Source organism: Streptomyces sp. M41, from assembly GCF_043673425.1.
Taxonomy (GTDB): Bacteria; Actinomycetota; Actinomycetes; order Streptomycetales; family Streptomycetaceae; genus Streptomyces.
The window spans coordinates 1-113,212 of sequence record NZ_JBIMKE010000023.1 but is presented as its reverse complement, the minus strand read 5'-3'; the positions used below and the strand labels follow the sequence as shown (position 1 = coordinate 113,212).

103 protein-coding genes and 3 pseudogenes (1 of these 106 cut by a window edge) are annotated in these 113,212 nt (G+C 70.4%); 42 read left to right on the top strand and 64 right to left on the bottom strand.

All coding sequences use genetic code 11. The features are described 5' to 3' along the window. From ACHBTE_RS25675 to ACHBTE_RS25655, 5 genes are all read right to left on the bottom strand, one after another. Positions 1-660 carry the 5' portion of an SRPBCC domain-containing protein gene (locus ACHBTE_RS25675; RefSeq protein WP_394726432.1) on the bottom strand. It extends 72 nt beyond the left edge of the window, so only the first 660 of its 732 coding nucleotides appear in the window; it begins with the start codon at positions 658-660; the stop codon falls past the left edge of the window. Positions 661-673: 13 nt separating this feature from the next. Further along, positions 674-1,282 carry an ArsR/SmtB family transcription factor gene (locus tag ACHBTE_RS25670; RefSeq protein ID WP_394726431.1) on the bottom strand — a complete coding sequence of 203 codons (609 nt, stop codon included), beginning with the start codon at positions 1,280-1,282 and terminating at the stop codon, positions 674-676. Between the two features lie 81 nt (positions 1,283-1,363). After that, positions 1,364-2,065 carry an antibiotic biosynthesis monooxygenase gene (locus tag ACHBTE_RS25665; protein WP_394726430.1) on the bottom strand — a complete coding sequence of 234 codons (702 nt, stop codon included), beginning with the start codon at positions 2,063-2,065 and terminating at the stop codon, positions 1,364-1,366. A 295-nt stretch (positions 2,066-2,360) separates the two neighbouring features. Beyond that, positions 2,361-2,798, bottom strand: a complete 438-nt coding sequence (locus ACHBTE_RS25660; protein WP_394726454.1) for a DUF3618 domain-containing protein — start codon at positions 2,796-2,798, stop codon at positions 2,361-2,363. 209 nt (positions 2,799-3,007) lie between these two features. Next, on the bottom strand, positions 3,008-3,427 hold the full coding sequence (locus tag ACHBTE_RS25655; protein ID WP_394726429.1) for a phage holin family protein: 420 nt from the start codon (positions 3,425-3,427) through the stop codon (positions 3,008-3,010). A 267-nt stretch (positions 3,428-3,694) separates the two neighbouring features. Here ACHBTE_RS25655 and dapA point away from each other — a divergent pair, with 267 nt between their 5' ends. Next, entirely contained in the window at positions 3,695-4,606 is a 912-nt protein-coding gene (dapA, locus tag ACHBTE_RS25650; protein WP_394726428.1) for a 4-hydroxy-tetrahydrodipicolinate synthase, read from the top strand. Between the two features lie 139 nt (positions 4,607-4,745). Here dapA and ACHBTE_RS25645 read toward each other — a convergent pair whose 3' ends face one another. The 13 genes from ACHBTE_RS25645 to ACHBTE_RS25585 all read right to left on the bottom strand — a co-directional run bounded on the left by ACHBTE_RS25645 (position 4,746) and on the right by ACHBTE_RS25585 (position 14,883). Next, a complete protein-coding gene (locus tag ACHBTE_RS25645) occupies positions 4,746-4,967 on the bottom strand; it encodes a hypothetical protein (RefSeq protein ID WP_394726427.1) in 222 nt (73 codons plus the stop codon). A gap of 246 nt (positions 4,968-5,213) precedes the next feature. Beyond that, the gene (gene dapD / locus ACHBTE_RS25640; RefSeq protein ID WP_394726426.1) at positions 5,214-6,203 is read right to left on the bottom strand and encodes a 2,3,4,5-tetrahydropyridine-2,6-dicarboxylate N-succinyltransferase; all 990 of its coding nucleotides are present in this window, start codon (positions 6,201-6,203) and stop codon (positions 5,214-5,216) included. Positions 6,204-6,280: 77 nt separating this feature from the next. Next, on the bottom strand, positions 6,281-6,817 hold the full coding sequence (locus tag ACHBTE_RS25635) for a TetR/AcrR family transcriptional regulator (RefSeq protein ID WP_394726425.1): 537 nt from the start codon (positions 6,815-6,817) through the stop codon (positions 6,281-6,283). After that, positions 6,817-7,137 (bottom strand): DMT family transporter, encoded by a 321-nt coding sequence (locus tag ACHBTE_RS25630; RefSeq protein WP_394726424.1) that lies wholly within the window; start codon positions 7,135-7,137, stop codon positions 6,817-6,819. The genes ACHBTE_RS25635 and ACHBTE_RS25630 overlap by 1 nt, the downstream gene beginning before the upstream one ends. Before the next feature lie 82 nt (positions 7,138-7,219). Further along, positions 7,220-8,080: an endo alpha-1,4 polygalactosaminidase gene (locus tag ACHBTE_RS25625; RefSeq protein WP_394726423.1), complete on the bottom strand. Its 861-nt coding sequence runs from the start codon at positions 8,078-8,080 to the stop codon at positions 7,220-7,222. A gap of 177 nt (positions 8,081-8,257) precedes the next feature. After that, positions 8,258-8,590 (bottom strand): metal-sulfur cluster assembly factor, encoded by a 333-nt coding sequence (locus ACHBTE_RS25620; RefSeq protein ID WP_057618336.1) that lies wholly within the window; start codon positions 8,588-8,590, stop codon positions 8,258-8,260. Next, positions 8,587-9,054 carry a Fe-S cluster assembly sulfur transfer protein SufU gene (sufU, locus tag ACHBTE_RS25615; RefSeq protein WP_394726422.1) on the bottom strand — a complete coding sequence of 156 codons (468 nt, stop codon included), beginning with the start codon at positions 9,052-9,054 and terminating at the stop codon, positions 8,587-8,589. The genes ACHBTE_RS25620 and sufU overlap by 4 nt, the downstream gene beginning before the upstream one ends. 21 nt (positions 9,055-9,075) lie before the next feature. Beyond that, entirely contained in the window at positions 9,076-10,332 is a 1,257-nt protein-coding gene (locus tag ACHBTE_RS25610; RefSeq protein ID WP_394726421.1) for a cysteine desulfurase, read from the bottom strand. Next, the gene (sufC, locus tag ACHBTE_RS25605) at positions 10,329-11,093 is read right to left on the bottom strand and encodes a Fe-S cluster assembly ATPase SufC (RefSeq protein ID WP_394726420.1); all 765 of its coding nucleotides are present in this window, start codon (positions 11,091-11,093) and stop codon (positions 10,329-10,331) included. The genes ACHBTE_RS25610 and sufC overlap by 4 nt, the downstream gene beginning before the upstream one ends. Positions 11,094-11,100: 7 nt before the next feature. Next, a complete protein-coding gene (locus ACHBTE_RS25600) occupies positions 11,101-11,433 on the bottom strand; it encodes a bifunctional 3-phenylpropionate/cinnamic acid dioxygenase ferredoxin subunit (RefSeq protein WP_125523988.1) in 333 nt (110 codons plus the stop codon). After that, positions 11,430-12,614 (bottom strand): Fe-S cluster assembly protein SufD, encoded by a 1,185-nt coding sequence (sufD, locus tag ACHBTE_RS25595; protein WP_394726419.1) that lies wholly within the window; start codon positions 12,612-12,614, stop codon positions 11,430-11,432. The genes ACHBTE_RS25600 and sufD overlap by 4 nt, the downstream gene beginning before the upstream one ends. 86 nt (positions 12,615-12,700) lie before the next feature. After that, positions 12,701-14,125, bottom strand: coding sequence for a Fe-S cluster assembly protein SufB (sufB, locus tag ACHBTE_RS25590; protein ID WP_394726418.1), 1,425 nt, complete (start codon positions 14,123-14,125; stop codon positions 12,701-12,703). Continuing rightward, positions 14,122-14,883: a helix-turn-helix transcriptional regulator gene (locus tag ACHBTE_RS25585; RefSeq protein ID WP_394726417.1), complete on the bottom strand. Its 762-nt coding sequence runs from the start codon at positions 14,881-14,883 to the stop codon at positions 14,122-14,124. The genes sufB and ACHBTE_RS25585 overlap by 4 nt, the downstream gene beginning before the upstream one ends. 161 nt (positions 14,884-15,044) lie before the next feature. Between ACHBTE_RS25585 and ACHBTE_RS25580 the strand changes: the two genes are divergently transcribed. The 4 genes from ACHBTE_RS25580 to ACHBTE_RS25565 all read left to right on the top strand — a co-directional run bounded on the left by ACHBTE_RS25580 (position 15,045) and on the right by ACHBTE_RS25565 (position 18,655). Continuing rightward, positions 15,045-15,842 (top strand): aminoglycoside N(3)-acetyltransferase, encoded by a 798-nt coding sequence (locus ACHBTE_RS25580; protein WP_394726416.1) that lies wholly within the window; start codon positions 15,045-15,047, stop codon positions 15,840-15,842. A 45-nt stretch (positions 15,843-15,887) separates the two neighbouring features. After that, positions 15,888-16,811 (top strand): ABC transporter ATP-binding protein, encoded by a 924-nt coding sequence (locus ACHBTE_RS25575; protein ID WP_394726415.1) that lies wholly within the window; start codon positions 15,888-15,890, stop codon positions 16,809-16,811. Positions 16,812-16,861: 50 nt separating this feature from the next. After that, on the top strand, positions 16,862-17,578 hold the full coding sequence (locus ACHBTE_RS25570) for an ABC transporter permease (RefSeq protein ID WP_394726453.1): 717 nt from the start codon (positions 16,862-16,864) through the stop codon (positions 17,576-17,578). Between the two features lie 63 nt (positions 17,579-17,641). Continuing rightward, positions 17,642-18,655 (top strand): heme A synthase, encoded by a 1,014-nt coding sequence (locus ACHBTE_RS25565; RefSeq protein WP_394726414.1) that lies wholly within the window; start codon positions 17,642-17,644, stop codon positions 18,653-18,655. A 7-nt stretch (positions 18,656-18,662) separates the two neighbouring features. Here the strand turns inward: ACHBTE_RS25565 and ACHBTE_RS25560 are convergent, their stop codons facing one another. The 4 genes from ACHBTE_RS25560 to ACHBTE_RS25545 form a co-directional block, all read right to left on the bottom strand. Next, positions 18,663-19,352: a nucleotidyltransferase gene (locus tag ACHBTE_RS25560; RefSeq protein ID WP_394726413.1), complete on the bottom strand. Its 690-nt coding sequence runs from the start codon at positions 19,350-19,352 to the stop codon at positions 18,663-18,665. Positions 19,353-19,470: 118 nt separating this feature from the next. Beyond that, positions 19,471-20,577, bottom strand: coding sequence for an amidohydrolase family protein (locus ACHBTE_RS25555; protein WP_394726412.1), 1,107 nt, complete (start codon positions 20,575-20,577; stop codon positions 19,471-19,473). Positions 20,578-20,679: 102 nt separating this feature from the next. Further along, the gene (locus ACHBTE_RS25550) at positions 20,680-21,012 is read right to left on the bottom strand and encodes a hypothetical protein (protein WP_394726411.1); all 333 of its coding nucleotides are present in this window, start codon (positions 21,010-21,012) and stop codon (positions 20,680-20,682) included. Positions 21,013-21,084: 72 nt separating this feature from the next. Continuing rightward, positions 21,085-22,068, bottom strand: coding sequence for a heme o synthase (locus ACHBTE_RS25545; RefSeq protein WP_394726452.1), 984 nt, complete (start codon positions 22,066-22,068; stop codon positions 21,085-21,087). Between the two features lie 351 nt (positions 22,069-22,419). Between ACHBTE_RS25545 and tkt the strand changes: the two genes are divergently transcribed. The 5 genes from tkt to pgl are packed head-to-tail and all read left to right on the top strand — an operon-like array spanning position 22,420 to position 29,257. Then, a complete protein-coding gene (tkt, locus tag ACHBTE_RS25540; RefSeq protein WP_394726410.1) occupies positions 22,420-24,525 on the top strand; it encodes a transketolase in 2,106 nt (701 codons plus the stop codon). A gap of 34 nt (positions 24,526-24,559) precedes the next feature. Further along, complete coding sequence (tal, locus tag ACHBTE_RS25535) at positions 24,560-25,702, top strand: transaldolase (protein WP_394726409.1); 1,143 nt, start codon at positions 24,560-24,562, stop codon at positions 25,700-25,702. A gap of 5 nt (positions 25,703-25,707) precedes the next feature. After that, entirely contained in the window at positions 25,708-27,246 is a 1,539-nt protein-coding gene (gene zwf, locus ACHBTE_RS25530; RefSeq protein ID WP_394726408.1) for a glucose-6-phosphate dehydrogenase, read from the top strand. Continuing rightward, positions 27,243-28,478, top strand: a complete 1,236-nt coding sequence (gene opcA / locus ACHBTE_RS25525; RefSeq protein WP_394726407.1) for a glucose-6-phosphate dehydrogenase assembly protein OpcA — start codon at positions 27,243-27,245, stop codon at positions 28,476-28,478. The genes zwf and opcA overlap by 4 nt, the downstream gene beginning before the upstream one ends. Beyond that, positions 28,475-29,257, top strand: coding sequence for a 6-phosphogluconolactonase (gene pgl / locus ACHBTE_RS25520; protein ID WP_394726406.1), 783 nt, complete (start codon positions 28,475-28,477; stop codon positions 29,255-29,257). The genes opcA and pgl overlap by 4 nt, the downstream gene beginning before the upstream one ends. A gap of 73 nt (positions 29,258-29,330) precedes the next feature. Here pgl and ACHBTE_RS25515 read toward each other — a convergent pair whose 3' ends face one another. From ACHBTE_RS25515 to ACHBTE_RS25495, 5 genes are all read right to left on the bottom strand, one after another. Next, complete coding sequence (locus ACHBTE_RS25515; protein WP_394726451.1) at positions 29,331-30,170, bottom strand: carbohydrate ABC transporter permease; 840 nt, start codon at positions 30,168-30,170, stop codon at positions 29,331-29,333. Positions 30,171-30,178: 8 nt separating this feature from the next. Further along, positions 30,179-31,543 (bottom strand): ABC transporter permease subunit, encoded by a 1,365-nt coding sequence (locus tag ACHBTE_RS25510; protein WP_394726405.1) that lies wholly within the window; start codon positions 31,541-31,543, stop codon positions 30,179-30,181. A gap of 6 nt (positions 31,544-31,549) precedes the next feature. Next, the gene (locus ACHBTE_RS25505; RefSeq protein WP_394726450.1) at positions 31,550-32,887 is read right to left on the bottom strand and encodes an ABC transporter substrate-binding protein; all 1,338 of its coding nucleotides are present in this window, start codon (positions 32,885-32,887) and stop codon (positions 31,550-31,552) included. A gap of 87 nt (positions 32,888-32,974) precedes the next feature. Further along, positions 32,975-34,654: a glycoside hydrolase family 13 protein gene (locus ACHBTE_RS25500; protein WP_394726404.1), complete on the bottom strand. Its 1,680-nt coding sequence runs from the start codon at positions 34,652-34,654 to the stop codon at positions 32,975-32,977. A gap of 171 nt (positions 34,655-34,825) precedes the next feature. Then, positions 34,826-36,100 (bottom strand): ABC transporter substrate-binding protein, encoded by a 1,275-nt coding sequence (locus ACHBTE_RS25495; protein WP_394726403.1) that lies wholly within the window; start codon positions 36,098-36,100, stop codon positions 34,826-34,828. A gap of 124 nt (positions 36,101-36,224) precedes the next feature. Between ACHBTE_RS25495 and ACHBTE_RS25490 the strand changes: the two genes are divergently transcribed. From ACHBTE_RS25490 to ACHBTE_RS25480, 3 genes are all read left to right on the top strand, one after another. Beyond that, the gene (locus tag ACHBTE_RS25490) at positions 36,225-36,740 is read left to right on the top strand and encodes a PadR family transcriptional regulator (protein WP_394726402.1); all 516 of its coding nucleotides are present in this window, start codon (positions 36,225-36,227) and stop codon (positions 36,738-36,740) included. Beyond that, positions 36,737-37,531, top strand: a complete 795-nt coding sequence (locus ACHBTE_RS25485) for an ABC transporter ATP-binding protein (protein ID WP_394726401.1) — start codon at positions 36,737-36,739, stop codon at positions 37,529-37,531. Before ACHBTE_RS25490 ends, ACHBTE_RS25485 begins: the two co-directional genes overlap by 4 nt. Before the next feature lie 111 nt (positions 37,532-37,642). Then, a complete protein-coding gene (locus ACHBTE_RS25480) occupies positions 37,643-39,925 on the top strand; it encodes an FtsX-like permease family protein (protein ID WP_394726400.1) in 2,283 nt (760 codons plus the stop codon). An 86-nt stretch (positions 39,926-40,011) separates the two neighbouring features. Here the strand turns inward: ACHBTE_RS25480 and pgi are convergent, their stop codons facing one another. From pgi to uvrC, 11 genes are all read right to left on the bottom strand, one after another. Next, positions 40,012-41,667: a glucose-6-phosphate isomerase gene (pgi, locus tag ACHBTE_RS25475; protein WP_394726399.1), complete on the bottom strand. Its 1,656-nt coding sequence runs from the start codon at positions 41,665-41,667 to the stop codon at positions 40,012-40,014. 299 nt (positions 41,668-41,966) lie between these two features. Further along, complete coding sequence (locus ACHBTE_RS25470; protein ID WP_003957010.1) at positions 41,967-42,302, bottom strand: RNA polymerase-binding protein RbpA; 336 nt, start codon at positions 42,300-42,302, stop codon at positions 41,967-41,969. Between the two features lie 202 nt (positions 42,303-42,504). Further along, positions 42,505-42,735 carry a preprotein translocase subunit SecG gene (secG, locus tag ACHBTE_RS25465; protein WP_030951411.1) on the bottom strand — a complete coding sequence of 77 codons (231 nt, stop codon included), beginning with the start codon at positions 42,733-42,735 and terminating at the stop codon, positions 42,505-42,507. Between the two features lie 102 nt (positions 42,736-42,837). Next, complete coding sequence (gene tpiA / locus ACHBTE_RS25460) at positions 42,838-43,614, bottom strand: triose-phosphate isomerase (RefSeq protein ID WP_394726398.1); 777 nt, start codon at positions 43,612-43,614, stop codon at positions 42,838-42,840. Positions 43,615-43,620: 6 nt separating this feature from the next. After that, positions 43,621-44,832, bottom strand: coding sequence for a phosphoglycerate kinase (locus tag ACHBTE_RS25455; protein WP_394726397.1), 1,212 nt, complete (start codon positions 44,830-44,832; stop codon positions 43,621-43,623). A 155-nt stretch (positions 44,833-44,987) separates the two neighbouring features. Then, on the bottom strand, positions 44,988-45,995 hold the full coding sequence (gap, locus tag ACHBTE_RS25450; RefSeq protein ID WP_394726396.1) for a type I glyceraldehyde-3-phosphate dehydrogenase: 1,008 nt from the start codon (positions 45,993-45,995) through the stop codon (positions 44,988-44,990). 228 nt (positions 45,996-46,223) lie between these two features. Further along, complete coding sequence (locus ACHBTE_RS25445; RefSeq protein WP_394726395.1) at positions 46,224-49,178, bottom strand: M14 family zinc carboxypeptidase; 2,955 nt, start codon at positions 49,176-49,178, stop codon at positions 46,224-46,226. Between the two features lie 151 nt (positions 49,179-49,329). After that, positions 49,330-50,319 carry a DNA-binding protein WhiA gene (gene whiA / locus ACHBTE_RS25440; RefSeq protein WP_190070616.1) on the bottom strand — a complete coding sequence of 330 codons (990 nt, stop codon included), beginning with the start codon at positions 50,317-50,319 and terminating at the stop codon, positions 49,330-49,332. Beyond that, a complete protein-coding gene (gene yvcK / locus ACHBTE_RS25435) occupies positions 50,310-51,377 on the bottom strand; it encodes a uridine diphosphate-N-acetylglucosamine-binding protein YvcK (RefSeq protein ID WP_394726394.1) in 1,068 nt (355 codons plus the stop codon). The genes whiA and yvcK overlap by 10 nt, the downstream gene beginning before the upstream one ends. Further along, on the bottom strand, positions 51,374-52,399 hold the full coding sequence (gene rapZ, locus ACHBTE_RS25430; RefSeq protein ID WP_394726393.1) for an RNase adapter RapZ: 1,026 nt from the start codon (positions 52,397-52,399) through the stop codon (positions 51,374-51,376). Before rapZ ends, yvcK begins: the two co-directional genes overlap by 4 nt. Next, positions 52,396-54,582: an excinuclease ABC subunit UvrC gene (gene uvrC, locus ACHBTE_RS25425; RefSeq protein ID WP_394726392.1), complete on the bottom strand. Its 2,187-nt coding sequence runs from the start codon at positions 54,580-54,582 to the stop codon at positions 52,396-52,398. Before uvrC ends, rapZ begins: the two co-directional genes overlap by 4 nt. A gap of 808 nt (positions 54,583-55,390) precedes the next feature. Between uvrC and ACHBTE_RS25420 the strand changes: the two genes are divergently transcribed. From ACHBTE_RS25420 to ACHBTE_RS25410, 3 genes are all read left to right on the top strand, one after another. Continuing rightward, positions 55,391-56,347, top strand: a complete 957-nt coding sequence (locus ACHBTE_RS25420) for a hypothetical protein (protein ID WP_394726391.1) — start codon at positions 55,391-55,393, stop codon at positions 56,345-56,347. Between the two features lie 170 nt (positions 56,348-56,517). Then, positions 56,518-57,567 (top strand): LacI family DNA-binding transcriptional regulator, encoded by a 1,050-nt coding sequence (locus ACHBTE_RS25415; RefSeq protein WP_394726390.1) that lies wholly within the window; start codon positions 56,518-56,520, stop codon positions 57,565-57,567. Further along, the gene (locus ACHBTE_RS25410; RefSeq protein WP_394726389.1) at positions 57,564-58,478 is read left to right on the top strand and encodes a carbohydrate kinase; all 915 of its coding nucleotides are present in this window, start codon (positions 57,564-57,566) and stop codon (positions 58,476-58,478) included. The genes ACHBTE_RS25415 and ACHBTE_RS25410 overlap by 4 nt, the downstream gene beginning before the upstream one ends. A gap of 181 nt (positions 58,479-58,659) precedes the next feature. On the opposite strand, the gene uvrA is transcribed toward ACHBTE_RS25410, so the two are convergent. Then, on the bottom strand, positions 58,660-61,752 hold the full coding sequence (gene uvrA, locus ACHBTE_RS25405; protein ID WP_394726388.1) for an excinuclease ABC subunit UvrA: 3,093 nt from the start codon (positions 61,750-61,752) through the stop codon (positions 58,660-58,662). A 223-nt stretch (positions 61,753-61,975) separates the two neighbouring features. Between uvrA and ACHBTE_RS25400 the strand changes: the two genes are divergently transcribed. Together ACHBTE_RS25400 and ACHBTE_RS25395 are read left to right on the top strand one after the other, a co-directional pair. Then, the gene (locus ACHBTE_RS25400; RefSeq protein ID WP_394726387.1) at positions 61,976-62,662 is read left to right on the top strand and encodes a maleylpyruvate isomerase family mycothiol-dependent enzyme; all 687 of its coding nucleotides are present in this window, start codon (positions 61,976-61,978) and stop codon (positions 62,660-62,662) included. A gap of 72 nt (positions 62,663-62,734) precedes the next feature. Then, entirely contained in the window at positions 62,735-63,391 is a 657-nt protein-coding gene (locus tag ACHBTE_RS25395; RefSeq protein ID WP_394726386.1) for an MBL fold metallo-hydrolase, read from the top strand. Positions 63,392-63,705: 314 nt separating this feature from the next. Here ACHBTE_RS25395 and aroQ read toward each other — a convergent pair whose 3' ends face one another. After that, positions 63,706-64,179, bottom strand: coding sequence for a type II 3-dehydroquinate dehydratase (gene aroQ, locus ACHBTE_RS25390; protein ID WP_394726385.1), 474 nt, complete (start codon positions 64,177-64,179; stop codon positions 63,706-63,708). Between the two features lie 104 nt (positions 64,180-64,283). On the opposite strand from aroQ, the gene ACHBTE_RS25385 reads away from it, so the two are divergent. Beyond that, on the top strand, positions 64,284-65,330 hold the full coding sequence (locus tag ACHBTE_RS25385) for a S66 peptidase family protein (RefSeq protein ID WP_394726384.1): 1,047 nt from the start codon (positions 64,284-64,286) through the stop codon (positions 65,328-65,330). 61 nt (positions 65,331-65,391) lie between these two features. Beyond that, the gene (locus ACHBTE_RS25380; RefSeq protein ID WP_394726383.1) at positions 65,392-66,696 is read left to right on the top strand and encodes an MFS transporter; all 1,305 of its coding nucleotides are present in this window, start codon (positions 65,392-65,394) and stop codon (positions 66,694-66,696) included. 60 nt (positions 66,697-66,756) lie between these two features. Here ACHBTE_RS25380 and ACHBTE_RS25375 read toward each other — a convergent pair whose 3' ends face one another. The 6 genes from ACHBTE_RS25375 to ACHBTE_RS25350 all read right to left on the bottom strand — a co-directional run bounded on the left by ACHBTE_RS25375 (position 66,757) and on the right by ACHBTE_RS25350 (position 75,334). Further along, positions 66,757-67,857, bottom strand: a complete 1,101-nt coding sequence (locus tag ACHBTE_RS25375; protein WP_394726382.1) for a calcium:proton antiporter — start codon at positions 67,855-67,857, stop codon at positions 66,757-66,759. Positions 67,858-68,134: 277 nt separating this feature from the next. Next, positions 68,135-69,136, bottom strand: a complete 1,002-nt coding sequence (locus ACHBTE_RS25370; protein ID WP_394726381.1) for a TerC/Alx family metal homeostasis membrane protein — start codon at positions 69,134-69,136, stop codon at positions 68,135-68,137. A gap of 223 nt (positions 69,137-69,359) precedes the next feature. Beyond that, positions 69,360-71,435 (bottom strand): TerD family protein, encoded by a 2,076-nt coding sequence (locus ACHBTE_RS25365; protein WP_394726380.1) that lies wholly within the window; start codon positions 71,433-71,435, stop codon positions 69,360-69,362. 55 nt (positions 71,436-71,490) lie between these two features. Further along, complete coding sequence (locus ACHBTE_RS25360; protein ID WP_394726379.1) at positions 71,491-72,069, bottom strand: TerD family protein; 579 nt, start codon at positions 72,067-72,069, stop codon at positions 71,491-71,493. Between the two features lie 198 nt (positions 72,070-72,267). Continuing rightward, entirely contained in the window at positions 72,268-74,421 is a 2,154-nt protein-coding gene (gene uvrB, locus ACHBTE_RS25355; RefSeq protein WP_394726378.1) for an excinuclease ABC subunit UvrB, read from the bottom strand. 40 nt (positions 74,422-74,461) lie between these two features. Beyond that, positions 74,462-75,334, bottom strand: a complete 873-nt coding sequence (locus ACHBTE_RS25350) for an MHYT domain-containing protein (RefSeq protein WP_394726377.1) — start codon at positions 75,332-75,334, stop codon at positions 74,462-74,464. A 278-nt stretch (positions 75,335-75,612) separates the two neighbouring features. Here ACHBTE_RS25350 and ACHBTE_RS25345 point away from each other — a divergent pair. From ACHBTE_RS25345 to ACHBTE_RS25335, 3 genes and pseudogenes are all read left to right on the top strand, one after another. Next, positions 75,613-76,470 (top strand): annotated as a pseudogene (locus ACHBTE_RS25345) (glycerophosphodiester phosphodiesterase); the annotation flags it as partial. 74 nt (positions 76,471-76,544) lie between these two features. Next, positions 76,545-77,099: a methylated-DNA--[protein]-cysteine S-methyltransferase gene (locus tag ACHBTE_RS25340; protein ID WP_394726376.1), complete on the top strand. Its 555-nt coding sequence runs from the start codon at positions 76,545-76,547 to the stop codon at positions 77,097-77,099. 150 nt (positions 77,100-77,249) lie between these two features. Next, positions 77,250-78,539, top strand: a complete 1,290-nt coding sequence (locus ACHBTE_RS25335) for an MFS transporter (RefSeq protein WP_394726375.1) — start codon at positions 77,250-77,252, stop codon at positions 78,537-78,539. A gap of 41 nt (positions 78,540-78,580) precedes the next feature. Here ACHBTE_RS25335 and ACHBTE_RS25330 read toward each other — a convergent pair whose 3' ends face one another. After that, positions 78,581-79,009, bottom strand: a complete 429-nt coding sequence (locus ACHBTE_RS25330) for a VOC family protein (protein ID WP_394726374.1) — start codon at positions 79,007-79,009, stop codon at positions 78,581-78,583. 99 nt (positions 79,010-79,108) lie between these two features. Between ACHBTE_RS25330 and ACHBTE_RS25325 the strand changes: the two genes are divergently transcribed. Together ACHBTE_RS25325 and ACHBTE_RS25320 are read left to right on the top strand one after the other, a co-directional pair. Beyond that, positions 79,109-80,017, top strand: a complete 909-nt coding sequence (locus tag ACHBTE_RS25325; RefSeq protein WP_394726373.1) for a pseudouridine-5'-phosphate glycosidase — start codon at positions 79,109-79,111, stop codon at positions 80,015-80,017. Between the two features lie 43 nt (positions 80,018-80,060). Then, positions 80,061-81,062, top strand: coding sequence for a carbohydrate kinase family protein (locus tag ACHBTE_RS25320; RefSeq protein WP_394726372.1), 1,002 nt, complete (start codon positions 80,061-80,063; stop codon positions 81,060-81,062). A gap of 107 nt (positions 81,063-81,169) precedes the next feature. On the opposite strand, the gene ACHBTE_RS25315 is transcribed toward ACHBTE_RS25320, so the two are convergent. After that, positions 81,170-81,964 (bottom strand): methyltransferase domain-containing protein, encoded by a 795-nt coding sequence (locus ACHBTE_RS25315; RefSeq protein ID WP_394726371.1) that lies wholly within the window; start codon positions 81,962-81,964, stop codon positions 81,170-81,172. Between the two features lie 236 nt (positions 81,965-82,200). Then, the gene (locus tag ACHBTE_RS25310) at positions 82,201-82,761 is read right to left on the bottom strand and encodes a hypothetical protein (RefSeq protein WP_394726370.1); all 561 of its coding nucleotides are present in this window, start codon (positions 82,759-82,761) and stop codon (positions 82,201-82,203) included. Positions 82,762-83,087: 326 nt separating this feature from the next. Here ACHBTE_RS25310 and ACHBTE_RS25305 point away from each other — a divergent pair, with 326 nt between their 5' ends. Further along, positions 83,088-83,645, top strand: a complete 558-nt coding sequence (locus tag ACHBTE_RS25305; RefSeq protein ID WP_394726369.1) for a hypothetical protein — start codon at positions 83,088-83,090, stop codon at positions 83,643-83,645. Further along, positions 83,642-84,970 (top strand): DUF6895 family protein, encoded by a 1,329-nt coding sequence (locus tag ACHBTE_RS25300; RefSeq protein ID WP_394726368.1) that lies wholly within the window; start codon positions 83,642-83,644, stop codon positions 84,968-84,970. The genes ACHBTE_RS25305 and ACHBTE_RS25300 overlap by 4 nt, the downstream gene beginning before the upstream one ends. Before the next feature lie 21 nt (positions 84,971-84,991). Here the strand turns inward: ACHBTE_RS25300 and ACHBTE_RS25295 are convergent, their stop codons facing one another. The 3 genes from ACHBTE_RS25295 to ACHBTE_RS25285 all read right to left on the bottom strand — a co-directional run bounded on the left by ACHBTE_RS25295 (position 84,992) and on the right by ACHBTE_RS25285 (position 87,811). Beyond that, on the bottom strand, positions 84,992-85,843 hold the full coding sequence (locus tag ACHBTE_RS25295) for a phytanoyl-CoA dioxygenase family protein (RefSeq protein ID WP_394726367.1): 852 nt from the start codon (positions 85,841-85,843) through the stop codon (positions 84,992-84,994). 47 nt (positions 85,844-85,890) lie between these two features. Further along, positions 85,891-86,691: a DUF6065 family protein gene (locus ACHBTE_RS25290; RefSeq protein WP_394726366.1), complete on the bottom strand. Its 801-nt coding sequence runs from the start codon at positions 86,689-86,691 to the stop codon at positions 85,891-85,893. A gap of 103 nt (positions 86,692-86,794) precedes the next feature. Next, the gene (locus ACHBTE_RS25285) at positions 86,795-87,811 is read right to left on the bottom strand and encodes a cupin-like domain-containing protein (RefSeq protein WP_394726365.1); all 1,017 of its coding nucleotides are present in this window, start codon (positions 87,809-87,811) and stop codon (positions 86,795-86,797) included. A 527-nt stretch (positions 87,812-88,338) separates the two neighbouring features. On the opposite strand from ACHBTE_RS25285, the gene ACHBTE_RS25280 reads away from it, so the two are divergent. After that, positions 88,339-89,466, top strand: coding sequence for a magnesium and cobalt transport protein CorA (locus ACHBTE_RS25280; RefSeq protein ID WP_394726364.1), 1,128 nt, complete (start codon positions 88,339-88,341; stop codon positions 89,464-89,466). 108 nt (positions 89,467-89,574) lie between these two features. Here ACHBTE_RS25280 and ACHBTE_RS25275 read toward each other — a convergent pair whose 3' ends face one another. Both ACHBTE_RS25275 and ACHBTE_RS25270 read right to left on the bottom strand, forming a co-directional pair. After that, complete coding sequence (locus tag ACHBTE_RS25275) at positions 89,575-90,012, bottom strand: CBS domain-containing protein (RefSeq protein ID WP_394726363.1); 438 nt, start codon at positions 90,010-90,012, stop codon at positions 89,575-89,577. 184 nt (positions 90,013-90,196) lie between these two features. Further along, positions 90,197-90,838, bottom strand: a complete 642-nt coding sequence (locus ACHBTE_RS25270) for a uridine kinase (RefSeq protein WP_394726362.1) — start codon at positions 90,836-90,838, stop codon at positions 90,197-90,199. A 361-nt stretch (positions 90,839-91,199) separates the two neighbouring features. On the opposite strand from ACHBTE_RS25270, the gene ACHBTE_RS25265 reads away from it, so the two are divergent. From ACHBTE_RS25265 to ACHBTE_RS25255, 3 genes are all read left to right on the top strand, one after another. Next, positions 91,200-91,898 (top strand): DUF2293 domain-containing protein, encoded by a 699-nt coding sequence (locus ACHBTE_RS25265; protein WP_394726361.1) that lies wholly within the window; start codon positions 91,200-91,202, stop codon positions 91,896-91,898. 384 nt (positions 91,899-92,282) lie between these two features. Beyond that, positions 92,283-92,762 carry a DUF1772 domain-containing protein gene (locus ACHBTE_RS25260; RefSeq protein WP_394726360.1) on the top strand — a complete coding sequence of 160 codons (480 nt, stop codon included), beginning with the start codon at positions 92,283-92,285 and terminating at the stop codon, positions 92,760-92,762. A 235-nt stretch (positions 92,763-92,997) separates the two neighbouring features. Then, entirely contained in the window at positions 92,998-94,485 is a 1,488-nt protein-coding gene (locus ACHBTE_RS25255; protein WP_394726359.1) for a glutamate synthase subunit beta, read from the top strand. A gap of 83 nt (positions 94,486-94,568) precedes the next feature. Here ACHBTE_RS25255 and ACHBTE_RS25250 read toward each other — a convergent pair whose 3' ends face one another. Further along, on the bottom strand, positions 94,569-95,078 hold the full coding sequence (locus tag ACHBTE_RS25250) for a carboxymuconolactone decarboxylase family protein (protein ID WP_394726358.1): 510 nt from the start codon (positions 95,076-95,078) through the stop codon (positions 94,569-94,571). Positions 95,079-95,125: 47 nt separating this feature from the next. Between ACHBTE_RS25250 and ACHBTE_RS25245 the strand changes: the two genes are divergently transcribed. Then, entirely contained in the window at positions 95,126-96,721 is a 1,596-nt protein-coding gene (locus ACHBTE_RS25245) for a PLP-dependent aminotransferase family protein (RefSeq protein ID WP_394726357.1), read from the top strand. A gap of 94 nt (positions 96,722-96,815) precedes the next feature. On the opposite strand, the gene ACHBTE_RS25240 is transcribed toward ACHBTE_RS25245, so the two are convergent. Next, positions 96,816-97,070, bottom strand: coding sequence for a DUF397 domain-containing protein (locus tag ACHBTE_RS25240; protein ID WP_394726356.1), 255 nt, complete (start codon positions 97,068-97,070; stop codon positions 96,816-96,818). Continuing rightward, on the bottom strand, positions 97,071-97,931 hold the full coding sequence (locus ACHBTE_RS25235; protein WP_394726355.1) for a helix-turn-helix transcriptional regulator: 861 nt from the start codon (positions 97,929-97,931) through the stop codon (positions 97,071-97,073). It lies immediately after the preceding gene. A 337-nt stretch (positions 97,932-98,268) separates the two neighbouring features. Between ACHBTE_RS25235 and ACHBTE_RS25230 the strand changes: the two genes are divergently transcribed. The 3 genes from ACHBTE_RS25230 (at position 98,269) to ACHBTE_RS25220 (ending at position 101,543) form a co-directional block, all read left to right on the top strand. Then, positions 98,269-98,898: an ATP-binding protein gene (locus ACHBTE_RS25230; protein WP_394726354.1), complete on the top strand. Its 630-nt coding sequence runs from the start codon at positions 98,269-98,271 to the stop codon at positions 98,896-98,898. Next, positions 98,889-99,323, top strand: coding sequence for a hypothetical protein (locus tag ACHBTE_RS25225; RefSeq protein WP_394726353.1), 435 nt, complete (start codon positions 98,889-98,891; stop codon positions 99,321-99,323). Before ACHBTE_RS25230 ends, ACHBTE_RS25225 begins: the two co-directional genes overlap by 10 nt. A 276-nt stretch (positions 99,324-99,599) precedes the next feature. Further along, entirely contained in the window at positions 99,600-101,543 is a 1,944-nt protein-coding gene (locus ACHBTE_RS25220) for an ABC transporter ATP-binding protein (RefSeq protein WP_394726352.1), read from the top strand. A gap of 102 nt (positions 101,544-101,645) precedes the next feature. On the opposite strand, the gene ACHBTE_RS25215 is transcribed toward ACHBTE_RS25220, so the two are convergent. The 3 genes and pseudogenes from ACHBTE_RS25215 to ACHBTE_RS25205 all read right to left on the bottom strand — a co-directional run bounded on the left by ACHBTE_RS25215 (position 101,646) and on the right by ACHBTE_RS25205 (position 103,985). Next, positions 101,646-101,831, bottom strand: a complete 186-nt coding sequence (locus ACHBTE_RS25215) for a hypothetical protein (protein ID WP_394726351.1) — start codon at positions 101,829-101,831, stop codon at positions 101,646-101,648. A gap of 154 nt (positions 101,832-101,985) precedes the next feature. Further along, positions 101,986-102,450: pseudogene (locus ACHBTE_RS25210) on the bottom strand (DUF899 family protein); the annotation flags it as partial. Positions 102,451-102,578: 128 nt separating this feature from the next. Further along, positions 102,579-103,985: an amidohydrolase gene (locus ACHBTE_RS25205; RefSeq protein ID WP_394726350.1), complete on the bottom strand. Its 1,407-nt coding sequence runs from the start codon at positions 103,983-103,985 to the stop codon at positions 102,579-102,581. Positions 103,986-104,170: 185 nt separating this feature from the next. On the opposite strand from ACHBTE_RS25205, the gene ACHBTE_RS25200 reads away from it, so the two are divergent. Both ACHBTE_RS25200 and ACHBTE_RS25195 read left to right on the top strand, forming a co-directional pair. Beyond that, positions 104,171-105,178 (top strand): endonuclease/exonuclease/phosphatase family protein, encoded by a 1,008-nt coding sequence (locus ACHBTE_RS25200; RefSeq protein WP_394726349.1) that lies wholly within the window; start codon positions 104,171-104,173, stop codon positions 105,176-105,178. A gap of 14 nt (positions 105,179-105,192) precedes the next feature. Continuing rightward, positions 105,193-105,882 carry a class I SAM-dependent methyltransferase gene (locus ACHBTE_RS25195; protein ID WP_394726348.1) on the top strand — a complete coding sequence of 230 codons (690 nt, stop codon included), beginning with the start codon at positions 105,193-105,195 and terminating at the stop codon, positions 105,880-105,882. On the opposite strand, the gene ACHBTE_RS25190 is transcribed toward ACHBTE_RS25195, so the two are convergent. Further along, positions 105,835-107,766, bottom strand: a complete 1,932-nt coding sequence (locus ACHBTE_RS25190; RefSeq protein ID WP_394726347.1) for an FUSC family protein — start codon at positions 107,764-107,766, stop codon at positions 105,835-105,837. The genes ACHBTE_RS25195 and ACHBTE_RS25190 overlap by 48 nt on opposite strands. Positions 107,767-108,033: 267 nt before the next feature. Between ACHBTE_RS25190 and ACHBTE_RS25185 the strand changes: the two genes are divergently transcribed. The 3 genes and pseudogenes from ACHBTE_RS25185 (at position 108,034) to ACHBTE_RS25175 (ending at position 109,673) form a co-directional block, all read left to right on the top strand. Beyond that, positions 108,034-108,765: a hypothetical protein gene (locus ACHBTE_RS25185; RefSeq protein WP_394726346.1), complete on the top strand. Its 732-nt coding sequence runs from the start codon at positions 108,034-108,036 to the stop codon at positions 108,763-108,765. Further along, a pseudogene (locus tag ACHBTE_RS25180) lies at positions 108,762-109,121 on the top strand (RidA family protein); the annotation flags it as partial. The gene ACHBTE_RS25185 and the pseudogene ACHBTE_RS25180, both read left to right, overlap by 4 nt. Before the next feature lie 90 nt (positions 109,122-109,211). Further along, a complete protein-coding gene (locus ACHBTE_RS25175) occupies positions 109,212-109,673 on the top strand; it encodes a GNAT family N-acetyltransferase (protein ID WP_394726449.1) in 462 nt (153 codons plus the stop codon). A 50-nt stretch (positions 109,674-109,723) separates the two neighbouring features. Here the strand turns inward: ACHBTE_RS25175 and ACHBTE_RS25170 are convergent, their stop codons facing one another. Beyond that, positions 109,724-110,497, bottom strand: coding sequence for a uracil-DNA glycosylase (locus ACHBTE_RS25170; RefSeq protein WP_394726345.1), 774 nt, complete (start codon positions 110,495-110,497; stop codon positions 109,724-109,726). Positions 110,498-110,547: 50 nt separating this feature from the next. Between ACHBTE_RS25170 and ACHBTE_RS25165 the strand changes: the two genes are divergently transcribed. After that, the gene (locus ACHBTE_RS25165; protein ID WP_394726344.1) at positions 110,548-111,090 is read left to right on the top strand and encodes an RNA-binding S4 domain-containing protein; all 543 of its coding nucleotides are present in this window, start codon (positions 110,548-110,550) and stop codon (positions 111,088-111,090) included. 111 nt (positions 111,091-111,201) lie between these two features. Here ACHBTE_RS25165 and ACHBTE_RS25160 read toward each other — a convergent pair whose 3' ends face one another. Both ACHBTE_RS25160 and ACHBTE_RS25155 read right to left on the bottom strand, forming a co-directional pair. Continuing rightward, on the bottom strand, positions 111,202-111,678 hold the full coding sequence (locus ACHBTE_RS25160; RefSeq protein WP_394726343.1) for a DoxX family protein: 477 nt from the start codon (positions 111,676-111,678) through the stop codon (positions 111,202-111,204). A gap of 121 nt (positions 111,679-111,799) precedes the next feature. Then, complete coding sequence (locus ACHBTE_RS25155) at positions 111,800-112,726, bottom strand: acyltransferase domain-containing protein (RefSeq protein WP_394726342.1); 927 nt, start codon at positions 112,724-112,726, stop codon at positions 111,800-111,802. 64 nt (positions 112,727-112,790) lie between these two features. Here ACHBTE_RS25155 and ACHBTE_RS25150 point away from each other — a divergent pair, with 64 nt between their 5' ends. Continuing rightward, a complete protein-coding gene (locus ACHBTE_RS25150) occupies positions 112,791-113,123 on the top strand; it encodes a DUF6343 family protein (RefSeq protein ID WP_394726341.1) in 333 nt (110 codons plus the stop codon). Positions 113,124-113,212 lie beyond the last annotated feature (89 nt).

The window sequence follows — 113,212 nt, the reverse complement described above, 5'->3', positions numbered from 1 at the left end:
CGCGAAGTCGTGGATGCTGATGCCGACCGGGGCGCCCCAGTGGTTGCGCCCGAAGAGACGGATGAGCGCGGTGTCGGTGCGCAGCCCGATGAAGTACGGGTTGCGGTAGTCGAGTACGGCGTCGAAGACCTCCGGTCCCCGTACGGTCACCCGCGCGCCGCTCGCGTCGTCGCCGCCGAGCCCGAGCGCCGCTCGGACGGCGGCGAAGGCGTCCGGCGCCTGGCTCGCCTGCGGCCCTTCGAGCTGGGCGAAGGTCACCGGGCTGGGCGCGAAGTGCGTCAGGTACTCGCGCAGGGTGTGCAGATAGAAGTCGGTGTGCTTGGCGGCGCCGTCGTACTGGGTGTCCCAGTCGTCGGTGAAGATCCCGCTGTGCACATAGCGGACCCAGGCACGCTTGCCGCCGTCGCGCGCCTCGATGACGTGCTCCAGCTGGTTGACCGACTGGGTCGGGAATCCGACGTCCTCGCTGCGGACGGTGAGGTGGTTCGGCGGATCCCAGGCGGTGACCTCGGAGCCGAAGGCCGCGGCGCCGCCGACACGCGGCTCGGGGGGATCCATCGGCCACAGATACGCGGCGGTCCCCTGGGTGACGGCCTCCCACACCTCCTCCGGCGAGGCGTCGACTTCGAACTCACGGACGATCTCGAATTCCTTGGACATGGTGGGCTCCTGCTTACCGACTGTCGAGTTCAGGGTTCTGGTGCTTGACCGTGGGGTGGACTGCGACCACGATCCGGTGATCCCGCCCGCCCTCGGCCCCGGGCGCGTCGTACTTGCCGATGAGCGCGGTGACGCCGGCCGTCAACTCCTGGATGAAGGCGGCCCGTTCGGCGGCCGAGGCGAAGCGGACCTCGCCGTCCAGCGCGTACGTCGCCAGCCTCTTGCGGGCCTTCGCCGCGCCCGTGATCAGCGAGCCGACGTCCCGGACGAGCCGGGCACCGAGCGCGAGCAGCCAGCGGGCCGAGAGCTGGTCGCGGAAGCGGTCCGGATCCGGCTGCACGGAGGCGAGTGCGAGCGGTGAGATCACGTACGACGCGGCGGTCGCCTGCATCAGCCGCTCGGTGACATTGCCCTTGCGGCGCTCACCGGCCAGCTCGACCAGGCCGTGCCGCTCCAGCGCCTTCAGGTGGTAGTTCACCTTCTGCCTGGGCAGCCCGACCTTGCCGGCCAGCATGGCGGCCGACGCGGGGCCGGCCGCCAGTTCGGCGAGCAGCCGGGCCCTGGTGGGGTCCAGGGAGACGGCTGCGGCCTCGGGGTCCTCGATCACGGTGACGTCCAGCATGCGTCCACCGTCTCACCGAAAACTTTTTTTGTCCAGACGGTTGGAACTTTCGGTGCAGGGTCGGTGTGCGGGGGATGAGGCTCACCCGGGGACGAGGCCGAGCGCGTGCTCGTACCGGCTGACCGTGCTCCCCTTCAGTCCCGGCCAGGTCTGCACGCGCTCCCACAGCTCGGTCGCCGAGCCGACACCGTTGCCCGGGGCGGCAAGGGCCGCGGCGTGGGCTTCGGCGCTCTCCCACTCGGCGTAGTTGAGGACGCGGGTGCCGTCGGTGCTCAGGTGGAAGTGGGCGGAGATGCCGCCGGGGTGGGGGTCCGGCTCGCTCTCCAGCGCCTCGAAGACGGCGTCGACCCAGGCACGCTGACGGTCCGGGTCGGGCCCCTCGAACTCGATGTCGACGACCACGATGCTGCCTGGGACGCGGGTGTCGCCGTCCCGGCTGCCGCTGCGGTAGTGCCGGTAGCGGCCCAGCCCCACCCGCTCGATGCCCGGCACGGCGATGTCGATCTCGTCGACGCGCTCCTGCCGATGCGTCTTGACGAAGGCTTCGTAGGCCTGCTCGCCGCTCCACTGCGAGTAGTGGAGCAGGGTGGAGGCGTCCTCGCCGGTGTAGACGTGGTAGCCGAGCAGGTTCGCGGCGGGCCAGGGGCGGCGCTGCCAGGTGCCGGCGATGGCCTCGACGGTCTGCTTCTGCCGCAGGGAGGTGCCCACGCGCCAGGTGCTGAAGAGGGAGGCACCGATCTCGGGACGGGTCAGGTCGGGGTGGGCGTCGGTGCGGCGGGTCATGGCGGGCTCCTTCGGGTGATCGATACGGGCGCTGTGTGCGACGCCCGCGCGGCGGACGCTGCGTGCGCGTGCGCTGTGTGCGGCGCGTGCGCTGTGTGCGGCGCGTGCGCTGTGTGCGGCGCGTGCGCTGTGTGCGGCGCGTGTACTGATCACCCTCTGACCTCAAGTGGACTTGAGGTCAAGTGACTTGTCGTGGCGGCGAGCCATGCCCGAACGCGACGGCGGCGCGGAACCGTCGTCCGGTTCCGCGCCGCGTACCCACAGACCCACGACAGAGGCTGTGATGGGTGCGTTCCTAGTGGTGTCGGCGCCGCAGCACCCCCGCGGCGACCGCCGCTCCGACCGCCGCTCCGACGATCAGGACCGGCCGGGGGTGCCGCAGCCCGGCCTGGACCGCCGTGCGGACGGGGCGAGGCACACGGTGCTCGACCACGTGACCGGCGTGCGTCGCCCTGTCCTGGACGGTGTGCCCGGCCTGCGATGCCCGGTCCTGCATCGTGTGCCCAGCCTGTGCCGCCCGGTCCTGGACGACGTGCCCGGCGCGTGCCGCCCGCTCCTGCACGGCGTGGCCCGCCTGGGCCGCGCTGCTGCGCAGTTGCACGGTCATCGCGCCCGCCTTGTCCCTGAGGTCGGCGGCGCGGGCCATGGCGCGGCCCTTCACATCCGCCTTCCCGGCCAACTCCGCGACTGTCTCGCCGAGTTCACCGCGCGTCCGCTCGATCTGCCGGCGCAGCTCCTCGGGCCCCTTGGCCCCACCGCCGGCCTTCTGCGCCGCCGACTTCCCGGCGGAGGAGGCCGTGCCTGCCGCGGTCTTGCCCGCGGAGGTGGCCTTGCCTGTCGCGGCCTTACCCGTTGAGGTGGCCTTGCCGGTGGCGGTCCTGCCCGCGGCGGCAGCCTTCTTCGCGGCCTGCGCGGCGCTCTTGTCCCCCGCCTTCTTCTGCGTCATCGATGGGCCCTTTCCTTGATCTCCTCGACATCCGCCCTGACGTTGCCGAGCGCCTCTTCCGGCGCCGGGGGCGCGGCCTGACGCAACTGGGTGCGGCCGGTCGCCGCCAACAGGGCGGCCAGCGCGAACAGCACCCCGGTCACGATCAACGCAGCGGCCCACACGGCCAACGTCAGGGAGAGGGCGGCGGTGGCGGCCACGGCCAGGAACAGCAGACCGGCGTAGGCGACGGCGCCCGCCGCACCCAGCAGGCCACCGCCGCGACCGGCGCGCCGCCCCTTCTCGGCCAGTTCCTCCTTGGCGAGGGCGACTTCCTGCCGTACGAGCCGGGAGAGCTGTTCGCCCGCCTGCCCTACGAGTTCGCCCACCGAGTGGTGCCCTTGGGGCGCCGGTTCGGGGGCCGTGTTCCCGGTCACGGTGTCCGCCTCCTCTCGGTTCGGACCTCCCGGGTACCCGGACCGGCCCCCACTACCCCTGCCGTCCGCCACCGGCCCCCGGTTCACCCGGCCGGCCGACCGTTGCCCGGGACCTGTCGAGGCCGGCCCCGCAACAGCACGTCCTCGGCACGGAGTTCGGGCACAGCGAACAATGCCGCAGACAAGCCGAACCCCTCACCATCACTTACGAATACGTCGTAGAAAAATTAAGTGGAGCTACGAAATGGTCCGGCCGAGACTGTTCCCATGACGACCGCCGCCACGCCGCCCACCCCCGCCCCGCCCTTCGGCCGCGCCCTGTGCGCCATGATCACGCCCTTCACCGACGTGGGGTCGCTCGACCTCGACGGCGCCCAGCATCTGGCCGACCTGTTGGTGGGTGAGGGCTGCGACGGCCTGGTGCTCTCGGGCACGACCGGCGAGTCGCCGACCACGACGGACGCGGAGAAGTCGGATCTGATCAGGGCCGTCCGGGAAGCAGTGGGTGACCGGGCGTCGGTCGTCGCGGGTGTGGGCACCTTCGACACCCGGCACACCGTGGAGCTGGCCCTGGCGGCCGAAAAGGCGGGCGCCGACGGCCTGTTGGTGGTCTCGCCTTACTACAGCAGGCCCCCGCAGGACGCCGTCGAGGCACACTTCCGCGACATCGCCGACGCGACCGGACTGCCCCTCGTGCTCTACGACATCCCGGGCCGGACCGGCACCCGCGTGGAGCCTCAGACCCTGATCCGTCTCGCCGAGCACCCCAGGATCGTGGCGGTGAAGGACTGTTCCTACGACTTCCTGGCCGCGCAGAAGGTCCTCGCCCGCACGGAGTTGGCGTACTACGCGGGCTGCGACGAGCACAATCTCGCCCTGTACGCCGTGGGCGGCGCCGGGTACATCAGCACGGTCGCGAACGTGATCCCCCGCCACCTGCGTTCCGTGCTGGACACCTTCGACGCGGGTGACACCGCCGCGTCCGCCCGCCTCCAGCAACGCGCCACGCCCCTCATCGAGTTGATGATGGCGGCAGGGCTGCCGGGCGCCGTCACCGCCAAGGCGCTCCTCCACGCACTCGGTCTCCCCGCCGGCCCGGTCCGCACACCGCTGCGGCCCGCAGGCCGCGAGGCGGTCGAACAACTGCTGGCCGCCCACCAGGACTTCATGTCGCGCTGATCGGCCCGCTACGGGCCGGGCGGCGGGCTCGCCACGCGCGCCGGGACCGGGAAAGCCTGAGTGGGGCTCGTACCGCACTCAGGCGCGATACGAGCCCCACCCATCACCTGCGGCCCCCGCCGTTCTCCGCTGTCAGCCCTCAGCCCCAGGAATACCCGTCACCGACGAGCAGGAAGTGCTCCAGCACATCCTCCATGGGGTCGTCCACCTGACCGAGGTTGACCAGCCCGATGCGCGGCCCGTTGTGCGATGCCGTGTTCGTCTCATCCGCGTACGCCTGCCCGGCCGGCAACCAGCACGCCCCCGCCACGGTCACCACCCCGACCACCAACCGCAGCACGCTCCGCGTCCGCTCGCTCATCTTCCCTCGATCCACCATCGGCCCTCATTTCGTCGGTTCGGCATGTGATCGGAAACTGCGTCCACCCGTTCATCTGCCTGAACCACCCGGAGGTCACGCCGAGTAACCCGTACGAGAGCGCGTCCGCGCCGACTTTGGCGGTCCGGTCGCGGGGCCGTCGATCCCTCGGCCGCCGGCGCACACGCACGAGCGCCCTCCCGGGCCGCCCTGGGGCCGCGGAAGGGCGCTCGACGAAGAGCAGGTGCGTCAGTTGTGGCTGTGCAGGATGTCGTTCAGGCCACCCCACACCGCGTTGTTCGGGCGGGCCTCCACCGTGCCGGTGACCGAGTTGCGGCGGAAGAGGATGTTGGAGGCGCCGGAGAGCTCGCGGGCCTTGACGATCTGCCCGTCGGGCATGGTCACGCGGGTGCCCGCGGTGACGTACAAGCCCGCCTCGACGACGCACTCGTCGCCCAGCGCGATGCCGACGCCCGCCTCGGCGCCGATCAGGCAGCGCTCGCCGATGGTGATGATCACGTTGCCGCCGCCGGACAGCGTGCCCATGGTGGAGGCACCGCCCCCGATGTCGGAACCGTCGCCGACGACGACACCCGCGGAGATACGGCCCTCGACCATCGACGTGCCGAGCGTGCCGGCGTTGAAGTTGACGAAGCCCTCGTGCATGACCGTGGTGCCCTCGGCGAGGTGCGCGCCCAGGCGGACCCGGTCGGCGTCGGCGATGCGCACGCCCTTCGGCGCCACGTAGTCCGTCATGCGCGGGAACTTGTCGATCGAGGTCACCTGGAGGTGCAGGCCCTCGGCGCGGGCGTTCAGGCGGACCTTCTCGACGTCGTCGACGGCGACCGGGCCGAGGGAGGTCCAGGCGACGTTGGCGAGGAAACCGAACTGGCCCTCCAGGCTCAGGCCGTGCGGCTTGACCAGGCGGTGGGAGAGCAGGTGCAGACGGAGATAGACGTCGTGCGCGTCGATCGGCTTCTCGTCGAGCGAGGCGATGACCGTGCGGACCGCGACGACCTCGACGCCCCGGCGGGCGTCCGGCCCGACCGCCGCGGTGGCGCCACCGCCGAGCAGCTGGGCGGCCTGCTCGGCCGACAGCCGCTCGCTGCCGGAGGGGCCCGGCTCGGCGACGAGCTCGGGCGCGGGGAACCAGGTGTCGAGAACAGTGCCGTCCGCAGCGATCGTGGCAAGGCCGGCGGCCACGGCGCCGGTGGTGCGGGGAGTAGTCGTGTCGGTCATGAGGGCAACCTAACCGGCGGGGGGCCACCCGGGCCAACCGGCGGCGACACCGTCTCAGGGTCCGGTCCACCCGTACCTCACGCGATCACCCGCCGCAGCACCTCCCGCGCATACCCCTCGTCGTACGGCACCTCCGTCAGCAGCACCTGCAAGCAGATCCCGTCCATCAGCGCGACCAGCGCCCGCGCGGTCACGGGGTCCGTGCGGTGGGACAGGCGGTCGGCCAGGTCCTGGGCCCACTCGGCGGCCACCGGGCGCAGGGCGGGGCGGCGCAGGGCGGCCAGGTAGAGCTCGTACTCCAGCTCCACCCCGGTGCGGTCGCCGGCGAGCCACTCGCCCATCCAGCCCGCGAGTTGAGCGGCCAGGTCGGTGTGCGGGTCCGCCGCGGCGCCGTGCGCGGCGATCACCTTGGCGAAGCCCTCGTTGGCCTGGCGCAGCGCGGCGACCAGCAGATCGTCGAGAGTCTTGAAGTGGTACGTCGTGGAGCCGAGCGGCACATCCGCCTCCGCGGCGACCGTACGGTGGCTCAGCCCCGCGATGCCCTTCTCCCCGACGACCCGGATCGCCGCGTCGATGATCCGCTGACGTCGCTCGGGGTCGTAGCGGCGGGCCATCAGTGCGCACCGCCCAGGTTCAGCACCACCACGCCGACGATGATCAGCGCGATGCCGGCGGCCTTGGTGACCGTCATCCCCTCCCCGAGGAAGACGATCCCGATGGTGGCGATGGCCGCGGTACCCACTCCGGCCCAGATCGCGTAGGCCGTGCCCACGGCGACGGTCCTGAGGGTCTGGGCGAGCAGTGTGAAGGAGAGGAGGTATCCGACGGCGGTCAGCAGCGACGGCACGAGCCTGCTGAATCCGTCGCTGTACTTCATGGCGGTGGTGGCGGCCACCTCGGCGGCAATGGCTCCGGCGAGCAGCAGGTATCCCATATGTACGAGCGTACACAACGTTACGTACGCCCGTACATAAAGCCCCTGCATTCGAATGCCTGCGTCGATCGCAGGTCCCGGATCAGCACGTCCGACGGCGGTACTCGGATTCCCTCTCGGGTACGACGTCCAGGTCGCGCAGGACGATCGACAGCCGTTCACCCCATCCCTTACAGGCGGTGGCGAGGCCGGCCGCGCGGTACTCGATGACGAACACCCGATCGTCGTAGGCGTCCGCGTAGGCGTCGCACTCGTCGTACTGTCCGCATTCCTCGGCGACCGCGAAGTCGAAGCCGAGGCTCCGCCCCTGCCCGGCGAGTCCGGCGGCGTTCTTCTGGCCGATCGCCAGACCGGCGGCATGGGCCCGGGCGGCGAGCATCCTGCCGAAGGCCACGTTGTCCTCGGCGCTCAGCAGTCCGTCGGACCGCTCGTGCGAGTCGAGGTTGTCGGCCTCGACCGCCTGGTAGCCGGCTGTGGCGCAGTCGTCGATCCACTCCCCCACGACCTCGGCGAGCTGACCGCGCTTGGCGGGTGTCGAGATGTCCAGCACGGCCTCGTCCCAGTCCCGGTCGATCACCAGCGCGCCCTCGTCGTCGCGGAGCAGCAGGCCGGGGTGGTGCGAGCGCCACCAGTCCTCGGTGTCGGGCTGGGCCTGGAAGGCGTTGACATAGCAGATGTTGTAGAGACCCGGCGCCGGTTTCGCGGCGCGGTCGCGGGAGACCGCCCGTACGCCGGCCGGGGGCGGGTAGGAGCCGCCGATCTGGTAGTCGAAGCCGACACCCGGCTCGGGCAGCGTCACCTTCGGCGGGGCGGTGGTGCGGCCCGGCGCACCGGTGCCCTTCTCGTCGGACCCCGTACATCCGCCCGACGCCAGGGTGAGAGCGCCGCACAGGGCTGTGGCCGCCAGCGCGCGGCAGAGGGCACGGGGGACGCGGTGGACCATGATCCGGAGGCTCCTGTCGGTGGGTGAGCTGTGCGCCGTGGCGCGACCCCGGTCATGATGCCGCCCTGCCGCCGGCGCGCGTTCACCCTTTGGCCGACAGGGCTCGGAACATCTGCACGTGAGCACGAACGGCGAGGTCCGATGGACCTCGCCGTTCGTATCTGTGGCTGATGCGGCTCAGACGTTGAAGCCCAGCGCCCGAAGCTGCTCACGGCCGTCGTCCGTGATCTTGTCCGGGCCCCACGGCGGCATCCACACCCAGTTGATGCGCAGCTCGCTGACGAGACCGTCCGTGGCGGACTTGGCCTGGTCCTCGATGACGTCCGTCAGCGGACAGGCCGCGGAGGTCAGGGTCATGTCGAGCGTCGCGATGTTCGCGTCGTCGATGTGGATGCCGTAGATCAGGCCGAGGTTGACGACGTCGATGCCCAGCTCGGGGTCGACGACGTCGTACAGCGCCTCTCGGACCTCTTCCTCCGAGGCCGGCTTCATCTCCACGGTGTCACTCATGCCGTCTTCCTTTCGGCGTCGGCTCCGCCCAGCACCTGGGCCGTCGCGTCCTTCCACGCCATCCAGCTGAGGAGGGCGCACTTGACCCGGGCCGGGTACTTGGAGACCCCGGCGAACGCGACCGCGTCCTCCAGGACCTCCTCCATCGCGTCGTCCGGCTCGATCTTCCCCTTGGACTGCATCAGCTCCAGGAAGGTCTCCTGGATCTTCTGCGCCTCGGAGAGGTCCTTGCCGACGAGGAGTTCGTTCAGTACGGACGCGCTCGCCTGGCTGATGGAACAGCCCTGGCCCTCGTACGAGACGTCCTCGATCTTCGTACCGTCGTACTTCACACGCAGGGTGATCTCGTCGCCGCACGTCGGGTTCACGTGGTGCACCTCGGCGTCGCCATCCCGCAAGCCCCGCCCGTGCGGGTTCTTGTAGTGGTCCAGGATGACTTCCTGGTACATCGAATCCAGCTTCATGCGATCGCTCGTCCCGTCCCGTCAGCCGAAGAAGTTCCGTACGTGCTCCAGGCCGTCCACCAGAGCGTCGATCTCGGCCGGCGTGGAGTACAGATAGAACGACGCTCGCGTGGTCGCAGGAATTCCGTAGCGCAGGCAGACCGGGCGGGCGCAGTGGTGGCCGACCCGGACCGCGATGCCCTGCTCGTCGAGGACCTGGCCCACATCGTGCGGGTGGATGTCGCCGAGGGTGAAGGAGATCGCGGCACCTCGGTCCTCGGCCGTGGTGGGGCCGATGATCCGCAGGTCGGGGACCTCCGCGAACCGCTTCACCGCGTACTCGGTGAGGGCGTGCTCATGGGCGAGGATCTTGTCCATGCCGATCGAGTTGAGGTAGTCGATCGCCGCGCCCAGGCCGATCGCCTGGGAGATCGGGGGCGTGCCCGCCTCGAACTTGTGCGGAGCGGGAGCGTACGTCGACGAGTGCATCGACACCGTCTCGATCATCTCGCCGCCGCCGAGGAACGGAGGCAGGTCCTCCAGCAGCTCCTGGCGGCCCCAGAGCACGCCGATGCCGGTCGGGCCGCACATCTTGTGGCCGGTGAAGGCCACGAAGTCGGCCTGGAGGGACTGCACGTCCAGTGGCATGTGGGGAGCCGCCTGCGAGGCGTCGATGCAGACCAGCGCACCGACCTCCTGCGCGCGGCGCACTATGGCCTCGACCGGGTTGTGGGTGCCGAGGATGTTGGACACCAGCACGAAGGAGACGATCTTCGTCTTCTCCGTGATGACCTCGTCGATGTCGGACAGGTCGAGGCGGCCGTCGTCGGTGAGGCCGAACCACTTCAGCTTCGCGCCCGTGCGCTGCGCGAGCAGCTGCCACGGCACGATGTTGGAGTGGTGCTCCATCTCCGTGATGACGATCTCGGTGTCCGAGTCCACCCGGTAGGGCTCGTCGGCCCAGCCGAGCATGTTCGCCACGAGGTTGAGCGACTCCGAGGCGTTCTTGGTGAAGATCACCTCGTCGCGCGAGGGCGCGTTGATGAACTCCGCGACCTTGTCGCGCGCGCCCTCGTACAGCGCCGTGGCCTCCTCGGCGAGGACGTGCACGCCACGGTGGACGTTGGCGTTGTGCTGCTCGTAGTACTCGGAGAGCACGTCGAGCACCTGGCGCGGCGTCTGCGAGGTCGCCGCGTTGTCCAGGTACACGAGCTTCCTGCCGTCGTGGACGACGCGGTCCAGGATCGGGAAGTCCTTGCGGAGCGCCTCGGTGTCGAGGAGGCCCGGCAGCTGTGTCACGCGGATGCGCCACCCTTCACGTACTTGTCGTAGCCCTCGGCCTCCAGCTGGTCCGCGAGCTCGGCCCCGCCGGACTCGGCGATACGGCCGTTGGCGAACACGTGGACGTGGTCGGGCTTGATGTAGCGCAGGATGCGCGTGTAGTGGGTGATCAGCAGGGTGCCGACCTCGCCGGTCTCACGGACCCGGTTCACGCCCTCGGAGACGACGCGCAGGGCGTCGACGTCCAGGCCGGAGTCGGTCTCGTCGAGGATCGCGACCTTCGGCTTGAGCAGCTCCAGCTGAAGGATCTCGTGGCGCTTCTTCTCACCGCCGGAGAAGCCCTCGTTGACGTTGCGCTCGGCGAAGGAGGGGTCCATGTTGAGGCGCTCCATGGCCTCCTTGACCTCCTTCACCCAGGTGCGCAGCTTGGGGGCCTCGCCGCGGATGGCGGTGGCGGAGGTGCGCAGGAAGTTGGAGACGGAGACGCCGGGGACCTCGACCGGGTACTGCATCGCCAGGAACAGGCCCGCGCGGGCGCGCTCGTCGACGGACATCTCCAGGACGTCCTCGCCGTCGAGGGTGACGGTGCCGGAAATGATCGTGTACTTCGGGTGACCGGCGAGGGAGTAGGCGAGGGTCGACTTGCCCGAGCCGTTGGGGCCCATGATGGCGTGCGTCTCGCCCTGCTTCACGGTGAGGTCGACGCCCTTGAGGATCTCCTTCGTGGCGTTGTCGGCCTCGACGGTGACGTGCAGGTCTCGGATTTCAAGCGTTGCCATGGGTGCCTCAGGACTCCTGGGTGAGGGAGGCGTGTACGTCAACAAGGACGCTGCCCCCTTCGATCTTTACGGGGTATACGGGGACGGGGCGCGTCGCGGGTAGGCCGGACGGCTTGCCGGTGCGGAGGTCGAACGCGGAACCGTGCAGCCAGCACTCGATCTGGCAGTCCTCCACCTCGCCCTCGGAGAGCGAGACGTTCGCGTGGGAGCAGATGTCGTGGATCGCGAAGACCTCGCCCTCGGTGTGCACGAGGGACACCGGCGTGCCGTCGAGTTCCACCCGCTTGGGGGTGTCCTCCTCCAGCTCGCTCAGTGCGCACGCGCGTACGAAGGTGGTCATGCGACCGACGCCTCCAGCTCCTCTTCGATCTTCGCGATGAGGCGCTCCTCGATGTCGTCGACACCGATCTGCTGGACCAGCTCGGCGAAGAAGCCACGGACGACGAGGCGGCGGGCCTCGTGCTCCGGGATGCCGCGGGCCATCAGATAGAAGAGCTGCTCGTCGTCGAAGCGGCCGGTCGCGGAGGCGTGGCCGGCGCCGACGATCTCGCCGGTCTCGATCTCCAGGTTCGGCACGGAGTCGACGCGGGCGCCGTCGGTCAGAACCAGGTTCCGGTTCATCTCGTAGGTGTCGGTGCCCTCGGCCTTGGCCTCGATCAGCACGTCACCGATCCACACGGCGTGCGCGTCGTCGCCCTGGAGCGCGCCCTTGTAGACGACGTTCGACTTGCAGTGCGGGGTGTTGTGGTCGACCAGGAGGCGGTGCTCCTGGTGCTGGCCCGCGTCGGTGAAGTAGAGGCCGAACAGCTCGGCCTCGCCGCCGGTGCCGGCGTAGGAGACGCGCGGGTGCAGACGCACGACGTCACCGCCGAAGGTGACGACCACGGACTTGAAGGAGGCGTCCCGGCCGACCAGGGCGTTGTGCTGGGCCACGTGGACGGCCTTGTCGTCCCAGTCCTGGACGGAGACGACGGTCAGCTTGGCGCCGTCACCGAGGATGTAGTCGACGTTGGCGGCGAGCACGGCGTCACCGGTGTGGTCGATGACGACGACGGCCTCGGCGAACGCGCCCAGCTCGATGACCTGGTGGGCGTAGGCGGTGCCGCCCTCGCCGTGCACGGCGATGCGGACCGGCTCGGTGAGGACCGTCTCCTTGGGGACGGTGATCACACCGGCCTTCTCGAACGCGGAGTACGCCTGGGCGGCGACACGGTCCACCGGGGTGCCCGCCTTGCCGATCCGGGCGTCGTCGCGGCCGACGGTCTCGACGGTGACGCCCTCGGGCGCCTCCACCGTGACCTTCACGCCCTCGCCGTTCGCGACGGCGGTGCCGTCGTGAAGACCGCGCAGGCGCTCCAGCGGGGTGAACCGCCACTCCTCCTCACGGCCGTGCGGGACCGGGAAGTCCGCCACGTCGAAGGACGGGGGCGCGCTCATGCGCGTGGCGACGGTCGACTCGGCGGCCACCGCGATCGAGCCGGCGGTGGTGCTGCCCACCGGGATGTTTTGAGCCTCAGCCATGGCTGTCGGTCTGCTCTCTTCCTACGTTTGCGATCTTCGGCCCGCCGCTGGGGCGGGCCGCCTGCTGCTGAACCGGATGACGGGCCTTAGCCGACCGCGCCTTCCATCTGCAGCTCGATCAGCCGGTTGAGCTCGAGGGCGTACTCCATCGGCAGCTCCTTGGCGATCGGCTCGACGAAGCCGCGCACGATCATCGCCATCGCCTCGTCCTCGCTCAGACCACGGCTCATCAGGTAGAAGAGCTGGTCCTCGGAGACCTTGGAGACGGTCGCCTCGTGGCCCATGGAGACGTCGTCCTCGCGGACGTCGACGTACGGGTAGGTGTCCGAACGCGAGATCGTGTCGACGAGCAGAGCGTCACAGAGCACGTTGGACTTCGCACCCGGGGCGCCCTCGCCGATCTCGATCAGACCGCGGTAGGACGTACGGCCACCGCCGCGCGCGACGGACTTCGAGACGATGTTGGACGACGTGTTCGGCGCCATGTGGACCATCTTCGCGCCGGCGTCCTGGTGCTGGCCCTCGCCCGCGAAGGCGATCGACAGGGTCTCGCCCTTGGCGTGCTCGCCCATCAGGTAGACGGCCGGGTACTTCATCGTCACCTTGGAGCCGATGTTGCCGTCGACCCATTCCATGGTCGCGCCCTCGTAGGCGACGGCGCGCTTGGTGACCAGGTTGTAGACGTTGTTCGACCAGTTCTGAATGGTCGTGTAGCGGCAGCGGGCGCCCTTCTTCACGATGATCTCGACCACCGCGGAGTGCAGGGAGTCCGACTTGTAGATCGGCGCGGTGCAGCCCTCGACGTAGTGGACGTAGGCGTCCTCGTCGACGATGATCAGCGTCCGCTCGAACTGGCCCATGTTCTCGGTGTTGATCCGGAAGTAGGCCTGGAGCGGGATCTCGACGTGCACGCCCTTCGGCACGTAGATGAAGGAGCCACCCGACCACACGGCGGTGTTCAGGGAGGCGAACTTGTTGTCACCGACCGGGATGACGGTCCCGAAGTACTCCTTGAAGAGCTCCGGGTGCTCCTTCAGGGCCGTGTCGGTGTCGAGGAAGATGACGCCCTGCTCCTCCAGGTCCTCGCGGATCTGGTGGTAGACGACCTCGGACTCGTACTGGGCCGCGACACCGGCCACGAGGCGCTGCTTCTCCGCCTCGGGGATGCCGAGCTTGTCGTACGTGTTCTTGATGTCCTCGGGCAGGTCCTCCCAGGACGCCGCCTGCTTCTCCGTGGAGCGCACGAAGTACTTGATGTTGTCGAAGTCGATGCCGGAGAGGTCCGAGCCCCAGTTCGGCATGGGCTTCTTGTCGAACAGCCGCAGACCCTTGAGACGGAGCTTGGTCATCCACTCCGGCTCGCTCTTCTTCGCGGAGATGTCACGGACGACGTCCTCGCTCAGACCGCGCTTCGCAGAGGCGCCGGCTTCGTCGGAGTCGGCCCAGCCGTATTCGTACTTACCCAGGCCCTCGAGCTCAGGGTGGGCAGTCTCCTCGATGGGGAGAGTCATGCGGGGTTCCTCCCGGCCGTGCTTGCAGATGCGTTGTGACTGGTATGGGAAATCTTTGGGATGAACGTCGTGCAGACGCCGTCGCCGTGCGCGATGGTCGCCAGCCGCTGGACGTGTGTTCCGAGGAGCTCGGCGAAGATCTCCGTCTCCGCCTCGCACAGCTGCGGGAACTGCTCCGCGACATGGGCGACCGGGCAGTGGTGCTGGCAGAGCTGCTCGCCTTTTTGAGGGAGGGGTGCGCTGCGCGCCGTTGCAGCGTACCCGTCGGCGCTCAGGGCCTTGGCCAGGGCTTCGGTGCGCTCGTCGGGGCTGACGGCCTCGATCGCCTTGCGGTACGCGCGCGCCTGGGCGGCGATACGGGCCCGGGCGAAGGCGGCGACCGCCTCCTGCCCGCCCTCGCGCTCGGCGATCCACTGCAGGGCGTCCACGGCGAGCTTGTCGTACGACTGGTCGAAGGCGTCACGGCCGCAGTCGGTGAGCGCGAAGACCTTGGCGGGACGGCCGCGCGTGCGCGTGCCGTACACCCGCTGTTCCTTGGCCTCCACGACATCGTCGGCGACCAGCGCGTCCAGATGCCTGCGTACGGCGGCCTGGGTGAGACCCAGCCGGCCCGCCAGCTCGGCGACGGTCGACGGGCCGTGGTCCAGGATGGACCGCGCGACCCGGTTGCGCGTCGAACGATCCGAGCGCATCCCAGCCGCGAGCTCCTCCTGAGGGGTTCCCATGGGGGTCTCCCGAGCCTCGCCGACGTTTTTCACAACGCCATTGTTGCGTAATTCCTCAAAGCCAGGCAAGCGGCGTCCGGCCGCGGCGACGGTGCCCTGCGTCACTTAGGCATACCTAATCTGACCTGCGGAAACGATCTTTGATCGATCAATTCGGTGGCGCCGCGAGAGCTCGTCCGCAAGACTGCGCAACCATGTCCACACCCCCTCCGACCGGCCCTCTTGTCACCCGGGACACCCTCGCAGCACAAATCCGCGAGCTGGGCGTCCGAACCGGTGAAACCCTCCTGGTGCACTCCTCGCTCAGCTCCCTCGGCTGGGTCTGCGGAGGCCCCGTCGCGGTCGTCCAGGGACTCCTCGACGCCCTTGGTCCGGACGGGACGCTGGTGGTCCCGAGCCAGAGCAGCGAGCTGTCGGACCCGGCGGTCTGGGGCGACCCGCCCGTGCCCGAGGAGTGGTGGGAGACCATCCGGGCGACCATGCCCGCGTACGACCCCGCCGTCACGCCCACGCGCGGGGTCGGTGTCGTCCCCGAGACCGTGCGGACCTGGCCGGGCGCCCTGCGCAGCGCGCATCCGCAGACGTCCTTCGCCGCCGTCGGCCCGCGCGCGGGCGAGATCGTCGCAGGCCACGATCCCGACTGCCGCCTCGGCGAGCGCAGCCCCCTGGCCCGGCTGGAGGCACTCCACGCGCGCGTGCTGCTGCTCGGCGCCGGCTACGACACCTGCACCAGCTTCCACCTCGCCGAGTACCGGATCCCGTCGCCGCTGGTGAAGGTGGGCCGGCCGGGGCCCGCGGGCTGGGAGGTGGTGACCGAGGTGTCGATCACCTCGGAGCGGTTCGACGAACTGGGGCACGACTTCGAGCGGGACCGCCCCGTTCTGCGGGGCAAGGTGGGCGCGGCCGACGCACGGCTGTTCCCGGTTGCGGACGCGGTGGCGTACGCGGTCCGCTGGTTGCAGACGCACCGGCCTCGCGCGCAGGAGATGTGAACCCGGCCGTTCGGGGGAGCGAGGGCGTACCTAGACTCTGGAGCCATGCGAAGTGAGCCCGTGGTCCAGGTCCGGTCCCTGGTGAAGCGGTACGGCGACAAGACCGCGGTGGACGGCCTCGACCTGACGGCCCGGGCGGGCGTCACCGCCGTACTCGGACCCAACGGCGCGGGCAAGACGACGACCGTCGAGACCTGCGAGGGATACCGCAAGCCGGACTCCGGCACGGTGCACGTCCTGGGGCTCGACCCGGTGAGGCAGTCCCGGGAGCTGCGGCCCCGGATCGGCGTGATGCTCCAGTCCGGCGGCGTCTACTCGGGCGCGCGGGCGGACGAGATGCTGCGCCATGTCGCCAAGCTGCACGCCGATCCGCTGGACGTCGACGCCCTGATCGAGCGGCTCGGCCTCGGCGGCTGCGGCCGGACCACCTACCGCCGGCTGTCCGGCGGCCAGCAGCAGCGCCTCGCGCTCGCCATGGCCGTCGTCGGCCGCCCGGAGCTGGTGTTCCTGGACGAGCCGACGGCCGGGCTCGACCCGCAGGCCCGCCGGGCCACCTGGGAGCTGATCCGGGACCTACGGGCCGACGGCGTCTCCGTGATCCTCACGACCCACTACATGGACGAGGCCGAGCAGCTCGCCGACGACGTCGCGATCATCGACGGGGGCCGGGTCATCGCCCAGGGCTCCCCCGAGGAGCTGTGCCGCGGCGGTGCGGAGAACACGCTCCGCTTCATCGGCCGCCCGGGCCTGGACGTGGGCTCCCTGCTGAAGGCCCTGCCGGCCGACTGCACGGCGGCGGAGCTGACGCCGGGCTCGTACCGGGTCGTCGGCAAGGTCGACCCGCAGCTGCTCGCCACGGTGACGTCCTGGTGCGCGCAGCACGGGGTGATGCCGGACCGGATCTCGGTGGAGCGGCACACGTTGGAGGACGTCTTTTTGGAGCTCACAGGCAAGGAGCTGCGTTCGTGACGACCACCGGCACCTACACCCCCCGGCCGGGCGCGGCGCCGCTCCCCCGCATGATCGCGGCCCAGGCGGCGCTGGAGACGAAGATGCTGCTGCGCAACGGCGAGCAGCTGCTGCTGACGGTGGTGATCCCCACCCTGCTGCTGGTCCTGTTCAGCTCGGTGGACATCGTCGACACCGGCGCAGGCGAGGCGGTCGACTTCCTCACCCCCGGCATCCTCGCGCTCGCCGTGATGTCGACGGCGTTCACGGGGCAGGCGATCGCCACGGGCTTCGAGCGACGGTACGGCGTGCTGAAGCGACTGGCCGTCTCCCCGCTGCCGCGCTGGGCCCTGATGACGGCGAAGACGGTGTCCGTGCTGGTCACCGAGATCCTCCAGATCGCGCTGCTGACGGTGATCGCCTTCGCGCTGGGCTGGTCGCCGCACGGCAACCCGGTGGCCGTCGTCCTCCTGCTGATCGTCGGGACGGCCGCCTTCTCCGGGCTCGGCCTGCTGATGGCCGGCACGCTGAAGGCCGAGGCCACGCTGGCCGCCGCCAACCTGGTCTTTCTGCTGCTGCTGGTCGGCGGCGGGGTGATCGTCCCGCTGGACAAGTTCCCGGCCGCGGCACAGGACGTCCTCGGCCTGCTGCCCATCTCGGCGCTCTCCGACGGACTGCGGGACGTGCTCCAGCACGGCGCGGGGATGCCCTGGGGCGACCTGGGGATCCTGTCCGTCTGGGCGGTCCTGGGGCTGGCTGCGGCGGGGAGGTTCTTCCGCTGGGAGTAGTCCGGTGAGCCCGGCACCGACCCTCGTGAAAGCGTGCACAAGCAGCCGCCTACGATAGAGCGCGTGCCAAACCTGACCCGCGCCGACGCCCTGGCGGCCGTGCGCAACCCGCTCGCCTTCATCGCCGCTCGCTGGACCCCCGACCCGAGGACGGTCCGGCGCGCGGCCCTCGCCGCGCTCGTGATGTCGGTGCTCATCGTGGTCACCGGTGGTGCCGTGCGCCTCACCGGTTCCGGGCTCGGCTGCCCGACCTGGCCCAAGTGCACCGACGACTCGCTCACCGCCACCAGCGAGATGGGCCTGCACGGCGCCATCGAGTTCGGCAACCGCATGCTGACGTACGTGCTGTGCGCCGCCGTCGGCTGGGCGATCATCGCCGCCCGTTCCACCAAGCCCCACCGGCGCGATCTGACCCGGCTGGGCTGGGCGCAGTTCTGGATCGTGATGAGCAACGCCGTGCTCGGCGGCATCGTCGTCCTGGTCGGGCTGAACCCGTACACGGTCGCGGCCCACTTCGTGGCCACGTCCGCCCTGATCGCGGTCGCCACGGTGATGTGGCAGCGCACCCGGGAGGGCGACGCACCATCACGCCCCCTGGTCGGCAAGGCGGTCCAGCAGCTGGTGTGGGTCCTGATCGTGGCCTCGGTGCTGCTGATCCTGGTCGGCACGGTGGTGACCGGTGCGGGCCCGCACGCGGGCGACTCCAGCGAGGTCGAGCGGATGCCGGTCGACTGGGAGGCCGTCAGCAAACTGCACGCCGTGCTGGCGTGGATCGTGGTCACACTGACGTTCGCCCTCTGGTTCGTCCTCAAGGCGGTCGACGCCCCCAAGGGCCCGCTGCACCGCACCCGCGACCTCTTCCTGGTCCTCCTCGCGCAGGGCGCCATCGGTTACGTCCAGTACTTCACCGACCTGCCGGAGCTCCTGGTGGGCCTGCACATGTTCGGCTCGGCCGTGACCTGGATCGCGGTGCTGAGGGTGCTGCTCGCGCTGCGGGAGCGGCCCGAGGTCGCGGTGCCCGACCTGCCCCTTCAGTCGTACGACGCCACGAGCGCGTCGATCGCCGGGCCCAGGTAGGCACGCGTCAGCCCGGCCCGGCCCGGCGCGCCGCCCGGCCGTCGGCGGGCGGCGCGGCCCCGTCGTAGCGACGCACGCGGATGTCGTCGACGACCTCGGCGGGCGCCCCGAGACGTGGCAGCAGGTCCAGCGCCTCCCGCTTGGAGATGAGCCTGCCCTCGCGCACGGTGACGCCGGCCCGGGCGAAGGTGACCATGCCGAGGTCGACCCAGCTGTCCTCGAGCCACAGCCCGGCGTCGTCGATCTTCCGCCGCCAGTAGTCGCGCTGGTCGGCCAGGACGAAGTCGGCGAGTTCCCGGTCCGTCTCCGGGGGCAGCAGCCCGGCCGGCGCCCTTCCGTGCAGCACGCGTCCGAAGGCGTGCAGCTCGCGCCGGGTCACCGGGGTGACCGGCCGCTTGAACAGCTGCTGGTGCGCCCAGGTGAGATGGCGCCGTCCGGTGTCGGCGAGGGTGTCCGGCGTCAGGTACGAGCACTGCAGCTCGGCGGCGAGCGGCTCCGCCCGCAGCCGGGCGTGGATCTTCGCCAGCCGCCAGACCGTGCGGAGTGGCAGGGGGCCGTCCAGTACGGCGATCAGGTCCAGGTCGCTGCGCCCCTCGTGGCAGTCGCCACCGCCGAGGGAGCCGTGCGCCCAGACGGCCACCGGGTCGAGCGGATCCAATGCGGTGCGGAAACGGTCGAGCAACGCCTCGGTCTGCATCCGCCCAGTCTGTGCAGCGAGGCGCGTGCCGTACACCCCGCATGCCGCACCCCGGCCCCTCGAATGCCGTACACCCCCACGAGTCGCACACCGCGCACGGCACGCCCCTCGCATCCGGTCACTCCAGCCCGTACACCCGGCGCGCGTTCCCCGCCGCGACCATGCCGGCCACCCGTTGCGCGTCCCCCAGCGACCACGCGCCCTCGGCGACCCAGCCGCCGAGCACTCGGGCGAGGGCCTCGCGGAACAGGCCGGCGCCCACGACGTGCAGTTCTGGCAGGCCCTGTGCGCCGCTGGAGAACAGGATCTTGCCGAAGGGGGCGAGCTCCAGGATCTCGGCGAGGATCGTCGCCGCCCGCGCGCCGGTGCGGATGAGCGCGGCCCCCGAATCGGCGTAGACGTGCGGGAAGACGCCGGCCAGGTGGGCGGCGTGACGGTGGTACGGGTAGCCGTGCAGCAGGATGAGGTCGGTGCCGAGGCCGGCCGTGGCGCGGACGAAGTCCGTGAGCAGCACCGGGTCGGTACGGTCGATGCGCTGACCCGGCTCGCCCAGCCCCGCGTGCAGTTGGAGGGGCAGCCCCGAGGCCACCGCGATCCACAGCAGGTGCCGCAGCAGGACCGGGTCGGTCAGCTCGTCGCCGACCCTGCGGGCCGCGAGCCAGCGCCCCGCCGCGCCCCGCACCTCCCCGGGCCCGGGCGGCTCCGGCGCGAGCGCGAGACCGTGCCGTACACCCGCGACGGACGTGAAGGCGACCGCGGTCGCCGCGGCGCCGTGCACCGATTCGGCGAGGTTGGCGAGGAAGGACTCGACGGTGCCGGAGGTGTCGGCGACCTGTTCGGCGAGGAGTTCGAGGCGCACGATCTCACGGGCCTCGGCGGAGGCGGCCGAGGCCAGCTCATCAGGGCTGGTGAGGTCGCCGGGGACGCCGGAGTCGATCAGATAGGTCGTGATGCCGCTGCCGCGCAGCAGCCTGCGGCCCGCTTCCAGGACGCCCAGTTCTCGCCGCCGGGCCAGATACCGGGCGGGTGGGCAGTGCGGTTCCAGGCCGAGTAACGGCGGGCACCAGCGCCGTACGGCGAAACCGGTCTGGGTGTCGAAGAGGGTGGTTCCCGGTGCGGGCGGGCCCTCCGTGCGGGCCAGCTGGGCCTCGAAGGTGCCGAGGCCCAGCTCTGTCCTCAGTACGCCGTGGCAGTACTGGTCCACGAGGGACGGCGTTTCGATCATCCGGACTCCCCGTTGCTGGACCGTGTACTCCCTACACGTCCTAACGGGTGAACGGGGCATCAGGTGTTGGTGTCACACACCCCGTGCGAAAGCCGGCCGGTCTCAGCCGTTGCCCGGTCCACCGACCTGGATGCCGGCCATGCGGCTCCATTCGTACGGGCCGGTCTTCACCTTGGCCGCGAACTCGCCGTCGAACTCCTCGTGGGTGGTGACCCCGGCCTTCGCCACCGCCTGCTCGGCGATCGCGTAGGACGGTGCCACCAGGTCGCCCCAGCCGCCGTCCTCGCCGACGAGCACGATCCGGGCGCCGCGCTGTCCGAGGTACGCGACCTGGGCCTCGGCTCCGCCGTGGGACCTGGTGAAGCTGTTGATCTGCTTGGCCAGCTTGGCCACCTTGCGCTCGGCCCGAGCGTCAACCTGCTGCGTGTCTGCCATGGCCAGGATGCTACTCACGGGTAGATCAGCTGGCGAGAGCAGGGCCCTGTGACATATGTCGGCGCGGGGACGTCAGCGCAGGAACGGGTCGACGGCCACGGCGACGAACAGCAGCGACACATAGGTGATCGACCAGTGGAACAGGCGCATCTCCTTCAGCTTCGCGCCCGTCACCTCCGCCTTCGCGCGGTTCTGGAGTGCGTGCGCCTCCCACAGCCACCAGCCGCCCGCCGCGAGGGCGACCGCGGTGTAGAACCAGCCCGTGTAGCCGAGAGGGGTGAGCAGCAGGGAGACGGCGACCATCACCCAGCTGTAGATCACGATCTGCTTGGCGACCACCTTGTTGGAGGCGATGACCGGCAGCATCGGGACGCCCACGCGCGCGTAGTCCTCCTTCACCTTCATGGACAGCGGCCAGTAGTGCGGCGGCGTCCAGAAGAAGATGACCATGAAGAGGATCAGCGGGGCCCAGGTGAGGGAGTTGGTCACGGCCGTCCAGCCGATCAGCACCGGCATACAGCCCGCGATACCGCCCCACACGATGTTCTGCGAGGTGCGGCGTTTGAGGATCATCGTGTAGACGACGACGTAGAAGAGGAGTGCGCCGAGGGACAGCCAGGCGCTCAGCCAGTTGACGGTCAGACCGAACAGCAGGGTCGAGACGACCGCGAGGGCGATGCCGAAGGCCAGGCACTCGCGCGGGCCGACCATCCCGGTGACCAGCGGGCGCTGCGAGGTGCGGTCCATGAGCGCGTCGATGTCACGGTCGATGTACATGTTCAGCGCGTTGGCGCCGCCTGCCGAGAGGTAGCCGCCGACGCAGGTGAGCAGCACCAGGCCGAGGTCGGGCACGCCCTGCTCGGCCAGGAACATCACCGGAACGGTGGTGATGAGCAGCAGCTCGATGATCCGCGGCTTGGTAAGCGCCACGAAACCCTTGATCCGGGCCCCGATCGGCCGGCTCGGGCTCTGGCTCGTCCCGATCTCCCCCACAGCCTTAACGGCATGGGCGGTGCCCCCATCCGCTGGACGGGATTCAACGGCCGTCACGCACACCCCTGACAGAGACATCCCAGCAAGCCCCCCGGTGTGAAGTCCCGGTAAAGGCTCGCGCGTACCACGCCACTGTAGACGTTGCCCAGACCCGGACATCCGCGGGGGTCGGGTCGTGTTGAGCGGCGCCCCGGGAGAGCGGGTCCGCACTCGGTTGAGCACTCGGACGAGCGGCTGCGTATTCAGTTGCCGAATGCGCTCCTGCCCAGTCGGGAGGCGGATCCCCGTCAGTCCCGGCAGTCTGGAATGACTCGAAAAGACGCACGTACTTACGGGGGTAGGCTCGACCACGACCGGCGCCCGATGCACCGGCATTCGACATGCGTGACATGTGGAGAGGAGCCCTGACCCAGGGTGAGCACCAAGCCGACCACCACAGACCTCGAGTGGACCGAGTTGGACCAGCGGGCCGTCGACACCGCTCGTGTCCTGGCCGCCGATGCCGTACAGAAGGTCGGCAACGGCCATCCGGGTACGGCGATGAGCCTGGCGCCTGCCGCCTACACCCTCTTCCAGAAGGTGATGCGGCACGACCCGGCGGACGCCGACTGGGTCGGGCGCGACCGCTTCGTGCTGTCCGCCGGCCACTCGTCCCTGACCCTCTACACCCAGCTGTACCTGGCCGGTTTCGGCCTGGAGCTGGACGACCTGAAGTCGTTCCGTACGTGGGGTTCGAAGACTCCGGGCCACCCGGAGTACGGCCACACCACGGGCGTGGAGACCACCACCGGCCCGCTGGGCCAGGGTGTCGCCAACGCCGTCGGCATGGCGATGGCCGCCCGCTACGAGCGCGGTCTGTTCGACCCGGAGGCCCCGGAGGGCACCTCGCCCTTCGACCACTTCGTCTACTGCATCGCCGGTGACGGCTGCCTCCAGGAGGGCATCTCCGCCGAGGCGTCCTCGATGGCCGGCCACCAGAAGCTCGGCAATCTGATCCTGCTGTGGGACGACAACCACATCTCGATCGAGGGCGACACCGAGACGGCCGTCTCCGAGGACACCGTCAAGCGGTACGAGGCGTACGGCTGGCATGTGCAGCGTGTCGAGGCCCAGGAGAACGGGGACCTCGACCCGGCCGCCATCTACGCCGCGATCGAGAAGGCCAAGGCGGTCACGGACAAGCCGTCCTTCATCGCGATGCGCTCGATCATCGCCTGGCCCGCCCCGAACGCGCAGAACACCGAGGCCGCCCACGGCTCGGCGCTCGGCGACGACGAGGTCGCGGCCACCAAGCGCGTCCTCGGCTTCGACCCGGAGCAGAGCTTCGAGGTGGCCGACGAGGTCATCGCCCACACCCGGGGCGCCCTGGAGCGCGGCCAGGCGGCCCGTGCCGTGTGGGAGAAGTCGTTCCAGCAGTGGCGGGACAACAACCCCGAGCGCGCCGCCGAGTTCGAGCGCGTCGCCAAGGGCGAGCTGCCCACCGGCTGGGAGGAGAAGCTCCCGGTCTTCGAGCCCGGCAAGGGTGTCGCCACGCGCGCCGCGTCCGGCAAGGTGCTCCAGGCGCTGGGTGCCGTGATCCCCGAACTGTGGGGCGGTTCGGCCGACCTGGCCGGCTCCAACAACACGACGATCGACAAGACGTCGTCGTTCCTCCCGGCGGACAACCCGCTGCCGGAGGCCGACCCGTACGGCCGCACGATCCACTTCGGCATCCGTGAGCACGCCATGGCCGCCGAGATGAACGGCATCGCGCTGCACGGCAACACCCGGATCTACGGCGGTACCTTCCTCGTCTTCTCCGACTACATGCGCAACGCCGTACGGCTGTCGGCGCTGATGCATCTGCCGGTGACGTACGTGTGGACGCACGACTCCATCGGTCTGGGTGAGGACGGCCCGACGCACCAGCCGATCGAGCACCTCGCGTCGCTGCGCGCGATCCCCGGTCTCAACGTGGTGCGTCCCGCCGACGCCAACGAGACGGCGATCGCCTGGCGCGAGATCCTGAGGCGCTGGACCAAGGAGTTCGGCAAGGGTGCCCCGCACGGTCTCGCGCTGACCCGTCAGGGCGTGCCGGTGTACGAGGCCAACGACGATGCCGCGCGCGGTGGTTACGTGCTGTTCGAGGCCGAGGGCGGCGAGCCGCAGGTCGTGCTGATCGCCACGGGTTCCGAGGTGCATGTGGCCGTCGAGGCGCGTGAGGCGCTCCAGGCCGACGGGGTGCCGACGCGGGTCGTGTCCATGCCGTCCGTGGAGTGGTTCGAGGAGCAGGACCAGGGGTACCGGGACAGCGTCCTGCCGCCGGCCGTCAAGGCGCGGGTCGCGGTGGAGGCCGGGGTCGGTCTGACCTGGCACAAGTACGTCGGGGACGCGGGTCGCATCGTTTCCCTGGAGCACTTCGGTGCTTCGGCCGACGGCAAGGTGCTTTTCCGGGAGTACGGCTTCACTGCCGAGAACGTGGCCGCCGTCGCGCGGGCCGTGCTTGATTCAACTACGGGCCTCGCCGCGACCCAGCGCTGACGCTCATATACGAGACGTAGGAGTTTGATTTTCCATGACAGACGCACTGAAGCGCCTCTCCGAGGAAGGCGTCGCGATCTGGCTGGACGACCTGTCGCGCCAGCGCATCACGTCCGGCAACCTCGCCGAGCTGATCGACCAGCAGCACGTCGTCGGTGTCACCACCAACCCGTCGATCTTCCAGAAGGCGATCAGCGGCGGTGACGGCTACGAGCGGCAGGTCGCCGACCTCGCCGCCCGCAAGGTCACCGTCGAAGAGGCGGTCCGCATGATCACCACGGCGGACGTCCGGGACGCCGCCGACATCCTGCGCCCGGTCTTCGACGCCACCGACGGCCAGGACGGCCGGGTCTCCATCGAGGTCGACCCGCGCCTGGCCCACAACACCCGCGCGACCGTCGCCGAGGCCAAGCAGCTGGCCTGGCTCGTCGACCGGCCCAACACCCTCATCAAGATCCCGGCCACCAAGGCGGGTCTCCCGGCGATCACCGAGGTCATCGGCCTCGGCATCAGCGTCAACGTCACGCTGATCTTCTCGCTGGAGCGCTACCGCGAGGTCATGGACGCCTACCTGGCGGGCCTGGAGAAGGCCAAGGCCAAGGGCCTGGACCTGTCCAAGATCCGGTCGGTGGCGTCGTTCTTCGTGTCCCGCGTGGACACCGAGATCGACAAGCGCATCGACGCGCTCGGCACCGACGAGGCCAAGGCCGCCCGCGGCAAGGCCGGTGTGGCCAACGCGCGCCTCGCCTACCAGGCGTACGAGGAGGTGTTCGGCTCTGCCGACAATTCGACACAGTCCTCCGACCGCTGGAGCGCGCTGGAGAACGCCGGCGCCAACAAGCAGCGTCCGCTGTGGGCCTCGACCGGTGTGAAGGACCCGGCCTACAAGGCCACCCTGTACGTCGACGACCTGGTGGCGCCCAACACGGTCAACACCATGCCGGAAGCCACCCTTCAGGCCACGGAGGAGAAGGGCGAGATCACCGGCAACACCGTCGCCGGCACCTACGAGCAGGCCCGCGCCGACCTGGACGCCGTGGAGAAGCTCGGCATCTCCTACGACGACGTGGTCCAGCTGCTGGAGGACGAGGGCGTCGAGAAGTTCGAGACGTCCTGGAACGACCTGCTGAAGTCGACCGAGGCGGAGCTCCAGCGCCTCGCCCCCTCGGAGGGCTGATCCCTTTGTCACCCTTCACCGTCACGGAAGCGAACCCGCTTCGTGACGCCGCCGACCGACGGCTCCCGCGTATCGCGGGGCCGTCGGGCCTGGTGATTTTCGGCGTTACGGGCGATTTGTCACGTAAGAAGCTGATGCCGGCCGTTTATGACCTCGCCAACCGGGGTCTGCTGCCGCCGGGCTTCTCCCTCGTCGGCTTCGCCCGCCGCGAGTGGGCCCACGAGGACTTCGCCCAGGAGGTCCACGACGCGGTCAAGGAACACGCCCGCACCCCCTTCCGTGAGGAGGTCTGGCAGCAGCTCATCCAGGGCATGCGCTTCGTCCAGGGCACCTTCGACGACGACGACGCCTTCGAGCGGCTGCGCGGCACCATCGAGGAGCTGGACAAGGCACAGGGCACGGGCGGCAACTTCGCCTTCTACCTCTCGGTGCCGCCGCGCTCCTTCCCGGTGGTCATCCAGCAGCTGAAGAAGCACGGCCTGGCCGACCAGACGGCCGGTTCCTGGCGCCGCGCGGTCATCGAGAAGCCCTTCGGCCACGACCTGAGGTCCGCCGAGGAACTCAACCAGGTCGTCCACGAGGTCTTCGCCCCGGACCAGGTCTTCCGCATCGACCACTATCTGGGCAAGGAGACCGTCCAGAACATCCTGGCGCTGCGGTTCGCCAACACGATGTTCGAGCCGATCTGGAACCGGTCCTTCGTGGACCATGTGCAGATCACCATGGCCGAGGACATCGGCATCGGCGGCCGGGCCGGCTACTACGACGGCATCGGCGCCGCCCGTGACGTCATCCAGAACCACCTCCTGCAGCTTCTGGCCCTGACGGCCATGGAGGAGCCGGCCTCCTTCGACGCGGACGCGCTGGCCGCGGAGAAGACCAAGGTGCTCGGTGCCGTACGGCTGCCGAGGGACCTGGGCCGGGACACGGTGTTCGCGCAGTACGCGGCCGGCTGGCAGGGCGGCGCGAAGGCGGTCGGGTACCTCCAGGAGGAGGGCACCGACCCCAAGTCCAAGACGGACACCTACGCCGCGGTCAAGCTGGAGATCGACAACCGCCGCTGGGCGGGTGTGCCGTTCTATCTGCGCACCGGCAAGCGGCTCGGCCGCCGGGTCACCGAGATCGCGGTGGTCTTCCAGCGGGCGCCGCACTCCCCCTTCGACACCACGGCCACCGAGGAGCTGGGCCAGAACGCGATCGTGATCCGCGTCCAGCCCGACGAGGGCGTCACCGTCCGCTTCGGCTCCAAGGTGCCCGGCACGTCGATGGAGATCCGGGACGTCTCGATGGACTTCGCCTACGGCGAGTCGTTCACGGAGACCAGCCCGGAGGCGTACGAGCGGCTGATCCTCGACGTCCTGCTCGGGGACTCGAACCTCTTCCCGCGCACCGAGGAGGTCGAGCTGTCCTGGAAGATCCTCGACCCGATCGAGGAGTACTGGGACAAGCACGGCAGGCCGGCTCAGTACCCGGCCGGCACGTGGGGTCCCGTCGAGGCCGACGAAATGCTGGAGCGAGACGGACGGAGCTGGCGCCGGCCATGAAGATAGACCTCACGGACACCACCGCCAGCAAGGTCAACAAGGCGTTGGTGCAGGGCCGCCGGGCCATCGGTACACCGGCCGTGGGCATGGTGCTCACGCTGGTCATCGTGACCGACGAGGAGAACGCGTACGACGCCCTGAAGGCGGCGAACGACGCCTCCCGCGAGCACCCTTCGCGCACCCTGGTCGTCATCAAGCGGGTCTCGCGCTCGCCCCGGGACCGTACGCAGTCCCGGCTGGACGCCGAGGTACGGGTCGGCGCCGACGCGGGCACCGGCGAGACCGTGGTGCTGCGGCTGTACGGCGAGGTGGCCGACCACGCCCAGTCCGTCGTGCTGCCGCTGCTGCTGCCGGACGCGCCGGTGGTGGTCTGGTGGCCGGTGAACGCGCCGCTCGACCCGGCGAACGACCCGCTCGGTTCGCTGGCCCAGCGCCGGGTGACCGACACCTACGCCGCCGAGCAGCCGGTGCGGGAGCTGGCCGCCCGCGCCGAGACCTACACGCCGGGCGACACCGACCTGTCCTGGACCCGGATCACGCCGTGGCGCTCGATGCTCGCGGCGGCTCTCGACCAGGTCGTCTGCGAGGTGCAGGGCGTCGAGGTGGAGGGCGAGGAGTTCAACCCGAGCTGTGAGCTGCTGGCGATGTGGCTCGCGGACCGGCTCGGCGTCCCGGTGAAGCGGTCGCTGTCGGCGGGCCCCGGTCTGACGGCGGTCCGCATGGCCACCGACTGCGGCCCGATAGCCCTCGACCGCGCGGACGGCTCGCTCGCGACCCTCTCCATCCAGGGCCAGCCGAACCGTGCGGTCGCGCTGAAGCGGCGCGAGACGGCCGAGCTGATCGCGGAGGAGCTGCGGCGGCTCGACCCGGACGACACCTACGCCTCCGCGCTGCGGTTCGGGGTGGAGCGGCTGAGCTCCGGTCCGGTTCCGGCGGTGCGGGGTGCCGAGGCCGCGATCGCCAAGGCCGCGCAGGCCGTGGCGTTGGCGGAGGCCGCGGTGGCCCGGGCGGAGGAGACGCCGGCCGAGGCGCCGGGGTCCACGCAGTCGGAGCAGGCACAGGCGGGGCAGGCGCAGTCGGAGCAAGCGCAGGCCGGGCAGGCGCAGGCCGCGGGCGAGGGGGGATCGCCGGCCAAAGGAGAAGCGGTCGACACTCCCGTCGAAGCCGCTGCGAAAGCACCCGCGAAACAAGCGGCGGCGTCGGAACCGGTGAAGAGGGCGGCGGCGAAGTGAGCACACCTCAGCTGGTCGTGCACCACGACAAGGAGCTGATGGCGCAGGCCGCGGCGGCCCGGCTGATCACGAAGATCGTGGACGCCCAGGCCTCCCGGGGCTCGGCGTCCGTCGTCCTCACGGGCGGCCGCAACGGCAACGGTCTGCTGGCCGCGCTGGCGGCGGCCCCCGCCCGGGACGCCGTCGACTGGGGCCGCCTGGACCTGTGGTGGGGCGACGAGCGCTTCCTGCCCGAGGGCGACCCGGAGCGCAATGTCACGCAGGCCCGCGAGGCCCTGCTGGACGCGGTGCCGCTGGACCCGAAACGCGTGCACGCCATGCCCGCGTCGGACGGCCCGTTCGGCACGGACGTGGAGGCGGCGGCCTCCGCGTACGCGGAGGAACTGGCGAGGGCGGCGAGCCCGGAGAATCACGGCGCCGTCCCCACCTTCGACGTCCTGATGCTCGGCGTGGGCCCCGACACCCACGTCGCCTCCCTCTTCCCGGAGCTCCCCGCCGTACGGGAGACGGAACGCACGGTCGTCGGGGTGCACGGCGCCCCCAAGCCGCCGCCGACCCGTGTCACCCTCACGCTCCCCGCGATCCGTGCGGCGCGTGAGGTCTGGCTCCTGGCGGCCGGCGAGGACAAGGCCCGGGCCGCGGCGATCGCCCTGTCGGGCGCGGGCGAGATCCAGGCCCCGGCGGCGGGAGCGCGCGGGCGCTCGCGCACCCTGTGGCTCCTGGACGCGGCGGCGGCGTCGCAGCTGCCGCGGTCGCTGTATCCACCGGCGTCCGCCTGAACGGTCTTCGGGCCCTCGCTTCCCGGTGGAGCGAGGGCCCGAAGCGTCCGCGCGGCTCACCCGCGCCACCGCGCTACTTGACCGATCCGGCCATCACGCCCTGCACGAAGTGCCGCTGGAAGGCGAAGAACACGACCACCGGAACGATCAGTGACACGAAGGCGCCGGGGGCCAGGACGTCGATGTTGCTGCCGAACTGGCGTATCTGCGACTGGAGTTCCACGGTGAGGGGCTGCGAGGCGCTGTCGGCGAACAGCAGGGCCACCAGCATGTCGTTCCACACCCACAGGAACTGGAAGATGGCGAGCGAGGCGATCGCCGGGCGCCCCACCGGAAGCACCAGCCGCGTGAAGATCCGCCACTCGCTGCCGCCGTCCATCCTGGCCGCCTCCAGCATCTCCTTCGGCATCTCGGCGAAGTAGTTGCGCAACAGGAACACCGCGAACGGCAGCCCGTACGCCACGTGGAAGAGGACGACACCGGGAATCGTGCCGAACAGCCCCAGCTGGCCGAAGAGTTTGGCGACCGGCAGCAGGCCGATCTGCACGGGCACCACCAGCAGCGCCACCACGACCAGGAAGATCGCCTCCCGGCCGGGGAAGTCCAGCCAGGCGAAGGCGTACCCGGCGAGCGCCGCGAGGACCACCACCAGCAGGGTCGCCGGCACCGAGATCAGCACGGTGTTCCAGAATGCCTCGGTGATGCCGGCGTTGCCCAGCAGCGCCGAGTAGTTGTCGAAGGAGAGCTGGCCGGGGCTGGTGAACACCGTCCACCAGCCGCCCTTCGCCGTGTCCTCGGCGGACCGCAAGGACGACAGGAACAGCCCGGCCAGGGGTGTCATCCACACCAGTCCGACCACGACGAGGAAGGCCTGGACGAGGCCGTTGCCCAGTCCGCGGCGGACCGTGTTCATGGCCGCGTTCATCGCTGACTCCTTCGGAAACGGCGGACGTTGAAGACCATGGCGGGGATCACGAGCAGCAGGAGCAGGACGCCGAGCGCGCTGCCCAGGCCCTGGTTGTTGCCGCCGCCGAACGACACCAGCCACATCTGTGTCGCGAGCACGGTCGCGTCCTCCTGCACCGGCCCGGGCGCGATGATGTACACGAGGTCGAAGACCTTCATCACATTGATGACGAGGGTGATGAACACGACCGTCAGCACCGGTGCCAGCAGCGGCACCGTGATCCGCCGGAAGATCTGCCACTCGTTCGCGCCGTCCATCCGCGCCGCCTCCAGGGCGTCCCGGGGGAGGGTCGACAGACCCGCGCCGATCAGGACCATGGCGAAGCCCGTCCAGATCCACAGATACGCCCCGATGATCGCCGGGGTGACCAGCGTGGGCCCGAGCCAGGAGATGCCCTCGTAGGGCGGGGCGAAGTTCGAGGCGGGCAGTTTGACGGTGTACGACCCGTCGTCCAGTCCCTCGAAACGGAAGGAGCCGTCGGACGCGGTGGTCGTCGAGGCGACCGTCTTGCCGGCCTGCACCGCTTCGACCGTCATCTCCGGCAGGCCGCTCTCGCGCCGGTCGATCTTGCCCTGCTGCCCTCCCCCGCCGGGTGTGAAGTCGAGGTACACGACCCCGCGCAGCTCACCCGGGCTCGCCTTGGTCCCCGTCGCCGCGTAGGCGGGCTCGGCCCCGTCGGGCAGGTCGGCCGGGAGCACGCCGACCAGGCCCAGCGTGACCGCGTCACCCGGAGAGGCGCTCGCGCCCAGGCGGTACGAGCCGTCCGCCGCCTTCGTCAGGTCCTGGCCGTCGCGCGCCCGGGCCGTCGGATAGGTCGACGAGCCCTGGAACGCGTCGTGCACGGAGACGGCCGCCGCGTTCAGCACGCCCTTGTCCGGTTCCTCGTCGTACGCGAGCCGGAAGATGATGCCGGCGGCGAGGAAGGACACCGCCATCGGCATGAACAGCAGCAGCTTGAACGCCGTGGCCCAGCGGACCTTCTCCACCAGCACGGCCAGGATCAGGCCGAGTCCGGTGAGCAGGGCCGGGGCCACCACCACCCAGATCGTGGTGTTGCGGATCGCCTTGAGCGTCGCCGGGTCGCGGAACATCTCGGTGTAGTTCTCGCCGCCCACGAAGCGGGTGCCGGAGGCGTCGAAGAAGCTGCGGCCGACGGAGAACAGCACGGGGTAGACGACCAGGGCGCCCAGCAGGAGCAGGGCGGGGAAGACGAAGAGCAGGGCGATGATCTTCCCGCGCCGCCGCGAGCGCCGGGAGCGTGCCTTGTCGGCGCCGGCGGCGGGCGTGGGACTCGCCTCTTTCACGAGTGTGGCGGTCATGACGGGTCAGCCCTGGTCCTCGTACGCCTTGGCCGCCGCGGCCTCCAGCTTCGCCGCGGTCGCCTTCGGGTCGGAGGGGTCGCGCAGGAAGTCCTGGAGGAGCTTCCACTCGCCCGCGCCCTTGGTGCCGCCGAAGGCGGCCGGGGCCTGGTCGGACATGTCGAAGCGGACCGAGTCCGAAGCGCCCGCGGCGATCAGGGACTTGGCGGTCTCGCGGGTGACGTCGTCGCCGTATGAGGCGAGGTCGACGTTCTTGTTCGGGGAGAGGAAGCCGCCCGCCTCGGCCCACACGGCGGCGGCCTCCGGTGTGGCCAGGTACTCCAGGAGCGCCATGCCGGCCTTCTGGTTCTTGCCGTCCTTCAGGACGACGGCCGCGTCACCGCCGCTGACCACCGGCGCCTTGCCGCCGCCGACCGCCGGGAACGGGAAGAAGTCCGCGTCCTCGCCGATGCTCTTGCCGAACTGGTCCTTGGCGACACCGGCGACGAAGTCGCCTTCGTAGACCATGCCCGCCTCGGGCTTCGGGCCGAACACCTTCTCCACCGAGCCGGGGAAGTCGGTGTTGAGGGCGCCCTTCTGGCCGCCCGCGATCAGCTGCTTGTCCTTGAACAGCTTGCCGAGGGTGGTGAGCGCCTCGACGACGGACGCGTCGGTCCACTTCAGCTTGTGCGCGGCGAGGGCGTCGTACTTCTCGGGGCCGGCCTGGGAGAGGTAGACGTTCTCGAACCAGTCGGTGAGGGTCCAGCCGTCCTGTCCGGCGACCGAGAACGCGGCGAGGCCGGAGTCGGAGACGGTCTGTCCGGCCTTCAGCATGTCGTCGTACGACTTCGGTGGCTTGACGCCGGCCTGGGCGAGCGCGTCGGGGCTGTACCAGACGGTCGACTTGTGGGCGGCCTTGAAGTACAGGCCGTAGAGGGAGCCGTCGACGCTGCCGTAGTCCTTCCACACGGGGGCGAAGTTGGCGTCCACGGACTTCTGGGCGGTCTTGGACAGCGGCTGGAGCCAGCCCTTCTGCGCGAACTGCTGGAGCACGCCGAGCTGCGGGACCATCACGACGTCGGGGGCATTGCCGCCCTCGATCTTGCTGCCGACGACCGTGGAGACGTTGTCCCCGGTGGACGTGAACTGGGTCTTGGCGCCGGTCTTCTCGGTGAAGGCGTCCAGCACCTTCTGGAAGTTCTTCTGTTCGGTGCCGGACCAGACGCCGGCGACGGTGATCGTCTGACCGCTGAGCGCCTTGTCGCCGCCGCCCGCGGAGACCGGTCCGCCGCCGCAGGCGGTCGCGCCGAGCGCCAGGACGAGTGCGGTGCAGCCGGTGAGCAGGGTGGTACGTCGTCGCATCATCATCGATGTCCCTTCGGGGATGGGAAAACTGACGGTTGATCGGGCCTTGCGAACAAAAGGGGGTGGACAGGGTCAGGGAGGGCAGGGTCAGACGGCTTCGGGGGCGTCCCCGTCGCTCATCCACCAGGCCGCGGTGGAGCCGGGCAGCACACCGGCCGGGCAGGGGCCGCTCGACAGCAGCGGGCTGCCGGAGGCCGGTGCGGGGACGGGGGCCGTACCGAAGTTGACGGCGCAGACGAGGCCGTCGCCGCGGGTGAAGGCCAGGACGCCGGGCGGGCTGTCCAGCCAGCGCAGCGTGCCCTCGCCCAGCTGGGGCAGCGCGGCGCGCAGCTGGAGGCCGTCGCGGTACAGGTGCCAGAAGGAGCGGGTGTCGGCGAGGGCTCGGTCGGTGGCGTACTCGGCGAAGTACTCGGGCTGCGGCAGCCAGGGCTTGGCGCCCTCCACACCGGAGGTGAAGCCGAACGGGGAGGCCTGTCCCGACCAGGGCAGCGGCACCCGGCAGCCGTCGCGGATGCGGGCGCGGCTTCCGGTGCGGTGGAAGATCGGGTCGGTGAGCACGTCGTCGGGCAGGTCGACGACCTCGGGCAGGCCCAGCTCCTCGCCCTGGTAGATGTACGCCGCTCCGGGCAGCGCCAGCATCAGCAGCGCGGCGGCGCGGGCGCGGGCGGCGCCGAGGCCGCTGCCCTCGGTGGCGGGTTCGCCGTAGCGGGTGACGGTGCGGACCTGGTCGTGGTTGTTCAGGACCCAGGTGACCGTGGAGCCGGTGCCGGCGATGTCCTGCATGGCCTCGGTGATGACCTTGCGGAAGGCGCCGGCCTCCCAGGGGGCGCTGAGCAGGTCGAAGAAGAAGGCCTGGTGGAGCTCGTCGGAGCGGACGTACCGGGCGTGCTCGCGTGCGGTGGGGACGGAGACCTCGCCAACCAGGAGGCGCTCGCGGCCGTCACGGGCGGTGTAGTCCTCGCATATGGAGCGCCACTGGCGCCACACCTCGTGCACCTCGGGCTGGTTCCAGGCGAGCGGGTTGACCGAGTCGCGGGTGCGGGCGTCGGCCTCCGGGTCGTCGGAGTCGGGCAGCTCGGGGTGCTTGTAGAGGCCGGCGGCGACGTCGATGCGGAAGCCGTCGACACCCCGGTCCAGCCAGAACCGCAGGACCCGCTCGAACTCGGCGCCGACCTCGGGGTTGCGCCAGTTCCAGTCGGGCTGCTCGGGGGTGAACATGTGCAGGTACCACTGGCCGGCCTGCCCGTCCGCCTCGGTCACCCGGCTCCACGCCGGGCCGCCGAACATCGCGTGCCAGTTGTTGGGCGGCTCGGCGCCGTCGGGGCCGCGGCCCTCGGCGAAGTGGAAGCGGGCGCGGGCGGCGCTGCCCGGCTCGGAGGTCAGCGCCTCCTCGAACCACGGGTGCTCGCTGGAGCAGTGGTTGGGGACGATGTCGAGCAGCACCTTGATGCCGAGCCGCCGGGCGGCGGCCACCAGCAGGTCGAACTCGGCGAGGTCGCCGAAGACCGGGTCGACGTCGCAGTAGTCGGCCACGTCGTAGCCGTGGTCGTGCTGGGGCGAGGGATAGAAGGGGCTCAGCCAGATCCCGTCGACGCCGAGCTTCTTCAGGTACGGCAGTCCGGCCCGGACGCCGGCGAGATCGCCGACACCGTCACCGGTGCTGTCGAGGAAGCTGCGGACGTAGACCTGGTAGATCACCGCGTCACGCCACCAAGGGTGCCTGTTCAACCCATTGACCTGTCTCTGAAGAGGGCAGCAGTTATGCATGCATGTTAAGTAGACGTGTCGCGAGGGTGTCAATGAACTGGACGCAAGATACCGAGCGGTCTGCCCTTTATGTCGGTACTTACCCACCCAAGACGGCGAGAGAAGAGACCGTGGCGTTACTTAACAAGTAACTAGAGGGAGGAGTCCACCGGGGCGGAATCGGCCGAGCGTCTAGCGCGAGGAGACCGCATCGAGCTCTCCCGCCAGTCGGCGCACGGCCGCGGCGGGCGTCTGCCGCCCGGCCATCGCGTCGTGCACGACCGCCTGGACCACCAGGCTCACCTGGTCGTAGCGGGGGCTCTTGGGGCGCGGGGCGGCCGTGCGCACACTCTCGCGCAGGGTCGGCAGATACGGGAACTGCCGTACCAGTTCGGGATCTTCGTAGATGTCGGCGCGCACGGGCGGCAGCGCACCGCGCGTGAGGACCTGGCGCTGGACGCGCTCGCTGGTGAGATAGGCGATCAGCCGGGCCGCCGAGTCGGGGTGCCGGGCATGGCTGCTGACCGCCAGATTCGAGCCGCCCAGCACACTCGTCCCGGGCCCGTCCGGCCCCGGCAGCGGCACGGCACCGATCTTCCCGGCGACCGGCGAGCCCTGCGCCGAGGCGCCGACATAGGCGTACGGCCAGTTGCGGAGGAAGAGCAGGCGTCCGTCCTGGAAGGCCCGCTTGGACTCCTCCTCCTTGTATGTGAGCGCCTGCTTCGGTATCCAGCCCTCGCGCACCCCGCGGGCCAGAAAACCGATCCCTTCCCGGGCCGCCGTGGAGTTCACCGTGACGCGCTCGCCCTCGTCGCCGAGGATCGTGCCGCCCGCCGAGTAGACGGCCTCGGCGGCGTTGACGGTCAGCCCCTCGTACGGCAGGAACTGGCCCGCGTAGCCGTCCAGGCCGTACTCGGGCGCGATCGTGCGCGCCGCCCGTTCCAGCTCGGACCAGGTGCGCGGCGGGTCGACGCCCTCCTTGTCGAGGATGTCCTTGCGGTACAGGAGCAGACCGGCGTTGGTGACGTACGGCACCGCGTACAGCTGTCCGTCGTAGGTCGCCGTGTTCACGACCCGCGGCAGGAAGGTGTCCACCGGGAAACGGTCGCGGGCCAGGGGGCGGATCCAGCCGTGCGCCGCGAACTCCGAGGTCCAGCTGACGTCGATGTTGAGGACGTCGAAGCGGCTGCGGTCACCGTCCCGCAGGTCGGTGGCCATCTGCGCCTGGGTCTCGTCGGCGGAGTCCGGCAGCTCGACGAGAGTGACCTTCTCGCCGGGGTGGGTGCGGTTCCAGCCCTCCAGGACGGAGCCGAGATAGCCGGTGAGATCGCCGGCCGTGGCCAGAGTCAGCGGGCCCCTGCCCTCCGCCGCCAGGCCCCTGCCGGGGCCGACGCCGGAGGCGACCTGACCGGTCACGATCACGACAAGGACAAGAAGGCCCCTACCAGCGGCGTGGATCCACCGCATAGGTTCCTCCTTGCACACCGGCCCCAGGCATCTTTGCCCGGAGTCAGAGGCCATGTATACCTGTTAGGTATGCGCGATACTAGGCCTCGCGGCACATTACCCAGATGCGAGGAGGAGAGCACGAGTGCGGCTGCCCCTCCTGGCGCTGCTGGCACGTGGACCGGCCCACGGGTACGAGCTCAAGCAGGACCTTGAGCAGACGCTGGGCTCCGCGTACCCTCAGCCGAACGTCGGCCAGATCTATGTGACCCTCGGCCGCCTCGAGAAAGCGGGACTGATCGAGGGCGAGGACGTGGCGCAGTCCAGCCGGCCCAACAAGAAGGTGTACCACCTCACCGAAGCCGGACGTGAGGCGCTGCGCGTCTGGTTCGAGGAGCCCGAGGACGAGCCGCGGGTACGGGACGAGTTCTTCATGAAACTGGCCCTGGCCCCTCAGACCGGTCTCGCCGACCAGGTCGCCCTCATCAACAGACAGCGGCGCCAGTATCTGAACACCATGCGTCAACTGTCGAAGCTCGCCGCCACCGAGAACCGGGACAACCGCATCGCGCAGCTGCTGATAGAGGGCGCGATGCTGCACCTCCAGGCCGATCTCGACTGGCTGGAGCGGTGCCAGGAAGAGCTGGAGGAGCTGGAGTGAGCGACGATTCCGCTCCTGGGCGGCGCGCGGACGGCCCGGTGCCGGCGGCCGAGAGTCCGGTGCTGCGGGCCGAGAGCCTGGTCAAGACGCATCACGGCGAGGGCGCCCCGGCGCATGCCGTGCGGGGGGTCGATCTCTCCGTCCGGCAGGGCGAGTTCGTGGCCGTCACCGGTCCGTCCGGCGCCGGCAAGTCGACCCTGCTGCATCTGCTCGGCGGGCTTCAGCGGCCCGACGGCGGCAGCATCTGGCTGGACGGTGAGTGCGCCGACGCGTGGAACGAGGCCCGCTGGGCGGTCGAGCGCAGGAAGCGCATCGGGATCGTCTTCCAGTTCTTCAACCTGGTCTCCGACCTCTCCGTCGCCGACAACGTCGAGCTGCCCGCCCTGCTGGCCGGCGTCCCGCCGAAGCGGGCGCGTGCCGAGCGGTCGGAGCTGCTGGGCGAACTGGGGCTCACCGGCAAGGAGCGCAGCATGCCGGGCGAGCTGTCCGGTGGCGAGCAGCAGCGGGTCGCGCTGGCCCGTGCGCTGGTCAACCGGCCGCCGCTGCTGCTGGCCGACGAGCCCGCCGGCAGCCTGGACAGCAAGGGCACCCGCGAGGTGATGCGGCTGCTGTCCCGCTTCCACCAGCGCGGCCAGACCATCGTGCTGGTCACCCATGACGCCCGGCTGGCCAGTGCCGCGGACCGGGTGATCAGCTTCTTCGACGGCCGGATAGCCGACGACGCCGAGCTGGACGCGGGCACACCGCCGCGCCGGGCCGGCATCTCGGGTGTGCTGGAGCTCAAGGACTGAGATGCGGGTCTACGACGACTGCCCGGCCCTCGGGCCCACTTCCGGGCCGACTTGCGGGCCGGCTCCTGAGCCGGCCCTCGAGCCGGCTCCCGGGCCGAGGGGCTGAGGCCCGTGCGAGCGACCCTGCGCTGGGCACACTCCGATCTGCGCACGCATCGCGGCGAGGCGCTGTTCCTCGTGCTCGCCACGGCCGGGATCGTCGTCTCCCTGCTGCTGGCGACGGCCCTCTTCGGCTACGCCACCAACCCGTGGCAGCGCGTCTTCACCCAGGCGCACGGCGCGCATGTGTGGCTGCACACCGGCTCCTCGGCCGACACCGGGAAGCTCGCGGAGCTGGGCGGCGTCGATTCCGTCGCGGGCCCCTACCCCACCGCGTCCACCACCCTGACCTCCCAGGGGACCCGTGCCTCCGTCGAACTGCGCGGCACCCCCGACCTCCCCGCCGTCGGCCGCCCACTCCTCACCTCCGGGCACTGGCTGGACCCCGCGAACCGCGACGGCGTCGTCCTGGAGACGCGGCTGGCCCGTGCCCTGCTGACCGCGCCCGGCGAGACCCTGACCCTGCCCGGCACCGGCCGGACCGTGACCGTCCTCGGCACCGCCGACAGCGCCGAGCGCCGCTACCGTCCCGGCGAGCAGCCCGGGCTCGTCTGGGCGCTGCCGTCGGCGGTGCGCGACCCGGGCGGCCAGGTCATCGGGCTGCGTCTGTCGGACCCCGAGGACACGGACTACGCCGTCCAGCGCGCCGTGACCGTGCTGGGCGCCGGCGCCGTCGACGAGGTCGCCACCTGGAAGCAGGCGCGTGCCGAGGCACAGGGCGACAACCGGCTGCTCGGGCAGGTGCTGGGGCTGTTCGGACTGGGGGCGCTGGCCGCCGCCGGGCTCGCGGTGCACGGCGCGATCGGCACCCGGATCCGCGGCCATCTGCGGGACATCTCGGTGCTGAAGGCGATCGGGTTCACTCCGGGTCAGGTGGTGCGCGTCTTCCTGGTGCAGCATCTCGCCTACGCGTTGCTGGGCGGTGTGGCCGCGGCGGCCCTCCTCCAGGCCCTCGGCAGCCGGATCCCTGGGCGGCTCGGGGACGCGGTCGGGGTGTGGCAGGGGCTGCCCGGGCACACCCTGGCGTTGTTCGTGGTGCCGGTGGGGGCGGTGCTGTTCATCGGCGCGACCACGGGGCTCGCCGCCTGGCGGGCGGGACGTGTACCGCCGGTACCGCTACCGCGTCCGGCGGCCCGGCTCGGTGGCCGGCTGTCGGAGGTGGCCCGGCGGGCACTCGGGCTGCGGCTGCCGCCCGCGCTGGTGCTGGGCTGGCATCGGGCGTTCACCCGTCGCCCCAGGTCGCTCGCCACGGTCGCCCGGCTCACGCTGCCGCTGCTGCTGATCGTGGTCGCGCTGAGCGCGTGGACGACCATCGACCGTTTCGACAGCAGGCCCGAGCAGATCGGCCGGCCGACCGCCCTGACCGCCCACGCCGACCCCGCCATGCCCGACCGGGACGCCCGGGCGGTGCTGGAACGCGACCCGGAGGTGGCCGCCGCCTACCCGGGCGTCGAGGTCGCCGCCCTGGTCCCGGGCCAGACGGCGACGATCGCCTTGCGCGGCCTCGGCACCAGCCAGGACCCCTACCCGTACGCCCTGGCGGAGGGCCGCCCCGCCGAGGGGCCGGACGAGGCGGTGGCCGGGCAGGGGCTGCTGGATCTGCTGGACGTGCGGGTCGGCGACTGGGTGCGGATGACGGTCGGCGACCAGCCGCAGATCCTGCACATCGTCGGCCGCAGCATCGAGCCGGAGAACGCGGGCCGGGTCATCTCCACCTCCCTGGACACCCTCCGCGAGAACGACCCGGACCTCGGCCCCACCCTCTACGAGCTGCGGCTCGAACCGGGTGCGGACCCGGCCCGGGTCGCCGGGAGACTGACCGAGGCGGGGCAGGGTCACCTGGATGTGAACACCGCGCCGAATCCGGCCGAGGGCCTGACCGCCCTGCGCGCGGTCGTCGTCGGCCTGATCGCCGTCCTGGCCCTCATCGGGCTCATCGAACTTCTGACGGCGATCGGCGGCACCGTCCGTGAGAGCGAGCGCGATCTGCTGGCCCTCAAGGCGATCGGCCTGTCCCCGCGGCAGATCACCGGGATCACCGTCACCTCCACGGCGTGCACGGCCCTGGCCGCGGTCGTCATCGGCACGGCACTGGGCGCCCCGCTCGCGAACTGGCTGATCGACGCCCAGGGCAGATCGAGCGGCATCGGCGCCGGGATCGCCCAGGGGCCGCCGGTCGCGTACCTGTTCCTGTTCGCCGCCGCCGCGGTCCTCGGCGCGGCGGCCCTCGCCGCCGTCCCGGCCTCCCGCGCGGCCCGCCACCGCCTCGCGGACACCTTGAGCGCGGTGACCTGACCGACCCGGCGTCCGACTCACCGGGTGCCCGACTCACCGGGAGTCCGACACCGGGAGTCCGACACCGCGCTCACTGCCGGCCGCGGTCACTGCCGGCCGCGCAGCTCCCGGTACTTGGCGACGAGTGCCTTTGTCGACCCGTCCAGCCCCGGCACCTCGGCGCCCTCGGTCAGTGCCGGCTCGACGCGCTTGGCGAGGACCTTGCCGAGCTCCACGCCCCACTGGTCGAAGGAGTCGATGTTCCACACCGCGCCCTGCACGAACACCTTGTGCTCGTACAGCGCGATCAGCTGGCCCAGCACGGACGGGGTCAGCTCACGCGCGAGGATCGTGGTCGTGGGGTGGTTGCCCTTGAACGTCTTGTGGGCGACCAGCTCCGCGGGCACCCCCTCGGCCCGCACCTCCTCGGGCGTCTTGCCGAACGCCAGCGCCTGCGTCTGCGCGAAGAAGTTCGCCATCAACAGATCGTGCTGCGCCTTGAGTTCCTCGCTCATCTCGGCGACCGGCTCGGCGAAACCGATGAAGTCCGCCGGGATCAGCTTGGTGCCCTGATGGATCAGCTGGTAATACGCGTGCTGCCCATTGGTACCCGGCGTGCCCCACACGACCGGCCCGGTCTGCCAGTCGACCTCCTGACCGTCCCTGCCGACGTACTTGCCGTTGGACTCCATGTCCAGCTGCTGGAGGTACGCCGTGAACTTCGACAAGTAGTGGCTGTACGGCAGCACCGCATGCGACTGGGCGTCGTGGAAATTGCCGTACCAGATGCCCAACAGGCCCAGCAGCAGCGGCACATTGGACTCGGCGGGCGCGGTGCGGAAGTGCTCGTCGACGGTCCGGAAGCCGTCGAGCATCTCCCGGAAGCGGTCCGGGCCGATGGCGATCATCAGCGACAGCCCGATCGCCGAGTCGTACGAGTACCGCCCGCCGACCCAGTCCCAGAACTCGAACATGTTCGCCGGGTCGATGCCGAAGTCGGCGACCTTCTCGCCGTTCGTCGACAGCGCGACGAAGTGCTTGGCGACGGCCTCCGGGCCCGCCTTCAGCTCGCCCAGCAGCCAGTTGCGGGCCGAGGTGGCGTTGGTGATCGTCTCGATGGTGGTGAAGGTCTTCGAGGCGACGACGAACAGCGTCTCGGCCGCGTCCAGGTCGCGGGTGGCCTCGTGCAGGTCGGCGCCGTCGACGTTCGAGACGAACCCGACCGTGAGATCGCGGTCGGTGTAGCTGCGCAGCACCTCGTACGCCATCGCGGGGCCGAGGTCGGAGCCGCCGATGCCGATGTTGACGACGTTCCGGATGCGCTTGCCGGTGTGGCCGGTCCAGGCGCCCGAGCGGACCCGCTCGGCGAAGTCGGCCATCTTGTCGAGAACGGCGTGGACGCCCGGGACGACGTTCTCCCCGTCGACCTCGACCACCGCGTCACGCCGTGCGCGCAGCGCGGTGTGCAGGACGGCGCGGTTCTCGGTGGTGTTGATCTTCTCGCCGCGGAACATGGCGTCCCGGAGCCCGAAGACGCCGGTGGCGGCGGCGAGCTCGCGCAGCAGCCGCAGGGTCTCGTCGGTGACCAGGTGCTTGGAGTAGTCGATGTGCAGGTCACCGACGTCCAGCGTGTACCTGGCGCCGCGCTCGGGATCGGCGGCGAACAGCTCGCGCATCCGGACCTCGCCCAACTCCTCGCGATGCTCGGCCAGCGCGGTCCACTGGGGCGTCCGGTTGAGCCTGGTACGGCCGTCTGCGTTCATGTCCGACTTCAGCCTTCTTTCGTGCCTGATGCTGCTGTTCCAACCTAGTTGATCAGCGGGTGACGTGAGTCGTCGTCGCGTCGTCGTCCGATGCAACAACAGGTACGTCGGTCTTGCTCGCAGGTATCAACGAGGTGACGGCCAGGGCGAACGGCAGGAGGCGGCGATACGGAAGGCGGAGGCGAGGGCGCCCATGCCGAAGTCGCACGGCAGCGTGGCCGCGCGGCATCGCCCGCGGCACACGTTCGTGCGTACGGATCCGGCCGGGCACCTGTGGGTGCCCGGCCGGACCTCAATTCCTAGATTTCGCCCCGCAGTTTGGCGAGCGCCTCGGCGAGGATCGCCTCGCCGTCCGCGTCGCTGCGACGCTCCCGTACATACGCCAGGTGCGTCTTGTAGGGCTCGGTGCGCGGCGGGTCCGGCGGGTTGTCCCGGTCCTGTCCGGCGGGGAAGCCGCAGCGCGGGCAGTCCCAGGTGTCGGGAACCTGCGCGTCGCTGGCGAAGCTGGGCTGCGTCTCGTGCCCGTTGGAGCACCAGAAGGAGATGCGCAGACGCGGTGCGGACTCGCCGCGCTCGGCCTCGCCCATCGGCCCCGCCCCGACCCGGCTTCCTCGGATCGCGTTGCCACTTGCCACGGTCGTAACTCCCTGCGTGATGGTGCCGCGAAGCGAGTCGGCGTTCCGCTTCGCTGCGAGCGCCTCAGTCTACGTAAGGCCCAACGCGCGTCCAGTGATTGGAGTTACAGAACCCTCACACCAAGACGCAAGCCCCATGATAGGCCGCGCTCAACGGCGCGTACCGAAACATGGGGCCTTACGTGCGGAATGTGCGTGCTGGTCAGTTGTTCACCTTCATCATGATGCCGAGTACGACAATGCACGCGAACCACAGCAAACCGACCACAACGGTGATCCGGTCGAGGTTGCGCTCGGCGACGGAGGAACCACCGACGGACGACTGCATGCCACCACCGAACATGTCGGAGAGGCCGCCGCCCTTCCCCTTGTGCATCAGCACCAGCAGCATCAGCAACCCGCTGAAGACGATCAGGGCGATCGAGAACCCCAAAACCACGGCTGGACCAACTCTCTCGGACTCGGATGGACGACGGGGGCACAGCACCAGGGCTGCGCCCCCGCAAGGGTACGACGGATCGCCGCTACCGCATACTCACTGGTCGCGGAAGCGCACGATCTTGACGAACTCGTCCGCGTCCAGCGAGGCGCCGCCGACCAGAGCGCCGTCGATGTCGGCCTGCGCCATGATCTCGGCGACATTGCCCGACTTCACGGAGCCGCCGTACTGGATGCGGACCTTGTCGGCCAGCTCCTGCGAGTACAGCTCGGCGATCTTGCCGCGGATGGCGGCGCAGACCTCCTGGGCGTCCTCGGCGCCGCAGACCTTGCCGGTGCCGATGGCCCAGACGGGCTCGTAGGCGATCACGATGGTCTCGGCCTGCTCGGCCGGGAGGTCCTTGAGACCGCCCTCGACCTGGGCGAGCGTGTGCGGGACGGCGTTGCCGGCCTCGCGGACGTCCAGCTCCTCGCCGACGCACATGATCGGGGTGAGGCCGTGCTTGTAGGCGGCCTTGACCTTGGCGTTGACGATCTCGTCGGTCTCGGCGTGGTACTGGCGGCGCTCGGAGTGACCGATCGCCACGTACGTGCACTTCAGCTTGGCCAGCATCGGACCGGAGATCTCGCCGGTGTAGGCGCCGGAGTCCTGGGCCGAGATGTCCTGGGCGCCGTACTTGATCTTCAGCTTGTCGCCGTCGACCAGGGTCTGCACGGAGCGCAGGTCGGTGAAGGGCGGCAGGACGGCGACCTCGACGGCCTCGTAGTCCTTGTCCGCGAGGGCGAAGGCGAGCTTCTGGACGTGCGCGATGGCCTCGAGGTGGTTGAGGTTCATCTTCCAGTTGCCCGCCATCAGCGGCGTGCGCGTGCTCATAAAGAGTCAGTCCTCCAGTGCGGCGAGGCCGGGGAGCGTCTTGCCCTCGAGGTATTCGAGGGAGGCGCCGCCTCCGGTCGAGATGTGGCCGAATGCCGTCTCGTCGAAGCCCAGGGTGCGGACGGCCGCGGCGGAGTCGCCGCCGCCGACCACGGTGAAGCCCTTGGCTTCGACGAGGGCCTGGGCGACCGCCTTGGTGCCCTCGGCGTAGTCGGGGTGCTCGAAGACGCCCATGGGGCCGTTCCAGAAGACGGTGGCAGCGTCGGCGAGCTTCGAGGCGTACAGCTTGCGGGTTTCCGGACCGATGTCCAGACCCTCCTGGTCGGCGGGGATGGCGTCCGCGGCGACGGTCGTGGGGTTGGCCGGCGCCTTGGTCTTCAGGTCCGGGAACTCGGTGGCGACCAGGACGTCGACCGGCAGGACGATCTCGACGCCGTTCTTCTCGGCCCGCTCCAGGTACTCGGTGACGGTCGGGATCTGGTCCTCCTGGAGGAGGGAGATGCCGACCTCGTAACCCTTGGCCTTGAGGAAGGTGTAGGCCATGCCGCCGCCGATGAGGAGGCGGTCGGCCTTGCCGAGCAGCTGGTCGATGACGGCGAGCTTGTCGGAGACCTTGGCGCCGCCGAGCGCAACGACGTACGGACGCTTGAGGTCCTCGGTGAGCTTCCTGAGGACGGCGACCTCGGTGGCGATGAGGTGGCCGGCGTAGTGCGGAAGCTTGCCCGGAAGGTCGTACACCGAGGCGTGCTTACGGTGCACCGCGCCGAACCCGTCACCGACGTAGACGTCCGCGAGGGCCGCGAGCTGGTCGGCGAAGGCGCCGCGCTCGGCGTCGTCCTTGCTGGTCTCACCGGCGTTGAAGCGCAGGTTCTCGACGACCGCGACCTGGCCGTCGGCGAGGCCGGCGACCACGGACCGGGCGGACTCGCCGACCGTGTCCGTGGCGAACCGGACCTCGGCGCCGAGGAGCTCGCCGAGGCGCGCGGCGGCCGAGGCGAGGGAGAAGGCGGGGTCCGGGGCGCCCTTGGGGCGGCCCAGGTGCGAGGCGACGACCACGCGGGCCCCTGCGTCGGCCAGCGCCTTGACGGTCGGCAGGACCGCCCGGATGCGGCCGTCGTCGGTGATCGTGGTGCCGGCCAGCGGCACGTTCAGGTCGGCGCGGACGAAGACCCGCTTGCCTGCGACGCCTTCGGAGAGAAGTTCGTCGATCGTCTTCATGAAGGGGACTCCTGAGAAGGGCTCGTGATCTCTCGCGATCGCTCGGAAGCGCTCGTGATCCAACAGGGCTGATCTGCACGTGCGTCAGGGCTCGGGTGGCGCGTCCCTGCGCCACCCGAGCCCTGACTCACATCAATGCGCCTGCTCTGGATATATCAGAGCTGGTTGCCGACGAAGACCGTGAGGTCCACGAGGCGGTTGGAGTAGCCCCACTCGTTGTCGTACCAGCCGATGACCTTCACGTTCTTGCCCTCCTGGACCATGGTCAGGGAGGAGTCGAAGGTGCAGGACGCCGGGGCGTTGACGATGTCGGAGGAGACGATCGGGTCCTCGGTGTACTCGAGGATGCCCTTCAGCTCGCCCTCGGCGGCCTTCTGGAAGGCGGCGTTGATCTCTTCCTTGGTGACCTCGCGGCCGAGCTCCAGGACGAGGTCGGTGACCGAGCCGGTCGGGACCGGGACGCGCATCGCGATGCCGTCCAGCTTGCCCTTGAGCTGCGGGAGGACCAGCGCGGTGGCCTTGGCGGCACCCGTGGTGGTCGGGATGATGTTCTCGGCGGCGGCGCGGGCGCGGCGCAGGTCCTTGTGCGGGAAGTCCAGGATGCGCTGGTCGTTGGTGTACGCGTGCACCGTCGTCATCAGGCCCTTGACGATGCCGAAGTTCTCGTCCAGGACCTTGGCCATCGGCGCCACGCAGTTGGTGGTGCAGGAGGCGTTCGAGATGACGTGGTGGTTCGCCGGGTCGTACTTGTCGTTGTTGACGCCCATCACGATGGTGATGTCCTCACCGGAGGCCGGAGCCGAGATGAGGACCTTCTTGGCGCCGCCGGCGATGTGCTTCTCGGCGTCGGCCTTCTTCGTGAAGATGCCGGTCGACTCGATGACGATGTCGACGCCCAGCTCGCCCCACGGGATGTCGGCGGGGTTGCGCTCGGAAAGCACCTTGATGGTGTGGCCGTCGACGGTGATCGTGTCGGCGGTGTGGGTGACCTCCTGCTTGAGGCGACCCAGGATGGTGTCGTACTTCAGCAGGTGAGCGGTGGTCGCAGTGTCACCCAGGTCGTTGACAGCCACGATCTCGATGTCAGCACCCTGCTCCAGCAGCGCGCGGAAGTAATTGCGACCGATACGACCGAAGCCGTTGATGCCTACGCGGATCGTCACGAACCGATCTCCTCGTTGGTACGCCGGCCATGCGGTGCCGGCGAGCTCTGTTTGGGATGTCCCCGACCGCCTACGACCCTACCTCTCTGAAGCCGCCGTGGTGACATGCAGATGCCTCATACACGGCACGGCGGTCCGTACCCGCCAGTAGGGGTACGGACCGCCTCCCTCGGAAGGTGGGATCACTCGATTTGGTCACTGCGTGTGGTGCGCGGTTGACCCGACGTATCAGTCGTCAAGTGAGTCGAGGGCCTTTCTGATGAGCGCCTTGCGGTCGGCCGCCGAGGCGAGGTGCTCCAGACCGAAGCCCAGCAGCACGGTGTCCTTGGTGGTGACCGCTCCATAGGTCCGGAACAGCTCCCCGGTGCGTGCCCAGTCCTTGAGGACGGCCGGGCTGCCCGCGGGGGGTCCGGTCACGCTCCAGGCACCGAGCGACGTCTCGAAGCCCTCGGTACCGGTCGCCGTGCCGCCGACGACGAGCGAGGTCTCGTCGGCGAGGACGCCGTGACCGCCGAACGCCGGGTCGGTGACATAGCTGACCGAGATCTCGACCGACTTGCCGGCGTAGGCGCTCAGGTCGAACTCGACCTGCTTCCAGCCGCCGGAGGCGCCGGTCAGGGCGTGCCACGCGCCGCTGGTGCCGGACGCGGTGCAGCCGCCGGGCGACACGGTGAGGTAGTGCCGCAGCCAGGGGTGCTCACCCACATAGAACCCGGCCTCGCAGTCCGCGGGCACGGCGTCGCTGGTGGCGCCGCCGAGCTCGGGGAGCGTGGTCCAGTCGTCGGCCCCGGTGGTGTGGGCCTCGATCAGGACGTTGTCGTAGCCGGGCTCGACGTCCCACTGGAGCTGGGTGCGCAGCTTGGGCTGCTGCGCCGCGGTCACCCCGGTGAGGTCGACGGTGCGGGTGAGCCTCTTGTAGGCGTCGTCGGTGTGCACGGCCGCCGCCATGTACGAACCGGCGTACGGCCCGTACGGGTTGACGGTCCCGGCGAACTGACCCGCCCCGGCGCTCGCGAACTGCGGGAAGGTGTCGGCGGGCAGCTCGTCCGAGGTGACGCTGTAGGTCCCGGCCTTGTCGAGCGGGTTGCCGGTGGCGTCGCCGAGCGCCCCGGTGGTGCCGCCGAGCTCGCCGGATCCGGTGAAGCCGGTGGCGCCGGGGACCGACGTACGGGAGTAGGCGCCCAGGTAGTACTGGCTGAAGTCGTCCGACAGGTTGCCGCCGCCGAGGTCGACGGCGCCGCCTGCCTGCTCGCCCGCCTCGATCAGCCGTCCGCCCTCGTTGAGGTGGGCGCGCAGCTGGAGTTGGGTGGCGTTGCCGGGCACGTTCGCGCCCGTGTAGTGGAGGACGGTGTCGAAGTGGCCCAGGACGCCGAGCGCGTCGGGCGCGCCCTTCGCGGCGACGTCCCAGACGATCGCCCGGCGGCCGTTGGCCTTGAGCGCGTCGACGTAACTCTGCGCGTGCGGGGCGCCGGCGCCTTCCTCCGCGACCACGAGGACATCCGCGCGCGGCCGTTCGGCGACCGTGTAGGTGAAGTGCTCGCTGGAGACCTTCTTCCCGCTTCTGGTCTCGCCGGTGAACCACACCTCGACCTGGTCGCCCCGGTCCCCGTCGGCGACCTTGGCGCGGTACTCGTCGAAGTAGAGGTTGTCCTCACCGCCGTAGGTTTCGCCGCCCTTCCAGGGCCGCAGCCGCATGTCGTGCGTACGGCCGCCGTTGACGCGGTACTTGAGCTCCTTGTCGCGCAGGGACTTGCGGGCGACGACGGAGACCTCCTGGTCGGCGCCGCGGGAGTACGAGGTGGTGAACGGCGCCGGGGTGAAGTCGGCGGCCCGCACACCGATCGAGGAGGCGGGCCGGTCCGGGCGCTCGGCGCTCTCGGCGACGGAGAGCGCGAACGGCACGTTCTTGGCGAACTCCTGCTGGATCAGCTTCTCGTCGTCCGGGAAGTTGAACACCGACTGGCAGTCCCCGGCGTTCCACTGGTCGTTCGGGTCGATGTTCGACGCGGTCCGGCAGGTCGACATCTCGGGTGTGAACATCGCGATGCCGTTGACGTTCGAGGCGTGGCCGTCCGCCTCGCCGTTGGTCGTGTACAGCTCCGAGGAGACCTGCGGATGGTAGCCGGGGATCGCGGAGTTCTCCGGGGTGCCGGCGAGCGCTTCGTAGAGGACGTCGTCGGGGGTCTTGGTGGCCACCTGCCAGCCGACGCCGTAGAGCAGGAGTTCGGCGGCGGAGTGGTAGTTGATGCCGTAGGTGAAACCGATGCGCTTCTGGAACGCGTCCAGCGCCTTGGTCTCGGGCTCGGAGCCGGGGGACGTGCCGCGGTAGGTGTCGCTGGTGGGGCTGGGGGACGAACCCTCGTCGTCGTAACCCCACTTGTAGGAGAAGTTGCGGTTGAGGTCCACGCCGTCGCCGACGCCGATCGCGCCGTCGCCGTTGTTGTCCCGCAGGTTCTTTCGCCACAGACGGTTGGCGGGGTCCTTGAAGGTGTGGTCGTAGCCGTCGGGGTTGGCCGAGAGGACGAACCACAGCTCGGTCGAGTCGACGATCTTCTTGACCCGCTTGTCCGTCTTGTAGTTGTCCAGGTAGTGGTGCATCAGGCGCCGGGTCATCTCCGGCGTGATCCACTCGCGCGCGTGCTGGTTGGACATGTAGAGGACGGAGGGCTTGGAGCCGTCCTTCGTCCTCTTGGCGTTCTTGGAGAGCTTGAGCGCCAGGATGTCCTGGCCGCCCACGGTCCTGCCGATGGAGACGACCTTGGTGAGGCCGGGGTTCTCCTGCCCGGTCCGGACGATCTCCTCCTTGAGCCCCCCACTGCCGCTGTACGGGCGGTACACGCCCTCGGCGGCCTTCTCCGTACGGGCCTCGGCCCGGGCGGAGAGGGTGTGCTCGGTAAGCTTGACGCCCTGTTTCCCGAGCTTCGCGGCCTGGTCGTCGGTGAGGTAGACCTCGACGGTGGCCTTGCCCTTCTCGGGCGCCCGCTCACTGAGTTCGTGGCCGTCCTGGCCGGCCGCCAGCAGCAGGGGTACCTGCTTCTTGGTGACTTCGGCGCGGAAGACCTTCACTTCACTCGGGTCGGTTTCTGGTGAACTTCCCGGTTGTGCCTGGGCTATGGGTGCGATACTCGCTCCACCTATCAGGAGCGCACCGGCAGCGAGGATCGATCTCGCTCTGGGTCTCATGAACCCCCCTAGCAGTGATTCGCCACAGCGGCGAATGACTGACAGGCTCATGCCACATCGGGGCACGCGTCAAGAGTCGCGCAGAAGCGACAAATACCGGTGCCGATGCCCCAAGCGGACATCGGCACCGGTCTGCTGACGAATCCTCACCTCATCCCGCGAGGTTGTCCGCCAGCTCCTCGCTGAGATTGGCCTCCGTGCCCGGGATGCCGAGGTCCTGGGCCCGCTTGTCGGCCATGGCGAGCAGCCGGCGGATACGGCCGGCCACCGCGTCCTTGGTCAGCGGCGGGTCGGCGAGCGCGCCCAGCTCCTCCAGGGACGCCTGCTTGTGCTCCATGCGCAGACGGCCGGCGGCGGCGAGGTGCTCGGGTACCTCCTCGCCGAGGATCTCCAGGGCCCGCTGGACACGGGCGCCGGCGGCGACGGCCGCGCGGGCGGAGCGGCGCAGGTTGGCGTCGTCGAAGTTGGCGAGGCGGTTCGCCGTGGCCCGCACCTCGCGGCGCATCCGGCGCTCCTCCCAGGCCAGCACGGACTCGTGCGCGCCGAGGCGGGTCAGGAGGGCACCGATGGCGTCGCCGTCACGGACGACCACGCGGTCCACGCCGCGCACCTCGCGGGCCTTGGCGGCGATGGACAGCCGACGGGCGGCGCCGACCAGGGCGAGCGCGGCCTCGGGGCCCGGGCAGGTCACCTCCAGGGAGGAGGAGCGGCCGGGCTCGGTGAGCGAGCCGTGCGCGAGGAAGGCGCCCCGCCAGGCGGCCTCGGCGTCGCAGGTGGCCCCGGAGACCACCTGCGGGGGCAGGCCGCGGATCGGGCGGCCGCGCCCGTCGACCAGGCCGGTCTGGCGGGCCAGCTGGTCCCCGCCCGCCACCACACGCACGACATAGCGCGATCCGCGGCGCAGACCACCGGGCGCCATGACGATCAGTTCGGAGCTGTGGCCGAAGATCTCCAGAATGTCCCGCTTGAGCCGGCGTGCCGCCATCGCGGTGTCCAGCTCCGCCTCGATCACGATCCGACCGCTCACCAGGTGGAGGCCGCCGGCGAACCGCAGAATGGCGGAGACCTCCGCCTTTCTGCAGCAGGTCCGGGTGACGGGAAGCCGGGAGATCTCATCCTTCACCGCTGCCGTCATCGCCATGGGCCGATCCTTCCATGCATCCGAAAAATACGGTCGTACGCGGCGGCGAGCAGCTCCGGGTCGTGCCGGGGCGTCCCGTCCGTCCGGGCCACCGGGGCCAGCTCGACCGCGGCACCGAGCCGCTTGGCGGCCTCGGTGAGCACATCCCGGTCCGGCACGGCGGCCTCGTCGGCCAGCACCACGTCCAGGGCGAGTTTAGGGGCGTGTCGTCCCAAAACCTCCAAATGACGCTGCGGGGAGAAGCCTTCGGTTTCTCCCGGCTGCGGGGCGAGGTTCAGCGAGAGTACTCGGCGCGCCTTCGTCTCGGTGAGGGCGTCCAGGAGCTCCGGGACGAGCAGATGCGGGATGACCGAGGAGAACCACGACCCCGGTCCCAGCACCACCCAGTCCGCGTCCCGGACGGCGGCGACGGCCTCCGGCACGGCGGGCGGATCGACCGGTACGACGTGCACCGACTGCACCTCACCCGGGGTGAGGGCGACGGTGGCCTGGCCACGCACGATGTCGACGTCCTCGGGCCGGTCCGGGTCGTGGCCCTTGACCAGGGCCTGGAGCTCCAGCGGCACCGCCGACATGGGCAGCACGCGCCCGTGCGCGCCGAGGAGCTTGCCGACCAGGTCGAGGGCCTGGACATGGTCGCCGAGCTGCTCCCACAGGGCGACGATGAGCAGGTTGCCGACGGCGTGGTCGTGCAAGTCGCCCTTGGAGTGGAAGCGGTGCTGGATGACCCTGGACCAGGTCTGGCCCCAGTCGTCGTCCCCGCACAGCGCGGCCAGCGCCTTGCGCAGGTCGCCGGGCGGCAGCACACCCAGCTCGTCGCGCAGGCGCCCGCTGGAGCCGCCGTCGTCGGCCACGGTGACGACGGCGGTGAGGTCGCCGGTGATCCGGCGCAACGCGGCGAGCGAGGCGGAAAGGCCCATCCCGCCGCCCAGGGCGACGACCTTGGGTTGAGTGCCCCGGCGCCGCGGTCTGCCGCCACGGGTCTCGACGGGTCGGCCTGCGCGTGACTCCGGCATCGCGCGGCGCAGCCTGCTCAGCCGCGGAGTACGTCCCGTCATTCGCGTCCCATGTCCCGGTGCACGACCACCGTCTCCACGCCCTGGGAGGCAAGGCGCGCCGCGAGCTTCTCCGATGTGGCGACCGAGCGGTGCTTGCCGCCGGTGCAGCCGACCGCGATCGTCACGTACCGCTTGCCCTCGCGGCGGTATCCGGCCGCGATCAGCTGGAGCAGTTCGGAGTAGCGGTCGATGAACTCCTTCGCGCCGGGCTGGTTGAAGACGTACGCCGACACCTCCTCGTTGAGGCCGGTGAAGGGGCGCAGCTCCGGAACCCAGTGCGGGTTGGGCAGGAAGCGCATGTCCACGACCAGGTCCGCGTCGACCGGGAGGCCGTACTTGAACCCGAAGGACATGACCGTGGCCCTCAGCTCCGGCTCCTCCTCGCCGGCGAACTGGGCGTCCATCTTGGCCCGCAGCTCGTGCACGTTCAGGCTGGAGGTGTCGATCACCAGGTCGGCGTCGCCGCGCAGCTCGCGCAGCAGCTGACGCTCGGCGGCGATGCCGTCGACGATGCGGCCGTCGCCCTGGAGCGGGTGCGGACGGCGCACCGACTCGAAGCGACGCACCAGGGCGTCGTCGGAGGACTCCAGGAAGACGATCCGGCGCGTCACGCCCCTGGTGTCGAGGTCGGAGAGGGAGTCGCGGAGGTTGTCGAAGAAGCGTCGGCCGCGGACGTCGACGACCACGGCGATCCGCGCCACGTTGCCCTGGGAGCGGGCGCCCAGCTCCACCATGGTGGGGATCAGCGCGGGCGGGAGGTTGTCGACGACGAACCAGCCGAGGTCCTCCAGACACTTGGCCGCCGTCGAGCGCCCCGCCCCCGACATGCCCGAGATGATCACCAGCTCGGGGATGGCCGCCTCGGGGACCCCGGCTTGATCGTTGGCCGTACTCACCTGTGCTCCGTTGTCCTGGCGTGCGTCCTGCCGGGTGAGATCCTCGCCGGCCCCCTTGGTCTCCTTGTGGGATTCCTGGGCGCCGCGATCTCGCTCGGCCGTGGGTCGTGTGTCGTGCTCGCTCATCTCTCCTGCCCCCGTCGTTCGTCCAGGGCGCCCGCGGACACGGGCTCCCCCGAGATCTCCGCCGTCGTATCGGAGTCCTCGTCCTCCATGATCTCTCCAGTCGCCGTGTTGACGGCGGGCGCGGCCGGGGCCGCCCGGGCGAAGGCCGCGGCAATGGTCTCGGCCGTCTTGCGGCCTATGCCCGGAACCTCACAGATCTCCTCGATTGTCGCGGATCGCAGCTTCTTCACCGAACCGAAGTGCTTGATCAACGCCTGTTTGCGGGTCTCACCGAGACCCGGGACATCGTCCAGCGGACTCGACCGGAAACGCTTGGCCCGCTTGGTGCGCTGGTAGGTGATCGCGAAGCGGTGCGCCTCATCACGGACGCGCTGCAGCAGATAGAGGCCCTCGCTGGTACGGGGCAGCACGACCGGGTCGTCCTCACCGGGCAGCCAGACCTCCTCCAGGCGCTTGGCGAGGCCGCAGACGGCGATGTCGTCGATCCCGAGCTCGTCCAGTGCCCGCTGGGCAGCGGCGACCTGCGGCTGCCCCCCGTCGACGACGACGAGCTGCGGCGGGTAGGCGAAACGCCTGGGCCGGCCTTCGTCGTCCTTGAGGCTGTCCGCCAGAGGGGCGGAGGTGGTGTCGGTGAGGGGGTCGGACGGGGTGGTGGAGGAACCGGCGGGGGCGGGGGCCGAGGTGGCATCGGTGGGGGCGCCGGACGGGGCATCGGTGTCGGTGACGGCACCGGACGCGGAGTAGGTGACGGGGTTCTCGCCGTCGGTCCACTCGCCGGTCCGCTCCTTCTCGGCGAGGTAGCGCTTGAAGCGGCGGGTGATCACCTCGTGCATGGAGCGGACGTCGTCCTGGCCCTCGAAGCCCTTGATCTGGAAGCGGCGGTACTCGCTCTTGCGCTGCAGCCCGTCCTCGAAGACGACCATGGACGCCACCACGTCGTCGCCCTGGAGGTGCGAGATGTCGTAGCACTCGATCCTGAGCGGGGCGCTGTCCAGGTCGAGGGCGTCGGCGATCTCCTCCAGGGCACGCGAGCGCGTGGTCAGGTCCGAGGCGCGCTTGGTCTTGTGCAGGACGAGTGCCTGCTGCGCGTTGCGCTCGACGGTCTCCATGAGGGCGCGCTTGTCGCCGCGCTGCGGGATGCGCAGCGAGACGTTGGCGCCGCGGCGGCCCGAGAGCCATTCCTGCACGGGCTCCAGCGGGTCGGGCAGCGCCGGGACGAGGACCTCCTTGGGCACGGCGTCACCGGTCTCCTCGCCGTACAGCTGCTGGAGGGCGTGCTCGACGAGGGCGCCGGTGGTGATCTCCTCGACCTTGTCCGTGACCCAGCCGCGCTGACCGCGCACCCGGCCGCCCCGGACGTGGAAGATCTGCACGGCCGCCTCGAGCTCGTCCTCCGCGACCGCGATCAGATCGGCGTCGGTCGCGTCGGCGAGCACGACCGCGTTCTTCTCCATGGCCTTCTTCAGCGCCTCGATGTCGTCGCGCAGACGGGCCGCCCGCTCGTACTCCATCTCCTCGGCCGCCTCCATCATCTGCGTCTCCAGGCGGCGCAGATAGGTGCCCGTACGGCCGGTCATGAAGTCGCAGAACTCATCGGCCAGTTCACGGTGCTCCTCGGCGGAGACACGGTCCACGCAGGGGGCGGAGCACTTGCCGATGTAGCCGAGCAGGCAGGGGCGGCCGGTGCGGCGGGCGTTCTTGAAGACGCCCGCCGAGCAGGTACGCACGGGAAAGACGCGCAGCAGGAGGTCGACGGTGTCGCGGATCGCCCACGCGTGTGCGTACGGACCGAAGTACCTGACGCCCTTCTTCTTGTGACCGCGCATCACCTGCACCCGAGGGAACTCCTCGTTCATCGTCACCGCGAGATACGGGTAGCTCTTGTCGTCGCGGTACTTGACGTTGAACCGGGGGTCGTACTCCTTGATCCAGGAGTACTCCAGCTGGAGCGCCTCGACCTCCGTGGACACCACCGTCCACTCCACGGACGCGGCCGTGGTGACCATCGAGCGGGTGCGGGGGTGGAGGCCCGACAGGTCCTGGAAGTAGTTGGCCAGGCGCTGGCGCAGGCTCTTCGCCTTCCCGACGTAGATCACCCGGCGGTGCTCGTCACGGAACCTGTACACCCCGGGAGAGTCGGGGATCTGTCCCGGCTTGGGGCGGTAGCTGGAGGGGTCGGCCATGTCTCACACCCTACTGGCGAGGGCTGACACTCCGACGAGCCTGTGGACAACCGACGCAGGGGGCGCCGCGGCGGGGCGAGCGGGGGGCGGAGCCAGGGCAGGGGGCGGGTGGGAGTGGCGGGGGCCGGGGGCAGGTGGAGGGCGGCGGCTTCGGAGCGGGACTCCGCTGGGGGTCGGCACGGAGTCTGTGGGCCGGCGGGGAGGGGGCAGCGGGAAACGGGCTGCGGACAGCGGGCGCAGGGGCTGTGAGGAAGGTCCGGGGTCGGGGGCGGAAGGTCCGGGGTCCGGGGGCGGAAGGGGCGGGTGGGTCCACTGGTGGAGCGGGCCGTCGGCGGAGCCGGCTCCGGGAACAGGGCTCCCAGGATGCCGCGACGGCGTGTGTCGGCCCAGGAGCCGGTGGTGCGGGCACGAGTGTGAGCGGACTGACACCGCGGGCTGACACCGGGCTGACCCCCATACCGCCGGGCACCTCCCTGCCACGCCACCTCGCCGCCGCACGCGCTGTCGCACGGGTCACATCAGGGCGTAGGTGCCGCATCGCTCTCGGCGACCCCGCACCCCCAACCCCACCGCAGGTAAGGGGACTTGAGGCAGCTCTGCGCACCACGGCATCAGGACTCGGCCAGACCTGCCCCCTTTGGGCATCAGGTGTTGTCGGGACTTGGTCAACACGCTTCAATGCGGGGGAACTCGGGGCCTTGAACGACGGCATACGGATGTGAAGACGCTGCCACGCCGACGGGGTGGCCCCGAGCAGTCACGCGAACGGTCCGACCAGCCGTTGTGAACACCAGAGAAAGGCCCCTGCATGCCGCACGCCACTCAGCACGCGGACATCCCTGCCCTCGCCACCGTGGAACTGAACACGGCCCTGCGAGGCGGCCCCTTCCACGTCGCTCTGCGCGCCGCGATAGCCGCCCGGGGACTGCCGCTGCAGCGCGTGCAGCACCATCTGTCCCGTCGCGGAGTGAAGGTCGGCGTCACCAGTCTGAGCTACTGGCAGCAGGGCGCCCGCAGGCCACAGCGGCCCGAGTCGCTCCGTGCGGTACGGGCGCTGGAGGAGATACTCCAGCTGCCGGAGGAGTCCCTGATCCGGCTGCTCGCGGAGGCCGACGACCACTCCACCCTCCAACGACCGGCCGCCCGCTCCTACCGCTCCCTGGTGGAGGCCTCGAGCGTCCTGGATCAGCTGCTCGCCGATCTGGGCTGCCCGCTGGACGGCGGCGTGCATACCCTCGCCCACCACGAACGGGTTCGGATCGGTGCCCTCCGCGAGCTGGCCGAACGCGAGTCCCACCACATCGTGCGGGCTCACAATGACGGCGTCGACCGCTTCGTGGCCGTCCACCACGGCGACCCCGGCTGCCTGCCGGAACGGATGAGGGTGCACGCCCTGGAGAACTGCCGGACCGGACGTGTCCGTTGGCACCAGGAGACCGGGGTCCTCGTCGCCGAGCTGCTCTTCGGCACGCGGCTTCGGGCCGGCGACACCTACCTCTTCCGCTATGGCGTCGAGGACGGCACAGCCGGCGCTTCCCGCGAGTACGCCCGCGGCTTCTCACTCGCGGGCGGCCAGTACGCCCTTCAGGTCCGCTTCGCCGAGAGTGCCCTGCCGGTCCGCTGCCACCGCTTCTCCCAGCACTCCGCGGCGGCGCCCCGCAGTGGCCGCCAAGGGCTGACCCTCAGCGGGCCGCACCACTCCGTACACGTGGTCGAGCCACGGGTGCGCACCGGCATCGTGGGCATCGGGTGGGACTGGGAGTGAGCAGGCGACTCTGACGTCTCTCTTGTCCCTACGCGCTCCTCTCCTCAAAGGACGTAAACGCTTACGCAAACGTTTACGTCTGCCCTCTGGATGAGATACCTTCCCGGCCAGAAGAGCCACTGCGGCCCGAGGCGGGCGCGGTGCAGGTTGTGGGAAAGGAGAGGGTGACGATGGCAACCATGGCCGACGTCGCACGCAGCGCCGGCGTCTCCGTGGCGACCGTCTCGCATGTGCTGAACGGCACCCGGCCCGTGCTCCCCCGCACCCGCCAGACGGTGCTGGACGCCATGGAGGAACTCGGCTACACACCCAACACCCTGGCCCGTTCCCTGGTGACATCTCGTACGCGGTCCATCGGGCTGGCGGTGTCGGCGATCAGCAATCCGTACTTCACGGAAATTCTCCAGGGCGTCGAGGCCGCTGCCCTGGAGCACGGCTACAGCCTGCTGATCGCCGACCCGCACGACGATCCGAAGCATGAGCGCAAGGTCGTCCAGCTTCTCCACGAACGCCGGGTCGACGGCATGATCGTCGCCCCCTCCGCCGACCCGCGCGAGCTGATCGCCTACCTCGGCCGTCACATGGTGCCGACTGTCCTCCTCGACCGCGTGGTCGACATCCCGGCCGACGGCGCGACGCCGTTCGACCAGGTCTGCGCCGACAGCGCCGAACCAATGGCCCAGCTGGTCACCCATCTCGCCGGCCTGGGCCACCGTCGGATCGCCCTGGTCGCGGGCCTACCCGGGCTCAGCACCACCAGCGAGCGCCTCTCGGGATACCGGGAAGGACTCACAACGGCAGGGCTCGCCTACGACGAGAACCTCGTCGTGCACGGCGACTCCGCTTCCGCCGGTGCCGAAGAAGCCGCCGGTACCCTGCTGTCGCGCGCCACGCCGCCCACCGCGCTCGTCACCGCCAACAACGCGATGACCATCGGCGCACTCCGTGCCCTGCGCGACCGGGGCCTGTCCGTGCCGGAGGACATCGCGCTGTGCTGCTTCGACGACTTCGCCTGGGCCGATCTGTTCTCGCCCCGGCTCACCGCGATCGCCCAGCCCAGCAGGGACATCGGCCGCCAGGCGGTGCGCGTGCTGCTGGACCGTCTCGACTCACCGGACGGGCCCACCCGGACCGTGCGTCTGCCGTGCACGTTCGTTCATCGCACCTCCTGCGGCTGCCTCGAACAGCCCCTGACGTCCCCGAAAGGAACTGTCTCGTGATCGTCGTCGCCGGTGAGGCCCTGATCGACCTGGTACCGCAGGGCACGGGTGCCCTCGCGGGCCTGAAGCCGGCGCTCGGCGGCGGCCCCTACAACACGGCCGTGGCCCTCGGCCGTCTGGGCTCCCCCACCGCCTTCTGTTCCCGCACCTCCACGGACGCCTTCGGTACGGCTCTGCTGGACGGGCTGAGGGAGGCCGGAGTGGATGTGTCCTGGGTGCAGCGGGGCATGGAGCCGACCACCCTCGCGGTCGCCACCATCGATGCCGGCGGCTCGGCCGCCTACTCCTTCTACGTCGAGGGCACCGCCGACCGGCTCTTCACGGCACCTCCGGAGCTGCCCGCGGGGACGCGCGCGGTGTCGTTCGGTACCTGCTCGCTCGTCCTGGAACCGGGGGCCAGTGCCTACGAGGAGCTGATGCGGAGCGCGGCGGCTCAGGGGACGTTCACCGCGCTCGATCCGAACATCCGGGCCGGGCTGATAGCGGACCCGGATGGTTACCGGGCGCGGTTCAAGAGCTGGCTGCCGTCGGTGTCGCTGCTCAAGCTCTCCGAGGAGGATGCGGCCTGGCTGGGCGGGACCCCGCGCGACTGGCTGGCCGCGGGACCTGCAGCCGTAGTGATCACTCACGGGGGTGACGGGTTGACCGCTTTCACCCGGGATGGAGCGGCGCACTCCGTGCCGGGTGAGCAGGTCGACGTCGTGGACACGATCGGTGCGGGCGACACCGTGAACGCGGCCCTGCTGCACGGGCTTGCAGCCCAGGATGCCCTGTCCGCCGAAGCGCTCGTGGGACTCGGCGCCGACGGCTGGACACGGCTGCTGCGATTCGCGGCGCGGGCTGCCGCGATCACCTGCTCCCGGGCGGGAGCCGAGCCGCCGTACGCCTTTGAACTGGGGGACGTCCAGTAGGCGTTCGGCTCTCCATTTCCGCGGTCGAGACTTCGCTGCCGAGGCTTCGCTGTTGAGGAGTCAAGGTGCGGCGTAGCCGCGAGGATCAGGCGGCTGATGGGAGAACGTGCGGCGCCCCGCGGGGAGTTCCCGCGGGGCGCCGCACTTTTTCGGAATTGCTCGGGCTCAATACCCCTCAGGCTCAGGCCTTGCGGGACCGCGTCGTCTTCTTCGCGGTTGCCGCCTTCTGGGCCGTCGCCGCCTTCTTCGCCGTCGCCGCATTCTTGGCGGCTGCCGTCTTCTTCGCGGCGCCGGTCGCCTTGTCCGTCGCCTTGTTGTTGGCCGTCCTGGTGGTTCTGGCCGTCGCGGTCTTCCGCGCCGTCGCCCCTGCCGCGACCGTCTTCTTGGCCGCCGCCTTGCGCGGGGCCTTCACCGAGGTCGCGTCACTGATGCGGTCGGCGCCGAGGATCTCGCGCAGGAACTTGCCGGTGTGGCTGGTCGGGACCGCGGCCACCTCCTCGGGCGTGCCCTCGGCGATGACGAGGCCACCGCCGGCGCCGCCCTCAGGGCCCATGTCGACGACCCAGTCGGCGGTCTTGATCACATCGAGGTTGTGCTCGATGACGATGACCGTGTTGCCCTTGTCGACCAGGCCGGAGAGGACCTTCAGTAGCTTGCTGATGTCCTCGAAGTGCAGACCGGTGGTCGGCTCGTCCAGGACGTAGACCGTGCGGCCGGTGGAGCGCTTCTGGAGCTCGCTGGCGAGCTTCACACGCTGGGCCTCACCGCCGGACAGGGTGGTCGCGGACTGGCCGAGGCGGACGTAGCCGAGACCGACGTCCTTCAGCGTGTTGAGGTGCCGGGCAATGGCGGGGACGGCCTCGAAGAACGAGGTCGCCTCCTCGATCGGCATGTTGAGGACCTCGGCGATCGACTTGCCCTTGTAGTGGACCTCCAGGGTCTCCCGGTTGTACCGCGCGCCGTGGCAGACCTCGCAAGGGACGTACACGTCCGGGAGGAAGTTCATCTCGATCTTGATCGTGCCGTCGCCGGCGCAGTTCTCGCAACGGCCGCCCTTGACGTTGAAGGAGAAGCGGCCGGGCATGTAGCCGCGGACCTTCGCCTCGGTGGTCTCGGCGAACAGCTTGCGGATGTGGTCGAAGACGCCGGTGTAGGTCGCCGGGTTCGAGCGCGGCGTGCGACCGATGGGCGACTGGTCGACGTGCACGACCTTGTCGACGAGGTCGTCGCCGTCCACGCGCGTGTGCCGCCCGGGGACGTTGCGGGCGCCGTTCAGCTCGCGGGCCAGATGCGTGTACAGGATGTCGTTGACCAGCGTCGACTTGCCGGAGCCGGAGACGCCGGTGACCGCGGTGAACACGCCCAGCGGGAACGAGGCGTCGATGTCCTGGAGGTTGTTCTCCCGGGCTCCGTGCACGGTGAGCTGCCGGGTCGGGTCGTGCGGGCGGCGGATGTCCGGCAGCGGGATGGCCTTCTTGCCGGACAGGTACTGGCCGGTCTGCGACTCGGCGTTGGCCAGCAGTTCCTTCAAGGAGCCGCTGTGCACAACCTTGCCGCCGTGCTCGCCGGCGCCGGGGCCGATGTCGACGATCCAGTCGGCGGTCTTGATGGTGTCCTCGTCGTGCTCGACCACGATGAGCGTGTTGCCCATGTCGCGCAGCCGGACCAGGGTCTCGATCAGCCGGTGGTTGTCCCGCTGGTGCAGACCGATGGACGGCTCGTCGAGGACGTACAGGACTCCGACGAGGCCGGAGCCGATCTGAGTGGCCAGGCGGATGCGCTGGGCCTCCCCGCCGGAGAGGGTGCCGGCCGCGCGGTTGAGTGAGAGATAGTCGAGACCGACGTCGACCAGGAACCGCAGCCGCTCGTTGACCTCCTTCAGCACCCGCTCGGCGATCTTCTTGTCGCGGGCGTTGAGCTTCAGCTCGCGCAGGAAGTCCGCGCAGTCGCTGATGGACATCGCGGAGACCTCGGCGATCGACTTCTCCATGATCGTGACCGCGAGGACGATCGGCTTCAGACGCGTGCCCTCACAGGTGGGGCAGGGCACCTCGCGCATATAGCCCTCGAAGCGCTCGCGGCTGGCGTCGCTCTCGGCTTCGCTGTGCCGGCGCTTGACGAAGGGGACGGCGCCTTCGAAGGGCGTCGTGTACACGCGCTCGCGGCCGTACCGGTTGCGGTAGCGGACCTCGATCTGTGTCTTGTGGCCGTTGAGAAGCGCCTTCTTGGCACGCTGTGGCAGGCCCGCGAAGGGGATGTCCGTGCGGAATCCCAGCGCGTCCGCGAGGGCGCCGATCAGGCGGCCGAAGTAGTCCTTGGTGTGCCCGTGCGACCAGGGGTGGATGGCGCCCTCGTCGAGGGACTTGTCCTCGTCCGGGACGATCAGCTCGGGGTCGACCTCCATGCGCGTACCGATGCCGGTGCACTCGGGGCAGGCGCCGAAGGGCGAGTTGAAGGAGAAGGAGCGGGGCTCGAGCTCCTCGAAGGAGAGGTCGTCGTACGCGCAGTACAGGTGCTCGGAGTACATGCGCTCGCGCTCGGGGTCGTCCTCGGGGAGGTCGACGAAGTCGAGCACGACCATGCCGCCGGACAGGCCGAGGGCGGTCTCCACCGAGTCGGTGAGGCGACGCTTGGCGGAGTCCTTCACCGTGAGGCGGTCGACGACCACCTCGATGGTGTGCTTCTCCTGCTTCTTCAGCGTGGGCGGGCTGGACAGCTGGATCGTCTCGCCGTCCACACGCGCGCGGGAGTAGCCCTTGGTCTGGAGATCGGCGAAGAGGTCGACGAACTCGCCCTTGCGCTCGCGCACCAGCGGCGACAGCACCTGGAAGCGGCTGCCCTCCGGCAGCTCCAGGACCTTGTCGACGATGGCCTGCGGCGACTGGCGCGAGATCGGCCGGCCGCACTCGGGGCAGTGGGGCTTGCCGATGCGGGCGAAGAGCAGACGCAGGTAGTCGTAGACCTCGGTGATGGTGCCGACCGTCGAGCGGGGGTTGCGCGAGGTCGACTTCTGGTCGATGGAGACGGCCGGGGACAGACCCTCGATGAAGTCGACGTCCGGCTTGTCCATCTGGCCGAGGAACTGCCGGGCGTAGGACGACAGCGACTCCACGTAGCGCCGCTGGCCCTCGGCGAAGATCGTGTCGAAGGCCAGCGAGGACTTGCCCGACCCCGACAGGCCCGTGAAGACGATGAGCGAGTCGCGCGGCAGGTCGAGCGAGACATTCTTGAGGTTGTGCTCGCGCGCGCCACGGACGATGAGACGGTCGGCCACGCCGGTCCGCACCTTTCTTGAGAGAAGTGACAGGGGCGAGGCCCCCGTCCTTCTCAGACTAGGGGGAGCCACTGACAACGCCGGTCGGATTCCCGAATGGGACAACAATCCCGGACCATCCAGCATGCCCGACGCCACGACCGAGCCTATAGCACGCGCATTCGATTTACGGCACTCGTTCACCACCTTCACCCAAAGGTGTGGCGGGGCTAATGTCAGCACCATGATTGATCACGCTCGTGACCTGGTGTCTGTACATGAAGCGACCGAAAGGCTGCTCACCGCAGCGGCCAAGCTGGACAACGCGTCGGTGACCGAGCCGTCACGGCTCCCCGGCTGGAGCCGCGGCCACGTCCTCGCGCACCTCGCCCGCAATGCGGACGCCCTCGTGAACGTTCTCGAGGGACGCCCCATGTACGTCTCGGCCACCGCCCGCGACGCCGACATCGAGCGGGACTCCCCGCGCCCCCTGGACGTCCAGCTCGCCGACGTGCGCGAGAGCGCCGGCCGCTTCCAGGAGATGGGCGCCGTGCCCGCGGACTGGTCGCGCACGGTCGAGCTGCGCAACGGCGTCACCGACGCGGCGGCCCGGGTGCCCTTCCGGCGGTGGGTCGAGGTGGAGCTGCATCACGTGGATCTCGGTATCGGCTACGAGCTGGAGGATCTGCCGGCGGAATTCGTGGAGCGGGAGATCGACTTCCTCGCGGAGCGATTCACCGGACACCCCGACGTACCGCCGACCCGGCTGACGGACGGCACGCGCGCGTGGAGCACGGGACGCGAGGCGGACTCCTCCGAGATCACCGTCCGGGGTGCCGCACCCGATCTGCTCGGCTGGCTCGCCGGGCGCCGTGACGGGTCCGGCCTGAGCGCGGAGGGCGGCCCGCTGCCGTCGCTCCCGCCCCTGTAGGGCCGGCAGCCCAGGCACAAGGGCCCGCGCCTGGACGGTCCGTGGACCGCCCGGCCGCTATAGGCTGCCGACATGACCTACAGCGGACAGGTGACGGTCGGCGGCCCCGCCGACGTGCATGAGCTCAAGGACCTGATGATCACCAAGATCGCGGTCGGCCCGATGGACAACAACGCCTATCTGCTGCGCTGCCGGGCCACGGACGAGCAACTGCTGATCGACGCCGCCAACGACGCGGACGTACTGGTGGGCATGATCGGTGACGACGGCATCGCGTCCGTCGTCACCACCCACCAGCACGGGGACCACTGGCAGGCGCTCGCCGCGGTCGTCGAAGCCACCGGCGCGCGCACCTACGCCGGCCGGGACGACGCCGACGGCATCCCGGTGCCGACCGACGTCCTGGTCGACGACGGCGACGTCATCCGGGTGGGGCATGTGGAGCTCACCGCGCGCCACCTGGTCGGGCACACGCCGGGCTCGATCGCGCTGGTCTACGACGACCCCCACGGGCACCCGCATGTGTTCACCGGGGACTGCCTGTTCCCGGGCGGCGTCGGCAACACCCGTAAGGATCCGGAGGCTTTCGCCAGCCTGATCCATGACGTCGAGACGAAGATCTTCGATGTGCTGCCGGACGAGACCTGGGTCTACCCGGGGCACGGCAACGACACCACGCTGGGCGCCGAGCGCCCGCACCTGCCGGAGTGGCGCGAGCGGGGCTGGTGACGTCACCACGGCCGGGCGCGAAGCCGGCACCGCCGGGCGCGAAGTAGGCGAGCGCCCGGCACGCGTCGTGCCCGCGCGCCGTACACACCCCGTGTGAACCGTTCACACACGCCGGTGCCATACGCGCGCTCCCGGCGGGCGTCATTGCGCAGTCAACTGGACTCAGCCCCGCGCAGGATGACGGCTCCTGAGCGGTACGGGCCGCCGGTCCCTCAATCCCCGCCCTCGACCGGCGGCCCCGGCGGCTGTCCGGAACCGAACCCAGAACCCGTACCCGTACCAGCCGGTGGCCCTCGCACAGGTGCCGCCCGGCGTCACGTGTCCGCGCGCCCCGCCCCCACCAGCGCCGCGACCCGCTCCACCCCGAACACATAGCCCTGCACACCGCACCCCGCGATCACACCGTCGGCACGCAGCGAGACGTATGAGTGGTGCCGGAAGGACTCCCGCTTGTGAATGTTGGAGATGTGGACCTCCAACACAGGAAGACCGTCACAGGTGTTGAGCGCATCCAGGATCGCCACCGAGGTGTGCGAGTAGGCACCGGGGTTGATCACGATCCCGCGGTGGCTCAGCCGAGCCTCGTGGATCCAGTCCACCAGCTCGCCCTCGTGGTTGGACTGCCGAAAGTCGATCGTGCCGCCGTGCACGGCCGCCGCCTCGGCGCACAGGGCCTCGACGTCGGCCAGGGTCTCGGAGCCGTAGATCTCCGGCTGGCGCTGCCCGAGCAGGTTCAGGTTGGGGCCGTTGAGGATCATGATCGGGGCGTTGGCCAGGGTGCGGGGCACGGTTCCTCCGGTCCGTTCGGGTTCGCGCGGTCCATGGCGGACCGCCGCTCGGACCCCGGTTTATCACGGTGCGGGGGTCGCACCCCGAGCCATAGCCTCCGGGCATGACCATGATCTCGTACCCTCCGAAGCCCTCCCCCGGCGACCGCGTCGCCGTCATCTCGCCCGGCGCGGGCCTGCCCGGGCTCTTCCCCCGCCCCTACGAACTGGGCCTGGAGCGGCTGCGCAAGGAGTACGGGCTGGAACCGGTCGAGTATCCGTCGACCCGCAAGATGGGCTCGACACCGCAGGAGCGGGCCGACGACATCCACGCCGCGTTCGCCGACCCGTCCGTCAAGGCCGTCATCGCGTCGATCGGCGGCGACGACCAGATCACCGTGCTGCCGCTGCTGGACCGGGAGTTGATCCGGGCGAATCCGAAGCCGTTCTTCGGCATGAGCGACAACACGAATCTGCTGGTGTTCCTGCGGAACGCGGGGATCGTCGGCTACCACGGCGCGACGGTGATGTGCGAGCTGGGCCGTCCCGGCGCCATGAACCCGCAGACGGCCGAGTCGCTGCGAGCCGCCCTGTTCACCTCGGGCGAGTACGAGCTGAAGCCTGCCGAGCGCTGGAACGACATCAGCAGCGACTGGGCCGACCCGGCGACCTTCGACGCCGAGCCGGAGATGCGACCCGCCGACGGCTGGACCTGGGTCAATGCCGACCGGGTGGTGGAAGGCCGCACCTGGGGCGGTTGCCTGGAGATCGTCGGCTGGCTGCTGATGGCCGACCGCGAGATCTCGCACGACCTCTCGGACTACGACGGCGAAGTGCTGCTCCTGGAGACGTCGGAGGAGATGCCGAGCGCCGACGAGGTCTTCTGGACCCTGCGCAACATGGGCGAGCGCGGGCTGCTCCAGCGCTTCTCGGCGCTGCTGATGGGGCGGGCGAGGACATGGTCCTTCGCACACCCCAACGGCCCTCAGGAGGCCGCTCGTTACGCCGCCGAGCAGCGCGAAGCCGTCCTTCGCGCCATGCGGACGTACGCCCCCGACACCACGATCGTCTTCGACGTCGACCTCGGCCACACCGACCCGCAACTCGTGATCCCTTACGGCGGAGTCGTCCGCGTCGACGGCCTGGCCCGGCGCATCACCGTCACCTACTGACGAGGCCGACCGCTCCCACGCGCCCCCGTAACCCGCGATCACGGTGGGTAGTTGACGCGGCATGCACGACGTACGCACCGTAAGGGCGCCCTCCATGCTGCGGCTCGCCACTGCTTCGCTCGCCGGGACGGCCATCGAGTTCTACGACTTCTTCGTCTACGGCACCGCGGCGGCGCTGGTCCTGGGGCCGCTGTTCTTCCCGACGTTCTCGCCGGGGGCGGGAACCCTGGCCGCCTTCGCCACGTTCGGCGTGGGATTCGTGGCCCGGCCGCTGGGGTCGGTGCTGTTCGGCCACATCGGGGACCGACGCGGGCGCCGGCCCGTCCTCGTCGCCTCACTGCTGCTGACCGGCGCCTCCACGGTCGCGGTCGGCTGCGTACCGACGTACGACACGATCGGTGTCGCCGCTCCCCTGCTGCTGCTCGCGCTGCGGTTTCTGCAAGGACTCGGTCTCGGCGGGGAGTGGGGCGGCGCGGTCCTGCTGACCGTGGAGCACGCGCCCGCCGGCCGGCGCGGTCTGTGGTCGAGCTTCCCCCAGGTCGGGCCGGCGCTCGGATTCCTCCTCGCCAACGGTGTGGTGCTGGGGTTGTCGGCGACGCTGTCGGAGGCGCAGTTCGCCGCGTGGGGCTGGCGGGTGCCGTTCTGGGCGGCGGGGGTCCTGGCCCTGGTCGGGCTGTGGCTGCGGTCGTCGCTCGCCGAGAGCCCCCGGTTCCTCGAACTCGACGACCACGCGCGCGTGCCGCTCGTCGAGGTCGTGCGCGACCACTGGCGGCTCCTGCTGCTGACAGCCGGCGCCCTGTCGATCGGATACGCGATCTTCTACGCCGTGACGACCTGGTCCCTCGCCTACGGCACGGAACGGCTCGGGGTGAGCCGTGACGTCATGCTGACCTGCATCATGGCCGCGGTGGTGGTGAAAGGCGCGCTCACGCCGCTGGCGGCGCTTCTCGGTGACCGGTACGGGCGCCGCCCGCTGGCACTGATCGGCTGCGCCGCATCCGCCCTGTGGATGTTCCCGATGGTCGCGCTGCTCGCCACGGGCGCGCCGCTGCCGATGTTCGTGGGCTTCCTCGGGGCCATGCTCGCGTTCATCACCATGTTCGCCGTGATCGCCGCGTATCTGCCGGAGCTGTACGAACCCCGCGTGCGCTGTACGGGCGCCGCGGTGGGTTACAACCTCGGCGGCGTCCTCGGGGGCGCGCTCACCCCGATCGCGGCGACGGCGCTCGCGGAACAGGGCGGTCGGGTGCCGTGGGGAGTGGGGGCGTATCTGACGGGCATCGCGCTGCTCAGCCTGGGTTGCTTCGCGCTTCTGCCCGAAACCCGTCCGGTGCCCGTCGCGGCGGCGGAGCCCGCCACGGGCTGACGGGCTCGGGGCGGCTCGGGGTTGGGCGGCTCGGGGTTGGGCGGCTCGGGATTGTGGCGGCTACGGATTGATCGCCAGCTCCAGATACGCCGCGAACAGCACCAGGTGCACGCCCCCTTGCAGCGGTGTCGCCCGCCCCGGCACCACCGTCAGCGAGCTCACGACCACCGTCAGGGCGAGCAGCACCATGTGTGTGGGGCCGAGTCCGAGGACCAGGGGGCCGGAGAGCCAGACGGAGGCGAGGGCGACGGCCGGAATGGTCAGGCCGATGCTGGCCATCGCCGAGCCGAGCGCGAGGTTCAGGCTGGTCTGCACACGGTCCCGGCGGGCGGAGCGCAGCGCGGCGATGGTCTCGGGCAGCAGCACGAGCATCGCGATGACCACGCCGACGACGGCATGCGGCAGATCGGCGGCCACCACTGCGGACTCGATGGTGGGCGACACCCCCTTGGCGAGCCCCACGACACCGATCAGTGCCAGACCCAGCAGCCCGAGGCTGACCAGCGCGGCGCGGGCGGAGGGCGCGTCGGCGTGGTCGTCCACGGTGATCACATCGCCCTGCCGGGTGATGGGGAGGAAGTAGTCACGGTGGCGCACGGTCTGGGTCGTCACGAACAGCCCGTACAAGATCAGTGAGGAGAGCGCGGCGAACGTCAGCTGCACCGTGGAGAACTCCGGCCCGGGCTTGCTCGTGGTGAACGTCGGCAGTACCAGGCTGAGGGTGGCCAGGGTGGCGACGGTCGCGAGCGCGGCGCCGGTGCCCTCAGGGTTGAAGACCGCCGTCCGGTGCCGGAGCGAGGCGACCAGCAGGCACAGGCCGACGATGCCGTTGCAGGTGATCATCACGGCGGCGAAGACCGTGTCCCGGGCGAGAGTGGAGCTCTTGTCTCCGCCGTCCGCCATCAGGGTCACGATCAGGGCGACCTCGATGATCGTCACGGCGACGGCGAGGACGAGGGAGCCGAAGGGTTCGCCGACCCGGTGGGCGACCACTTCGGCGTGATGCACGGCGGACAGGACGGCCCCCGCGAGGACCAGTGTCACCAGGGCGACCATCGCACCGGGCAGGTCCCGTCCCCAGGTGAACACCAGCAGGACGACCGCGAGCACCGGCACGACGAACGTCCACTGGGTCGTGAGCGGCCTGAGCCGAGCGATCATGGAGCGATCGTCGCAGAGGGCCTCTGGGTTCGCATTCCGGTCCGTGCGCTGGTCGGACGGCTCCGCGCCCTCGGGATGCGGGGCCTTCGTGTGGGGTGTGCCGCTACGCGAAATCGGTCTTCTCCTATACGTCGCAGTCCGTGAAGGACGGCGGCCCGGTGCCGTCCCCTTGGCGATTTCTCGCAGGCCGCCCGGCATCCGAAGAAGCACCGGGAGAGGTGCTCGGCGATTCGCCGGGCACCTCTCCCGGTGTTGGTTCTTCTTACGTTCGACGTGGTCAGACGTCGATGCTGTCCTTCGGAGCCTCTTGGTCGCCGGCGTGCGCCGCCTCGGCCGCCGCCTGCTTCTTCGAAGCCCTCAGGCTGGTGATCGTGGTGACGACCAAAACCGAGCAGATCACGCCGAGCGAGACCGGAATGCTGATCTCGGGGACGTGGACGCCGGACTCGTGCAGCGCGTGCAGCACCAGCTTGACGCCGATGAAGCCCAGGATGATCGACAGGCCGTAGCTGAGGTGGACCAGCTTCTTCAGCAGACCGCCGATGAGGAAGTACAGCTGCCGCAGACCCATCAGCGCGAAGGCGTTGGCCGTGAACACGATGTACGGGTCCTGTGTCAGGCCGAAGATCGCGGGGATGGAGTCGAGGGCGAACAGCACGTCGGTGGTGCCGATCGCCAGCATCACGACCAGCATCGGGGTCATGACCCGCTTGCCGTTCTCCTGGATCCACAGCTTGGTGCCGTGGTAGCGGTCGGCGACGCCGAACTTGCGCTCGGCGGCCTTGAGCAGCTTGTTCTCCTCGTACTCCTCGTCGTCCTCGTCGGCCCGGGCCTCCTGGATGAGCTTCCAGGCGGTCCAGATCAGGAAGGCGCCGAAGAGGTAGAACACCCACGCGAAGCTGGCGAGGATCGCGGCACCCGCCGCGATGAAGATGGCTCGCAGCACCAGGGCTATGAGGACACCGACGAGCAGCACCCGCTGCTGGTACTGGGACGGCACGGCGAACTTCGCCATGATCAGGACGAAGACGAAGAGGTTGTCGACGCTCAGTGACTTCTCGGTGATGAAGCCCGCGAAGAACTCGCCGGCGGGCTGTCCGCCCCCGAAGACCAGCAGGCCCAGCCCGAAGAGGGCGGCCAGGGCGATCCAGACGATCGTCCAGATACCGGCTTCCTTGATCGACACGTCATGCGGCTTGCGGCCGATGAAGAAGTCGACCGCGATCAGGGCGGCAAGGCCCACGATGGTCAGGACCCATAGGGTCGTGGAAACTTCCACTGCGCCTCCGGCAGTCGTAACGGCAAATGTCAGCGTCGTCGCGCGCCGGAGGTCTCTTCCACCCACGATGGGCCGACGCCCCGGGATCTGGCCGGATCCGTATTGACGGGTACGTCGCACTAGACAGGGAGTACTCCCCTCCGTGGGATGAAGACTACCCAATCACCAAGGAAAGGTAAAGTGCTTGGCAAAAACAAGGCCAAGTGTGCTGGTCAGGGGCTCTTTACCTGTACTTGGCCCTCGCTTGCGCGACCTGCGCGAGCACCTGCTGGAGCACCTGGCTGCCGGGCGGCACGAGCGAGGGCTCGTAGGTCCAGGCGTGCCCCACCCAGGGGTCGGCGAGGTGGTCGTCGGCCACCGGGGTCAGGCGCAGCAGTGAACGCCACAGCGGATCGAGCAGCGGGCCGTAGGCAGCGGCCTCCTCCCGGTCCGCGACCATCATCAAGTGGACGCCGACGGCGGGTCCCTCGTCCGCCAGGTAGCGCAGCTGGTTGACGGCCCGGTCATCGAAGCCGTGCGGGAAGTCGTTGACGATCAGCAGCTGCTGAGAGGTGTCGAAGCCGGGGGGCAGGGAGTCGGGCGCGCCGCCCCGCAGCGCCATCTGCACAAGGTCGACGCGCTGGGTCAGCCGCGCCAGGACATCGGCGACACCGGCCGCGCCCACCGCGGGCGGGGCGGCGAGCACACCGCTCTGCACCAGGGGAACGAGTGCCTGTGCGCCCGAACCCGCCGGATCGATGACATGCACGGTGAACTCGCCCGCCGGGTACACGGCGAGCAACCGCGCCGCGTGCGCCACGGCCACTTCCATCGCGAGGCGGCGCAGGTCGTGGGAGTCGGTGAACGAGCCGTCCATCGATCCACCGCGTCCGCTGTCGATCCACAGACCGCGCTCCAGCGGCAGCCGGACCAGCATCGGAATGCGCAACTGGGCGCTCTCGGGCAGGTGGAGCTCGCCCAGGCGCAGCGCCATGGGGATCTCCATCGGCACGCGATAGCCCTGCCAGACGGGGTTGTCCCAGCGTGCGTACGCGGGCGGCAGCGCCGGCTCGACGACCTCGGCCTCGGCGCCGAGCTGGGCGAGGTCCCGGTCAAGGGTGGCCCTGGCCTGGTTGACGAGCTGGGAGTGCTTGGCCTGGGCGGCTTCGCGCGCGGCGTCGCCCTGACCGCCGATCCGGCTGCGCGGGTCCGACAAGACCTGGTCGAGCTCCTTCTCCATGCGGGAGTCCGCGAAGTCGACCGCGCTGCGGTAGGCGGCAGTGGTGCGGGCGAGGTCCTCGAACATGCCCCACACCTGGTTGTACAGCCGCTCCTCCATGGACCAGCCGGTGGCGTCACCCGCGACGGGCTGCGCCGGCTGCCCGGGCTGGGCAGGCGGCGCGGTCGGCGGGGGCGGCGGTGGAGCCGCGTTCTGACGGCGCGGATGGCTGTAGTCGATCGGGCCGCCGGCTGTGGACGCGGACGGCTGAGCGGGGTCGGTCATTCCGCTTCCGCCCTGATACGAGGACGGGGACGCGGCCTGGCCCGGTATGCCCGGCGTCGGGGTGCCGTACGGCGAGTTCGGCTGCGGCGTCGGTTGTCCGGGGACGCCCGGGGTCTGGGTGCCGAAGGGCGACGTCGGCTGCGACGGCGCAGGGCCTGCGGCGCCCTGCGGGGCGGTGCCGCCCTGGTCCGCTCCGAGTGCGGGCGCCGCCGCCTGCCGGGAGCGGTCGCCGTCCGCCCGAGGAGGCGCGGGCAGCGAACGAGCCATGCCCTGGGCCACCGCCTCGTCGATGCTGCCGGCCAGCTGGTGGGCCTGCGGCAGCCCCTGGTCGGTGAGGAGCTCGACGAGGCCGCCGGCGTAGCCCTGCCCGATGGCCCGCACCTTCCAGGCGTCCTGACGGCGGTAGAGCTCCAGAGCGACCACGGCCGACTCGGCCTCCAGGCCGGTGATGGTGTAGCTGGCCACCTCGGCGCCGTCGAGGCCGGTGACCGCGACGAAGGGGGTCGGCACGGCGCCGAAGCTGTTCGGGCCGGTGACTCCGGTCGGCAGGGCGAGCAGCACACTCACGCGGTGGACGGCCTCCGGCATGGCGTCCAGGTCCACCGCCAGTCGATGGTCGGCAGCCGCCTGCTTGGAGACCTCGAGGCCGGGCAGGGTGGGAGCTCCGGGGTGGGCCACCCATTCGACTCCGTGGATCCTGCCCTGCTCGTCGCCGAGCGTGGCTCCTGCCACGATCGGCGTGCCGGCCGAGACCCTGATCTCCAGACGGGCCTGGGAGAGCGGGTGGTTCTGCCCCCGCACCAGCTCGGCCGTCATGCCTTCGTCCCCCCGTGTCGCTTGTGTGTGTCGTGTGCCGCTCGCCGGGCGGGCCTTACAGGTGCGGCAGGATCGCCGGCATCAGGTCCTGGAACGTACGGCCGTTGGCCGGAGTGCCGAGGGCGGTCATCGACCAGCCCGGACCCACTCGGTGGACCTTCGCCATGATCTGCGCCGTGTAGGCGCCGCCGCCCGCGAGTGTGTAGCGGGCGAGCTCCTGGCCGTTGGTCTCGTCGACCAGGCGGCAGAACGCGTTCTGCACCTCCTGGAAGGTCTGGCCCGTGAAGGAGTTCACGGTGAAGACGATCTGGTCGATGTGGACCGGGATGCGCGCGAGGTCGACGAGGATCGCCTCGTCGTCGCCGCCCTGGCCGACACCGCCGACGAGGTTGTCACCGGTGTGCCGCACCGAGCCGTCGTCACTCACCAGGTGGCGGAAGAAGACGACGTCGACCGGCTGCTTGTCCGCGAACAGGACGGCGGAGGCGTCCAGGTCGACCTCCCGAGTGCGGGAGCCGAACAGGCCGCGCCGGGGAGCCGCCTGCCAGCCGAGACCCATGCGTACCGCGGTCAGGCTGCCCCCGTCGTTCTTCTGCAGACTGATTGCCTGACCCTTGGTCATGTTGACGGTCACGTGCTGTTTCCCCTCTCGAACTGTCCCCTGTTGGCCGCGGACTCCGCGGATGACCAGAACCCTACGCAGGGGCACTGACAGTGACGTACCCCGGTCCGCACTTTGTGTCGGTCTTGCAACACTGCGCGTGCCCGGTGGGCCCGTTTCGGGCCGATTCAGGGCGCCGGCCGCGGGGCCGGGACCGGCGCCCGTGAGCCGTCAGGCCAGGCCGGCCTCCTTCATCTGACGCAGTTCCTTCTTCATTTCGGACACCTCGTCGCGCAGCCGGGCCGCGATCTCGAACTGCAGATCCGCGGCGGCGGCCCGCATACGCGTCGTCAACTCCTCGATCTGCTCGGCGAGATCGGCCGCGGGGCGGTCGGTGGGCACCGTTTCCTTGCCCTTGGCCTTGCCCTTGGCCGGTCCAGCCGCCTTCGCACCCTTGGCCGCCTTGTCGCCGAGGGAGGGCACGGGGGCCTTGGTGCCCCGGCCGTCCTTCTTCGCGCGGTATCCACTGCCGAGTAGTTGCTCAGTGTCGACGTCCTCACGGGCGATCTGCGCGACGATGTCGTTGATCTTCTTGCGCAGCGGCTGGGGGTCGATGCCGTTCGCCTTGTTGTAGGCGACCTGCTTCTCCCGGCGCCGGTTGGTCTCGTCGATGGCCTTCTCCATCGCCGGGGTGACCTTGTCGGCGTACATGTGGACCTGGCCGGAGACATTGCGCGCCGCGCGCCCGATGGTCTGGATGAGGGAGGTGCCGGAGCGCAGGAAGCCCTCCTTGTCGGCGTCGAGGATCGCCACGAGGGATACCTCGGGCAGGTCGAGGCCCTCGCGGAGGAGGTTGATGCCGACCAGGACGTCGAACTCGCCGGCGCGCAGTTCTCTCAGCAGCTCGACTCGGCGCAGGGTGTCGACGTCGCTGTGCAGATAGCGCACCTGGATGCCGAGCTCCAGGAAGTAGTCCGTGAGGTCCTCGGCCATCTTCTTGGTGAGGGTGGTGACCAGGACGCGCTCGTCCTTCTCGACGCGCCCGCGGATCTCGTGGACCAGGTCGTCGATCTGGCCCTCGGTGGGCTTGACCACGACCTCCGGGTCGACGAGGCCGGTGGGGCGGATGATCTGCTCCACATGGCCGTCCGAGCGGGAGAGCTCGTAGGTGCCCGGGGTCGCGGACAGGTAGACGGTCTGTCCGATGCGCTCCTGGAACTCCTCCCATTTCAGCGGGCGGTTGTCGAGCGCGGAGGGCAGGCGGAAGCCATGGTCGACCAGGGTGCGCTTACGGGAGGCGTCGCCCTCGTACATGGCGCCGATCTGCGGCACGGTGACGTGCGACTCGTCGATGACGAGCAGGAAGTCGTCGGGGAAGTAGTCCAGCAGGGTGTTGGGCGGGGAGCCGGGCAGGCGGCCGTCGAAGTGCATCGAGTAGTTCTCGACACCGGAGCAGGTGCCGATCTGGCGGAGCATCTCGAGGTCGTAGGTCGTGCGCATCCGCAAACGCTGGGCCTCCAGGAGCTTGCCCTGGTTCTCCAGTTCGGCGAGGCGCTCCCCGAGCTCCTTCTCGATGTCGTTGACGGCCCGCTCCATGCGCTCGGGGCCCGCGACGTAGTGGGAGGCCGGGAAGACGTACAGCTGCTGGTCGTCGCTGATGATCTCGCCGGTGACCGGGTGGAGCGTGGACAGTGCCTCGATCTCGTCGCCGAACATCTCGATGCGGACGGCGAGCTCCTCGTAGACCGGGAAGATCTCGATGGTGTCGCCGCGCACCCGGAAGGTGCCCCGGGAGAATGCCGTGTCGTTGCGTGTGTACTGGATGTCGACGAAGCGGCGCAGCAGCTGGTCCCGGTCGATCTCCTCGCCGACCTTGAGGGGGACCATACGGTCCACGTACTCCTGTGGGGTACCGAGGCCGTAGATGCAGGAGACCGAGGCTACGACGACGACATCGCGGCGGGTGAGCAGGGAGTTCGTCGCGGAGTGGCGCAGTCGCTCGACCTCCTCGTTGATGGAGGAGTCCTTCTCGATGTAGGTGTCCGACTGCGGGACGTACGCCTCGGGCTGGTAGTAGTCGTAGTACGAGACGAAGTACTCGACGGCGTTGTTCGGCAGGAGCTCGCGGAATTCGTTGGCCAGCTGGGCGGCCAGCGTCTTGTTCGGCGCCATCACCAGGGTGGGACGCTGGAGCTTCTCGATCATCCACGCGGTGGTGGCGGACTTGCCGGTGCCGGTCGCGCCGAGCAGGACGACGTCCTTCTCGCCGCCTCCGATGCGCTGGGCGAGCTCGGCGATGGCCTGGGGCTGGTCGCCGTTGGGCTGGTAGGGGCTGACGACCTCGAAGGGCGCCACCGTGCGTTCGATCTGGGAAACGGGCCGCATGGGATCCACCGTACGACCCCCCACTGACAACGCGTCCGGATCAGTGGTTCTGCGGGGCCCGGGAGCTGTGGCGGTCCTGGTTGCGGCGGACCCGCAACTGGGGGCGGCGGGCCTGGTGCGGGACGGCGGCGGGGTGGGCCGGGACGCCCGGTTTGTGCTCGGTGGGGGCGGCTGCGGATTTCGCCGTGACGATCAGCGGGTCGAAGAGGACGACGAGCGCCGCGAGGAGCAGAAAGGCAAGTGGGCCGACCAGCATGGGGGCGAGCAGGGCGGCGGGTGAGTCACCCGTGGCGGGGTCCCCGCCGGTGCCGTGGAGGTGGACGCTGAGGGCGGCCATCCCGGTGTAGTGCATGCCGCTGACGGCGAGGCCCATGACGAGGCTCGCGCCGACGCTCCACAGGAACCCTCTGACCTGCCCCGCGGCCCACAGTGCGGCGGTGGCCGCCACCATGGCTATGACCACGGAGGCGGCGACGGTGAACGTGTTGTACTCCAGCTTTCCGTGCAGGCGCATCCCGGCCATGCCCAGGTAGTGCATCGAGGCTATGCCCAGACCGGTGATGGTGCCGCCGGTGAACAGGGCCGTACCGCGGGCGCCCTTGTAGCCGACGATGAAGATCCCGATGCCCACCATGACGATGGCGACTGCAAGGCTCGCGAACGTCATCGGTTTGTCGTAGTGGATCGGTGTCTCCTCGACCGTGAACCCCATCATGGCGACGAAGTGCATGGTCCAGATGCCGGAGCCGATGGCCGCCGCCGCGAGGGCCAGCCACCCGGGGCGCCAGGACTGCGAGACGCGCATCGATCTGGTGGTGCAGCGCAGACCGAGCGCACCGCCGAGGCAGGCCATCAGGTAGGCCACCAGCGGTGTGACGAGTCCGTAGCTGAATCCGTCGATCGTGCCCTGCATACGCGGCTACCCTTCCCGCCCACTTACGTCCCGGAAATCCGTGAAATGCGCCCCCTCCCAGGACCGCCCGGGCGGTCAGGGTTGAGGCAGAGAGTAACTCCCACCGGAATGGTCGAACGATTTTCCGGCAAAGAAACACGGCCTTGCCCCAGTTGTGCGGCACGAGTGAGCGGGCCTGGGCAACTCCATTCATTCTGTGGCCATTCTGCACTCCTTCACCGTTGACCGACTGCTGTCACAGTTGAACTGTCTGTGATCGCTCGACGCGAGGAGTACGCATGCACGCGCGCGCTGTAGCCGCCACGACGACGGCGCTCCTGGGAACTGCCGCTCTCCTGCTTCCCGCCACCGACGCCCGTGCCGGCGGCGCCGTGCCCACGGTCATCGCCCACCGGGGGGCGTCCGCCTACGCCCCCGAGAACACTCTGGCGGCGGTCGACAAGGCCGCCGAACTGGGCATCAGCTGGGTCGAGAACGACGTCCAGCGCACCAAGGACGGCGAGCTGGTCGTACTCCACGACGACAACCTGAAGCGCACGACCGATGTGGAGGAGGTCTTTCCGGATCGGGCGCCCTGGAAGGTGAAGGACTTCACCGCCGCCGAGATCGCCCGCCTGGACGCGGGCAGCTGGTTCGGTCCCGCTCACGCGGGCGCGCGCGTGCCGACGCTGGAGCAGTTCATGGACCGTGTCGAGCTGCACCACCAGAAACTTCTCCTGGAGATCAAGAACCCCGAACTGTATCCGGGCATCGAGCAGCAGACCCTGGAGGTTCTGGGGGACGAGGGGTGGCTCGACCCTCAGCACCTCGCGAGCCGGCTCATTGTGCAGAGCTTCAGCGCCGACACCATGCGAACCGTCCATGAGCTTCAGCCCGGCGTCAAGACCGGCCTCCTCGGTACGCCGCCCGAGGCGGACCTCGCCGGGTACGCGACCTTCGCCGACCAGATCAATCCCTCGTACGGCTCCATCTCCACGGACTATGTGGCCGCCGTCCACGCCTACACGGGGCCGCACGGCAGGCCGCTGGAGGTCTTCACCTGGACCGTGAACGACGCGGTCACCGCCCGGCTGGTCGCCGGGTACGGCGTCGACGGCATCATCACCAACCGTCCCGACGTGGTGCGGGACGCCCTGACGGATGGCCTGATCCAGGAGGATCCGAGGTCCGACGCCCGGGCGATGTCAGTGGTGGGCCGTACGGTGGGCGCATGGACAGCCATGGGCAGTACGAGCAGCAGGTCGTATGGGCCGTCGTCGGTACCGACATCGGTCCACTGATGCTGGCCGCGACCCGCGACGGCCTGGTCAGCGTCGTGTTCCACGCCACGGACGAGGTGCGCGACAAGGCGCTCGGCCGACTGGCGTCCCGGTTGGGCACCGAGCCCGTCGAGGCGACCGACTCCCCGCTGCTGGCCGAGGCGATACATCAGGTGGACCAGTACTTCGCGGGCGCCCGGCGCGACTTCGAGCTTCCGCTGGACTGGTCGCTCATCTCCGGCTTCAACCGCCAGGTACTGCGCGAGCTGGCCACCGGCGTCCCGTACGGCTCGGTCGTCGGGTACGGCGATCTGGCCGGCCGGGTCGGACAGCCGGGCGCGGCCCAGGCGGTGGGGATGGCGATGGGCGCCAATCCACTGCCGGTCGTGGTGCCCTGTCACCGGGTCGTGGAGAGCGACGGCGGTATCGGTGGGTTCGGGGGCGGACTGGAGACCAAGCGGAAGCTGCTCGCACTGGAAGGAGTGCTGCCGGAACCGCTCTTCTGATCGTTCTCCTGCCCTTCTCGGGGTTGGGCGGGCGAGCCACGCGGGGGAGACTGCGCCTGTGACGACACTTTTCACCCACCTGTACGCGGCCGGTCCGGTCTGCTGCCCGGTGACGTCCTGTCCCACGTGTCGCATACCCGGGTGCGCCTCGTGACCGCCGTCCAGCGGCACGTGGTCGAGGCCGTCCCGCCGGACCGGTTGGCGGCGCTGCGGCGCCGTATATCGGCCGTCTTGATCGCTACGCAGATCCTCGGCGGGCTGGGCGTCGCCACGGGCATCGCGCTCGCGGCCGTCCTCGCCACCCAGGTCAGCGGCACCGAGTCGCTGTCCGGGCTCGCGCCCACCGCGACCGTCACCGGTACGGCGGTGCTGTCCCTGCCGCTGGCCGCGCTGATGACCTCCCGGGGGCGGCGTCCCGGGCTCGTCCTCGCCTACCTCATCGGTGCCGTGGGCGCCGGGGTCTGCGTGCTCGCGGCGGCCATCGGGAGCTTTCCACTGCTGCTCTTCGGGATGGCAGCGTTCGGCGCGGCTTCGGCGGCCAACCTCCAGGCCCGGTTCGCAGCCGCCGACCTGGCCGAACCGGAACGACGGGCCCGGGCCATCTCGCTCGTCGTGTGGGCGACGACCATCGGAGCGGTCGTCGGCCCGAACATCGCCGCGCCGGCCGGGCGCAGCGTGACCGGCCTCGGGATACCCGCAGAGGCAGGCCCGTTCCTTTGGGCGGCGGGGATCTTCCTGATGTCCGCGGTCGTGGTGGCCGTCCTGCTGCGACCGGATCCCCTGCTGACGGCGCGTGCGCTCGCCCCTGCCGAGGACCACTCGCCCGCGGCCCGTTCGCTGCGCGCGGGGCTGGCCGCCGTACGCGCGTCGCCGCGGGCCCGGCTCGCGGTGGTGACGGTCGCCGTGGCGCACACGGCGATGGTCGCCGTGATGGCGATGACCCCGGTCGATCTCGCGCACCACGGCGCGGGCATCGATCTGATCGGGCTGGTCATCAGTGGACACATCGCCGGCATGTACGCCTTCGCCCCGCTCATGGGGCGGTTGTCGGACCGGCTCGGGCGGCTGTCCGGGATCGGGCTCGCGGTGGGGCTGCTGGCGTGCGCCGTGTTCCTCGCCGGGACGGCCGGGAGCAGCCACGGCCAGACGGCCGTCGGGCTCTTCGTACTGGGGCTCGGCTGGTCGGCAGGGCTGGTCTCCGGTTCCGCGCTGCTCACGGACTCCGTGCCGCAGCCCGCCCGGGCCGCCGCGCAGGGTCTTTCGGACCTCGTCATGAACGCCTCGGCGGGCATCGGCGGGGCACTCGCCGGGCTGGTCGTCGCCCGGGCGAGCTACGCCTGGTTGAACTTCACCGCCGCCTGCCTGCTGATCCCGCTGGCGGCGCTCGCGCTGCTCACTCGGGGCAGGAGACAGGCGAAGAGCACCCCGGCCGACGGTTGAGGCAACCGCCCTCGGGCCCGCTCCCGGCCCTGGTCTTCGCGCTAGTCGTAGTGCCGGGCCTCGAAGACATTGCCGTCGGGGTCGCGGAAGTAGAAGCTGCGCCGAGCCTTGCCGCGGGCACCGAAGGAGTCGTACGAGTAGTCCGAGACGGGGAGGTCCAGCTCCTCGAGGCGGGTGCGGAGCTTGTGGAACTCGGCCTCCGGCAGGGACAGGCAGATGTGATTGACCGGGTGCCCCGCGCTCTCGCCGGCACCGGGGAGCATCTTCATGCGCTCTGCCATGGTCATCGGCATGAGGTCCAGGATGGTCTCCTCGTTGATGCGAACCGAGGGGAACGGTGCCTCGCCCGCGATGAACTCGGCGAGCCTGACGGGCGCCGTCGCGAGCGTCTTGTCGTAGAACTCGGCCGACGCGACCGGGTCGCGCACCCAGAGGACGACGTGGTCGAGACGTGTCATGTTGTCGGTCATGCCTCCAAGGCTGGTGTCGTCCCCCACATGCCGCAAGGGTTTGATCTGGCGGACCGCCCGCCAGAGATGAGGGAAGACCGACAGACAGGAGGCAGGCGCGTGGTGCTGGTGGTGTCCGAAGAAGTGCGGGAGGCGGTTGACGCGCGTCGACCCGTGGTGGCCCTGGAGTCCACGATCATCGCCCACGGGCTGCCGCGCCCTCGCAACCTCCAGGTGGCGCTGGAGCTGGAGGAAGTCGTGCGGCGGGAAGGTGCCGTTCCCGCGACGATCGCCGTGCTGGACGGGCGGCCCCACGTCGGGCTGGACAAGCAGCAGCTGGAAAGGATCGCGAACGAGGACGGCATCCGCAAGCTGGGGCACCGTGATCTGCCGCTCGCGGTCGCCTCGGGGGCGAGCGGGGCGACCACGGTGTCGGCGACCGCTCTGCTTGCGGCCCTCGCGGGCGTACGGGTGTTCGCGACGGGCGGGCTCGGCGGCGTGCACCGGGAGTGGACGGTGACGCAGGACGAGTCTGCCGACCTGGGGCTCCTGGCACGTACCCGGATCACGGTCGTGTGTGCCGGAGTGAAGTCGATCCTGGATGTCCCGGCGACCCTTCAGCGGCTGGAGACGCTGGGCGTCGCCGTGGCCGGCTACGAAACGGAACGTTTCCCCGGCTTCTACTTGTCCGACTCGGGTCATCCGGTGGACTGGACGCTTCGGACGCCGAGGGAGGTTGCCGAGGTGATGCGCGCTCAGGACGCGCTGGACGGGCCGAAGTCGGCGCTGATCGTGGCCAATCCGGTGCCGGTGGCGGAGCAGTTGGATCCCGAGCTGCACGCGCGCGTGCTCGCCGACGCGCTGCACGCGTGCGAGGAGCAGGGCGTCGCCGGTCAGGGGGTCACGCCGTTCCTGTTGGACTACTTGGTGCGGCACACCGACGGTGCCTCGCTGGACGCCAATCTCGCGGCGGTCCGGGGCAACGTGCGGCTGGCGGGGCGGATCGCGGCGGCCTGGTCCGGGGCGTGAGCGACGTGACGGTCGTGGCGGCGTACGGGGCCGGGAGCGGGACTTGACCGAGGCCGGAGCACTGGGAACCGGAAGCGCCGAAGGCGGTGCCCTGCTGGTCGTCGGGGACGTGGTGACGGACGTGATAGCCCGGCACCGGGGGCCGCTCGCCTCGGGGACGGACACGGCCGCGGCCATTCGGACGGTGCCGGGCGGCGCGGGCGCCAATGTGGCCTGCTGGGCGGCGCATTGGGGCTGCGCGGACGTGCGCTTGCTGGGGCGGGTCGGCGCGGACACGGCGGCGTGGCACGAGCGGGAGCTGACCACGGGCGGGGTACGCCCTCACCTCGTCGTGGATCCCCAGGCTCCCACAGGAACGGTGATCTGCCTGGTCGACGCGGGTGCCGCCGCCGAGCGGACCTTTCTCACCGACAGCGGCGCGTCCTTGCGGCTCGAACCCGCCGACTGGTCGGACGCGCTGCTCGACGGGGTCGCCCGGCTGCATCTCTCGGGATATCTGCTGTTCTCCGAGCCGAGCAGGGCCTTCGTGTCGGCGGCAGTCGCGTCGGCACGCGCGCGTGGCGTGCCGGTGAGTATGGATCCGGCGTCGGCGGGGTTCCTCGTGGAGCTGGGCGTCGACCGCTACCTGGCGCTGGTGGCGGACATGGACGTCCTGCTGCCGAGCCGCGACGAGGCTTGCCTGCTCACCGGGCTGTCCGACGCGGTGGACGCGGCAGCCGAGTTGAGCCGTCATGTTCCGCTCGTGGTCGCCAAGCAGGGGGCGGAGGGAGCGCTGATCGCCCGCTCCGGCGCCGTGCATGCCCGTGTCCCCGCCGTGCCGACGGCACCGACCGACACGACGGGGGCGGGCGACGCCTTCACCGGCGCCTTCCTGGCCTCCCTCATTGCCGGCTCCGGGCCGGACGAGGCGGCACGCGAAGGGTGCCGGGCCGGGGCGATGGCGGTGGAAGGGGTGGGCGGGAGGCCGCCTGGTCGGTCTGGTCCGCCTGGTCCGCCTGGTCCGCCTGGTCCGCCTGGTCCGCCTGGTCCGCCTGGTCCGCGGTGATGCTCGTGCGTGAGGCAAGCCGCCGGCGTACGGCAACTCACCGATATGGGTGATAGGGCTGGGCCTTGCCTGTCCGGTGCCAAGCCCTGTCTATCCTTGCCCCCCGCTTACACCTTGCGCCCCCACGCCGAGATCATCGGAGCCGCGGCCAGGTCCATTCCTCCGGCGGTGACGTTGGCGAGGTGGCGGTCGATGTCCTGTTCGGTGGCGATGCCGGCGGTGACGAGCCGGGCGCGGAACTCGCGGATCGTGGCCGATTCGAGCGCGGCGCAGGCGGGCGAGGCGAGCGGGAAGTACGCGTCCGCCATGACCCGGCGCAACCCGGCCGCGCGGAGCAGACGCGGGAGACTGCGGCCGAAGGAGAGGTCCGAGCCGTCGTCGGCGAGAAGGGTGCGGAGGCCGTCGCGGAGGCGGTTCGCCAGCTGCTGGGCGGGGCCGTGCACGTCGGGGCAGGGCAGGGGTTGCAGCGCCGGGTCGGCGTCCTCGATCAGCAGACGGCCACCGGGGGCCAGGGCCTCGATCATCGACCGCAACGCCCGTTCGCGGTCAGCGACCTGGGCGAGCACCAGTCGGGCGTGCACCAGGTCGAACCCCTCCCCCGGCGGCTCCTCGACCGCCACGTCGTGGACGCGGACCTCGACCGGCGGGCGGGCGGCCGGCGTGAGCCGTGAAGTGTCGAGGTCGGTCGCGATCACCTTTCCGGTCGGACCGACTCTCTTGGCCATCCAGGAGACCACCGAGGTGCCGCCGGCACCCACCTCCCAGCAGCGCCAGCCCGGTCCGATGCCGAACCCTTCGAGGTGCCTGAACGTCGTGGGGTCGAAGAGGGGGCCCACGGCGTCGCCCTGCTCGCCCGCCGCGGAGTGCCGGTTGTCGAGGAGATACCCGTCGGTTCGCTTCATACCGAGATCATCCCAGTTATCCGGCTTGCCGGGAGTAGTCGACGCTCGGCGGGACGGTCTCGAATTCCGCGCCGCCCGAACCCCACCGCTCGACCCCCACCGCCCGAACCCCACCGCCCGAACCCCACCGCCCGATCCGCACCGCTCGCTCCGCACGGCTTCACCCACAGGCGGGAACAAAGCGGAATGCACTGTTCCCACAGGCTTACCGCCCCTCACCCCTTCTGCGCACGCGCTCAACACGTTGACTCACTCGTACCGCTCGCCAATGGAGCGCTCAGTGAGTCGACCATGCTGAAGGTGGGTTGACCGACTGGCTCATAGCGGGACAGCGCGCTGAATATGTACAAGATGGGAGCTCCTAGCACGTTGTGGTGCCGGATTTCCAGAGAATCCCCGGGACGAGCTGGAACGAGGCGCGGGCGGCGATCCTGCTGTCCCAAGTGTCCTGTTCGATCGCTGAGTTGTGAAGGTCGGCCGTTGCGGTGATGAGCGGCTTTGGCCAGGTCCGGCTCCGGCACCACTGCCACGATCTTCATGATCGCCTGGTAGTCGGCGGGCAGCGCGCTCTCGACCATGCCCGGCCCGTGGTGCGGGACCAACAGCACCCTGCTCGTACCCGGGCCCGTTGTGATTTGCTCCAACTCCTCCGCCATGGCTGGGTCGTCGGCCTGCCCGCTATGCTCCGCCGCGACGAACTGCCCGATCACCACCCCGGCGGCCTTCAGCCGGGCCACCTCCGCGTCGATCTCGACAAGTTCCTCGCGCAGCCGCCCGGCGCGATCAAAGCGGATCAAGCCCAATTGTGGTCCTCGGAGACCTGGCTGCGGTGGAGGCTGCCTCCGGTCGGCCGGCTGAGGCATGCGTCTTGTTGGAGCAGGCACTCGGCGAAGATCCCCAGCTTGTACTCGGAGTTCAAGTCCCCGCTCGGACACTAGAGAAACCCCAGTTGACCTGGGGTTTTCTGCTTCTCCGGCTGTGCCGAAACCAGAGCCACGGTAGGCTTCTTGGGGGCCTCCAGGGAGCCAGGCGGTCGCCCCTCGGATAGGCGGCGCCGAGTTGCGGCGCTGACGGGAGGCGCCTGAGACTTCTGACAGAGGGGGGCTCTACGTCTGGAGCGTGCATGAGTGAATCGAACGCCCCCGAAGGCCCCAGCTATCATGACGCGCAACTTCTGATCAAGTTGTACGACATGACGAGGGACGGCCCGGTTCGTCGAGGTTTCCTCTGGTACCTCGACCACTTCCGGGAGGGCATGGATCCGTCCACGGTCGACTACGACGCGATCCGAGCCCGCAACCCCCGCATTTCCGACGGCTATGACGCCTGGACATCCGTGGCCTCCTTCTTCGAAACCGCGGGAGTGCTGGTCCGCAACGGCGCTCTCTACGGCGGCCTGGTCTTCGAACGCTGGCCCGTCGAGTGGTACTGGCGCTACCTGGGCCCGCTCGTCCAAGCCGAACGTGACCGGGGCCAGGTCTGTGACACCGCCTGCTTCGCCGACAACTTCGAATGGCTCGCCAAAGAGGCCAACCAGTGGCGGCTCAGCGGCAAGGGCCAAGCGAAGTGGTTGTCCGGGCTGTCGACCGGCAAGAAGCCGGGAGACATGGTGCCGCCGGCCATCGACCCACCCTCGGCGTTCGAACGGCAGGGGCGGGGAGGCATCGATCCGCCGTCGTGAACACTGACACCACGGCGTACACGACACAGCCGCTGATAGCGGCAGTCTCCGAACTGGAGAATGCCGCTACTACGTGGCTCTGTCGTGAGCTCTCCAAGTGCTCGGTGACCCTGGTCGGGCCCGGCCCGGGCGGCATGAAACCGCTCGTCGACATTGCCCTCTACGCTTCGGTGCGTGCGAGGCTCCGCCCCGTCGACCCGGTGCAGGACGAGATCCTCCAGCACCTTCGGCAAGAGGTGGAGAGGCCTGCGTACCGTGATCTCGTCGTCGAGAACGGTGACTTCGTCAACTACTACGGCCTCCCCTACGCGGCCGTGGTGGCCATGGGGGAGGACGGCTCCGTGGGCCGCCTGGTACGCGCGATCGTACGCAGCGGTGTGCCGCTGTGGACCGAACGTCCTCCGCACCGCATTCTGGACGTGCTCTTCTTCCTCCGGCTCCTCGGGATGAGCGTGGACAGCAGACCGGACGAGGTCCTGCCCTTCTCCTCGCTCGCATCCAACCCGAACGTTCTCCTGGTCACGGAGCAGGAGACCTATGCGATGACGCACACCGCGATGTACGCAACCGAGTTCGGGCAGCGCCGCGCCGTGTGGCCGGAGCTCGCCCTGCCGGACGTACGCGACCTCCTGGACGTGCTGTTGGAGCGAGCCGTGGAATCGGGCAGCGTCGATCTCGCCGCAGAACTGGTGTGCAGCGCGATCTGCGTCTGTGACGCTCGTGGCCTGGTCGACCTCGCTCCTTTTTTGGAGCTCTTGGCGAGCACCCGGCGGGAGGACGGGAGTTGGCCCCGCTATGCGGCCGAACGGTCCGTCCCCGAGAACTGGCCGCGGTCGCACCATGCAACCCTGGTGGTCGCGCTGGCACTGGCCATGGTTCGTCGGGCACTGGAGCCGGGGCCCTACCCGGCCCGCCAGGTCGGCTCCGCCGGCAGGGAGGCCCACCGAGCCCGGGTGCGGCGCGAGGTCGACGCCGTCCTGACCCGCGGTACCGCGGCCCGCTCGGGAGCCAGGCGGGAGTCCGGAGGGCGCGCCTGCGCCGAACGGCCCCTGGGCGACGCCCTTAGTTGGGTCCGGCCGGGGCGGGGCGCGCTATGGCGGGTGCCCGGCGCGGACCGGCATGGCTGGATCACGGCGTTGGAAGAGTGCGTCTTCCGTGGCGAGGTCGGCCGGCGGGAGGTGTGCGACGGCATCCTGCTGCTGGCGAGCTGGCAGGACGAGGACGGGCTAATCCGCTGTTGCGACGACGAGCAGCACCACGCAGGGTCCACGGCCTCGGCCGTGCGCATCCTGACCGCGGCACGCCGTCAACTCGCTGCGCCTTGAACCGGTGCCGCTCCGAGCGGCTCAGACCGTGGGGAAGAGGTCGCAGTCGATGGGCTCTCCCCGGCTGAGAGCCGGCGTGGTCACATGGCCGGTCTGGCCCTTGTTGTGGAACATGTCGGCCGGATGCGGATCCCAGGTCACCCCGTCCCCGGTGTACACGACCGCCAACGCCCGGCGAGGTGTCCCGGTACTGTTGGCGCGGGCCCCGTGGACGGTCTTGGGGTGGTGCAGCAGCGCGTCCCCGGGTCTCGACTCTCCTATCAGCCACTCGTGTTCGCAGTATTCCGCATCGAAATCGGGCTGCCACTCCGATAGCCGCCCGGAGCCGGGGGCCTCGTACACCACGCCCCAGCGGTGGGAGCCCTTCAGGTAGTGGAGTGCGCCGCTTCGATCCGTGACGGTGTCGAACGGTACCCAGAGGCGGAGGATCTGTTCGCCGTCGAGGGGGAAGTAGGGGTAGTCCTGATGCCAGAGTGTGGGCTTGGGAGTGCCTGGCTCCTTGACGAAGACCTGATCGTAGAAGAAGTGCAGGCTCCCGGCTCCGGTGAGCACCTGGCGGGCGATGTCCGGCATCGGACCGTACAGGGCCCACGCCTTGAAGGCATCGTCGAGCAGCCACGGGAACGATTGGCCGACGAAGCGCGGCTGTCCCGCTTCCGCGTAGTTCTGCGACGAAGGGTGAGGCCGTTGCGTCAGCCGGTCGATCGCGGCGCCCATGTAGGCCACCCAGTCGTCCGGAACGATCCCCTTCAGAAGGGCGGCGCCATCCCTTTCGTACGCTTCCCGTTCCGCATCGGTGACTCTTCTGGTGGGTCCCGTTGTCGGGTAGTCGCAGTGGATGTCCTTGGTCGGTTGGTTCACCGAGCGGTGCACGGGCGGCCCGCTCCCGTTCCCCCTCTTGGGTGTTCCCACTGGGCACCTCACTCCTGGCCGCGGAACCGCTCGAGATGGAGTCGGGTCTGGTGTGTCGGCGCGAAGACACCGTCTCCCGCGTCGCGGCCGCGGAAGTAGTCGCGTTGCCAACTGCCGACCGGTAGGGCGCCTTGTCTCAGCCTGACCACGAAGTCTTCCCGGGAGCTCTTGAACTGCTGGAACCGGGCGTTGTCTGCGGGCATGGAGTCGAGACTGCGGACCTCCGGGCGGAACGACTCCAGCTCTCCCCTGCGTTGCGGAGCGAACATGCAGAAGGGTTCGCCCTCGTCGAAGACGATGTCGGTGAACGGCCGCGTCACCTTCCAGTTCATGGTGAAGGTCGCCGCCGTCCAGTCCGTCTCCACGATTCCGTCCAGGGCGCACACACCGTCCTTCGGATAGTTCGTCGGCCCTCGGACATGGAGGTTGAAACCGGGAGGGGTGCGGAGGAGGTAGGGGATGCTCCACGTGATGATTCCGTAGCCGAACTGGCTGTGTGCCAGGGGTCGGTGGCCTGGTCGGCAGTCGTGGCTGATCGTCAGGGAGTCCGGCTCCTCCCCGCCCGACCACCTGGCCCTGAAGCGCGTGTCGTTCAGGAGGAGCCAACCACTCTGGTTGGCGATCAGGAGGGGGAGGCAGCGATTGGCGTAATGCTGGCGCGTCGCCGACATCCAGTCGCGGCTCGCTGCCGCCGTCTCGATGGTCAGGGGGCGATCGGCCACGGAATAGGCGATGAGGAGAGCAGCCTCGTCCGGCTGTGCCGGCTCCTCCGAGTCCCGCTCGACGTCACTGGCGGGCTGCTCATCCATACTCGGCTCCTAACGGGCCCTGCGGCGCCGCGCCCATCCGAACAGACACTTCCCAGTGTCTGCTGGTGGTGTAGGGGCCGCAACCGGGACGGACAGGCGCGGTTCAGGCATAGCGCCAGCTCGTGGAGTGTCCGGGCAGGTCGAACCCGCCCACGAACGACAAGGAGATGCTCGTCTCCACTGACATGACCCAGTGCCACCAGCCGAGCGGCAGTAGGAGGGCTTCGCCCTGGCGTACGGTCGTTTCGGTCACGGGTACGTCTCTCATCAGCGGGAAGCGGGTCAGGTCCACGTCGTCGAGGTCCACGGAGCTGTGACCGCCCTGTTCGCCGTAGAGGCGCGGCAGGCTGTGCGGCTCCACCAGGCGCACCAGCTTCGAACCCTGGATCTGTACGAACAGGATGTTGGAGTCGTCATGGTGAAGCGGCGTGAGTGTGCCCGCCGGACCGAACCACAACTTCGCCCGGCTGAGGGTGACGGGGGCGAGGAATCCGGGGAGGTGGTGGATGTCGTCCAACAGCCGGCGGAACGCAGGACGTTGCAGCAGCTGGTTCCTGGCCACCACGTACCGGTCGTTGCCCTCGTCCGCCATCACGTGAGCCACGAACTCGCGCATGGTGATCTCGCGGCGGTGCGCGAGAAAGTTCTCCTCGAACCGAGGGTCGCCCTCCCGGTCCCCCGATATTTCGATCGGCGTGTCCCCGAACTCCTGTGCGAAGTAGTCCGGGGACCACTTGTGGAGCGCCGGCCATTGCTCCACGAGCCCGCGGACGACCACGGGTCGATTGGCGAAGTAGAAGCGCTCGAAGAACGCCTCCGGGTCCGGCGGGTCCATCACGGGCACCGCCGTGGCCTGCGGCGACTGGCTCCACTGGTCGCTCAGTGCGTCCGTCAGCGAACGCAGCTTGCGGTGTTCGCACAGGAGCCGGTGCGCCACGCGGAAGGACGGGATCTTCTGCTGCGCGGCGATCAGCCGCCACGCCTCCGCATGGTCGAAGCCCCGCTGTCGCATGACGCTGACGATCTCATCCTCCGCAACCCCGCGGAGCAGGCTCTCGGCCAGCCACTCCTGCCACGTTGTGGTGAATGCCGGGGATGTGTGCGGGAGTTCTCCGTCCATCGTCGCACTCCGAACCAGGGGACGAGCGTGTCGTCTACCAAGGGAGGTAGTTGCGCAAAAGGTGCGGATATCGCCGCCAGTCTACCTTCGGTGGGTGATGCCGCAGGTCAGATCGGTTGGGGTCGGCGTCCTCAGCCAGGGCGCCCTGCGTCCGTCGCGACGTCTCGCCGGACGGCGGGGTATCCCGGCTCGGCGTGGCGCGGGGCGGTCAGGACCCAAGCGTGGTTATCCCGCACCGGGCTCAGCCGTGCAGGGGCGGGCGGAACGGTCTCTGACACCTGGAAGTCCTCTCAACGCACGGGCAGGCACCCCTTCACGCCAGTCACCAGCGCTGACACCCACAGTTGGAATCCCGAGATCGGATCTCGGCCGGAGACCACCCAGTCCATCAACGCATCGACTCATCGGTTGCGTGCGATGTGACCTGCGTTGCTGCTCTCGCCCGCCGCGCAGAAGGAGCCCAACTGGCAAACTGGCGGGCCAGGGCGCAGAGATGCGGCACGAGGGAGCCACGCAAGGAGATCGAGATGTCCATGGCAGGGAATCTGCGGAAGGTCACGGGCCTGAGCAAGGTCGGTGACCTCCGCAAGGTGGCACGGCTGGCTCGACGACGCCCCCGCGTCGACCTCAGCCATCCCGCCCGGTCCCCGCTGGGCTCGTCGGTGGTGAACTGCGTGAGGTACCGGGACGGCGTGCGGGTCCCGGAGAGCGGCGATCTCGTGGACGTCGTGCAGAAGGTACGCAAACGAGGTGACGGATTCCTCTGGCTCGGCCTCCATGAGCCGACGGACCAGGAGTTCGCGGGCATCGCCGAGTTGTTCGCCCTGCACCCGCTGGCCGTCGAGGACGCCGTCGAGGCACATCAACGACCCAAGCTGGAGCGCTACGACGAGACATTGTTCGCGGTGTTCAAGACGGTCTGCTACGTCGAGCACGAGGAGCTCACGGCGACGAGCGAGGTCGTGAACACCGGCGAGATCATGGTGTTCGTCGGCCAGGACTTCGTGATCACGGTGCGACATGGACGGCACGGCTCACTGGGCCCGTTGCGCGAGGAGCTGGAGTCGGCGCCCGAGCAGCTCACCAAGGGGCCGGCGGCGGTGCTGCACGCGGTCGCGGACCACGTGGTCGACGACTATCTGAGCGTGATCGACTCGGTGCAGGAGGACATCGACCAGGTCGAGACGGATGTCTTCGCGGCGAACGGCGCGCGCGTCGACCCCGGACGGATCTACCAGCTCAAGCGCGAACTCCTGGAGCTGAAACGGGCGGTGGTGCCGCTGAGCCGCCCGCTGGAGGAGCTGGCCACACGCCCCATCCGGGTCGTGGAGCCCGAGATACAGGCCTATTTCCGCGATGTCTCCGACCATCTACTGCGCGCCAAGGAGCAGATCTCCGCCTTCGACGAACTGCTGAACTCGATCCTTCAGGCCCACCTGGCCCAGGTCACCGTCGCGCAGAACGAGGACATGCGGAAGATCACCGCGTGGGCCGCGATCGTCGCCGTACCGACGATGGTGTGCGGTGTCTACGGCATGAACTTCGACTACATGCCGGAGCTGCGTTGGGCGTTCGGCTATCCGCTGGTCATAACAGTGATATCGATGGCCTGTGTGGCGCTGTACCGCGGCTTCCGGCGCAATGGCTGGCTCTGACGCCCTCGTCCACCCCCGTCCGTCTCCGCCCAGGAGCGGAGGGGTGGGTGAACGGACGAGGACGGCGCAAGAGGTGAGCGGATGGGTGCCGGGGTCCGGCGCCGCAGGTCAGTGGGTCATCGGCTCCGCGGACCTGGCGTAGACGCTCTCCGCCCAGTGGGCGACGTCGCTCTCCGGCAGGTTCCGGGCCAGATCGGCCTCGCTGATCATGCCGACCAGGCGCTTGTTGTCGATGACGGGGAGTCGGCGAATCTGGTGCTCCTTCATCTCCCGGAGCACTTCGCCGATGTCGGCGCTCGCGTCGATCCAGCGCGGGGTGCCCTGGGCCATCTCTCCGGCGGTGACCCGGCTCGGGTCGTGGCCCATGGCCACGCAGTCGACGACGATGTCCCGGTCGGTGAGGATGCCGCAGAGCCGTTCGTTCTCGTCGCTGATGGGCAGGGCTCCCACACCCAGGTCCCGCATCAGCTGGGCGGCGCGGTCCAGGGTCTCGTGGGCGGGGATCCACTGGGCGCCACGGTGCATGATGTCTCCGGCAGTGGTCATGAAGTACCTCCCGATGCCGGACGGCCGGCGCGGCGCGGGACGCACCGCTAGTCCCGGCGCCCTTCATTCTCGCCGCGCCACCCCGCACGTGCACCCGGAGCCGAGTGGATGCATCGCAGGCGCGTCACCCGGCGCGAGGTTCGGTGGATCACCCGCTCGTGGGCGGACCTCTGCTCCCGGCGGCTCAGCCGTTCCATGCCGGATGCCTCGGGTCGTCCGCCCGGACCAGGACGTCGGCCGTGCCTGCCGGGTCGGCCTCGTGCTCGTAGCGCTCGAAGGCGGGGAGGGTCCAGTGCTCGCCCTCGGGGGTTCGGCGGCGCAGGGCACCGGGTGAGAGCAGGACGTGGACGCTCAGATCGAAGGGGAACCATTGACGCAGCAGGAGGGGGCCGTGCAGCAACAGGAAGCCCTCGGACGGGAGTTGGACGTAGGGGCTGCGGGTGGCGCGGTCGGTGGCCGGGTCCCACAGATCGGGCAGGACACGGCCGGTGCCGCCGGGTTCGAGGGGGCCGAAGACCTCGCGCCACAGGGCACCGGTGTCGAACCAGCTGTCGTAGTAGGCGTCGACGTCCTCGTGGCCGTACTCCAGCCGCACCGAGGCCGGACGCAGAAAACCCTCGGTGCCGACGGTGAGCGAGGGGCGGCCTCGTATGCGCAGCGCCTCGGCGACCCGGTCGGCGAGGTCATCCGGGTGGGCCGCCGGGGCACCGTCGAAAGCGACGCGGGGCCAGGGGCTGCCGTCGGCCGGCACCAGGTCGAGCAGCCGTTCGGCCAGGTTCTCGGCAAGCCGGTCCCAGGTGATCGCTTCGAGTCGCACATCGCCCATGATGCGACAGGTTCGGTGGGGAGGCGTGGGCCCCCGGTCGCGGAAGGCCGGGTGGGGTGGCGTGGGGCCCCGATCGCGGAAGGCCGGGTGGGGTGGCGTGTGGCCCCCGGTCGCGGACGGTCGGGTGGAGGCGTGCGGCCCCCGTTCGCGACGGTGGGGTGCGACTACGTTCGCGCATGGTGGGGGGCGGTTGCGTCGGCGGTCGGCGAGGGGCGCGGTGCCGTTCGCGGACGGTGGGGGTTCGGGGCCGGCGTCCTACGGTCCGGCGACTCTCCCCGCTCCCGGCCCGGTGCCCTGGTCCGGTGTCTCCGCGGCCGGGGCGGGCAGTTCCTCCGGTCCTCCGTGAGGGGATGAACCTCGTATGGCACAGCTCGCAACTCCCCCGGCCCGGACCGGCCTTCTCGTCATCCAGCCGCTCAAGCGGCGGCGCTGTGCGGGCTGTCAGGCGGGGCCGCTGCAGATGCTTGTGCTGGAGGACGGTGCGCCGCGCTGTCTGGACTGCGCAGATCTCGGGCACCTGGTGTTTCTTCCGCGTGGGGACACGGCGTTGACACGTCGGTCGCGGGAGGAGAGTGCGCTGTCGGCAGTGGTCGTGCGGTTCAACCGGCGCAAGAGCCGCTATGAGCGACAGGGTGTCCTGGTCGAGGAGGCGGGGCTGGCCCGGGCCGAGCAGCGGTGCCTGGCGGACGCGGAGGCTCGACGACGGCGCCGGGTGCGGGACGCGGGGCGGCGAGCTCGGGAGGACGCTCGGCTCGCGGAGGCTTTCGCGGCGGAGATACGGCGGCTGTTTCCGGGGTGCCCGGAGGCCCGGGCAAGGGACATCGCGGCGCATGCGTCGGCGCGGGGCAGCGGACGGGTGGGAAGGAGCGCGGCCGGGCGGGCCTTGTCGGAGGGGGCGGTGATATCGGCGGTCGTGGCATCCGTACGGCATCTGGACACGCAGTACGACCAATTGCTGATGAGTGGGGTGCCGCGGCACGAGGCTCGGCGCCGGATCGCCGTGGCTGTGGAGAGGACGTTGCGGACGTGGCGGGAGGAGGAGGTGGCGGGGGTCGGCTGAGGGATCTCCGGTCCCCCCGGCGCCTGGCCGACCAGGCCTCATGGCCGGGGGCGGCGCCTGGCCGACCGGGCCCCATGCCGCGGGGGGGGCGGCTGGTCGGTGGTGATGCCCATGCCGATCGGGCGTCCACGCCGACCGTGGGTGCGTGGCCGATTGTGGGTGCGTGATGGGCGGCGCAGGTGGGTGGAGGCGGAGTCGGCCGCGTCCGGGTGATCGAGGCGTGAGCGCCGTCACCGCGAGACGTAAGCGCGGGACACACGCCGGGCTGGACGCTTGCGTATGGTGGCGCGTCGATCGGCCATGGTGACCGTTCTCGTTCAGGGTTTCACTTGTGGTGACGACAGGTGTCGGGGAGTCTCGGCAGGAGGCGGGAGTGACGTTGACATGATTGATGGGCCGTACTTCGTACTGATCGTGACCGGGGTCGTCGGGACGGGCCTCGTGGCCGGGGTCTTCTGCGCCTTCTCGACCTTCGTGATGCGCGGGCTCGCCGCCCTGCCGCCCGCTCAGGGTGTCGCCGCGATGAAGTCGATCAACGTGGTGGCGCTGCGGCCGGCGTTCATGCTGGTGTTCCTCGGGTCGGCCGTGCTGTGTGCGGTGATCGCCGTGGTGACGTTCGTGCTGTGGCCGGACGAGGGGACTGTGGAACTGCTGCTGGGAAGTGGGCTGTTTCTGTTCGGCGCGTTCGGGGTGACCATAGTGGCGAACGTGCCTCGCAACGAGGCGTTGCTCAAGCTGGACGCGGGTACTGCGGAAGCTGCCGCCTACTGGCCGACCTACGTGCGCGAGTGGACGGCGTGGAACCACGTCCGCGCGGTTGCTTCGGCCGCCGCGGTGGTGTCGTACGTGCTGGCGATCAGCTGACCGGCCCCTGCTGACCCACCGACCGCCGGGGAGACGCTGGAAAGCCGCCAGAAAGCGCTGTCCCTCCACTCTGCGTACGTGGCGGGTGAGACGTATCGTTGCCGGAAGAGCGCCGATCGATGACGCACGGCTCCAGCAGGCCACACGCGCACGCACACATGTACATGCACATGCACATGCACATGCGCACCCCGGCACACGGCGCACGGCACACGGGCACGCGAGGAAGACGGCCATGGCCGATCCCAAGGGTTTCATGAAGACCCCCCGCCAGGACTGGCCGCGGCGGCCCGTCGAGGAGCGGGTGCGGGACTGGGACGAGGTGTACGTCCCGGGGGCGCTGCTGCCGATCATCAGCACGCAGGCCGACCGTTGTATGGACTGCGGCATACCGTTCTGCCACGAGGCCTGTCCGCTGGGGAATCTCATCCCGGACTGGAACGACCTGGTGTCGCGGGAGGACTGGCGGGCGGCGGCGGACCGGTTGCACGCGACGAACAACTTCCCCGAGTTCACCGGCCGGTTGTGTCCGGCACCGTGCGAGGCGGGGTGTGTGCTGGCGATCAACCAGCCGGCCGTCACCATCAAGAACGTCGAGTGCGCCATCGCCGACCGTGCCTGGGCGGAGGGATTCGCGCCGCCGCGTCCGCCGGACCGGCTGTCGGGACGGACGGTCGCGGTGATCGGGTCGGGTCCCACCGGGCTCGCGGCGGCGCAGCAGCTGACGCGAGCGGGGCACACGGTCGCGGTGTACGAGAAGGACGACCGGGTCGGCGGGCTGATGCGGTACGGGATCCCCGCGTTCAAGATGGAGAAGCACCATCTGGAGCGGCGGATCGAGCAGATGCGGGCCGAGGGGACGAGATTCCGTACATCGACGGCAGTGGGACGGGACATCGGGGGTGCCGAGCTGCGGTCGCGCTACGACGCCGTGGTGATCGCGACAGGGGCCACGGCCTGGCGTGAACTGGACGTGCCCGGGCGGGACTTGGACGGCATCCAGCAGGCGATGGAGTACCTTCCGCTGGCCAATCGGGTGTGCGAGGGGGACCTGGGGAGCTCCCCGATGTCCGCGGCCGGGAAGCATGTCGTCATCGTCGGGGGCGGGGACACGGGGGCGGACTGTCTGGGCACGGCGGTGCGGGAGGGGGCCGCGTCCGTGACGCAGTTGGACATCTACGGGCAGCCGGGCGCCGAGCGGGACGACGACCTCGAGCCCTGGCCGACGTACCCGAAGATCTACCGTCTGTCGGCCGCGCACGAGGAGGCGCGCGACTTGGTGACGGCGCCCGCGGCGGACGCGGACGCGCGGCTGTTCGCGGCGTCCACGCTCCGTTTCACGGGGGACGCCGACGGGCACGTACGGTCGTTGCACCTGGTCGAGGTGGACGCGCGGCGCCGGCCGCTGCCTGGCACCGGGCGTGCGCTGCCGGTCGACCTCGTACTGCTCGCCCTCGGCTTCTCCGGGCCCGACCGGGGGGACGGGCTGATCGACCAACTGGGGCTGGAGCTGGAACCGCGCGGGACGATCGCGCGGGATGCCGAGTTCGCGACGAACGCGCCGGGCGTGTTCGCCGCCGGGGACGCCGCGCGCGGGCAGTCGCTCATCGTGTGGGCGATCGCGGAGGGGCGAGCGGTGGCGGCGGCCGTCGACCGTTATCTGACGGGGAGTTCGCGGCTGCCGGCGCCGATATCGCCGTACGACCGTCCGATGGCCGTTTGACGAGCCGATGACCGTTTGACGGGCAGTCACCCCGAGTGTCGAGCCCTTCCTTCTGTCCTTCCTTCCTTCCTTCCTTCCGTCCGCTACTGTCGCTCGTCCGTCCCTGCCACCTTCCCCGTCGCCAGCGCCACCCTGTTCCAGGTGTTGATCGTCATGATCAGGGCCAGTACATGGGCCAGTTCGGCGTCGTCGAAGTGGGCCGCCGCCCGGGCGTAGACCTCGTCGGGGACACCACTGTCGGCCACCCGGGTCACCGCTTCCGTCAGGGCAAGGGCCGCCTGTTCCTTCTCGGTGAAGAAATGGCGGGCCTCGCGCCAGACGGCGACCATGTGCAGCCGGTCCTCGCTCTCGCCGGCCTTGCGGGCGTCGTTGGTGTGCATATGCAGGCAGTAGGCGCAGTGGTTGAGGTGCGAGGCGCGGATCTGGATCAGTTCGACGAGTGTGGGGTCCAGGCCCTCGCGGGCGGCGGCGTCGAAGCCGACGATGGCCCTGAAGACCTTCGGGGCGGCCTTCGCGAAGTCCAGGCGGGTGCGGGCGGCCTCGGCCTCGGTGATGGAGTCGGCGAGCTTGCTGTCGATCGTGTTCGTCGTCATGTGGATCAATCTACGAGCCGGAAAGACCGGCTGTAGGGTGCATTCTCGTGATGAAATCGTGGGTCAATTCCGCGGAGCGGATCGGTGCCGACCTGCTTCTGGACCTGTCCGAACCGTCAGAGCCGTCCGCGCCATCGGGGTCGTTCCGGCCGCCGGGCGGGCGGCGGGCCGCGCTGATCCGTGCGCTGCGTGAAGCCGTGCGCAGTGGGCGGTTGGCGCCCGGCACCCGGCTGCCGCCGTACCGTTCGCTCGCCGCCGACCTCGGCGTCGCCCGCAACACCGTGGCCGACGCATACGCGGAACTGGTCGCGGAGGGGTGGCTCACCGCCCGCCAGGGCTCGGGGACGCGCGTCGCCGACCGTGCACGGCCTCTCGGACGGACCCAGCCCCCCGGACCCGCCCGAACCGTCGAAGGGGCCCAACCCGCCCCACCGCGGGCCGCCCCACCGCGGGCCGCCCCACCGCGGCCCGCCCCTCCCAAAGCGCCCGCACGCGCGCGTGGGCCTCGGCACGATCTGCGGCAGGGTGCCCCGGACGCCTCGGCGTTCCCGCGTACGGCCTGGCTGGCCTCCTACCGGCGGGCGCTCCAGCAGGCAGCGAACGAGGTCTTCGGGCCCGGTGATCCCGCCGGACGCGTGGAGCTGCGCGAGGCTCTCACCGAGTACCTGGCACGCGCGCGTGGCGTGCGCACCGAACCGGGCCGGATCGTGATCTGCTCCGGTTTCGCGCACGCCCTGCGGCTGCTGTTCGGACAGGACAGGGGCGGCGGCGGACGCCGCGGCGTGCTGCGCGGTCCCCTGGGCGTGGAGGCGTACGGGCTCGGTTTCCACCGGGATCTCCTCGCCGCCGCTGGCGTACGGACCGTGCCACTCCCCCTCGACGAGGACGGCGCACGCGTCGACCGGCTGGCGCGGGAGCGGGGCGTGCTGCTCACGCCCGCGCACCAGTTCCCGACGGGCGGCCCGCTTCACCCCGAGCGCCGTAGCGCGGTGATCGACTGGGCACGCGCGCGTGGCGGCGTGGTCCTGGAGGACGACTACGACGGGGAGTTCCGTTACGACCGCAAGCCCGTGGGCGCCGTCCAGGGCCTCGACCCCGAGCACGTGATCTTCATCGGCTCGGTCAGCAAGAGTCTGTCACCGGCGGTGCGGCTGGGGTGGATGGTGCTGCCGGAGCGGTATGTCGACGACGTGCTCGCCGCCAAGGGGGAGCGCGAGGCCTGGGCGAGCGTCCTCGACCAGCTGGGCCTCGCCGACTTCATCGTCTCCGGGGCGTACGACCGTCATGTACGGCGAATGCGGCAGCGGTACCGCGGCCGGCGGGACCGCCTCGTCGCGGCGCTCGCCACGCACGCGCCGCACATCGAGGTCACCGGGGTCGCGGCCGGGCTGCACGCGGTGCTGCGACTGCCGCCCGGCACCGAACGGGCCACGGTCGAGGCGGCCACCCGGCGGGGCATCGCCCTGGACGGCCTCGCGGACTTCCGCCACCCGCAGGCGACGGAGGCGGACATGCCGGTACGTGACGGCCTCGTCGTCGGCTGCGCGACACCCTCCGAGCATGCATACGGCGCGGCGCTGGAGGCGCTGTGCGGGGCGCTGCCTCGAGGTGACCGACATGGAGTCGAGGGACGACGCCGGTAACCAGCACCACAGCAAGGCGATCGACTGACACCCAACAGACGAGCAAGGGACGAGCAAGGGACGAGCAAAAAGACACGAATACCGTCCCGCGCGGTCAGGACAGCAGGAAGTCCGCCTCCCCCGCCTTGGCACCCTCGATGAACGCGGTCATCTCGTCCGTGGTGTAGATGAGCGCCGGACCGTCCGGGTCGGTCGACTGGCGCAGGGCGATTCGGCCGTCGGCGAGTTTCATCGCCTCCAGGCAGTTGCCGCCGTTGCCGCCGCTCCACGGCTTGTGCCAGCCCTCGCTGCCCAAGTCCCGCGCGGGCATGCCGTTGTAGACCCGTATGCGCGGCCTGATGCGATCCATTCACAGCTCCTTGCGGAGATCCCGGAGGATCTCCTTCGTGCGATGTGCCGTAGCGGCCTGCGCCGCCATGCGGTCCATGACTTCGAGATGGGTCGCCACCTCGGCGCGCGCGTCGAGATAGACGGCGCCGGTCAGGTACTCGCTGTAGACCATGTCCGGCAGTTCTGACATGGCAAATCGGAACAGCACGAAGGGCCCGTAAGTGCCGGGGTGCGGCCCGTTCACGAACGGGGCCACCTGGAGCGTCACGTTGGGCAGCTTCGTGGCGTCGAGCAGCTTGTCGATCTGGGCACGCATCACCTCCGGGCCGCCGACCCGGCGGCGCAGCACGGTCTCGTCCATCACGACCCACAGCCGGGGCGCGTCCTCGCGGGTGAGCAGTTGCTGGCGTTGCATGCGCAGGGCGACATGGCCCTCGATGTCGTCGGGGCTGGTCTGGCCGATGGCGCCGGATCGCAGCACTCCGCGCGCGTAGTCCTCGGTCTGCAACAGGCCGGGCACGAAGTGGGGTTCGTAGGACCGGATGAGGGCGGCGGCGCCCTCCAGGCTGACGTACATGGAGAACCAGCCCGGCAGGATGTCGTGGAACCGCTGCCACCAGCCCGGTTTGTTGGCCTCCTCGGCCAGCTGCACGAAGGCTTCGGCCTCGTCCTCGGGAATGCCGTAGGCCTTCAGGAGCAGTTGGAGGTACGGGATCTTGAGGGCGACCTCGGCCATCTCCATACGGCGGACCGTGGCGGGGGCGACGCGCAGGACGCGGGCGGCCTCCTCCCGCTTGAGCCCCGCGCGCTCACGCAGGTCCAGCAGGCGTCGCCCGAGAACGACCTGACCGACCGTCGGCGCGGACCGCGGCTCGCTCACGCTGCACCTCCACGAATCAATCCCGATCGAATCCCGACCCGATCCTGATCGAAGTCCCGACCGAATCCCGCCTGAACTCGGACTCAACCGGACTGGATCCGGCCGCATCCGGCCACTTCTCGGCCACATCCCGCAGACCGATTGAACCCTGACAGGCCGACGGCGCCATTCGAAGACCTATTCGAAGACCTCGGTAGAAACCTGCGGATCCTCGATGATCCCAACTGGCGCCGTTCGACATGCTGTTGCGAGCAGTGTGCCATGGCCTCCCAGAGAGTCACACAGCACTCTGCATTTTCCAGAGTGACACTTGCCAAGTGTTCACGGCAGGGAGATAGTGGCAAGCGTGATTCCGTCCCCGCCCTTAGGAACAGACGCCGCGGCTCCCCACAGCCTCGGCGCGCCGGCCGTCGGTCCCCAGCGGGGCGACGCCGCCGAGCGCCGGTTCCGCTTCGAACTGGCCGCGCATCCGGGTTCGCCCGCGCAGGCCAGACGCCTGACCAGGGCGCGGCTGAACGGCTGGGCGGTGTGCGAGGACACCTGCGACACGGCGGCTCTGGTCGTGTCCGAGCTGGTCACCAACGCACTTGTGCACACCGCGACCGAGCACATCGTGTGCGAGCTGCACGACGGCGCCGAGCTGGTGCGAATAGCCGTGCGTGACGAGGGATGCGCGCCGGGTGAGCCGCATCCCCTGGCGGCGCGTCCGGAGGAGGAGCACGGGAGGGGACTGCTCCTCGTCGACGCCCTGTGCCACGCGTGGGGCACCCAGGAGCAGGACCCCGGGCTGGTGGTCTGGGTGGATCTGCCGCGCGGGCCCGGGTCCGGGGACGTTTCCCGGGGCGACATCGAGGTGTACGACGACCTGGGCTGGGGATCACGACCCAAACCAGGCCCGGCCGGGGACTCCGGCGACGACGAGACACAGGCGCGGTACGGCGGGGGGACGGGGGCCGGATGGCTGTGAGCGGTGCGTCCGGCGGGGGTCAGGTGCTGAGCCTGGACACACTGGTCCGGCTCCGTCGCGGCGCGCGGGACGCTGCCGCTCCGCTGCGACTGCCGCTGCCCGAGGGGATGACGACACCGCTGGGCTGCGACGCGGTGGCGGCGCCCGCACGGTTCGGGCCGCTGATCCTGCCACGGTTGCCTCGCGTGGGCTGTGTGTACGCCGACGACGCGTACTGGTGGTGGGTCGTGCCGTCGGAGTCCGACTACGCGCTGGAGTGGCCGACGGGGGTGCGGTACTCGCCGGATGCGGTCGTCCCGGACATGCCTCGGCTGATCCATCGGCCGGACGGGTCGGTTCCGTATACGCCGCCGATTCCGCTGTATCTGGCGCTGTGCCGGGTGACCGGGACCACGCCCACTTGGTTGCGGCAGCTGAGCGCGTGAGGCTCCGCCGGTGACGACCCGCTGACGGTGCGAGCGGCGAGGCCCCGCCGGTGACGCGGCCCGTTCCCGGTACCGCGGCGCGGCCCCGCCACCGACCGCGGGTCACTCCCGGTACGGCGGCGGCCTGAGCGGCCCGAGGGCCCGACTGCCGCTCCTCGCATCCCCGCCGCGCACGCCCCGCGCGCATCCCCCACCCCCACTCGCGCCCTCCCCTGGAGGCGCCCGCCCCGCCATAGTGGCCCTTTCGTCGCAGGTGGCGATCGGGGGAGGTGGACGGTGGGCAAGCAGCGTGGGAGCGGGGCGGCCGGGGTTTGCGAGTCGGAGCGGCTGCTGTTCGGGGGGCCGCTGCGGTACGACACGGGGTGGAACCAGCACCGGGACGCCTTCCTGGAGCTGAGCTTCAGGGCCATGGTGACGCGGCTGCCGTCGCTGTTGGGATCCAGCTTCCGGCTCGCCTGGCAGGCCGACCGGCGTGCCGCGCGGACCGTGCTGGTGGCGGAGGTCGGCCGGGGTCTCGCGCAGGCGGTCGGGCTGCTCGCCGTCAACAGTGTGCTGGGGCGGCTGATCGGGGGCGGGGCGATCGAGGAGCGGTTGCGCGGTGCCGTACCCGCGCTGGTCGCCATGGCCGCCGTCATGATCGTCTCGACCCTGCTGCGGGCCGCGTCCACGTATGCCACCGGGCGGCTGGAGCCCAAGGTGGAGCGGGTGGCGACCGAGCTGTATCTGGAGCGGGCGGCGGCCGTGGAGCTGGCCGCCATCGAGGACCACGCCTTCCACAAGCTGCTGGACACCGCGCAGTACGGCGCCGCGTCCGCCCGCCGCATGATCTCGTACAGCGCACGTGTCGTGAACGCGGCCATCTCGCTGGTCGCCGCGGCGGGCGTGCTGACCGTGCTGCATCCCGCCCTGTTGCCGCTCCTGGCCACGATGACGCTGCCCAGCGCCTGGAGTGCCCTGACCAATGCCCGGCGCCGCTACGAGTCCTTCCACACCTGGGTGCAGCACTCCCGGGCGGGCCATCTGATCAGCGGGCTGCTGACCGAACCGGCCGCCGCGCCCGAGATCCGGGTGCACGGCGTCGGCCCGTTCCTGCTGCGCCACTACCGGGCCATGTCGGAGACCGCGGAGGCCGAGCAGGCCCGGCTCGCCCGGCTGGCGGCGCGCACGGGGCTGATCGCGGCGGCGTGGACGGGGCTCGCGACCGTCGCCACGTACGCCACACTCGGCGGTCTGCTGCTCGCCGGCGCCATGGCGCTGTCCGTGGCGGGCACGGCCGTGATCGCGATCCGCACGGGCTCGTCCAGCCTCGACACCCTGGTTCTGGAGGTCAACGCGCTGCACGAGGAGGCCCTCTTTGTGGGTGATCTTCAGCGGCTCTACGTCGAGGCGGCCGAACGGGCGATTCCGCAGGGCGGAGCCCCGCTGCCCGAGGACCCCCGGGAGATCCGCTTCGAGAACGTCGGCTTCAGCTATCCGGGTGAATCCACCCGTCCCGCCCTCGACGACGTCACCCTCACCCTCCCCCTCGGCCGAATCGTCGCGCTGGTCGGCGAGAACGGCTCCGGCAAGACGACCCTGGTGAAGCTGCTGGCGGGGCTGTACACCCCGGACCGGGGCCGCATCCTGTGGGACGGCGTCGACGCGGCCGGCGCCGATCGGCACCAACTCGCCGAGCGCATCGCGATGGTGGCCCAGGACTTCAAGCGCTGGCCGTTCACGGCCCGGGTCAACGTCGCCGTCGGCCGCTCCTCCGCGCCCCTCACCGAGGAGCGCCTCGCCGCCTCGCTCGCCGAGGCCGGGGCCGAGGAGGTGGTGGCCGATCTGCCGCGCGGCCTGGACACCCTGCTGGCCCGTCAGTTCAGCGGCGGGCACGAGATGTCGGGCGGTCAGTGGCAGCGGCTCGGGATCGCCCGGGCCGCCTACCGGAGAGGCCGCATCCTGATCGTGGACGAGCCGACGGCGGCCCTGGACGCACGGGCCGAGCTGGAGGTGTTCGAGAAGATCCGTGCGTTGGCCTCCGCCGGGCAGACGGTCGTCCTCATCACCCACCGCCTGGCGTCCGTCCGCCACGCCGATCTCGTCCATGTCCTCGACCAGGGCAGACTCGTCGAGTCCGGCACACCGGAGGAACTGCTCGCCACCGGCGGGCTCTACGCGGAGCTCTACTCGCTCCAGGCCGACCAGTTCAACGCGCCGGTACCGGCCCCCGAGGCGACCTGATCGGCGGGGCGACCTGGCCGGCGTCACCGACCCCGGCCGAAGAGCGGCCCGAACGGCCCCGCCCCACGAGACTACGGCGGGCGCCCCACAGCCCCACGTTGCTCATGCGGCCACGTCGGCCGTGGCCTCGCCGCGGACGATCACGAGGAACATGTCCGTCGCGAGGTCCATGACGACCTCGACGGGCATGCCTTCCATCCGCCGCGCGTGTGCGAACTCCTCCGCCGGCCACGATCCCCGCGGCCCTCCCGCGGGGAAGCGTTCGAGCACTGTTCGCCCGTTCACCATCCTGCACCTCCACTGAGCCTCGTGCTTGTAGGAGTTAACGCCCGCGGGAGGTGAATCGCCTCGCCCAGTGACGGGACTGAGACGTAGTTGACACTCGTTCACCGCTATGGGTGAGCCTTCGCTCACTCTCGATGGTCAACCGCCACTTTCGGTATCAGTCGACGTACTCGTCGTGATACCGGACGCGCTCACTTCCCGCAGGCGCCCCAAGAGCCGACGCACGCCCCTTGGGTTCCTCCCACTCCTCCTGCCGACCCAGTGCGGTGAGATCAAGGAAGCCGGTGGTCGAGCCCAGCCCGTCCAGGCCGCGCTCATACGTCGAGTACGTGTGGAACACGCGCTCCCGGTCCCGCAGGAAGCAACTGACGCCGGGCCGTTCCACCAACTCGCCCTCGTGCACCAGGGTCACCTCGAAGTCGTGGTTGAACTCGCTGCCGTAGGACGAGTACCAAGGCACCGTCCACCCCATGCGTGCCTTGAAGGGCAGAATCCTCGTGTACGGCGCCCTGGACACGGCGACCAGCGTCGTCCCCCGCGCATTCAGATGCGCCAGATGCCCGATCTGGTCCAGGAACCCGGAGCAGCTGCGGCAGCCGGCGTCCCATTCGGGGGCGAACATGCTGTCCAACGGTCCGTCCGGGTGGTGACCGTCGGCGCGGGCGGAACTCATCGCCGGCCCGAAGAATTCCCAGGAGATTCTCTCGGAGTACGTCACCGGCAGCGCGAGCACCTTCCTCAGGGGCATGCCTAGGTGTCGTACTCCTGGATCCGCTTGCCGTGGCCGCGGTCGAGAAGGGCCGGCAGCCGCTCCCCCAACTCCGCCACCACCGCGGGCACATCGATGGTCAGCAGCTCCCGGTCCCGCATCAGGACGCGTCCGTCTACGACGGTCGTGCGCACATCGCCGGCGCGGGCGCTGTGCACGAGGGTGGCGGCGAGGTCGTGGACGGGCTGGGTGTGCGGGCCCGTGAGGTCGACCAGGACGATGTCGGCGCGCCGGCCGGGCGCGATGCTGCCGACCTGGTCGCCGAGCCCGACCGCGCGGGCGCTCTGGAGGGTGGCGTGGTGCAGGGCCTGGCGGGCGGTCAGCCAGCGGGGGTCGCCGGTGGTCGACTTCTGGATGAGGGCGGTGAGCGCCATCGCCTCCCATACGTCGAGGGAGTTGTTGGAGGCGGCGCCGTCCGTGGCGAGGCCGACGGGGATGCCGATGTCGCGCAGGGCGCGTACGGGTGTGGTGGTGGGCCAGGCGAACTTGAGGTAGCCGCGCGGGGCGGTGGCGACGGCCGTGCGGCCGGGGGCGTCGCGCAGGACGGGCAGGTCGCGGGCGAGGATGCCGGTGCCGTGGGCGATGAGGACGTCGACGTCGAGGATGCCGGTGCGCCGGAGGACCTCGATGGGGGTCACACCGTGGCGGGCGAGGGCGGTGTCGGTCTGGTCGCGGTTCTCGGCGGCGTGGATGTGCACGGGAAGGCCGTGCTCGCGGGCGAGTTCGGCGGTGGCGGCGAGGTCGGTGTCGTCGACCGTGTAGGGGGCGTGCGGGGCGAGGGCGGTGGTGATTCGTCCGTCGGCGCCCCCTCGGTGCCGCAGCGCGAAGTCCAGCGACCGCTCCCGCCCCTGCGGCCCCTGGGAGGAGAAGTAGGCCTCGCCGAGGTGGGCCCGCATTCCGCACTCCTCGACGACGCGGGCCACGGCGTCCATCGAGAAGTAGTGGTCGGCGAAGCAGGTGACGCCGCCCCGGATCATCTCGGCGCAGGCCAGCCGCGCCCCCAACTCCACGTCCCGCTCGGTGAGGTTGGACTCGACGGGCCAGACGACGTCGTTGAACCACTCCTCGGTGGGCAGATCCTCGGCGACCCCGCGCAGGGCGACCATGGGGGCGTGGGTGTGGCAGTTGATCAGGCCCGGAAGGGCGACCTGGCCGGACGCGTCGAGACGCTCGACGGCCGGGCGCTCGCGCACCGCGCCGGCCGTCGTGACGGTCTCGACGACCGAGCCCTGTACGACGATGGCGGCGTTCTCCTCGAACCCGATCCTCTCTTGATCGTCGTGCACGAGGACGGTGCAGCCGGTGATGATGAGGTCGGCGGGCGGTGCTGCGGGAGAGGCGGCATGTTCTCCGGGAGAAGCGGGAGGTTCTGCGGGAGACGGCGTCATCCCGCCAACGTAGAGCCCCCTCGTCGGGACGCGTGAGGTGAACCGCGCATCCGGTCGCGGATCTGTCGCGCGGCCCGGACCACGGGCACGCTGGCTTCACCACGGCACCACGGCACCACGGCACCAGGCACTACGACGCCCCCCTCGGCGGCCCGGCCGCCCACGGCTTCTGGAAGGAGCCAGGCATGCTCCTCGGCACCTGGAACCTGGAGAACCTCTACCGGCCCGGCGGCGAGTTCGGCCCCAAGGACGAGGCGGCGTTCGACGCGAAGCTCGCCGCGCTGGCGGCTGCCCTGCGCGAGCTCGATCCGGCGCTGCTCGGGGTGCAGGAGGTCGGGGAGCCGGAGGCCCTGCGGGACCTGGCCGGGAGGCTGGACGGCGACTGGCATGTGGCGCTGTCCGAGCACCCCGACGCCCGGGGCATCCGGGTCGGCTTCCTCAGCCGTACGCCGCTGGAGGTACTGCACGACACGAAGGAGTTCCCGGCGAAGCTGCTGCCCGTGCAGGCGGACGACACGGGGGCGACGGTGTCGGAGGCGGGCCGCGGCTTCCTGGCGGTGGAGACACGGACGCGGGCCGGGCTGATCCGGGTGGCGGTCGCCCACCTCAAGTCGAAGCTGCTGTCGTACCCGGGCGAGCGGTTCCACCCACGCGACGAGGGCGAACGCGCACGCTACGGCGCGTACGCCCTGCACCGGAGGTCGGCGGAGGCGACGGCGTTGCGGGCGCTGGCAGACGTGCTGCTGGCCGGTGACGGGCGCGAGCGTGACGTGGCGGTGCTGGGCGACCTGAACGACGAGGTGCAGGCCGCGACGACTCAGATCCTGCTGGGCCCACCCGGCTCGGAGATCGGCACGCCGGGTTTCGAGGCGAAGGACAGGGGCGACCGGGCCCGCCTGTGGAACGTGGCGCCGCTCATCCCCGCCGAGCAGCGGTTCTCCCGCGTGAACTCCGGCCGACGTGAGCTGATCGACCACATTCTGTGCAGCCACCGCCTCATCCACCGGGTGACGGGGGCCGGTACGGGGACAGGAACGGGGACAGGAACGGGGACGGGGACGGGGACGGGAACAGGACCGGGAGTGCCGCGGGCCGCTTCGCCGGAATTGCCGTCGGTGGGGGCGGATCCGCAGGAGCGGCGGAATGCGGCGGGGTCGGACCATGCGCCGGTCTGGGTGCGGGTCGGGGACTGAGAGGACGAGCGGCCGTGGGTGCTGGGCAGGGCGAGCGGGCGCGGAGGGGCGCGGGTTCGGGGCGGGGCGGGCAGGACCTGCCAGGTGCGGGTTCAGGTCAGGGCCGGCGGAGGGGCTCGGTCCCGGAACGGCTGACCTGGGCGGTGCGGAACCTGGACCTCGCGCCCGCCGACCGGGTGCTGGAGATCGGCTGCGGCCGGGGCGTCGCGGTCGCCCTGGTCTGCGAGCGGCTGACCTCCGGCACGGTGACGGCGATCGACCGCTCCGGCACGGCGATGGAGGCGGCGCGGCGCCGTAACGCGGAGAGCGTGGCGGCGAGCAGGGCCGTCTTCCAGCGGTCGTCCCTGGAGGAGGCCGACTTCCCCGCCGCCGCGTTCGACAAGATCTTCGCCGTCGATGTGAACCTGTTCTGGGTCCACGCCCCGGCTTCGCTTCCGGACGCGGGACTGCGTGCCGTACTGGCCGACCTCAGGGGATGGCTGGCGCCGGCCGGTGTGCTGTGCCTGTGCTGGGAGCCTCCCGAGGGGCGTGGGGTGGAGGAGATCGCCGGGAAGGTGGAGCCGGTCCTGGCGACGCACGGGTTCGTGACGGAGGTGCGGGTCGGGGCGACGAGTGCGGGCCGTGGGCTGCTGTGTGTGCGGGCGGGAGCGAGGGGGTCAGCCGGCGAGGGGCAGGCCGGGGGCCGGGGCCTCGGGGAGGCGTAGCCCGCGCCGGTCGCACTCCGCGGTCAACTCATCCAGCAGCGCGGCGAGTTGTCCGGTGTCGGCGGGGGCGAGCCGGCCGGAGTCGTCGAGGTGTACGGCACACGCGGTCGTCGCGTCGACGAGCCGTTCGAGGGTGGCGACGATCTCCTCCGCGCCCTCCGTGTGCCGGGCGAGCGCGGGCAGCTCGGCGGAGGCGAGCGCGATGGCGGTACGGGCCTCGGTGAGCGCACGGTATGCCTCGCGGCGGAGCGTCCAGCGCCGAGCGCGGGTGTCGGGGCCGGTTCGCGTGCGCCCGGCACCCGTGTCCCCCGGCACGTGACCGGCATCGGCCTCGCGTAGAACGTGGGCGAGGTAGGCGTACGCGGCCCGGCCGGCCGCCGTGAGGCGCGACCGTACGCCTCCGCCCCGCTGGCCCGGCATGGGGAGGTGCCCGACGACGAGCACGATCGCGCAGGCCAGCAGCGTCTCCCCGATGCGGCTCAGGGAGGCCTGCGGTTCGCCGCCCACCATCACCAGGGCGAGGACGAGAAGGGTCACGACAAGGGTCTGGGCGGCGAAGTGCCGCGCGCCCAGCGGGATGAGCGCGCCACTGAGGGCCACGAGCGCGATGAGCCCTTCGGGCCGGGGCAGCACGGCCGCGAACCCGGCGAAGAGGAGGGCTCCCAGCACGGTGCCGGCGGCCCGGCACAGCACCCGGGAGGCGAGGGGTCCGAGGTCGGGCTTGACGAGGAAGACGGCGGTGGCCGGCAGCCAGTACCAGTGCTCGTGCCGGCCGTACCACTGGGCGTGGTGCAGGGCCTGGGCGATGCCGGCGCTGGCGCCGAAGCAGAGGGCGACCCGCAGGCCGTACTCCCGCCCGCCGGCCCCGAACACGGCCCGGACCAGGACCGCGGCCGTACGCCTCCGGGTGTGCAGATCGCGCCCCTTGCCCCGGTCGAAGGCCTCCGCGGCATGCAGCAGCGCATCGTCCAGGGCGCGCAGAGCGGGTGCGGAGCGATGGGGCGCGGGGAGGGGCCCGGGGCTGGTGTTCGCGCGGACGGCGGCGGCGAGCCGGCGCGGTCCCGCGCAAGCCCGGTCCGGTACGGGTTCCGCCACCCAGGCGAGCGCGGTGGCGGCCTCGCCGAGCGGCAGCGCGGCGGCGTACTGCGCATGCAGGCGCCGCTCGGCGGAGGAGGAGGCGTACCGCCGCAGCCGGGGTCCGGTGAGGGTGTCCTGTGCGTGGTCGAGAGCGGCGGTGAGCGCCGCGCGGCGGGCGGTGGCGTGCTCGCCGCCGACGGCGTCGAGGAGGTCGGCGACGGCGTCGTACACATCGGCGACGGCTTCCCGCTCCCCGTCGAACCGGAAGTCCCCGGCGAGCGAGCCGGGCGTGGGCAGCGCCAGCCGCAGCGCGAGCAGCCATACGGCACCGGCGAGATAGCCGAGCGCCCGCTGCCACCCGGGCTCGGGCAACGGCATGCCGGCCCCGACGGCGGCTGCGACCAGCACCTGCGTACCGGCGGCGGAAGCCACCGGTCCGACGGCGCTGATGCCACCGGCGAGAAGCCCGAGGCCGGTGAGCAGTACGGTCAGCGCAACGGCTCCGACGTGCTCTCCGGCATACGTCCCGCCGAGCACCCCGGCCGCCCCGGCCAGCGCCGGCAGGCCGAGCCGCTTGACGGAGGCACGGCGGCTGCCGGGGCGGTCGTTGACCCCGGCGAGCATGGCGGCGACGGCGGCCATGACGCCGAGTGTGGTGTGCCCGCTGATCACGCCGGCGAGCAGCAGCGGGCCGGCGGCCAACGCCCCTCGCACGACGGCGCTCCAGGGGACGGGGCCGCCCTGGGCGCGGAGGGCGTGGGAGAGCCAGGGCGGCAGGGCGAGGGCCGATGGTGCGGGGCGGGACACGGGGCTCCTGTCGTCTCGTCGAGGCGAGCGGTGATGCCTTCGGGCGACGGTGGCCGGGCTTCGGGCTGTGGTGTCCCACGGTAGGGCCGGATGCCGGAGCCGATGGGACGGGAACGTTTCGGGGATGTGACGAAGCCTGGAAGCACCGCGTTCTTTATGAACGCAACTGTGCGGAGGGTGCCCTGTCGATCCGGGGCGCGAACCTCATTGTCAGTGGCACGCGTTATCAATGAACTCGTCACGCTCTGTAATGACGGGGGAATCGCGATGACCACGTACGACGGCCGAGCCGCTCTGCCGAACCGGACCCACCTCTCCGCCGCCGGGCTGCGCACCCGGGGCTGGACCGCGGCGATGGTGCGCCAACTGCTCGGGGAGCCGGATCTGTTGCGCGCCCGTCCCGCCTCTCGGACGGGCCCGCCGACCCGTCTCTACCGCATCGAGCGAGTCGAGGCCGCCGAGCGCAGCGACGCGTTCCGGGCTCTGTCGGCCCTCGCCGCCCGGCGCTCCGCCGACGCGCGGGCCGCCTCGCAGCGCCGGCGGCGGGAGGTGTCCGCGCGCATCGCGGCGGAACCGCTGGAGGTGCCGCGGTTGTCACCGGCCAGACTGACGGTGCTTGCGGTCTCCCATCATGAACGGCGGGGTTCCGGGGGTTCCGAGGGTTCGGATGGTTCCGGGATCGGGATCCTCGATCGATGGAAGGTCGAGTATCTGCGCCATCGCATGGCCCGCTACGACGACATCCTCGCCGACCTGCGCGACAGCGCGGGGCGGGCGGCGGCCGAGGAGTTGCTGCGTCGCAGGGTCTGCGCGGCCATCGCCGAGGCGTACCCGGAGCTCGCACGGGAGTGCGACCGGCAGGCGCGTGCACTCGCCGGGCGCGGAGCGCGCCGGGCCGGGACCGGCCCCGGAAATTGGGATGCGGGGGCCGATGCGGACGCTCATGATCGGGAGGTTGACCGCCGAACGACTCGCCATGGCCCGCAGGAGCCCCCATGACCCGCCCCGCCGCCACCCGCCCCGTCGCCATCCGCCGCGTCACCTCCCCCGACCTGTTCCCGCCCCCCACCTACTCCCACGCCTCCGTCGTCGAGGCCGGCACGAAGCTCGCCTTCCTCGCCGGTTCCGTGCCCCTCGACGCCGACGGGAACCTCGTGGGGGAAGGGGACCCCGTACGGCAGGCTGAGCAGGTGATCGCCAACCTGGAGGAGCAACTGCGCGTGGTCGGCAGCGACTTGGCGCACGTTCTGTCGAGCGAGGTGTACGTGGTGAGCAGCGACACGGCCGTGCTGTCCGCCGTCTGGGAGGTGGTGGAGGCTTCGGGGCTGAGCATCGGCCCGCACTCCTCGACACTGCTCGGTGTCGCCTGCCTCGGCTATACGGGGCAGTTGGTGGAGATCACGGCCACGGTCGCCGTGCCGGAGGCGGAAGGGGGGGACGCGATCATGACCCCGGTCGCGCTGCGCCGCGCCGTCCCGACCGACGCCGGTGCCGTCGCCGACGTCTGGCTGCGGTCGTTCGCCGCCGCGCTGCCTACGGTCGTGCGGCCCCGTTCCGACGACGAGGTGCGGACGTACTTCCGCGAGGTCGTGGTGCTGCTCAGGGAGACCTGGGTCGCCGAGACCGCCGGCCGTGTCGTCGGCCTGATGGTCCTCGACGCCGACCAGCTCTCGCAGCTCTACCTGGACCCCGACTGGCGCGGCCAGGGCATCGGCGACCGTCTCGTCGACCTCGCCAAGCGGCGCCGCCCGGACGGGCTGAGTCTGTGGACCTTCCAGGTCAACGAGCCGGCCCACCGGTTCTACGAGCGCCACGGCTTCGCCGCGGTCGAGTTCACGGACGGCAGCGGGAACGAGGAGCGGGAGCCGGATGTGCGGTACGTCTGGCGGCCTCCCGGCAGCAGCTGAACCGGCGCGACGAGGAGCGACCTCCGCTCCCGGTCGGGCGCGGCCCTCGGTCAACCCCGGCGCGCCGGCGTCTCCTTCCCGCGCCCCGTCGCCTCCGTCGTCCCTCTCGCCTCCTGCGTCCCCGCCACCCCGGCCGCTTCCCCCGCCGTACGCAGTACGTCACGCAGCATCTCGGGTGTGAGCCTGCCGGTGAAGGTGTTGCGCTGGCTGACGTGGAAGCAGCCGAAGAGGTCGAGCCCGGCGTCACCGTCGAGCGCGTCCAGCGCGACCCGCGTCCCGTGTGCGAAGGGCGGCCGGGGCCGGGGCACCCGCCACCCCGCCTCCGCCAGCGCGGGCAGCGTGGCCTGCCAGCCGAAGGCGCCCAGCACGACGACCGCCCGCAGCGTGGGCCGCAGCAGCCGCAGTTCCTGAAGCAGCCAGGGCCGGCAGGTCTCGCGCTCCCCCGGCGTCGGCTTGTTGGCGGGCGGCGCGCAGTGCACGGGGGAGGTGACGCGTACGCCGGACAGTTCCAGGCCGTCACCGGCCTCGACCGAGGTGGGCTGCGAGGCGAGGCCCACGTCGTACAGCGCCTGGTACAGCACGTCCCCGGAGCGGTCGCCGGTGAACATTCGGCCGGTGCGGTTGCCGCCATGAGCGGCCGGGGCGAGCCCGACGATCAGCAGCCGGGCGTCCGGGGGGCCGAATCCCGGGACCGGCCGCCCCCAATACGTCTGGTCAGCGAAAGCGGCCCGCCGGGTACGGGCCACCTCTTCACGCCAGGCGACCAGCCGCGGGCAGGCCCGGCAGTCCGCGATCCGGCGGTCGAGCTCGGCGAGGGCGTCCACAGCTCCACCGTACGGCCGTCCCGGCTCATCGCGAGGACTAAGGTCGGGGCATGGCTTCCGAGGATGACGAGGTGACCGTCGGCAGCACGGCCGAGGGCGAGCCGGGCGAGGGGCGGGCGGAGCAGCCCGCCGCCGTCGACCCGAAGATCGCCGCCGCTGTGGCCGCGGCCGTGGCCGCCGGTCCGCAGAACGGCGAGTCCGTACGCGTCGACAGCTGGATCTGGGCCGTACGGCTGGTGAAGACCCGTTCCATGGGCGCCACCGCCTGCAAGGGCGGCCATGTGCGGGTCAACGGTCAGAACGTGAAGCCCTCCCACTCCCTGCGCATCGGCGACGAGGTGCGGGTGCGGCAGGAGAACCGGGAGCGGATCGTCATCGTCAGAAGGCTGATCCGCAAGCGGGTCGGCGCCCCGGTGGCGATCCAGTGCTACGTCGACAACTCACCCCCTCCCCCGCCCCGTGAGGCCGTCGCCCCGGCGGGCATCCGCGACCGTGGCACGGGCCGCCCGACCAAGCGCGACCGCCGGGAGATGGAACGGCTGCGCGGGCTCATGGGCGGGGGCGGCAGCACGGGACGACCGTCCGGGCGGTGACACGGCGACGGTGGCGTCCGGCAGGCCGGGAAGGACCCCGGGCTGCCGGACGCCACCGAAGCAGTCGGCTCACCTGCCGAAGCAGTCGGCTCACGCGCCGACGCCACCGCCTCACGCGCGTCGTCGCACCAGCCGCAGCAGATCCGCGTTGGAACTCCGCCGTGCCCAGGCGATCAGGGCAAGCGGCACGATCAGGATGAGCGGGGTCGCCGCGTTCTCGCCCTCGAAGGCGGTGATCGACACGATGAACGCCCCGACCATCAGCGCGCTGAGCGCCACCGCCGCCACCGACTGGAGTACCGGGATCAACAGCGCTATGGCACCGGCCAGTTCGAGGGTGCCGATGATGTACATCCCGGTGCTGCCCCAGCCGAGCTCCTCGAAGCCCTCGGTCGCCGACGGGTGCGCGATCAGCTTGGGCAGCGCGCTCGCGATCGCGTAGAAGAGGGCGAGCAGGATCTGAAGGCCGCGCAGGGCGATACGGGCCCGACGGCCGCGCGGGGTCGCGGACTCGGCGATGACGGTGCCGGAGGTGCCGGGGCTGGTGGAGGCGGCGGCTGCGGTGACGGAGGCGGTCGTCTCGGACATGCGGGTCTCCTGTGTGAGCGGTGGTCCGTGGTGCTGTCACAGAGGTAGACCGGCGCGTGCCGCGGAACTCATCGCCGTACGAAGGAAATTCACGCCCGAGCCGGATTCCTTCTCAGCCGCCTCAGCCGGTCCCGTCCTCCAGTGGCAGCCACCCGTGCCCGATGTACCAGTGGCCGCCCGCCCGCAGATGGTCTCCGATCACCCTTTCCAGGGCCGTCCGGCGCGGCAGCTTCTCGACCGGCGATTCGGGGTCGCCGAAGACGAACCGGACGGGCTGGGTGTCCGCCGGTTCGCCGTCCGGGCGGGCGACGCGGAAACGGGCCTGGAAGCGGACGATGTTGGAGTCCGCGGGGAGGTGCTCGGCGAGCTGCGGGTCCAGCAGCCAGGAGTGGCAGGTCACCGCCTGGTACGGCTCGTGAGGGAAGTGCCGTGGGAAGAACTCCCGGGCCAGCGCCAGAGAGTGGTCGACGGCGGCCGGGGACAGCGGCCCGTGGAAGTCCGGGATGTGCAGGTTCAGACAGGGGGCGCCCGGCTCCAGGCGGAGCCCGGCCGCCGCGAGGCCGGGCGCGGTCCGCTCCCCGAGCCGTGCCCGCTCGAACTGGAGCCGCCCCAGCTGGTACAGCTCGCCGCGGAAGTGACGGACGAGCCACGACGGGGCCTGCACGCCCGCCCGGCCGTACCGTCTGCGGTACCCGGCCATGTTCCGTCCGAGATCGGCGAGCGTGCGGCGGGAGACATCGGCCGGGATGCCGCGCTCGCGGTGGTACGCACGCGTGTACGGCAGGGCCGCGAGGAACACGTACACGGGGAAGCAGCGCTGCAAAGTCCCCGAGGCCCAGTCCAGCTCCCAGTCCAGGTCGGGACTGTGGCCCGGCACGCCGGCCTCCCCCAGGCCCCGGACGAGTTCGCCGGCGAGCCGCTCCAGGAGCTGGTGCAGCTCCGGGTCGTCGGTCACCCGTCGGCGCATCCGCACGAGGTCGTTGATGTCCTCGTGGGGTACGGCGAGGTCGAGGAGCACCTCGGCCAGGTCATCGGTGTCCGGCAGCACTGAGCCCCCTGCGAGGAATCCGGCGGGATCGAGGAGTACGTTTCAAAGAGGAGTGGTGTGACGGATGCGTACAGGCAGTGAGCCTACGACGGCGCGCAGTGCGCTGCGGGTCCGCTTCTGGCTGTGCGTGTGGGGCGTGGCCTGGACGGTCTTCGGCACCGTCGCCTTCGCGCTCGCCGGCCGGCCCGGCTGGGCGGCGGCCTGCGGGGCGCTGTGGCTGGTGATCACGATCGATCTGGCCGTGGTCCTCCGGCACATCCGCCAGGGCCCGCACTACCAGCCGGGCCGCGACATACCGCCGTACGACCCGCCGGACAGCGGTCCCTACCGGCCGCCCGTCGGACGACCGTCGCGGAGCAGCCCCTACCGGCAACCGCCGGAGGACCACCGTCCCTAGGGCCTGTCGTCGAATTCCCGTCGTCCGCCCGCAGGGCGGGCCGCGCGGCGTCAGGTGCGTGCTCTCGGCGTGCCGGGCGCGGACCCTCG

Excerpts from the sequence above, each read along its gene's own strand:
- uvrC (WP_394726392.1), bottom strand. The coding sequence starts at position 54,582 with ATGGCCGACCCCTCCAGCTACCGCCCCAAGCCGGGACAGATCCCCGAC.
- ACHBTE_RS25265 (WP_394726361.1), top strand. The coding sequence starts at position 91,200 with ATGGCACAGCTCGCAACTCCCCCGGCCCGGACCGGCCTTCTCGTCATC.
- sufC (WP_394726420.1), bottom strand. The coding sequence starts at position 11,093 with ATGGCAACGCTTGAAATCCGAGACCTGCACGTCACCGTCGAGGCCGAC.
- ACHBTE_RS25275 (WP_394726363.1), bottom strand. The coding sequence starts at position 90,012 with ATGACCACTGCCGGAGACATCATGCACCGTGGCGCCCAGTGGATCCCC.
- ACHBTE_RS25400 (WP_394726387.1), top strand. The coding sequence starts at position 61,976 with ATGATTGATCACGCTCGTGACCTGGTGTCTGTACATGAAGCGACCGAA.
- uvrB (WP_394726378.1), bottom strand. The coding sequence starts at position 74,421 with ATGCGGCCCGTTTCCCAGATCGAACGCACGGTGGCGCCCTTCGAGGTC.
- opcA (WP_394726407.1), top strand. The coding sequence starts at position 27,243 with ATGAAGATAGACCTCACGGACACCACCGCCAGCAAGGTCAACAAGGCG.
- ACHBTE_RS25175 (WP_394726449.1), top strand. The coding sequence starts at position 109,212 with ATGACCCCGGTCGCGCTGCGCCGCGCCGTCCCGACCGACGCCGGTGCC.
- ACHBTE_RS25365 (WP_394726380.1), bottom strand. The coding sequence starts at position 71,435 with ATGACGGCCGAGCTGGTGCGGGGGCAGAACCACCCGCTCTCCCAGGCC.
- ACHBTE_RS25375 (WP_394726382.1), bottom strand. The coding sequence starts at position 67,857 with ATGATCGCTCGGCTCAGGCCGCTCACGACCCAGTGGACGTTCGTCGTG.
- ACHBTE_RS25330 (WP_394726374.1), bottom strand. The coding sequence starts at position 79,009 with ATGACCGACAACATGACACGTCTCGACCACGTCGTCCTCTGGGTGCGC.
- sufU (WP_394726422.1), bottom strand. The coding sequence starts at position 9,054 with ATGAAGCTGGATTCGATGTACCAGGAAGTCATCCTGGACCACTACAAG.
- ACHBTE_RS25580 (WP_394726416.1), top strand. The coding sequence starts at position 15,045 with ATGTCCACACCCCCTCCGACCGGCCCTCTTGTCACCCGGGACACCCTC.
- ACHBTE_RS25290 (WP_394726366.1), bottom strand. The coding sequence starts at position 86,691 with ATGGATGAGCAGCCCGCCAGTGACGTCGAGCGGGACTCGGAGGAGCCG.
- ACHBTE_RS25240 (WP_394726356.1), bottom strand. The coding sequence starts at position 97,070 with ATGGATCGCATCAGGCCGCGCATACGGGTCTACAACGGCATGCCCGCG.
- ACHBTE_RS25445 (WP_394726395.1), bottom strand. The coding sequence starts at position 49,178 with ATGAGACCCAGAGCGAGATCGATCCTCGCTGCCGGTGCGCTCCTGATA.
- ACHBTE_RS25550 (WP_394726411.1), bottom strand. The coding sequence starts at position 21,012 with ATGGCAGACACGCAGCAGGTTGACGCTCGGGCCGAGCGCAAGGTGGCC.
- pgi (WP_394726399.1), bottom strand. The coding sequence starts at position 41,667 with ATGAACGCAGACGGCCGTACCAGGCTCAACCGGACGCCCCAGTGGACC.
- ACHBTE_RS25620 (WP_057618336.1), bottom strand. The coding sequence starts at position 8,590 with ATGAGTGACACCGTGGAGATGAAGCCGGCCTCGGAGGAAGAGGTCCGA.
- ACHBTE_RS25255 (WP_394726359.1), top strand. The coding sequence starts at position 92,998 with ATGGCCGATCCCAAGGGTTTCATGAAGACCCCCCGCCAGGACTGGCCG.
- ACHBTE_RS25625 (WP_394726423.1), bottom strand. The coding sequence starts at position 8,080 with ATGGTCCACCGCGTCCCCCGTGCCCTCTGCCGCGCGCTGGCGGCCACA.
- ACHBTE_RS25495 (WP_394726403.1), bottom strand. The coding sequence starts at position 36,100 with ATGCGGTGGATCCACGCCGCTGGTAGGGGCCTTCTTGTCCTTGTCGTG.
- ACHBTE_RS25270 (WP_394726362.1), bottom strand. The coding sequence starts at position 90,838 with ATGGGCGATGTGCGACTCGAAGCGATCACCTGGGACCGGCTTGCCGAG.
- ACHBTE_RS25250 (WP_394726358.1), bottom strand. The coding sequence starts at position 95,078 with ATGACGACGAACACGATCGACAGCAAGCTCGCCGACTCCATCACCGAG.
- ACHBTE_RS25630 (WP_394726424.1), bottom strand. The coding sequence starts at position 7,137 with ATGGGATACCTGCTGCTCGCCGGAGCCATTGCCGCCGAGGTGGCCGCC.
- ACHBTE_RS25380 (WP_394726383.1), top strand. The coding sequence starts at position 65,392 with ATGCACGACGTACGCACCGTAAGGGCGCCCTCCATGCTGCGGCTCGCC.
- ACHBTE_RS25285 (WP_394726365.1), bottom strand. The coding sequence starts at position 87,811 with ATGGACGGAGAACTCCCGCACACATCCCCGGCATTCACCACAACGTGG.
- ACHBTE_RS25395 (WP_394726386.1), top strand. The coding sequence starts at position 62,735 with ATGACCTACAGCGGACAGGTGACGGTCGGCGGCCCCGCCGACGTGCAT.
- ACHBTE_RS25645 (WP_394726427.1), bottom strand. The coding sequence starts at position 4,967 with ATGAGCGAGCGGACGCGGAGCGTGCTGCGGTTGGTGGTCGGGGTGGTG.
- ACHBTE_RS25280 (WP_394726364.1), top strand. The coding sequence starts at position 88,339 with ATGTCCATGGCAGGGAATCTGCGGAAGGTCACGGGCCTGAGCAAGGTC.
- ACHBTE_RS25315 (WP_394726371.1), bottom strand. The coding sequence starts at position 81,964 with ATGAAGCGAACCGACGGGTATCTCCTCGACAACCGGCACTCCGCGGCG.
- ACHBTE_RS25185 (WP_394726346.1), top strand. The coding sequence starts at position 108,034 with ATGACCACGTACGACGGCCGAGCCGCTCTGCCGAACCGGACCCACCTC.
- ACHBTE_RS25515 (WP_394726451.1), bottom strand. The coding sequence starts at position 30,170 with ATGAACACGGTCCGCCGCGGACTGGGCAACGGCCTCGTCCAGGCCTTC.
- ACHBTE_RS25160 (WP_394726343.1), bottom strand. The coding sequence starts at position 111,678 with ATGTCCGAGACGACCGCCTCCGTCACCGCAGCCGCCGCCTCCACCAGC.
- rapZ (WP_394726393.1), bottom strand. The coding sequence starts at position 52,399 with ATGAGCGAGCACGACACACGACCCACGGCCGAGCGAGATCGCGGCGCC.
- ACHBTE_RS25575 (WP_394726415.1), top strand. The coding sequence starts at position 15,888 with ATGCGAAGTGAGCCCGTGGTCCAGGTCCGGTCCCTGGTGAAGCGGTAC.
- ACHBTE_RS25670 (WP_394726431.1), bottom strand. The coding sequence starts at position 1,282 with ATGCTGGACGTCACCGTGATCGAGGACCCCGAGGCCGCAGCCGTCTCC.
- ACHBTE_RS25260 (WP_394726360.1), top strand. The coding sequence starts at position 92,283 with ATGATTGATGGGCCGTACTTCGTACTGATCGTGACCGGGGTCGTCGGG.
- ACHBTE_RS25215 (WP_394726351.1), bottom strand. The coding sequence starts at position 101,831 with ATGGTGAACGGGCGAACAGTGCTCGAACGCTTCCCCGCGGGAGGGCCG.
- ACHBTE_RS25340 (WP_394726376.1), top strand. The coding sequence starts at position 76,545 with ATGGACAGCCATGGGCAGTACGAGCAGCAGGTCGTATGGGCCGTCGTC.
- sufD (WP_394726419.1), bottom strand. The coding sequence starts at position 12,614 with ATGGCTGAGGCTCAAAACATCCCGGTGGGCAGCACCACCGCCGGCTCG.
- ACHBTE_RS25505 (WP_394726450.1), bottom strand. The coding sequence starts at position 32,887 with ATGATGCGACGACGTACCACCCTGCTCACCGGCTGCACCGCACTCGTC.
- ACHBTE_RS25200 (WP_394726349.1), top strand. The coding sequence starts at position 104,171 with ATGCTCCTCGGCACCTGGAACCTGGAGAACCTCTACCGGCCCGGCGGC.
- ACHBTE_RS25150 (WP_394726341.1), top strand. The coding sequence starts at position 112,791 with ATGCGTACAGGCAGTGAGCCTACGACGGCGCGCAGTGCGCTGCGGGTC.
- ACHBTE_RS25570 (WP_394726453.1), top strand. The coding sequence starts at position 16,862 with ATGATCGCGGCCCAGGCGGCGCTGGAGACGAAGATGCTGCTGCGCAAC.
- ACHBTE_RS25455 (WP_394726397.1), bottom strand. The coding sequence starts at position 44,832 with ATGAAGACGATCGACGAACTTCTCTCCGAAGGCGTCGCAGGCAAGCGG.
- ACHBTE_RS25555 (WP_394726412.1), bottom strand. The coding sequence starts at position 20,577 with ATGATCGAAACGCCGTCCCTCGTGGACCAGTACTGCCACGGCGTACTG.
- tal (WP_394726409.1), top strand. The coding sequence starts at position 24,560 with ATGACAGACGCACTGAAGCGCCTCTCCGAGGAAGGCGTCGCGATCTGG.
- ACHBTE_RS25205 (WP_394726350.1), bottom strand. The coding sequence starts at position 103,985 with ATGACGCCGTCTCCCGCAGAACCTCCCGCTTCTCCCGGAGAACATGCC.
- dapD (WP_394726426.1), bottom strand. The coding sequence starts at position 6,203 with ATGACCGACACGACTACTCCCCGCACCACCGGCGCCGTGGCCGCCGGC.
- ACHBTE_RS25420 (WP_394726391.1), top strand. The coding sequence starts at position 55,391 with ATGCCGCACGCCACTCAGCACGCGGACATCCCTGCCCTCGCCACCGTG.
- ACHBTE_RS25305 (WP_394726369.1), top strand. The coding sequence starts at position 83,088 with ATGAGTGAATCGAACGCCCCCGAAGGCCCCAGCTATCATGACGCGCAA.
- ACHBTE_RS25385 (WP_394726384.1), top strand. The coding sequence starts at position 64,284 with ATGACCATGATCTCGTACCCTCCGAAGCCCTCCCCCGGCGACCGCGTC.
- ACHBTE_RS25560 (WP_394726413.1), bottom strand. The coding sequence starts at position 19,352 with ATGCAGACCGAGGCGTTGCTCGACCGTTTCCGCACCGCATTGGATCCG.
- tpiA (WP_394726398.1), bottom strand. The coding sequence starts at position 43,614 with ATGAGCACGCGCACGCCGCTGATGGCGGGCAACTGGAAGATGAACCTC.
- ACHBTE_RS25225 (WP_394726353.1), top strand. The coding sequence starts at position 98,889 with ATGGCTGTGAGCGGTGCGTCCGGCGGGGGTCAGGTGCTGAGCCTGGAC.
- dapA (WP_394726428.1), top strand. The coding sequence starts at position 3,695 with ATGACGACCGCCGCCACGCCGCCCACCCCCGCCCCGCCCTTCGGCCGC.
- ACHBTE_RS25350 (WP_394726377.1), bottom strand. The coding sequence starts at position 75,334 with ATGCAGGGCACGATCGACGGATTCAGCTACGGACTCGTCACACCGCTG.
- ACHBTE_RS25500 (WP_394726404.1), bottom strand. The coding sequence starts at position 34,654 with ATGCATAACTGCTGCCCTCTTCAGAGACAGGTCAATGGGTTGAACAGG.
- ACHBTE_RS25665 (WP_394726430.1), bottom strand. The coding sequence starts at position 2,065 with ATGACCCGCCGCACCGACGCCCACCCCGACCTGACCCGTCCCGAGATC.
- whiA (WP_190070616.1), bottom strand. The coding sequence starts at position 50,319 with ATGGCGATGACGGCAGCGGTGAAGGATGAGATCTCCCGGCTTCCCGTC.
- ACHBTE_RS25510 (WP_394726405.1), bottom strand. The coding sequence starts at position 31,543 with ATGACCGCCACACTCGTGAAAGAGGCGAGTCCCACGCCCGCCGCCGGC.
- ACHBTE_RS25165 (WP_394726344.1), top strand. The coding sequence starts at position 110,548 with ATGGCTTCCGAGGATGACGAGGTGACCGTCGGCAGCACGGCCGAGGGC.
- ACHBTE_RS25415 (WP_394726390.1), top strand. The coding sequence starts at position 56,518 with ATGGCAACCATGGCCGACGTCGCACGCAGCGCCGGCGTCTCCGTGGCG.
- sufB (WP_394726418.1), bottom strand. The coding sequence starts at position 14,125 with ATGACTCTCCCCATCGAGGAGACTGCCCACCCTGAGCTCGAGGGCCTG.
- yvcK (WP_394726394.1), bottom strand. The coding sequence starts at position 51,377 with ATGACGGGACGTACTCCGCGGCTGAGCAGGCTGCGCCGCGCGATGCCG.
- ACHBTE_RS25600 (WP_125523988.1), bottom strand. The coding sequence starts at position 11,433 with ATGACCACCTTCGTACGCGCGTGCGCACTGAGCGAGCTGGAGGAGGAC.
- ACHBTE_RS25635 (WP_394726425.1), bottom strand. The coding sequence starts at position 6,817 with ATGGCCCGCCGCTACGACCCCGAGCGACGTCAGCGGATCATCGACGCG.